This is a genomic window from Citrobacter sp. Cc139 (assembly GCF_030334645.1).
Lineage (GTDB): Bacteria > Pseudomonadota > Gammaproteobacteria > Enterobacterales > Enterobacteriaceae > Citrobacter > Citrobacter werkmanii.
This window is the reverse complement of the sequence record NZ_JAOWDM010000062.1, coordinates 1-114,964: the sequence shown is the minus strand read 5'-3', so window position 1 is coordinate 114,964 and position 114,964 is coordinate 1. Positions and strand designations below refer to the sequence as shown.

Genomic DNA, 114,964 nt, shown 5'->3' with positions numbered 1-114,964 from the left:
CATCGTAATGACGATCAACCGACAACGAAGTTACTCCCCTTTGCGGGTTACAAAATATTACAGGCCATGGATGCAGTCAATGGCCTGCAACATTTGTTTTACATACCTTTACGCAGTCAGCGACGTCACCGTTTCGTCTGCGGGGAAAATCACGCCGGTCTGACGGCGAATTTCCGTTTGCAGTTTGGCGGTGATCCGGCTGACGCTTAGTGCCGGATGATCCACTTCGCCAGATTCAACCAGATGAGCAAAAGTCTCTGCCTCATACAGCATTGTATTGATATGCTGAGGCACCGTCAGATCCTGCGTTTTGCCACCACGCGCCACGAAGCACACTTTCTGACACTCAGAGATATGCTCAATGACCAGCGAACCCGACTCGCCCTGAATTTCACTGGCTAATACCGAGTCGCTGACTTTGGAGTGCTGGAGTGTGACGCTGAAATCACCGTAATTCAGTACGACCACGCCGTGGGCATCCACACCGCTTTCCAGCAGGCTGGCGCTGGCCTGCACGCTCTGTGGTTCGCCCCAAAGCGCAACCGCTGAGGCCAGGCAGTAAAAGCCGATATCCATAATCGAACCGTTAGAGAACGCCGGATTAAATGTATTCGGATTTTCACCGTCCAGATAACGCTGGTAACGCGAGGAGTATTGGCAGTAATTGATAAACGCTTTCCTGATTCTGCCCACTTTGGGTAAAGCTTGCTGCAACAGCAGGAAGTTAGGCAGGCTGGCGGTCTTAAATGCTTCAAACAGCACCACCTGATTTTCGCGCGCGCAAGCGATAGCGGCTTCAGCTTGCGCCAGATTTGAGGCCAGCGGCTTTTCGCAAATGACATGCTTTTTGTGCTGCAAAAATAGCTCTGTCTGCGGGAAGTGCAGGGAGTTTGGGCTGGCGATGTAGACGGCGTCAATCGCATCACTGCTGGCCATCGCCTCCAGCGAGGTAAACAGGTGCTCGACGGGGTAATCGTTAGCGAAGGTCTGTGCCTGCTCAAGACTGCGGGAATAAACCGCGGTTAACTTATATTTGCCGGTTTCATGGGCGGCATCGACAAACTGGCGAGTGATCCAGTTTGTGCCAATTACTGCGAAACGTATCATAAAGGCCTTCAGGCTGCTAAAAGGGATCCTTTCGTCAATTTAGCATGCCCTGAAGACAAAGCCAGTGCGCGACTACGCACTTTGCTTTAACGATTGTTGCGTTAACCACAGGCGGGTATCGAACTCCAGTTGATGGTACTGAGGTTCCATATGACAGCACAGTTGGTAAAACGCTTTGTTATGCTCTTTTTCTTTCAGATGCGCCAGTTCATGGACCACGATCATTCGCAGGAAGGGTTCCGGGGCATTGCGAAAAACGGTCGCCACGCGGATCTCCGCTTTGGCTTTTAGCTTGCCTCCCTGCACGCGAGAAACGGCGGTATGCAGTCCCAGCGCATTCTTCAGAACATGGATCTTGCTGTCGTACATCACCTTATTCAGCGGCGGGGCGTTACGCAGGAACTGATTTTTCAGATCTTGCGTATATTGCCAGAGCGCTTTGTCGGTCGCGAAGTCATGCGTGCCGGGATAGCGCTTATCTAATACCGCTCCCAGACGTTGCTCGGCAATTAATGTGCGTACCTGATCAAGTAGGTTCTCCGGGTAGCCCTGCAGATAGGTCAACTGACTCATTATTGCCCCATATAAAGTATAAAAAGTGTATACTCACGCACCCTTTTCAGGGATACGCCGAAATTTTACCATTCAGGAGGGCCGATGAGCCACATAGACAACGGTTTCCGTTCGCTGTCACTTAAACGTTTCCCGGAAACGGATGACGTTAACCCGCTGCTGGCGTGGGAAGCGGCGGATGAATATCTGCTGCAACAGCTGGACGATACCGAGATTAGCGGCCCGGTGCTGATCCTGAATGATACCTTCGGCGCGCTGGGCTGTGCGCTGGCGGAACATACGCCGTACAGCATTGGCGACTCCTATTTAAGCGAGTTGGCCACGCGCGAGAATCTGCGTCATAACGATATTGCCGAGTCGAGCGTCAAGTTTCTCGACAGCACCGCTGACTATCCGCAGGCGCCGGGCGTGGTGCTGATTAAAATTCCTAAAACCATGGCCCTGCTGGAGCAACAGCTGCGTGCGCTGCGTGAAGTGGTGACGCCGCAAACGCGGATTATTGCCGGAGCGAAAGCACGCGACATTCATACCTCAACGCTGGAGCTGTTTGAAAAGGTGTTGGGTCCAACCACCACGACGCTGGCGTGGAAAAAAGCCCGTCTGATCAACTGTACGTTCAGCAAACCTGAACTTGCCGCTGCTTCGCAAACGCTAAGCTGGAAGCTGGAAGGTACCGACTGGACTATCCATAACCACGCCAACGTTTTCTCTCGTACCGGACTGGATATCGGCGCGCGCTTCTTTATTGAGCACCTGCCTGCAAATCTTGAAGGGGAGATTGTCGATCTCGGCTGTGGGAATGGCGTGATTGGCCTGACATTGCTGGAGAAAAACCCACAAGCCAGCGTGGTTTTTGTGGATGAATCGCCGATGGCGGTGGCGTCAAGTCGTCTGAACGTCGAAAGCAATATGCCTGAGGCGCTGGATCGCTGTGAGTTTATGATTAACAACGCGCTGTCCGGGGTTGAGCCGTTCCGCTTTAACGCCGTGCTGTGCAACCCGCCGTTCCACCAGAAGCATGCGTTGACCGATAATATCGCGTGGGAAATGTTCCACCACGCCCGCCGCTGCCTGAAAATCAACGGCGAGCTGTATATCGTGGCTAACCGTCACCTCGACTACTTCCACAAGCTGAAGAAGATTTTCGGCAACTGCGAGACCATCGCCACCAATAATAAGTTTGTGATTCTCAAATCGGTGAAATTAGGTCGTCGTCGGTAATCGCGGATGCCGGATGGAGGCGTGAGCGCCTTATCCGGCCTACGAAAGACATGATGTTAAATTTCCAGTGCCAGCCTCGTGCCTTGCGCGATAGCGCGGCGGGCATCCAGTTCCAACGCCACATCGCAGCCGCCGATCAGATGCACCGTTTTACCTGCCGCGTGGAGAGGATCGACCAGCTCACGGCGTGGCTCTTGTCCGGCGCAAATCACCACGTTATCCACGTTAAAGATTACCGGTTCGCCGTTCAATACGACGTGTAATCCATCATCATCAATTTTCTGGTAACTGACCGCCGGGATCATTTTCACGCCGCGTGAGAGCAGGGTGGCACGATGGATCCAGCCCGTGGTTTTACCTAAACCTTGCCCCGGTTTGCTGGCCTTGCGCTGCAACATCACTATCTGACGCGGACTGCGGGATAAGTGCGGACCTTCCGGGCGTAATCCGCCAGGCTGTTGCAGGCTGGTGTCGATCCCCCATTCCACACAGAACTCCGCGATGTTCTGGCTGGTGGGATTGCCAGGCTGGCTCAGATACATGGCGGTATCAAAACCGATCCCGCCGCAACCAATGATGGCGACGCGTTTACCCACCGGCGCTTTATCACGCAGGACGTCAAGATAGCTCAACACTTTCGGATGATCGATCCCCTCGATCGGCGGCATCCGTGGTTCGATCCCGCTGGCGAGGATCGCCTCGTCAAAAGTTTCCAGATCGCGCGCGGTGACAACGTGGTTCAGCCTTAGCGTCACGCCCGTCACGTCGATCATCCGACGGTAGTAGCGCAGGGTTTCATAGAATTCTTCTTTGCCGGGGATCTGTTTGGCGATATTAAACTGTCCGCCAATCTCGCTATGGGCGTCAAACAGCGTTACGTGATGCCCGCGCGCGGCGGCATTAATGGCAAACGCGAGACCTGCAGGACCCGCGCCGACAACCGCCAGATTTTTCGGCACAGTGGCTGTAACGATCGGCATTTTGGTTTCATGGCAGGCGCGTGGATTCACCAGACAAGAGGTGACTTTGCCGACGAAGATCTGATCCAGGCAGGCCTGGTTGCAACCGATACAGGTATTGATCTCATCCGACCGTCCGCTTTGCGCTTTTGACAGCAGTTCGGCATCGGCGAGGAACGGACGGGCCATCGACACCATATCGGCATCGCCGCGGGCCAGAATGTCATCGGCGACTTTAGGATCGTTAATGCGGTTGGTGGTGACCAGGGGGATCGTCACATGACCTTTCAGCTTGCGCGTCACCCAGCTAAATGCGCCACGCGGCACCGGGGTGGCGATGGTGGGAATACGCGCCTCGTGCCAGCCAATACCGGTGTTGATAATAGTTGCGCCTGCGGCTTCTACAGCCTGCGCCAACTGGACGGTTTCTTCGAAGGTGCCGCCGTTTTCTACCAGATCGAGCATCGACAGGCGGAAGATAATAATAAAGTCATTGCCGGCACGCTGACGTACTGCCCGCACCACCTCGACGGCAAAACGCATGCGGTTGGCATACCCACCGCCCCATTCGTCGTCGCGCTGATTGGTGCGCAGGGTCAGGAATTCGTTGATGAGATACCCTTCCGAGCCCATCACTTCCACGCCATCGTAGCCCGCTTCTCGCGCCAGCTGCGCGCAGTGGGCAAAATCCTCAATCAGTTGCAGAACTTCATCGTGCGTCAGTTCATGCGGCATAAAGCGGTTTATGGGCGCCTGAATGGCGGAAGGCGCCACCAGATGCGGCTGATAGCTGTAACGCCCGGTATGCAGGATTTGCAGTGCGATTTTGCCGCCTTCGTTATGCACGGCATCGGTAATCACACGATGGTGCGCGAGCTGGCTGGTATCGTTGAGCACCGCGCCGCCTTCCATACCCACGCCGGATAACGCTGGCGCAATGCCTCCGGTCACAATCAGAGCTACGCCGTGACGCGCGCGTTCGGCATAGAACGCGGCCAGCCGTTGGGCGCCATCGGGATACTCTTCCAGCCCGGTGTGCATTGAACCCATCAACACGCGGTTTTTAAGCGTGGTGAAGCCTAAATCGAGCGGGGCGAACAGCGACGAATAGCTCATAAAGGTGTCCAGTATGTAAAATTATTGTTATGTGGTCGGATGAGTTAATAATTTAGCCGTCGCAGCGTAAAAGGGAAAAGGGGAATGCCGTGATTGTGATGGGATTCAAAAAAGGAATGGGGCCAGAGAACGATTCTGCCGGATGGCGGCTACGCCTGAGCCTACAAAGGACATGCTTTCGTAGGCCGGATACGCGCAGCGCCATCCGACAGGTATTACATCTGCTCCACGCTCACCCGTAATGCTGCCAGGGCTTTGCGTGTTGATCGCAACACCAGATCGCATTGCTCGATCGTTAACGTTAGCGGCGGTTCGATGCGGATCGTCTTGGCATTGTTCAGGGTCCCGGCGACCAACACCCGCTGGCGGAACATCTCACTGGCAAAGTTATAGCCGATTTCATTATCGACAAACTCAATCGCCATCAACATGCCTTTGCCGCGTACATCGTGCACCAGATCCGGGTATTCCCGCGCCAGTTGACGGAAACCATCCAGCAACATATCGCCTTTCTGCTCTGCCTGAGCCGGTAAATTTTGCTCCAGCAGAACGTTAATGGTGGCCAGCGCCGCCGCACACGCGAGCGGGTTGCCGCCAAACGTAGTGGTATGCAGGAAAGGATTATCGAACAGGACGGAGAACACCTCTTCGGTGGCAATGGTTGCGCCAATCGGCATCACGCCGCCGCCCAACGCTTTGGCCAGACACATAATGTCGGGCTGCACGTTTTCGTGCTCGCAGGCGAACATTTTGCCGGTACGCCCCATGCCGGTCTGCACTTCGTCAAGGATCATCAGCGCGCCAAACTCATCGCAAAGTTTACGCACGGCGGTCAAATACCCTTGCGGCGGCAGGATCACGCCCCCTTCACCCTGGATAGGTTCGAGGATCACGGCGGCGACGTCGTCACCGGTCTTTTTACATTCGCTGAGCATGGTACGCATCGCGTTAATATCGCCAAACGGCACATGGCGGAAGCCCGGCAGCAACGGCATAAAGGGTTTACGGAAGGTGGATTTCGCCGTGGCGGACAGCGCGCCCAGGGATTTACCATGGAATGCGCCGCTGGTGGCGATAAATGTAAATTTACCGCGCGGCGATTGATACGCTTTCGCCAGCTTCAGGGCGGCTTCAACCGACTCGGTCCCGCTGTTACAGAAAAAACTGTATTTCAGCTTACCTGGCGCCAGTGCGGCGAGGGTTTTTGCCAGCATGGCCCGCAACGGGTCAAGTAACTCCTGGCTGTGCAGAGGTTGTTTCGCGAGTTGATTCTGTACGGCGGAAACCACGACTGGATTACGGTGCCCCACGTTGAAAATGCCAAAACCACCCAGGCAATCAACAAACTCCTGTCCCTGGGTGTCGACAAGCGTATTCAGGCTTCCCGCTTGCCACTCTACGGCTCCGTAATCCCCGCCTGCAGTTACAGATTTTCGATACTCTAAGAACCCCGGATTGACATGCTCCTTAAAGTACTCAATCACCTCTCGGTTTAATGATTTCATTTCCTCATGATCAAGCGTGCGCTTTTCGATGAGATTCAGTGCGTGTGCGCTGCAGGCCAGGGCCGATGCGCTGGAAGGTAACCTGTTCAAAATATGCTCCCGGAGCTGGCGTATCACATGATACTGATTTAAGTATTGCAGGGATTGCGCCATTCCGGCGCGCTTAGCAAAAATCGGGATAAACACCAGGAAACATCTCATTTGCGCAACATTTAATGCCAGCATTTAACATTTGCTGGCATTTTGCCCAGATTTGGCACCTGAAAACAGATCGAATTAACGCGTATTTGCGCTAAAAATGGGCAATGTTTGCACTGTCACGGTGCGGGGGAAGACGTGTAATTGAATAGTTACTTAATGAAAGTATTTTAAATCAACGAATTAGAATGCGTACAGATTTTGAGGTTTAATCGCAAATTGCGATCTAAATCAAATTTAACAACTAAAGATAAAAAGATTATCGCCGAAATAACATAAGCCGAAAGAGTTAACAACCAGATAACCTGCACAGGACGCAACCATGTCTTCTCATCCCTACGTTAGTCAGCAAAATACACCGCTGGATGATGATATCACCCTCATGTCCACCACCGACTTACAAAGCTATATCACTCATGCGAACGATACCTTTGTCCAGGTCAGCGGCTATCAACTGAATGAATTGCTCGATAAGCCGCACAACCTGGTTCGTCATCCGGACATGCCAAAAGCGGCGTTTGCGGATATGTGGTACACCCTTAAACAGGGTGAACCATGGAGCGGCATTGTGAAAAATCGGCGTAAGAATGGCGATCACTACTGGGTGAGGGCCAACGCGGTGCCGATGGTGCGGGAAGGGCGAGTGACCGGGTACATGTCGATTCGTACCCGGGCAACTGACGAAGAGATTGCGACGGTAGAGCCTTTATATAAAGCGCTGAATGAAGGACGTTGCAACCGACGTATTCATAAAGGGTTGGTGGTACGCAAAGGCTGGCTGGGTAAACTCCCGGCACTGCCTATTCGCTGGCGGGTACGCAGCGTGATGGCATTGATGTTTGCCGTACTGGCGACCGCATTGCAGCAAATGGGCGCCGAATGGCCGTTACTGTTGATGAGTGCGTTGGTAATGCTGCTGGGGACGGCTATTTTCGAATGGCAAATTGTGCGTCCCATCGAGAATGTTGCTCGTCAGGCGTTGAAAGTGGCGACCGGTGAGCGCAACAGCGTATCGCATCTTAACCGCAGTGATGAACTGGGTTTGATGCTGCGAGCGGTGGGGCAACTGGGGTTAATGTGCCGTTGGCTCATCCATGATGTCTCCAGCCAGGTGAGTTGTGTGCGCAGCGACAGCGAAACGCTGGCAAAAGGCAGTGATGATTTGAACAAGCATACGCAGCAGACCGTGGAGAATGTGCAGGAAACGGTGACCACCATGAATCAGATGGCGGCGTCGGTGAAACAAAACTCTGAGACCGCCGCCGCGGCCGATAAACTCTCGATTGCTGCCAGCAGCGCGGCAACACACGGCGGCGAGGCGATGGATATCGTCATCAAAACCATGGATGATATTGCCAACAGCACTCAGCGGATCGGCACCATTACCACGCTGATTAACGATATTGCTTTCCAGACCAATATTCTGGCCTTGAACGCCGCCGTTGAAGCCGCGAGGGCGGGCGAGCAGGGCAAAGGTTTCGCGGTGGTGGCGGGAGAAGTGCGTCATCTTGCCAGTCGTAGCGCCAGCGCGGCCAATGATATCCGCAAGCTGATTGATGCCAGCGCCGATAAGGTACAGTCCGGCTCCGATCAGGTGCACGCCGCGGGGCGTACGATGGACGATATTGTGGCGCAGGTGCAAAACGTCACTCAACTGATCGCGCAAATCAGCCACTCAACGCTGGAACAGTCCGATGGTCTTTCCAGCCTGACTCGTGCGGTGAATGAACTGAGCAGCATTACGCAGAAAAACGCTGAACTGGTTGAAGAGAGTGCCCAGATTTCCGCGATGGTGAAACATCGCGCGGGTCGTCTGGAAGATGCGGTCACGGTGCTGCATTAATCTTAACCACAGCAGGCGCAACGCCGGACACGGGTTCCGCCTGCTGCGCAGATTAATCTAACTGAGTAATGTCCAGCGCGGCGCGATCGATAATACCAATGATTTTTTTGATCTGCGCCTCGCTGGTATCACCATGATTGACGCGTAGGTCCAGCACAGCTTTGAAGTTCTCCAGCGCGCGTTTCATCTGTGGGTTTTTACGTAATTCAAAACCCACACAGCGGGCTTTAATACGTTCGTGGATATGTTCCAGATGTTCGCGGTTCTCATCCAGCCACTGCAGACCTTGAGTCGTGATGGCAATCTGCTTACGCCCACCTTCCTCGTCGCTGATGGCGATCAGGGCTTGATCCTGCAACAGATCCAGCGTCGGATAGATAACGCCCGGGCTCGGGGTGTAGTTACCCTGGGTCAAGGTTTCAATCGCTTTAATCAGTTCATAGCCGTGGCTGGCGTCGCGGGTCAGGATATCCAGAATCACCAGGCGTAATTCGCCGTGACCGAAGAAGCGCTGGCGACGACCACCACCTCCGCCGCGACCGTGGCGGCGTCCGCAACCCTGTTCGTGGTGATGTTCCTGGTGACAGCCTGCGTGGCGATGCTCTTCACCTTTGCAGCAGCCTGCATGGTGCTCACTGTGGCGGCTTTCGTGGTGATGTCCTTCACCCTTGCAGCAGCCTTCGTGTTGGTGCTCTGTCTGTTTACAGCAACCTTCATGATGGTTTTGCATCATCGTCTCCTGATGTGTTTTAGATATATCTAATTTATATCTAAATGTTGTTTTTACGCAAGTCGACAAATTAAATGTTTTTTAATATATTGATTATTATCTATTTTTATAAGTTCTGTGATGGCTGGTAATCACAAGGTGACTATATCAAAAAAGTGCTTGCAATCTTTCTGATTAGCAATCATTATCATTTAAAAATAAATTTAGATATATCGTATTATCTTCACGAAGGCGAAAAAATGACAAAAAACACCTCACGCTACCCACAGCGCGTTCGCAATGAACTGCGCTTCCGTGAACTTACCGTCCTGCGCGTTGAACGTATTAGCGCGGGTTTTCAGCGCATCGTACTGGGCGGTGATGCGCTGGACGGTTTTAGCTCGCACGGCTTTGATGACCATACCAAGGTCTTTTTCCCGGAGCCGGGCAGCCATTTTGTGCCGCCTGTTGTCACCGATGAAGGCATTGTCTGGGCCGAGGGTGTGCGTCCGCTCTCCCGTGACTACACGCCGTTGTATGACGAAGCGCGCCATGAGCTGGCGCTGGATTTTTATATTCATGACGGTGGCGTGGCGAGCACATGGGCAATGAATGCTCGCGAGGGTGACAAGCTGACGATCGGTGGTCCGCGCGGTTCTTTGGTGGTGCCAGAGGATTATGCGTATCAGGTTTACGTGTGTGATGAATCAGGAATGCCCGCGCTGCGCCGACGCCTGGAGTCGCTCAGCCGTTTAGCGGTACGCCCGAACGTAACGGCGCTGGTAAGCGTGCAGGATGCGGCGTATCAGGACTATTTTGCCCATCTCGACGAGTTTACTATTCAGTGGTTTATCGGCCATGACGAACAGGCGGTGAACGAACATTTATCGCGGCTGAACGTGCCCGCAGACGATTATTTCATCTGGATTACCGGCGAAGGCAGGGTGGTAAAAAACCTCTGCGCCCGCTTTGAAACCGTGGCGTTCGATCAGCAACTGGTGCGCGCAACGGCTTACTGGCATCAACGCCGTTAATCAGTAATTCGATGGCGGCACGCCAAACGCCTGGCGAAAGGCGTAGCTAAATGCCGCGGTGCTGGAATACCCCACATCCAGCGCCACGGCAGTTACGCTTTTATTTTTCTTCAGCATTAATACGGACTCCAGAATACGCATTTTTTGCTTCCAGACGCTGAAGGGCAATCCGGTTTCTTTTTTGAAATGCCGTGAAAAGGTACGGGCTGACATGCCCAGATGCTGCGCCCAGTATTCAACCGAATGCTCCAGCGCCGGGGATTCCTGAATTGTCCGGCACACTTTGGTTAATTCGCGATCGTGCGGCCAGGGTAATACAAAAGCGACTTCCGGGAGCTGCAGAATAATATCGACCAGAACACTAACCAGCTTGCCCTCTTTTGACTGGCTATCATAATGGCCCGAAATTAAATTGGTGGCGTAATGAATAAACTCTCTGGCGAAATCACTGATCGCCACCACTTTACATTCATTAATGCTCTCTTCAAGAAAACCCGGCTTAATATCCAGATTCTCTAAATGCACATCATCCAGTGCCCAGACCGCATGTTCGGTATTATTGGGGATCCAGATGCCATAATGCGCCGGGATTATCCAGCATTTGCCGGCAACATCAATTCGCATGCTGCCTTTACGGGCGAAATGAAACTGCATAAAAGAGTGCGAATGCTGCGGAACATGATGGTTGGCTTCCAGGACATAAGAACGAAAGTACACGTCCTGCGGCAACTCCGTAATGGAGTTATCGGGGAATGAATTCCACTGTTTTTGCGCGAGAGTCTCCATAAATAAATCGTCAATGCTCCCGGTGATATGTCCGCTATTCGATAGATCTTGTCCGCAGATCATAATACATACATTCAGTTTTCCATAATAATCTTGCGTAACGATTTTTAGCCCACTTTGGTAAATACCATGAACACGCTTTGTTCAGATGCTGTCATCGTCAATGAAACAAATGATAACTGGATCCGAATGGGGAAAGAGCTGCTTTCGCAAGCGGATATCCAGATTAATGGCTCTCGTGCCTGGGACATTCAACTTCATCATGCCGGTTTCTTTAAGCGGGTACTGCAACAAGGCTCGTTAGGGCTGGGCGAAAGCTATATGGAAGGCTGGTGGGACTGCGAGCGGCTCGATATTCTGTTCTGTAAAATTCTCAAAGCAAAACTCGACCAGCAAATGCCGGGCAACCTGAAAGATATTTTACGCATTGCCAGCGCTCGCCTGTTTAATTTGCAGTCGCGGAGCCGCGCGTGGATTGTCGGCAAAGAACATTATGATATTGGGAACGATCTTTTTGCGCTGATGCTGGATCCGCATATGCAATATTCCTGTGGTTACTGGAAAGACGCGACCACATTAGACGATGCGCAAAATGCCAAATTAAAAATGATTTGTGAGAAGCTACAACTCAAACCGGGTATGCGTTTACTCGATATCGGTTGTGGCTGGGGCGGACTGGCGGAATATGCAGCGCGTCATTACGGCGTGGCGGTAGAAGGCGTCACTATCTCTAAAGAGCAGCAGAAAATGGCGCAACAGCGCTGTGAAGGGCTGGACGTTAATATTCTGCTGCAGGATTATCGTGACCTCGATAAACACTACGATCGCATTGTCTCCGTGGGGATGTTCGAACACGTCGGGCCGAAAAACTACGACACCTATTTCAGCATCGCCGACCGTTGTTTAAAACCGGACGGGCTGTTCCTGCTGCATACCATTGGCAGCAACAAAAAGGGGATGAGCGTCGATCCGTGGATCAATAAATACATTTTCCCGAACGGTTGCTTACCGTCGATATCGCATATTGCCGAGGCCAGCGAATCACGCTTTGTAATGGAAGACTGGCATAACTTTGGCAGCGATTACGATAAAACGCTGATGGCCTGGCATGAGCGTTTTAATCAGGCATGGCCGGAGCTGTCTTCACGTTACTCCGCCACCTTCAGAAGAATGTTTAATTACTATTTATGCGCCTGCGCTGGGGCTTTCCGCGCCAGAGATATTGAGCTTTGGCAGGTACTGTTTAGCCGCGGCGTCGAGGGTGGCCTCCGCGTTTATCGTTAACGTTCTGCCTGATGCGCGAAGCGCATCAGGCATTTATCACTTAACCCAACTCACTCTCCGCCAGCGCTTTAAATACCATTGCGACGGCATGCGCCCCGGGATCCATATTACCCAGCAAACTTTCGCTGCTCAGATACGATGCGCGACCCGCATTGGCTTTGCTCGACAAACAGGTTCGTTCGGCCCCGGCTTGCGCGGCGTCAAAAGCGGCATGCAGGTTGTCCGGCTGCGCCAGCAGTGAGGTCAGCGCGGGTTGCAGTGCATCTATCATGGTGCGATCGCCTTCGTCTGCGCCGCCGTAGAACTTCATCTGCTCCAGACCCGCATTCAGCGCTTCGGCAACGTTAGCTCCCTGTTCCAGTTTCTGCCCGGCGGCGGTAAAGAAAATAGACATCAGCACGCCGCTGGAACCCCCCATCACCACGGTCAGGCGTTCGCCAATCAGCGCGAACAGCGTGGCAAGGTCATCCAGTGGAAGCTGCTGACGCTGCAGCAGACTGGCAATTTCACGCGCGCCGGCGGCAAAGGTTGAACCCGTATCGCCATCGCCGACTTTGGCATCCAGCGCGTTGAGATGTGCTTCCAGATTGGAAAGCGTTCCGGTGACCTGCTCCACAATTTCAGCGACCCGCGCGTTGGCAGAGGGCTGGAATTCCACGTGCGCGCTGCGCTGGGATGATGGCGCGTAGCTGATTTCACGCGGTGGGACGGGAGTCGGCCAGTTGCTGGTTTCCACTTCGGTCAGCAGCGCTTTTTCGATGCTCTCTTCCAGCACGATGGCCGTTAGTGAGAATCCTTTCATATCCAGCGCGGTGACCAGCGAGGCCGGACCAATTAGCCAGTCGATGCGTGGGTATAGCGGACTGCTGGCCAGTTCGCGGGTGATAATAGCCATTTCCGCAACGGATACGCCGCCAAGATTGTTAATCATCACCGCCACTCTGCCGGTTTCAGGTAGGACCGTCAGCAGTTTATCCACCATCAGGTTCACCACCTGCGCGCTGTTTTGGGTATCAATAACCGAGGCCCCCGGCTCGCCGTGAATGCCCATGCCCAGCTCAGCATGACCCGGATGATGGCGCGGCGCGGCGTCGGTTTCTTGCGGCAGATGACAGCTGGAGAGGGCGACGCCCAGGCTGAAGGTGTTGTTGGCTGCGTATTGCGCTTCACGCAGGACGGTGGCGAGGTTGTAGCCGCGTTCAGCGAAATAGCCGGCGATTTTATGCACCAGGATGGTTCCCGCAATGCCGCGTGGGTGTTTGTTATCCGGCAGGGAGATGTCGTCACCGACTATCAGCATTTCAACGTTGTAGCCCAGGCGTCGCGCTTTCTCGGCGGCGAGACCGAAGTTAAGACGGTCACCGGTGTAGTTCTTCACGATCAACAGACAGCCAGCCTCACCGGTCACTGCCTGAATAGCGGTCAGTACCGCATCCACGCTCGGGGAGGCGAACACGTCGCCGCAGACCGCCGCAGTCAGCATACCTTTGCCGATAAACCCAACGTGCGCGGGTTCGTGCCCTGAACCGCCGCCGGAGATCACCGCCACGTTATTTTTGTTAAGGTCGCGGCGAACCACGACGCGAATGGCCGGATCGCTCTCCAGACGCGCCAGGTTATTCCACGGGCTGGTGATAATTGCACCGTCGATCACGTCGCTCACAAGCTGGGTGCGTTGGTTAAAAAAGAATTGAGACATAACGGCTCCTCGAGGTTGAGTGTAAGACAAACCCCCGAATGCATGTTCATGGTGCGGAGGCGATAGAGAGATTCTGGCGAAGTCAGCATGGAAAAAAACAACGCGAAAATGAGTTTCATTACGAAACGTGATTGCTGTTTTTTGTTCCGAAATGAAACTTAATTAGGCGAGAAATCAGCACAATGCGAACTCGCTCGACTTTTTTCTTCTGCGATCAGAGCAGGCTGCACGGCGCTGTCAGCCTTTTTTGCGGGTTTTTACGCAGGATGGCGCGTTATTGGGGAAATTGATCTTCGTGTTGGACGGTGATTTCGCGGTAAAGGAACGGATCGGGATCGCAAACCTTATTATTTTTGTGGTTAAGTGTTCCAATATGAAACGTGTTCCTTTTTTATCTGTTTCATATCAGAACAAAATGACGAAAGATTTTTTTGTGCACGCCTCGCCATACAGTTATTACATCGCTCCGGTACGTCCGCTTTCGCCGTCAACATCAGGCTAAACGGGTTAACGCCAGGGCTCATCATGTAAAAACATGTACTTATTTGAGGATGAAAGGAATGCTAAAAGTTATTCAATCTCCAGCCAAATATCTCCAGGGTCCTGACGCTTCTACCTTATTTGGTCAATACGCTAAAAATCTGGCGGACAGCTTTTTCGTGATTGCGGACGACTTCGTCATGAAGCTGGCGGGAGAGAAGGTACTCAATGGTCTGCATAGCCATGACATTAGCTGCCACGCGGAACGCTTCAACGGTGAATGCAGCCATGTTGAAATTAACCGCCTGATTGCCATTCTGAAAAAACACGGTTGCCGTGGTGTGGTTGGGATTGGCGGTGGGAAAACGTTAGATACCGCCAAAGCGATTGGTTATTACCAGAAGCTGCCGGTGGTGGTGATCCCAACTATCGCATCTACCGATGCGCCAACCAGCGCGCTGTCCGTTATCTATACCGAAGCGGGTGAGTTTGAAGAGTATCTGATCTACCCGAAAAACCCGGATATGGTGGTGATGGATACCGCAATTATTGCCAAAGCGCCGGTACGTCTGCTGGTGGCCGGGATGGGCGATGCGCTCTCTACCTGGTTTGAAGCGAAAGCCTGTTATGACGCCCGAGCGACCAGCATGGCGGGCGGGCAGTCCACCGTGGCGGCGCTGAGCCTGGCGCGCCTGTGCTATGATACCCTGCTGGCGGAAGGCGAAAAGGCACGCTTAGCCGCCCAGGCTGGCGTGGTGACCGATGCGCTGGAACGTATTGTCGAAGCCAACACCTACCTCAGCGGTATCGGCTTTGAAAGCAGCGGCCTTGCGGGGGCACATGCCATCCATAACGGCTTTACGATTCTGGAAGAGTGTCACCATCTGTACCACGGTGAAAAAGTCGCCTTTGGTACGCTGGCGCAGCTGGTGCTGCAGAACAGCCCGATGGAAGAGATCGAAACCGTGCTGAATTTCTGTCAGAAAGTGGGCCTGCCGGTAACGTTAGCGGAAATGGGCGTGAAAGACGACATTGACGGCAAGATTATGGCCGTGGCTAAAGCCACCTGCGCAGAAGGTGAAACCATTCACAATATGCCGTTCCCGGTGACGCCTGAAAGCGTACATGCCGCTATTTTGACGGCAGACCTGCTGGGACAGCAGTGGCTGGCGCGTTAATCGGGCACAGGTAAATTTACCCAGCATCTTCCCCCCCTCTGACAGTCTCTGCCGGAGGGGTTGTCTATGGCAAAACAGCGGAAATGGATATGACGGCGCACACGCATAGCATCGGGCAGGAAGTCTCTTCGGTTCTCGCCCAGTCCTGGCATCGTTGCAGCAAGTTTATGCAGCGGGAAACCTGGCAGGCGCCGCATCAGGCGCAAGGGCTGACCTTTGAGTCGATTTGTCGTCGCAAGACGGCGCTGCTGACGATTGCGCAGGCCGCGCTGGAAGATGCCTGGGAGTTTATGGACGGTCGTCCGTGCGCACTGCTGATTCTGGATGAATCGGCCTGTATTCTCAGCCGTTGCGGCGATCCGCAGACGATAGAACAGCTGGCGGACCTTGGGTTTCGCGACGGCAGCTATTGCGCGGAAAGCATTATCGGCAGTTGTGCGCTGTCGCTGGCGACGATGCCGGGGCAGCCGACAAAAACCTCTGGCGCTCAGCACTTTAAACAGGCGTTGCATCCGTGGTCGTTCTGCTCGACGCCGGTGTTCGATAACCATGGACGTCTGTTTGGCTCCATCTCATTGTGCTGTCTGGTAGAACATGAGTCCGTTTCTGATTTATCCCTGACGCTGGCGATTGCCAGAGAAGTCGGCAATTCATTGCTGACCGACAGCCTGCTGGCAGAATCCAACCGCCATCTGAACCAGATGTACGGGCTGCTGGAGAGCATGGATGATGGCGTGATGGCCTGGAATGAGCAGGGGGTGTTGCAGTTCCTCAATGCGCGCGCGGCGCTGCTTTTGCATCTCGACGCGCAGGCCAGCCAGGGCAAAAACATTCACGACCTGCTCAATTTGCCCATGCTGCTGCGTCGGGCAATTAAACATGCCCGCGGTCTGAATCACGTCGAAGTCACTTTTGAAAGTCAGCACCAGTTTGTTGATGCCGTCATCACCCTGAAGCCGATTGTTGAGGAGCAGGGCAACAGCTTTATCCTGCTGCTGCACCCGGTGGAGCAAATGCGTCAGCTGATGACCAGCCAGCTCGGTAAGGTGAGCCACACCTTTGAGCAGATGTCGACGGACGATCCAGAAACCCGACGCTTGATCCATTTTGGTCGCCAGGCGGCAAGGGGGAGTTTCCCGATCCTGCTGTGCGGGGAAGAGGGCGTCGGGAAAGAGCTGCTGAGCCAGGCCATTCACAATGAAAGTGAACGCGCCAGTGGGCCGTATATCGCCGTCAACTGTCAGCTGTATGCCAACAGCGTGCTGGGGCAGGATTTTATGGGCAGTGCACCCACCGATGATGAAAATGGTCGGTTGAGCCGCCTTGAGCTGGCGAACGGCGGCACGCTGTTTCTGGAGAAAATTGAATATCTGGCGCCGGAACTGCAATCCGCGCTGTTACAGGTGATCAAGCAGGGAGTATTAACCCGCCTGGATGCCCGTCGCCTGATCCCGGTGGATGTAAAAGTGATCGCCACCACCACGGTTGATCTCGCTAATCTGGTGGAGCAAAACCGCTTTAGCCGCCAGCTGTATTACGCGCTGCACTCTTTTGAGATTGTTATCCCGCCGCTACGCGCGCGGCGTAACAGTATTCCCTCGCTGATTTATACGCGACTGAATAGCCTGAAAAAACGCTTTTCAACCAGCCTGAAGATCGACGACGACGCGCTGGCGCAACTGGTGGCTTATTCGTGGCCGGGCAATGACTTCGAGCTGAACAGCATTATCGAAAACATCGCCATCAGTAGCGATAACGGCCATATCCGGCTGAGTAATTTACCTGATTATCTGTTTGCCGAGCGCCCCGGTCTGGAGACCGCGTCTTCCCTGCTGCCAGCCAGCCTGACATTTACCGCTATCGAAAAAGAGGCGATTATCCACGCTGCCCGCGTCACCAGTGGGCGCGTGCAGGAGATGTCGCAACTGCTGAATATTGGTCGCACGACCTTGTGGCGTAAGATGAAGCAGTACGACATCGACGCCAGCCAGTTTAAGCGCAAACATCTGGAGTAGTTTCTTCGATTCTGGCCATGGAGAACAGCGCATCCGACAGTCGGTTGATATAACGCTTGGGTTCATCGCGTAACGTCAGCGTTCTGTCCATCGCGATGAGGATCCGCTCCAGCCGGCGTGCCAGGGTGCGCGCAACGTGTAGCTGTGCCGATGCCAGATTTTTTCCCGGAATGACAAATTCTTTCAGGGGGCCGCTCTGCGCCATATTGCGGTCAATAAGCTGCTCCAGCGCCTGAATATCCTCGGCGTTAATCGTCTGCGTTAAGCGGGCGAGACCTTTCTCATCGCTGGCGAGTTCCGACCCCAGCACAAACAGCATCTTCTGGATGGCATGCAGATCTTCGCGTAATTCTGCCTGGCGCGAGCTGGCATAGCAGACGCCAAGCTGGGAAATCAGTTCATCCACCGTACCGTAGGCGTTAACGCGGATGTCGTCTTTGTCGATACGGCTGCCGCCAAACAGCGCAGTCGTGCCTTTATCACCGGTTCGGGCATAGATGCGGTACATTTATTTTATCTCGCTAAAGGGAAGCACTTTGACCAGTTGGCCAGCATTGGCGCCGAGCATGCGGATCATTGCTGCCCCGGCGGCGATATGCCCACGGACCAGCGCCCGATCCTCGGGTAGCTGGGCGTGGGTTAGGGCAATATCACCGCTGGCGCTGAGGCCGAGACCCACGCGTAGCGTTGAGCTTTTAGCCGCCAGCTTGCTGAGGGCCAGCGCGCAGTCATGTGCGTCGCAACAGATTGTCCGGCAAGGGACGCCTTGCTCTTCCAGCCCCCAGCATAGTTCATCAAGCACGCGCGTATCCTGCCAGCGTGAGTGATAAAACAGATGTACGCCCGGTGATGAAAGTGACATTGCGCCCCCTTATTGATCAGAATGCCTGACGGAAGATCCCGGCAATTTCTTTCTCATTCCCTTTACGCGGGTTGGAGAAGGCATTGCCGTCTTTCAGCGCCATTTCCGCCATATACGGGAAATCGGCTTCTTTGACGCCCAGCTCGCGCAGATGCTGCGGAATACCGATATCGGCTGACAGGCGAGCGATGGCATGAATCGCCAGTTCGGCGGCATCCATGGTGGACAGACCGTCGGTGTTCTCACCCATAAACTCTGCGATGTCGGCAAATTTCTCCGGATTAGCGATCAGGTTATAGCGCGCCACGTGCGGCAGCAGGACGGCATTTGCTACGCCGTGCGGCATGTCGTACAGACCGCCAAGCTGATGCGCCATCGCGTGAACGTAACCAAGGTTGGCGTTATTGAAGGCCATACCCGCCAGCAAAGAGGCATAGGCCATGTTTTCACGAGCTTTCAGGTTGCTGCCCAGCGCTACGGCCTGGCGCAAATTACGGGCGATCAGACGAATTGCCTGGATAGCGGCGGCGTCGGTAACCGGGTTGGCATCTTTTGAAATATAGGCCTCAACAGCGTGTGTCAGGGCGTCCATCCCGGTCGCTGCGGTCAGTGGCGCAGGTTTGCCGAGCATCAGCAGCGGGTCATTAATAGAGACTGAAGGCAGGTTGCGCCAGCTGACAATCACAAACTTCACTTTGGTTTTGGTATTGGTCAGTACGCAGTGGCGGGTGACTTCGCTGGCGGTACCGGCGGTGGTATTCACCGCGACGATCGGCGGCAGCGGATTGGTCAGGGTTTCAATCCCGGCATAGCTATAGAGATCGCCTTCGTGCGTCGCCGCGATACCGATGCCTTTACCGCAGTCATGCGGACTACCACCGCCGACGGTAACGATAATATCGCATTGCTCCTTACGAAAAACTTCCAGACCGTCGCGCACGTTGGTGTCTTTGGGGTTTGGCTCGACGCCGTCAAACACCACCACGTCAATACCGGCTTCACGCAGATGTTCGAGGGTTTTATCAACCGCGCCGTCCTTAATGGCTCGCAGACCTTTATCAGTCACCAGCAGCGCTTTTTTACCGCCCAACAGTTTGCAGCGTTCGCCCACGACGGAAATAGCATTCGGGCCAAAGAAATTCACATTTGGCACCAGGTAATCAAACATACGATAGCTCATAATTTACCTTCTTAGATTTAAATTATAATTCAGAAAAACAATCCAGTGCGGTTTGCGCTAATAACATGTCTTGTTCGACAGTACCGCCACTTACGCCGACAGCACCGATTAATTTATCGTTTAACATGACAGGTAAGCCGCCGCCAAAAATAACGATCCGCTGTTGATTCGTTAGCTGTAAACCATATAGTGACGCACCCGGTTGTACCGCGTCGGTAATTTCATGGGTCCCCTGGCGCAGACAGCAGGCGGTATACGCTTTATTAAGAGAAATATCACAGCTGGTGACAAACGCGTCGTCCATGCGTTGCATCAGCAGCGTGTTTCCGCCGCGATCCACCACGGAAAAGACCACCGGCACGTTGATCTCAGACGCTTTAGCCTCGACGGCCTGCGCCATTTTTTTCGCAGCCGCCAGCGTAATGGTGGCGATTGGTTGGCTCTTATTCACAGTTTCTCCTGAAAATAGTGTAGGGCTGAGGTCACGAAAATATCGCGAGACAGCTATTTTTTATCATTGGGTTTGGCTTTATTTTGTCGCCACGCGTTATTGAGTCAATAGGGTGAGAATTTCAAAAATATTAATTTGATTTTGCGTATCGGCATTTATTGATAATGATCATTTAACTTCGTCACAATTCTCTCCGGCTATTCCTGAGAACCGTTTCAATATGGAACGATGAATTTTTATTACGTGCCAAATTGGAACGAAATTAATTTTATTTTTTTATTGCTGTGCTCATTTAGAGTTCGGCCATTGCTGATGAAAGGCGAATGCCGGGTGGTGTGTCCCCGGCAATACGGCCCGGCGTCCCTATTTTTTATCTTTTGAGTCCATAAACTATGAGAAGATCAAAACGATTCGAAGTGCTTGCGAAGCGCCCTGTAAATCAGGATGGGCTGATTGGCGAATGGCCTGAAGAGGGGCTGATCGCCATGGAAAGCCCCTACGATCCGGCTTCGTCGGTGAAGGTAGAGAATGGTCGTATTGTTGAGCTGGACGGCAAGAGCCGCGCCGAGTTCGACATGATTGACCGTTTTATTGCCGACTACGCGATTAACGTGGCTGAAACTGAACGGGCAATGCGGCTCGATGCGCTGGAGATCGCCAGAATGCTGGTGGATATCCACGTCAGCCGGGAAGAGATTGTTGCTATTACCACCGCCATCACGCCGGCGAAAGCGGTGGAGGTGATGGCGAAAATGAACGTGGTGGAAATGATGATGGCGCTGCAAAAAATGCGCGCCAGGCGCACGCCATCCAACCAGTGCCATGTCACTAACCTGAAAGACAACCCGGTACAGATTGCCGCCGATGCGGCTGAAGCGGGGATCCGTGGTTTTTCAGAACAGGAAACCACGGTCGGCATCGCCCGCTATGCGCCGTTTAACGCCCTGGCGCTTTTGGTCGGTTCCCAGTGCGGTCGTCCTGGCGTGCTCACGCAATGTTCCGTTGAGGAGGCGACGGAGCTGGAGCTGGGGATGCGCGGGTTAACCAGCTACGCCGAAACGGTATCGGTATACGGTACAGAGTCGGTGTTTACCGACGGCGATGATACGCCGTGGTCCAAAGCGTTTCTCGCCTCGGCCTATGCGTCTCGCGGGCTGAAAATGCGTTATACCTCCGGTACCGGTTCGGAAGCGCTGATGGGCTATTCCGAGAGTAAATCGATGCTCTATCTGGAGTCGCGCTGCATCTTTATCACCAAAGGCGCGGGTGTACAGGGGCTGCAAAACGGCGCGGTCAGCTGTATCGGCATGACCGGCGCAGTGCCGTCGGGGATCCGCGCGGTGCTGGCGGAAAACCTGATTGCCTCGATGCTCGACCTTGAAGTGGCCTCCGCCAATGACCAGACCTTTTCCCACTCAGATATTCGCCGTACCGCCCGTACCCTGATGCAAATGCTGCCGGGTACCGACTTTATCTTCTCCGGCTATAGTGCCGTGCCGAACTACGACAACATGTTTGCCGGGTCGAACTTCGATGCGGAAGACTTCGATGATTACAACATTCTGCAACGCGATCTGATGGTGGACGGTGGTCTGCGTCCTGTAACCGAAGAAGAAACCATCGCCATCCGTAACAAGGCGGCGCGCGCCATTCAGGCGGTGTTCCGCGAACTGGGCCTGCCGTTGATTAGCGATGAGGAAGTTGAGGCCGCCACTTACGCTCACGGCAGCAAAGATATGCCCGCGCGCAATGTGGTGGAAGATCTGGCCGCCGTGGAAGAGATGATGAAGCGCAATATTACCGGGCTGGATATCGTCGGCGCGCTAAGCCGTAGCGGCTTCGAAGATATCGCCAGTAACATCCTCAATATGCTGAGACAGCGCGTCACCGGTGATTACCTGCAAACGTCGGCCATTCTGGATCGCCAGTTTGAGGTGGTCAGCGCTGTTAACGACATTAATGATTATCAGGGACCAGGCACCGGCTATCGCATCTCTGCCGAGCGCTGGGCGGAAATTAAAAATATCGCGGGCGTGGTTCAGCCTGGCTCAATTGAATAAGGCGGTACACCGTGGAATGCACAACTGAACGTAAGCCGGTTTTCACCTTGCAGGTAAGCGAAGGCGAGGCGGCTACAGCGGACGAACGCGTAGATGAAGTGGTGATTGGCGTCGGTCCGGCCTTTGATAAGTATCAGCACAAAACCCTGATTGATATGCCGCATAAGGCGATTCTTAAAGAGCTGGTGGCAGGGATTGAAGAAGAGGGGCTGCATGCGCGGGTGGTGAGAATTCTGCGCACCTCGGATGTTTCTTTTATGGCGTGGGATGCGGCTAATCTCAGTGGTTCCGGCATCGGGATTGGTATCCAGTCGAAGGGAACCACGGTGATTCATCAGCGCGATCTGCTACCGCTGAGTAACCTGGAGCTGTTCTCTCAGGCTCCGCTGCTGACGCTGGAAACCTATCGCCAGATCGGTAAAAACGCCGCGCGCTATGCACGCAAAGAGTCGCCTTCGCCGGTGCCGGTGGTCAATGACCAGATGGTGCGCCCTAAATTTATGGCCAAGGCCGCGCTGTTTCACATCAAAGAAACCAAACACGTGGTGCAGGATGCTGCACCCGTCACGCTGCATATTGCACTGGTAAGGGAATGACCATGAACGACAACATCATGACCGCGCAGGATTACCCATTAGCCACCCGCTGCCCGGAGAAAATCCAGACGCCTGGCGGGAAACCGTTAACCGACATAACCCTTGAGAATGTGCTGGCAGGCAAGGTCGGGCCGCAGGATGTGCGTATTTCTCAGCAAACGCTGGAGTACCAGGCGCAGATTGCCGAACAGATGCAGCGTCACGCCGTGGCGCGCAATTTCCGTCGCGCGGCGGAGCTGATTGCCATCCCGGATGCTCGTATTCTGGAGATCTACAATGCGCTACGTCCGTTTCGTTCTTCATTCGCGGAGCTACAGGCGATTGCCGATGAGCTGGAGCACACCTGGCATGCCACGGTGAACGCCGCTTTTGTCCGCGAGTCGGCAGAGGTGTATCAGCAGAGAAACAAGCTGCGTAAAGGCAGCCAGTGACGGAGGGCGCATGCCGTTAATCGCCGGGATTGATATCGGCAACGCCACCACCGAAGTGGCGTTGGCGCAACATGGACGGTTTATTGCCAGCGGAATTGTCGCCACCACGGGCATGAAAGGGACGCGGGACAATATTGCCGGGGTGGTGACCTCCCTGCAGCAGGCACTGGATAAAACGCCGTGGTCGCTTCAGGACGTGGCGAAAATCTGCATCAATGAGGCCGCGCCGGTGATTGGCGATGTGGCGATGGAAACCATCACTGAAACCATCATTACGGAATCGACAATGATTGGTCATAACCCGCAGACGCCGGGGGGCGTCGGCGTGGGGATGGGAACCACCATCAGCGTGGATAAGCTGGCATCACTGAGCGAGGAGCGCTTTGCGCAGGGCTGGATCCCGTTGGTAGGCGAAGAGATCGATTTCCTCGAAGCGGTCTGGCTCATCAATGAGGCGTTGGATCGTGGGATCAACGTGGTGGCGGCGATCCTGAAAAAAGATGATGGCGTGCTGGTGAACAATCGCCTGCGTCGGGCAATGCCGGTGGTCGATGAAGTCACGCTACTGGAGAAGGTTCCGGAAGGTGTGCTGGCGGCGGTGGAAGTGGCGGCTGCAGGGCAGGTGGTGCGGGTATTGTCGAATCCTTACGGCATCGCGACCTTTTTTGCCCTGACGCCGGAGGAAACGCAAACCATCGTCCCTATCGCCAGAGCGCTGATTGGCAACCGCTCCGCTGTGGTGCTGAAAACACCGCAGGGGGATGTGCAGTCGCGAACGATCCCGGCGGGTAAGATCTTTATTCGTGGCGAAAAGCGCGGCGGTGAAGCTGACGTAGCGCAAGGCGCGCAGGCCATTATGCAGGCGATGAGCGCCTGCACGCCCGTGTGCGATATTCGCGGTGAAGCAGGTACGCACGCGGGCGGGATGCTTGAGCGGGTGCGTAAGGTGATGGCCTCGCTGACCGGTCATGACATGAACGCCGTGCATATTCAGGATCTTCTGGCGGTGGATACGTTTATTCCCCGCGAGGTGCAGGGTGGCATTGCCGGTGAATGCTCAATGGAGAACGCCGTTGGCATTGCGGCGATGGTGAAATCTGACCGCTTACAGATGCAGGCTATCGCCAGCGAACTGAGCGCGCGGCTAAACACGCCCGTGGAGGTGGGAGGGGTGGAAGCCAACATGGCCGTGGCTGGCGCGTTAACGACGCCCGGATGCGCCGCGCCGCTGGCGATCCTCGATTTAGGCGCAGGATCCACCGATGCAGCCATTATTAATAGCGACGGCGTAGTGAAGGCGGTACATCTTGCCGGGGCGGGGAATATGGTCAGCCTGCTAATTCAAACGGAACTGGGCTTAAGCGATCCGTTTTTAGCAGAGGAAATTAAAAAATACCCGCTGGCCAAAGTGGAGAGCCTGTTCAGCATTCGCCACGAGAACGGCGCGGTGGAGTTTTTTCGTGAACCGCTCAGCCCGTCAGTATTTGCCAAAGTGGTGTATCTGAAAGACGGCGAGCTGATCCCGGTTGATAACCAGACCTCGCTGGAGAAGATTCGTCTGGTGCGTCGTCAGGCCAAAGAGAAAGTTTTTGTCACCAACTGTCTGCGCGCGTTACGCCAGGTATCACCTGGCGGCTCCATTCGCGATATCACGTTTGTGGTGCTGGTAGGCGGCTCATCGCTGGATTTTGAAATTCCGCAGATGATCACCGATGCGCTGGCGCATTACGGCGTTGTCGCCGGGCAGGGCAACATCCGTGGCACTGAAGGCCCGCGCAATGCGGTGGCGACTGGGCTGGTTTTAGCCGGAGAAGCAAAAAAATAGCGCAGAAAACAGCCGCGCAAGCGTTTAGCTGCGGGGTAAGTCAAAGAAAGGCGATGTTCTCTTTGATATCCCGGCGGAGTTGGGTACATAGTATCAAGGTGTCTCTAACGTGGTTAATTTTAAGGATAAGAGCATGCCAACAGCAATTGAGAAAGCCTTGGATTTTATTGGTGGTATGAACACTTCGGCGTCAGTACCCCATTCAATGGATGAAAGCACCGCTAAGGGAATTCTAAAGTATTTGCATGACTTAGGTGTGCCAGCGAGTCCGGAAGTTGTGATGGCACGGGGTGAGCAGGAGGGATGGAATCCTGAGTTCACGAAAAAAGTGGCCGGATGGGCAGAAAAAGTTGCCTCCGGTAACCGCATCCTTATCAAAAACCCAGAGTATTTTTCAACCTACATGCAGGAGCAGCTCAAAGAACTCGTGTGAGCTGACTATCGAATAAAACGCTAACGGACGTTTCCATCTCCGGATGGCGGCGTCCAGAAGGGTTGCCACATGCTGTTTATTGGGCAGACATATCTAAACGAAAGATTAATAAAAAAGGACCTGCGATTTCTCGCAAGCCCTTGAAATTTGGTGGCCCCTGCTGGACTTGAACCAGCGACCAAGCGATTATGAGTCGCCTGCTCTAACCACTGAGCTAAGGGGCCGTGGCGGTGGATTATAAAGTAACTCCGCGTCGCAATCCAGACATAAGCGTACGGATGCTGATTTTATAAACAATGTATTATCAGTCCGTTATACTGTTACTCTGATGTATTGTTCGGAGTAATTATGGTTAAGGACATACTGGCACCAGGGCTGCGGGTGGTGTTTTGCGGCATCAATCCGGGGCTATCTTCCGCAGGTACAGGATTCCCCTTTGCGCATCCCGCCAATCGCTTCTGGAAGGTCATCCATCAGGCGGGATTTACCGATCGCCAACTGAAGCCAGAAGAGGCGCAACACCTGCTGGATTTCCGCTGTGGCGTGACTAAATTTGTCGACAGGCCAACGGTGCAGGCTAATGAAGTGAAGCTACAGGAGATGCGTAGCGGTGGCCGTAAGCTTATTGAAAAGATTGATGACTATCAGCCCGCCGCGCTGGCGATTCTTGGCAAGCAGGCGTTCGAGCAAGGCTTTAGTCAGCGCGGAGCGCAGTGGGGAAAGCAGACGCTGACCATTGGCGCGACGCAGATTTGGGTATTGCCAAATCCCAGCGGATTGAGCCGGATAACACTGGATAAGCTGGTGGAGGCGTATCGTGAGCTGGATGACGCGCTGGTCATGCGCGGGATGTAAATAAAAACGCCACCTTGCGGTGGCGTTTGAACTTATACGGCGAGATTAATCGTCGAGGAAGCTACGCAGCACTTCAGAACGGCTCGGGTGGCGCAGTTTACGCAGCGCCTTCGCTTCGATCTGACGGATACGTTCGCGGGTAACGTCGAACTGTTTACCCACTTCTTCCAGCGTGTGGTCGGTGTTCATATCGATACCGAAACGCATACGCAGAACTTTCGCTTCACGAGCGGTCAGGCCAGCCAGAACGTCGTGCGTTGCGGCACGCAGGCTCTCGGTAGTGGCAGAGTCCAGCGGCAGCTCGAGGGTGGTATCCTCGATGAAATCACCCAGATGCGAATCTTCATCGTCGCCGATCGGCGTTTCCATGGAGATAGGCTCTTTGGCGATCTTCAGCACTTTACGGATCTTGTCTTCCGGCATCAGCATGCGTTCAGCCAGCTCTTCCGGCGTCGGCTCACGGCCCATCTCTTGCAGCATCTGACGGGAAATACGGTTGAGCTTGTTAATGGTCTCAATCATATGCACCGGAATACGGATGGTACGCGCCTGATCCGCGATAGAGCGGGTAATTGCCTGACGGATCCACCAGGTTGCGTAGGTGGAGAACTTGTAACCACGACGGTATTCAAACTTATCAACCGCTTTCATCAGACCGATGTTGCCTTCCTGAATCAGATCGAGGAACTGCAGACCACGGTTGGTGTATTTCTTGGCGATAGAGATAACCAGACGTAAGTTCGCTTCAACCATCTCTTTTTTCGCACGACGGGCTTTCGCCTCACCGATGGACATGCGACGGTTGATATCTTTGACCTGCTCGATGGTCAGGCCGGTTTCTTCTTCAATCTGCTGCAGTTTCTGCAGGCCGCGGTGAACGTCATCTGCCACGTCGTGCAGTTTTTCAGACCACGGTTTGTTCATCGCGATTGCCGCGTTGAACCAGGTTTCGCTGGTTTCATTGCCAGTGAACAGAGTGATGAAGTTTTTCTTCGGCATTTTGCACTGCTCAACGCAGAGCTTCATGATCAGACGTTCCTGAGTACGCACGCGGTCCATCATGACGCGCATGCTGTTTACCAGGTAGTCGAACTGCTTCGGCACCAGGCGGAACTGTTTGAACACTTCAGACAGCTTCTGAATTTCTTCCTGCGCGGCAGCATGGCTGCGGCCTTTGGCCTTGATCGTGTCGCGGGTGATTTCGTACTGGGTACGCAGCTCAGCGAATTTTTCACGCGCTAATTCAGGGTCGATGCTGTTGTCGTCATCGCTGCTGTCGTCGTCATCTTCTTCATCTTCGTCTTCATCTTCATCCATCTCTTCTTGAGAGAGTTCAGAACCGACGTGGGTCGCCGTTGGCGCCATGTCTTCTTCCGCGTTAGGATCGACAAAGCCGGTGATGAGATCGGACAGACGCGCTTCTTCAGCTTCTACGCGATCGTATTGCTCAAGCAGATAGGTGATGGCTTCCGGGTATTCAGCAACGGAGCATTGAACCTGGTTAATCCCGTCTTCGATGCGCTTAGCGATGTCGATTTCGCCTTCACGGGTTAACAGTTCAACGGTACCCATTTCACGCATGTACATGCGGACCGGGTCAGTTGTACGGCCGATTTCGGACTCAACGCTGGACAGAACCTGGGCAGCCGCTTCTTCCGCGTCTTCATCGGTGCTGTTGGAGGTTTCAGCAAGCAGCAGATCATCGGCATCAGGTGCTTCTTCCATCACCTGAATACCCATGTCATTGATCATTTGGATGATGTCTTCGATTTGATCTGAATCGACGATATCTTCCGGCAGATGGTCATTGACCTCGGCATAGGTCAGATAGCCTTGCTCCTTACCACGTTGGACAAGAAGCTTCAGCTGTGACTGCGGGTTTTGCTCCATAAGACGGTATCCACACTTAATTCGTTTGATTGGTGTTGGGCGGTAAAACCGCCAACGGCAAAACGAGGGCATACTTATATTTTGCCGCTGCCTCTCCGTGCGGCTGTCGGGGGCTTCCCGATCGATATTCGGCAGTTAAGCCGTTAAATACTTCATCTTTCACGTTGTCTCTGCGTTAGCTGCGTTCTCTCTTCCTGGTCATGTACTTATGTACACTCCCAGGCGTTCGTTCACTTGCTGCCTTGATACAACGCGAATGATTTTGTCTTTGTTTTGTCTTTCTCTTATTTCTTGGCCAGTTCCTGGTTCAGCGTCCAGAGTTCCCGGCGTTCTTCGCTGCTTAAACCGTGTGTGCGCTCACGAGCTATCAACTCTTCCTGGCGCAGTTCAAGCATCGAATCAAACATATGGTTGAGTGAGTCGGTGAAGGTTTTTTCTGCGATATCTTTATCTGCTATATCGTCCCACATCGACAGTTTTTCAAGGGTTGCAGCATCATTTGTGCCACGATAGTGCTCTAAAAGTTGGCCGGTGGTCAGGCCTGGCTGAGCCAGACAAGTGTTGACCAGTTCTCTGAATAAGCCAAGTCCAGGCAGCTTATTGCTGTCCAGCGCGCCTAACGGCGGAACCAGCGGAGCAAGGTCCGGGTTTTGCACCAGCAACCCTATAAGTATACGCATGGTCGTACGTTTTAGCTGTGGAACAGGGCGGGAAGCGCCATTTTCTGCCAGTTTTGGCATTAAACGTTCAAGCTGGCTGTCATCCAGAATGCCGAGCTTGTTTCCCAACTCCTGTCGCAGATAAATGCGCAACGTTTCGCCCGGCACCTGAGTGATCAGTGGCAGCGCCAGCGTGCTGAGCTGCGCGCGTCCGTCCGGGGTACTCAAATCTACCTGTGGCAACAGGCTATTAAATAAAAACGCAGAGAGCGGCAACGCCTGCTCCATCCGGGCTTCGAAAGCCTCTTTCCCTTCTTTACGCACTAACGTATCGGGATCTTCGCCATCAGGTAAAAACATAAAGCGTAGCTGGCGGCCGTCTGTCATATAAGGCAGTGCGGTTTCCAGCGCGCGCCATGCTGCGTCGCGTCCGGCACGGTCGCCGTCGTAGCAGCAAATCACGTTGTTCGTCGCGCGAAACAACAGCTGGATGTGATCGGCGGTGGTTGACGTCCCAAGGGATGCCACGGCGTAGTTAATGCCGTATTGCGCCAGCGCCACCACATCCATATAACCTTCCACCACTAACAGGCGCTGTGGATCGGCGTTATCCTGCTGGGCTTCATAAAGGCCATACAGCTGGCGACCTTTATGGAAAATATCGGTTTCCGGGGAGTTCAGATACTTCGGCAGGGCATCGCCCAGCACGCGTCCACCAAAACCAATGACCCGACCACGTTTGTCGCGGATGGGGAACATCACCCGTTCGCGAAAACGATCGTAACTGCGTCCCTGATCGTTGGTGACCAACATCCCCGCATCGACCAACGATTTGCGATTCTCAGCATTGCCGCCAAACCGTTTCAGGACGTTATCCCAGCCGGGGGGGGCAAAACCAATAGCAAAACGGGTGATAACGTCGCTACTTAATCCTCGCTTTTCCAGGTACTGGCGCGCAGGGGTAGCGGCGGGCTGCATCAAAGACTGTTGATAAAAAGTGTTCAGGCCGTCCATCAATTGATAAAGGCTTTGCCGTTGATGGCGCTCTATCTGACTGGGGCCACTGCCTGCTTCATAGGGCACTTCAAGGTTGTGCATTGCGGCCAGTTCTTCGACGGTTTCCACAAACTCGAGCTTGTCGTAGTTCATGAGAAAGTCGACGGCGTTGCCATGCGCGCCACACCCAAAGCAGTGATAAAACTGTTTTTCACCGTTTACGGTGAAAGAGGGGGTTTTTTCATTATGGAACGGACAGCACGCGTGATAATTTTTGCCCTGCTTTTTCAGCTTTACCCGCGCGTCGATGAGATCGACGATGTCGGTTCTTGCCAGCAGGTCATTAATAAATACACGTGGGATTCGTCCAGCCATATGCCCCGTTATTACACTTCATCCTTCAAACTGTCTCTGCGTTGGCTGCACTCGCTCACCCCTGTCACTTACTTAAGTAAGCTCCGGGGATTCACTCACTTGCCGCTTTGATACAGTGTGAATGATTTTGTGTAATTGCTGATGTATAAACGAAAACAAGCCGCGCATTCCTTCCGGAAGCACGGCCTTACAACTACAACTCAGTCTGAATTGAGAGCTTTAGCTCTCAATGAATTAGTACAGACGAGTACGGCGTGCGTTTTCGCGAGCCAGTTTCTTCGCGTGACGTTTCACAGCAGAAGCTTTAGCGCGCTTACGTTCGGTAGTCGGTTTTTCATAGAACTCACGACGACGAACTTCCGCCAGAACACCTGCTTTTTCGCATGAACGCTTGAAGCGACGCAGTGCTACGTCGAACGGCTCGTTTTCACGTACTTTAATTACCGGCATGTAACTCTCACCTTTAATAAATTCGGTTTGCCGCTGGCATCAACGCCAGCTTATTTCAAAATGGTGCGGAATTTTACTGCAATTGCTGCTGCTTTGTAAAGCACCCACGCGATTTTGAAAGGGACTTTTATAAGGACAAGGAGTATACACGAGGCATGCGCCTGGGGCGAACAAAGTTTTACATCAACCCGCATTGGTCCTACACTGCGCGGTAATAGAGCGAGGTAAAACAAGTCATGCGTGTACTGGGTATTGAAACATCCTGCGATGAAACCGGCATCGCCATTTACGACGATGAAAAAGGTCTTTTAGCCAACCAATTGTATAGTCAGGTGAAATTACACGCTGACTACGGCGGCGTAGTGCCAGAACTGGCCTCGCGCGATCACGTACGTAAAACCGTACCGCTGATTCAGGCCGCGCTGAAAGAAGCGGGACTCACGGCAAAAGAGATCGATGCGGTGGCGTACACCGCAGGTCCTGGTCTGGTTGGCGCGCTGCTGGTCGGCGCAACCGTAGGACGTTCGCTGGCGTTCGCCTGGGGCGTGCCGGCAATTCCTGTGCACCACATGGAAGGGCATTTGCTGGCGCCGATGCTGGAAGAGAATCCTCCTGCTTTTCCGTTCGTCGCGCTGCTGGTTTCCGGTGGGCACACGCAACTGATTAGCGTCACTGGTATCGGTCAGTATGAATTACTGGGTGAATCGATTGATGACGCGGCAGGTGAAGCGTTTGACAAAACCGCCAAGCTGCTGGGGCTGGATTATCCTGGCGGCCCAATGCTGTCTAAGCTGGCGTCACAGGGTGTGGAAAAACGCTTTGTCTTCCCGCGTCCGATGACCGACCGTCCGGGGCTGGATTTCAGCTTCTCCGGCCTGAAAACCTTCGCCGCGAATACGATTCGTAATAACGAAAATGACGATCAAACGCGTGCAGATATCGCCCGTGCCTTTGAAGATGCGGTGGTTGATACGCTGATGATCAAGTGCAAACGCGCGCTGGATCAAACCGGTTTTAAACGTCTGGTGATGGCGGGGGGCGTGAGCGCTAACCGCACGCTGCGCGCAAAACTGGCCGAAATGATGCAAAAACGCCGCGGCGAAGTGTTCTATGCGCGCCCGGAATTTTGTACCGACAACGGGGCGATGATCGCCTACGCGGGGATGGTGCGTTTTAAAGCGGGCGCAACGGCGGATCTTGGCGTGACCGTGCGTCCACGCTGGCCGCTGGCGGAATTACCGGCGGCGTGAGTTTTTTGCCCGGTGGTGGCTTTGCTTACCGGGCCAACAAAACCGTAGGCCGGGTCAGGCGAAGCCGCCACCCGGCGATAAACCGCGCTACACCCGCAACATTCCTTTCTCTTCCAGAAACGCAATAATCGTCGCCAGACCGTCGCCCGCCTTCAGGTTAGTAAACGTCCACGGACGCTCGCCGCGCATGCGCAGGGTATCGCGTTCCATCACCTCCAGCGAAGCGCCTACGTAAGGGGCCAGATCGGTTTTGTTGATCACCAGAAAATCGGATTTGGTGATCCCCGGCCCGCCTTTACGCGGGATCTTCTCGCCTTCGGCAACGTCGATCACGTAGATCGTCAGATCCGCTAATTCCGGGCTGAAGGTGGCGCTCAGGTTATCGCCGCCGCTTTCCACAAAAATCAGATCCAGGTTGCCGAATTTCTCGCTCAGCGCTTCGACCGCGGCCAGATTCATCGACGCATCTTCGCGGATGGCGGTATGTGGACAGCCGCCAGTTTCCACACCAACTATTCTGTCCGGTTCCAGGGCATCTGCTTCGGTGAGAATGCGCTGATCTTCTTTGGTATAGATATCGTTAGTCACGACCGCCAGTTGATAGCTGCTGCGCATGGCTTTGCATAACGCTTCCAGCAGCGCTGTTTTGCCGGAGCCAACCGGGCCGCCAACGCCCACGCGCAGGGGATGCTTGTAATCACTCATTTTTTCTCCTCAGGAACGGAATAAGCGGGAATATTGGGTTTCATGCCGGGCAGACGCGATGGCGGCTAACGGCGTTGCGGATCCGAGGCTGGCGTCAGGACACGCCAGCGCTTGTGCCAGACCTTGCGCGTAACGATCGCCAAGCGAAATAATCAACCGCTGCGCCGCCTGCTGGCCAAAGGGAACCAGTTTGACGCCTGCCATCACTGCGCTCTCAATCCAGCTGTAGCCGAGGCTTAATGCCAGATTCGTCAGGGGGATTTTCCAGCGTACGCCCAGCCAGGCCATGCCGCACAGCTGGCTGTCGGTAAAGAGCGTGCGCCATTCCCGGGAACAGTCTGGTTCCCAGTCGGTGACCAGCCGCGTAAAGGCGATGCCCCGGCTGCGTTCTTCATCCCGCAGTTCGCGGGTTTCCCGACAGGCCAGCAGGTAAGCGGTCCAGCGGCGCGCGGCGGCGAGATCGTCCTGCTCACAGGCGCGATACAATCTCGCCAGCAGCGGTAAGTCGACGGTAAAAAAGTTGTGCTCCATCTGCTGAATTTGCCAGTCAGAGAAGTCATCGACGCTTTTCACCCAGCCGATTTCCACCGCCCACTCCAGACCCTGAGACCAGGTAAACGATCCCACCGGGAGACTGCTGCTGGCGAGCTGCATCAGGCGCAGCTGTTGGGTGCTATGCATCAGTGCGCATGGCCGTGATGATGCCCGTGTGACTCGCTGGCATAGGCACCCGCTTCCGGCTCAAACGGCAATTGGGCAAACGCCACCTCGAGGTTGAACTGGCGCAACATATCGTCCAGCACATGATCGTGGTGGTAGCGCAGCTCATCGGGCAGGATCTGCAACGGTACGTGGCGATTACCAAGGTGGTAACAGGCTTTGGCGAGCAAAAAAGGGTCGGCGCAGCGCACGACGGAAACCGACTCCGGCGCGGCGATCACTTCGATCACTTCGCGGCCATCGTCGGTAGTCAGCAGATCGCCGCCGCGTAACAGTAAACCGCGCGGTAGCATTAATCCGGCTTCGCGGCCATCGCTCAGCGCCACTCTGGCGCGGCTTTTTACCCGAACATCAATGGGTAGCGTGACGCTTGCGGTGACGCGGTGGGCATGGTCAAGGCGTTGGGTCAGGTAGATCATCCTCACTCCTTAAAACAGGAAATAGCGTTGCGCCATCGGCAAAACGTCTGCCGGGTCGCTGGTAATCAGTTCACCATCAATGCGTACCTCGTAGGTCTGGGCATCGACGGTGATATTAGGCTGCAGAGCGTTGTGGATCATGTCAGCCTTTTTTACCGTCCGGCAGCCTTTGACGACGGCGATAGCGCTTTGCAAATTAAGTTGCTGCGGGACGTTTTGCGCGTCGGCAGCCTGTGAAATAAAGGTCAGACGGGTGTGATGCCGAGCTGCGCCAAGCGCGCCGAACATCATGCGGTAATGCACCGGCTGCGGGGTAGGGATTGAGGCGTTGATATCACCCATCGGCGCGCAGGCGATCATCCCGCCCTTCACGATGGTCGCCGGTTTTACGCCAAAAAAGGCCGGCGACCACAGCACCAGGTCGGCCAGTTTACCGGGCTCAACCGAGCCGACTTCGTGGGCGATACCGTGGGTCAACGCCGGATTGATGGTGTACTTGGCGATGTAGCGTTTAACACGCTGATTGTCGTTGTCGCCGATTTCTTCTGCCAGCGGACCACGCTGAACCTTCATGCGGTGCGCCACCTGCCAGGTGCGCAGGATCACTTCGCCCACGCGCCCCATCGCCTGTGAATCGGACGAGGTCAGGGAAAATGCGCCAATATCATGCAGAACATCTTCGGCAGCGATCGTTTCCCGGCGAATGCGCGATTCGGCGAAGGCGACGTCTTCAGCGATATCCGGATCGAGATGGTGGCAGACCATCAGCATGTCGAGATGCTCGTCGATGGTGTTGACGGTATAAGGCAGCGTCGGGTTGGTGGAGGAGGGCAAAATATTCGGATGTGAGCAGGCGGTGATGATATCCGGCGCATGGCCGCCACCCGCGCCTTCGGTATGGAAAGTATGAATGGTGCGATCGCCGATCGCTGCCAGCGTATCCTCAACAAAACCGGACTCATTGAGCGTGTCGCTGTGCAGCGCTACCTGGATGTCCATTTCGTCGGCCACGGTCAGCGCGCAGTCGATAGCGGCAGGCGTGGCGCCCCAGTCTTCGTGGATCTTCAGGCCAATGGCGCCGGCAGTGATTTGCTCGCGCAGGGCGTCAGGGTTTGAACCATTGCCTTTGCCCAGCAAACCAATGTTAACCGGCAACGTGTCTGCCGCCTGCAGCATGCGGGCGATGTACCACGGGCCCGGCGTGCAGGTGGTGGCATTGGTGCCTGCGGCCGGACCGGTACCGCCGCCGATCATCGTCGTCACGCCGGAAACCAGCGCTTCTTGCGCCTGCTGCGGGCAGAGCCAGTGAATATGCGTATCCACGCCGCCCGCGGTGACGATCTTGCCTTCTCCGGCGATGACTTCTGTTCCTACGCCTATCGGGATTGTGACATTGGGCTGAATATCGGGATTACCCGCTTTGCCGATGGCGAAGATCCTGCCGTCTTTGATGCCGATATCCGCTTTGACGATCCCCCAGTGATCAACGATCAGCGCGTTGGTTATCACCAGATCCACACACGCCTGGGCGCGCATTTGTCCCTGGCCCATACCGTCGCGGATCACTTTTCCGCCGCCGAATTTGACCTCTTCGCCGTAGGTGGTGAAGTCTTTTTCCACCTCGATCCACAAGTCAGTATCCGCCAGACGTACTTTATCGCCGGTGGTTGGGCCAAACATGTCGGCGTACGCCTGGCGGGAAATGTTACTCATTATCTGCCTCCAGCGCGCCCATCACTTCACTGCGAAAACCCACCATCCTTTGTGCGCCAGCGACGCGCACCAGTTCGACTTCGCGCTTTTGCCCCGGTTCAAAACGCACCGCTGTACCTGCGGCAATGTTAAGACGAAAGCCCCGCGTAGCTGCCCTGTCAAAGCGCAGCACCGGGTTCACCTCGTAAAAGTGATAGTGCGATCCCACCTGGATGGGTCTGTCGCCGTGATTTTCCACTACGATCGTGCAGGTTTCGCGCCCCTGATTGATCGCAATGTTGCCTGCTGAGATCTGATACTCACCTGGGATCATTGCCGCTCCTTAGACGATCGGGTTGTGGACGGTGACCAGTTTCGAACCGTCCGGGAATGTGGCTTCAACCTGAATATCCGGGATCATCTCTGGTACGCCTTCCATCACCTGATCGCGGCGCAGCACGTGACGCCCGTCTTCCATCAGCGCGGCCACGGTTTGCCCGTCGCGCGCCCCTTCCATAATGAAAGCGCTAATCAGCGCCACTGATTCCGGGTAATTCAGCTTCAGCCCGCGGGCCAGGCGACGTTCTGCCACCAGCGCGGCGGTAAACAGCAACAGCTTGTCTTTTTCTCTGGGGGTCAGTTCCATAATGGGCCTCTTAGGTTTGCCAGATTCGCGGTAGCATGGGCGCTTTGTGTGTCAGCAGCGGGCGCAGAAATTGCCAGATGTCACGCATAACGCGCTGAGCAATCAGGTTGTCGTTCGCCAGAAAGCGGATTGTCAGCAGCGAGTCGTTAAGCGTTGCCCCGGCATAATCCCCCAATGGCGTAAGCCGCTCGCGCGTTCCCTCCAGCATGTGTTCATTGGCCGGGTAACACAGCAACGTACCAATCCAGGGATGATGTGCGACGCCGCTCAGATTCCCTGCCTGCACCTGCAAACGCTCTATCAGTAGCGGTTGCCCATCCCGCCACACTTCCAGACGGTTTTGTAGCGTGCCGTGGCTGAACGTTTCCTGCATGACAGGGCGTCCGAGACACAGCAGATCCCAGGCCAGCAAATGGCTTGCGGACGTCAGATGAAATACGGACTGGACGGTGGCATTAGCGCCGGGAAAGAAGATCGTATCCTGCGGCAGCCACTCCAGCGTGGTGTGCGGGGCGAGCGTGAAATGCTGGCGTAGCAACGCCTGCGGCCCACGGCTGCGATAAAATTTTCCCGCGCCGGGCTGAGTGATTAACGCATGGCTGTTTTCATCGAGTGATACGGAAATATGTAGCTCATCCCCGCCGACGATCCCGCCAGGTGGATGAAGCAAATAGAGGTGACATACCTCTTCTTCGGGATAAAACGGACGTTGAACCGTCAAAGGTCCATAGTGACGCGCCGAGGCGAGCACCGTTTTGTGCCCGGTGCGGGTAAAGTGCAGATCCAGTTCGGCCTGCCAGCCTCGTGTGAGTGTCTCGTGCGCCAGCGTGTCCAGAGCGTTTCCCTTATCAGCATGAGGGTGTTTGCGTACAAAAAAGTATGCCTCAGCGCATCGGGAAATCGATCATATGAGAAGCTTATGGATAAAGGGGCGACAAGACGTCGCCCCAATGGGATTTTACTGTAAAACGAGAGGCATCCAGACCAGACCGGTGATCACCAGCAGCACGAGGAAAATCAGGCCAAAAATAGCGCCCAGCCGCCAGTAGTCAACCGTTGGCAAATAGCCGCTGCCGTAGTAGATAGGGCTTGGGCCGGTGGCGTAGGGGGTCAGAATACTGCCCAGGCCAATAGCGGCGCCGACCATCAGGCAGAAGACCGGCAACGGGATTTCCGGCATCGCCAGCGCGGCGGCGATCATCATCGGCGCAAGGGCGGAGGTATACGCCGTGGCGCTGGCAAAGAAGTAGCGCAGTAAATAAAAGACCACGATAAGCGCCACCATCACCATGATCGGTGAATAGCCGCTCAGCCCGTTTGCCAGTAGCTTGCCGAACCAGGTAATAAAACCGGTGTTATTCAGCCCGGTCGCCAGGGTTATTAACGAGGCCAGCCAGAAAAAGACGTTCCATGCGGCTTTATTGCTGACGATGTCATCCCAACTGATGATGCGCAGTACCAGCATCAATGCCACCACGCTGTAACCGACCATTGCGGCGTCAATATAATCGCCACCGAAGATCCACAACACCAGCGCGCCGACCATCAGCCCGAGCATCTTTTTCTCACGTGCGCAGAGCGGTCCCATCGCTTTTAATTCTGTATCCGCCCAGCGCGGCACCTGATCGCCGGATTTCAGCACCGGCGGGTACAACACATACGCCAGCCAGGGCACGATCAGCACCAGTAAAATGCTCAGCGGCAGCATACCCAAGAACCAGTCGCCCCAACTGAGCGCCGTATGAGATGCGCCTTTCATCAGGCCGATCAGCAGCAGGTTCGGCGCCATCGCCGTTAAGAAAATCGCGCTGGTGACGCAGTCGGCGACAATGCCCATCCACATGATGTAGGAGCCAATAGAACGTGAACTGGCGTCATTGGGCTGTGAGTTATACAGCGGCGGCAGGTTGCGGATAATCGGGTAGATTATCCCGGCCCCGCGCGCGGAGTTGGAAGGCGTGACGGGGGCGAGGATAAGCTCGGAGAACATCACCGCGTAACCGAGGAATAACGTCCGGTGCCCCATCTTTTTCACTAACATCAGCGCGATACGCCGACCGAGACCGGTTTTCTCATAGCCGGTACCAAACATAAAGGCCGCGAAAATCAGCCAGATCACCGAGTTAGAAAAGCCAGAAACGGCCCACGACAGCGATTTGGCGGTAAATTTAAAACCGTCCTGCGCGAGTTGTTCCGGGCTGAACAGGATCCACGGTGAAAGTACGGCGATGATCGAAATACCAATCATCGCCACGACCGCGCCGGGTACAGGTTCCAGAATGAGCCCCACAATCACACCGGTAAAGACGGCAAAATAGAGCCAGGTGTGGCTCTCAAGACCGGTGGGGACGGGTAAAACAGCAATAATGGCGATGACCACCAGCGGAGCCAGGTATCGCCACCAACCAGCTAAAGGTGCCATTGTGATATCCCTGCGAAAGGGGAGAGGCTCTGTGCCTCTCCGGAAGGGTTATTTGATGTAGTGCACGTGCTCGCAAATCTCTTCCACGATGGGATCGCGGCGTTCAGCGAACAGCTTTTTGTTTTCGGCGATCAGGTTGTTGCCGTGGGTGTCGATGGACACAATCAGCGGGCCGAACTCTTTGACCCGGCATACCCACAAGGATTCCGGCATGCCCAGCTCCGTCCAGTGCACTTCTTCAATCTCTTCAACCTGAGTGGCCGCCAGTACGGCGCAACCTGCCGGGAAGATCACATGCAGCGCTTTGAACTGCTTGCAGCCTTCTTCTGTCAACGGTCCCATACCGCCTTTACCGACCACCAGCTTGACGCCGGTCTGCTCGATAAACTGTTTCTCAAAAGCTTCCATACGCATACTGGTGGTTGGACCGACGGAGACCATCTCCCATTTATCACCGTTCTTACGCACGATTGGGCCTGCGTGGAAAATAGCCTTGCCGTTCAGGTCATAAGGAATTGGGCGCTTCAGTTCGATCAGGCGACGGTGACACACGTCGCGGCAGGTCACCAGCGTACCGCTCAGGTAAATGACATCGCCAACGCGAATATCTTCCAGATCTTCGGCTTTAATCGGGGTGGTGAGGATCTTTTTCATAACGCGCTCCGGGTGTGAGACAGATTTTCGAAGGAGAGATCAGCATGAACCAACAGCGTGCCGCGACGGTGCGCCCAGCAGCCGGTGGAAACAGCAACGCCGATAGTCGACGGGTGGCGCGCGGCGGATTCGATATGCACGCCCATCACGGAGCTATTGCCGGTCAACCCCTGCGGACCAATGCCCAGTCGGTTAAGTCCTTCTTCCAGACGCAGTTCCAGTTCGGCCGCTTTTGGGTTGGGATGACGTGAGCCGATAGGACGCAGCACCGCTTTACGGGAAAGCACTGCGGCAGTTTCTACTGAGGTGGCAATGCCTACGCCCACCAGCACCGGCGGGCAGGCGTTAACGGCCAACGTGGAGATATTTTCGAAGACAAATTTCACTACGCCTTCGTAGCCTTCTGAAGGCATTAACACTTTCGAGCGTCCTGGCAGGGTACAGCCGCCGCCTGCCATGTAGACTTCGATTTCCGCGTCATCATTATCAGGAATGATGTCCCAGGTAATCCACGGTACACCGGTGCCGGTATTTTTGCCGGTATTCACTTCGTCAAAAATCTCTACCGCGTTATGGCGCAGCGGCGCTTTGACCGTGGCGTCTTCAACGGCTTGTTTCAGGATGCTTTGCAGCTCACCCAACAGCGGAAAACGGGAACCGACCTTTACAAAGAACATAATCTCGCCGGTGTCCTGGCAGGCCGGACGGTTCAGATCAATCGCTTTCTGCATGTTGTCAAACATAGTGTGGTAGATGATTTTACCCATCGGCGAGTCTTCGCCTTCCCGCAGCTGTTTTAATTTATCCACCACGTCGTCGGGCATACGGGTAGAAATCATGGCGGTAAAGTTCGCGACAATGTTTGTCAGCGTATTTATCGCATTTTGGTTATTTTGATTGCTCATCTTGTAAACTCCAGTTCTTTTATTTTCTGGAAATAAATTCTCCGCCACAAACTATCACTAAAAGTGTGGTTTTATATTATTTGCCACTGTGAATATCCAATTAACAGTTCGTGAATGATGTCCAGGTAAGGCAATAAAAATTGCGCAAAGGCAGGGTTTAATACGCGTGAGGGAATTACACTGCGGTTAACAACATTACGGATATACCGACCATGCTGAACACGTATCCCCTGGCGAAAGACCTGCAGGTGCTGGTTGAAATTGTTCATAGCGGCAGCTTTAGCGCCGCTGCCGCCACGCTGGGGCAGACGCCTGCGTTTGTGACAAAACGTATTCAAATTCTCGAATCCACGCTGGGGACGACGTTGCTTAACCGCTCTGCGCGCGGCGTGGCGTTAACGGAAAGTGGTCAACGTTGCTATGAACATGCGCAGGCGATCCTCGCGGGCTACCAGCATCTGGTTGATGACGTCACGCAAATCAAAACGCGCCCGGCGGGGATGATTCGTATCGGCTGTAGCTTTGGCTTTGGGCGCAGCTATATTGCGCCGGCCATTACCGAACTGATGCATAGTTATCCTGAGTTACAGGTGCATTTTGAGCTTTACGATCGACAAATTGATTTGGCGCAGGATAATATCGATTTAGATATTCGTATTAATGATGAAATCCCTGATTATTATATTGCGCATTTGTTAACGAAAAACAAAAGAATATTGTGTGCGGCCCCGACCTATTTACAAAAATATGGCGAGCCGATGACGCTACAGGAATTAAGTCGGCACGATTGTCTGGTCACCAAAGAACGCGATATGACCCACGGAGTGTGGGAACTGGATAACGGTCAGGAGAAAAAATCGGTCAAGGTAGCCGGGCATCTGTCATCGAACAGCGGTGAGATTGTGTTGCAGTGGGCGCTGCAGGGAAAAGGGATCATGTTGCGTTCCGAATGGGACGTACAACCGTTTCTGGCAAGCGGTGAACTGGTGCGTGTACTTCCGGACTATGCACAGAGCGCCAATATCTGGGCGGTTTATCAGGAGCCGCTGTATCGCAGCGTGAAGCTTCGCGTGTGCGTGGAGTTTCTGGCGACGTGGTGCCAGCACAGATTAGGCAAGCCAGTGGAAGGGTATCAAATCCCGTAGGTTGCAGGCCGGATAAGACGCTTTAGCGCCACCATCCGGCAGTACCGTCACTCAGGATCTCTTTCGCGTTTTTTCTTCAGTTTAGTCCAGATCTTCGGCTCCTGACGGCGCCACAGACGCTGAATGTTGTCATGGTGACGTAGCAGAATTAAGCACGACAACATGGAAACCGGGAAAGTGAACTGGGGATTAAACCACCAGACATAAAAGGGAGCGATCAGCGCGCTGACGATAGCGCCCAACGACGAATAGCCGCTGAGCAAGACGGTCAGCAGCCAGGTTCCCGCCATTACGCCCGTTAAGTCCCAACCAATTGGCGCAATTGCGCCAAAGGCGGTGGCAACGCCTTTCCCACCCTTAAAGCCGAAGAATACCGGCCAGATGTGTCCCAGACAGGCAGCGATCGCTATCAATCCCAGCCAGAAGGGGCTGACGCCTAGCGCATAGGCGCCCCAGACGGGTAACATGCCTTTCAGTACATCGAAAATCAGTACGGCGACGGCGGCTCCCTTACCACCGATGCGCAGCACGTTTGTCGCGCCCGGATTGCCGGAGCCGCTGTCACGCGGGTCCGGCAATCCAGCGAGGCGGCATACCAGAATGGCACTGGAAATAGAGCCGCAGAGGTACGCGAAGATAATCATTCCAGGCGCGATTGCACTCATAAGCTGTTCCGTTTTGAAAATGTCGTGTAAAACGCTACTTCTATGGATAATACGCATATTTCGCCGGAAGTGGTATCCGGGTTAGTCAAAAAGCAGGCGGGTCGTGATGGATATTGTATTTATAGAGCAACTTTCAGTAATCACCACTATCGGTGTTTACGACTGGGAACAAACGATCGAGCAAAAATTGGTGTTCGATATCGAAATGGCATGGGATAACCGTAAATCGGCTAAAAGCGATGATGTCGCAGATTGCCTGAGCTATGCTGATATTGCTCAAACGGTTGTTAATCATGTGGAAGGCGGACGTTTTGCTCTGGTAGAGCGCGTAGCGGAAGAGGTGGCAGACCTCCTGCTGAGTCGCTTTAATTCCCCATGGGTGCGTATCAAACTCAGTAAGCCTGGCGCGGTGGCGCGTGCGGCAAACGTCGGGGTTATCATTGAGCGTGGCAATAATCTGAAAGAAAATAATTAATTTAATAATTTCTAAAACTAACAGGTATAAAAGGGTCCTTTCGTCGGCTCTTTTTTGCCGTGGTTTCTTTATGTAGGGGTTTATTGATGAGTGATATGCACTCGCTGCTGGTGGCGGCAATTTTGGGTGTGGTCGAAGGTTTGACGGAGTTTTTACCCGTTTCCAGTACCGGCCATATGATTATTGTTGGCCACCTGTTGGGTTTTGAGGGTGATACCGCAAAAACATTTGAAGTGGTGATCCAACTGGGCTCTATTCTGGCCGTCGTGGTGATGTTCTGGCGACGCCTGTTTGGCCTGATTGGCATTCACTTTGGCAAAGCCCCACACGAAGGTACTGGCAAAGGTCGGTTGACGCTGGGTCATATCCTGCTCGGGATGATTCCGGCCGTTGTCCTGGGGCTGGTTTTTCACGATACCATCAAATCGCTGTTTAACCCGATCAACGTGATGTATGCGCTGGTGGTAGGGGGCCTGCTGCTGATAGCCGCAGAATGCCTGAAGCCGAAAGAGCCGCGCGCGCCGGGGCTGGATGATATGACCTATCGCCAGGCGTTTATGATCGGTTGTTTCCAGTGTCTGGCATTGTGGCCGGGTTTTTCCCGCTCCGGGGCGACGATTTCTGGCGGTATGCTGATGGGGGTGAGTCGTTACGCGGCATCTGAGTTTTCTTTCCTGCTGGCGGTGCCGATGATGATGGGCGCGACCGCCCTGGATCTCTACAAGAGCTGGTCTTTCCTCAGCGCGTCAGATATTCCGATGTTTGCAGTCGGTTTCGTGACAGCGTTTATCGTGGCGCTGGTGGCGATCAAAACCTTCCTGCAACTGATTAAACGCATCTCGTTTATTCCGTTTGCGATTTACCGCTTTATTGTGGCGGCCGCCGTCTATGTGGTCTTTTTCTGAATAATTTGATGAAAACATCCTGTTTGTTTACAGGATGTTTTCATTTTTAAAATGAATAATCCGCTTTAATTAATATACTGTATATAATTGTTGTGCCAGCATTCTATGGTACAGATGATTTATATAGGGAATTAATTCATCACTTTAATCTTATTTTTAATTAAACACTGCATAAAAAGTTGTATGCTTTATTTGCTTTGTTAAATAATGTGACTGCAGCAAAGTTAAATTTACATATATTTGTTTCTTAAATGGATGGCGTTTGAATGGAGTAAGTTATGAAATTAAACAAGATTGCACAGTCAGTTATTTTTGCCGCCATAGGGGTTCCTTTCCTGGCATCTGCGGCTTCTGTTACGCATAACGATGATACCAATAGTTTTTCTGGCCTTGATGCCTGGATGATGATTTCGAAAGATTTGGGAAATACCTGGGAAGCCTATACTGACGAAAGTCAGAATAACTTTCCGGGTTCAACCTATGGGATTATTGCTGCCAAGGATGAGCTTGCTATTATATCTCAGCCTTATGATCCAAACTCTACCTATAGAGGTGGAGAGAAAGTTCGCTTCCTGGGCTATTACTGGACGGCGCAATGGTGGGTTGATCAAGGGGTTAGTCCTTCCACGGATTCTGTATGGAAAAAGGGCGATAAAGTCAATTTTAACATTTACTCAGAATTTCAGTTTACCCCTTATACAGGGCAGAAAGTGGAAGAACTGCAAAATAGTGAGAAGAAAAGGGTTAAATCACAGCGCAAAGTGATTGGTTATTTTCCTGAATGGGGGGTTTACGAGGGGCATAATTACTTTACCCCGATAAGGTGAACTATAAGGGCCTGAGCCATCTTAACTATGGTTTTGCCGTAGTTAAAAACGGTGTAGTGACGATGCATGATACTACGCAGGCGCCTAATTTAATGCGTGAGCTTGACAAGCTTACAGAAAAAAATAATGTCACGTTTATGCTTTCTGTTGGTGGTTGGGATAACTCACAGGAAGGCGTGTTTGAAGCGGCAACTCGCACAGATGAAGGCGTTGAGAAGTTGGCGAACAGCATGGTCGATTATGTCCATGCATGGAATTTTGATGGTCTGGATATTGACTGGGAGTATCCGGACAACGACAGTGAAAAAGCGCAGTTTACTAAACTTATCAAATCATTACGCACCAAGCTTGATGAGCAGGGGCGCAAAGACGATAAGTACTATCAACTTTCTGCCGCTGTCACAACCAACCATAACAATGTGGCTTATATTAACCCGGCTGTCACCGCAGATTACCTCGACAGTATCAACGTGATGGCATACGACATTCACGGCGCTTTTGATGCAAAAACGGGCCACAATGCTCCGCTTTTCGCCAATCAAAAAGATGACGATCAGAAGTTGAATGTCTCCTCTGCGATGAGTGAATATGCGGATGTTTGGCAGATTCCTAAAGAAAAATTAATGATGGGCGTTCCATATTACGGAAGAGGATGGGGGTCTGTTCCTGCTACACAAATTGAAGCGGGACTGCCGGGGCTATTCGCGCCGGGTGAGGCGTCTGTAAAAGGCGCATGGGATGATGAGGGGCAATATACTGGCACCAACCCGTGGTATGTTCTGAAAGAAAAACTAGCCAGTGGCGAATACAAACGGTATTGGGATCCGCAGTCACATGTTCCTTATTTATATAGCGTAGGCAGTCAGGAATTTTTAACCTATGATGATCCGCAATCTATTCGTGAAAAAGTAGATTACATCAACCAGCAAGGATTTGGTGGTGCGATTATCTGGGATATCAGTGGCGATACGGCAGATTATGAGTTAGGGAATATTGTTGATGATATTCTGACTACCTCAGTTGCAAAAGAGAAAGGTGCAACGCTCTACACTGATATAAATTATCTTGGTGATGATATTCAGACTAATGATGATATTTCATGTTTAGCCGATGTTAAATCCGCAACAGGCAAAAAAATGAATGACACTATCTCTTCAGTAAAAATTGCTGAGGGTAGTTTGGGGGTGAATGCTTTTACAAACTGTAATTATTCGGGGACAAAAATAGCGCTTCTGGAAAGTAAATCCGCGCTGAGTAGTGGTAATAATGCGATATCATCCGTAAAAATTATCAAGTCAATTGCTTACGAGGACTACGGACTGGAAGGGCGTTCTCTTGTTATGGATGGTGACATTAAGGATCTGTCAACTTACAGCCTCAATGATGCGCTATCTTCAATTCAGGTCGCTCAGGGTTACAAAGCCCGGCTATATGCAAACGGGAATTATAAAGGCAATTATATCGATATCACGGCCGGCAGTGCCGCAATACGTGATGGCTTTAATGATAAAGTTTCTTCTATTCAATTTATCAAAGAATAATTCCGCCTGATAAGAGCTCAACTTGCCCCTTTACAGGGGCAAGTTTTTTAACCGATCGCCTTTTCTTGCTTCCAGGTGGCCACCGCCGCAATACGACGACGGGTCAATTCCTCGCGAATCGCCTGACCTTTGAATCCTGCCTCAACGACGTCTTTCGTTGGCACCGCCTGCGCAACCTGCCAGGCTTCACGCAACAGCCTGCCTTGCGGATAATCCGCCGCTTCAAAGCCGGTACGCCCACGCACGTCTGCCTCGCTGGTCAGAGCGATTTGCTCCACGCGCTGTGGTTTACGCCAGGCATCAATGGAATCAAACAGCTTAACGATGGTTTTTGGCTGCAGGATTGGGAAGGTATGAATGAGATCGTGGAACTCCGCCACCAGTTTGGCTAAATCACGGATGTCATTTGGTACGCGCAGGCGTTGACACAGTTGCTCGACCAACTTGACGCCCGCCGGGCCATGACCGTGATGGCGTGGCCACAGCGCTTTAGGCGTTAATGCTTTGCCAAGATCGTGGCATAACGTGGCAAAGCGCACGTCGACCTCGGGGCTTAACATGGCGGCCATCGACAGCGTCATCAGGGTGTGAATACCGGTATCGATTTCCGGGTGCCACTTCGCGGGCGCTGGAACGCCGAACAGGGCATCAACTTCAGGAAACAGAACGCGCAGCGCACCGCAGTCGCGCAGAACCTGAAAGAACACCTGGGGATTACGGGTAGTTAAGGCGTTTTCCGTTTCTTTCCACACCCGCTCTGACGTCAGATGTTCCAGTTCACCGGCAGCGGTCATGTCGCGCATCAATGTCATGGTTTCGTCAGCGATACGAAAACCGAGGTGCGCATAGCGGGCAGCAAAGCGCGCCACGCGCAGTACGCGCAGCGGATCTTCGCTAAAGGCGGGAGAAACATGGCGCAGCAGACGGTTTTGCAGATCGCTGCGTCCGTTATACGGGTCGATAATCTTCCCGTCGTCATCGCGGGCTATTGCGTTGATGGTCAGGTCGCGACGTTGAAGATCGTCCTCCAGCGTTACATCCGGCGCGGCGTAACAGGTGAATCCGGTATACCCCGAGCCTGATTTACGCTCGGTTCGCGCCAGCGCATACTCTTCCCGGGTTTGCGGATGCAGAAATACGGGAAAATCGCGGCCTACCTGCTGGTAGCCCGCATCGAGCATTTCTTGTGGCGTGGCGCCGACAACGACCCAATCTTTATCTTTAACCGGTAGCCCTATTAACGCATCCCGAACAGCACCACCGACCAGATAAATCTTCACGCCACTTTCCTTTTGAAAAAAATCATCCCTTAATCATATGTCAGTGTGGCGGAGAAGGCGATTCAGTTCATCCAGCGATCTTTGCGTTTACGGCTTGGGATCATGTGCGGCAGAACCAGGCCGAGCAGCAGACCAAGACCCAGCACGCCGCCGCCGTACATAAACCACTGCATGATGATGGTACGCTGTTTGTCATCAAGCTGCAGGTTGGCTGCGCTCACCTTCTTTTGCGCCACGATAAGTTCGTTTTTCAGCTTCTGATTTTCTTGTTTCAGCCCGTCGATCACGCTGTCGCTTTGCGACACTTTTTGCTGCATATCGGCGGTGCGCTGATTCCACGTAGTATCGATATTATTGAGCTTATCTGTCAGCGTCTTAACCTGGTTTTCCAGATCGGGAACGCGGGTACGCAGGCTTGGCGTACTGTTCAGCTCTTTCAGTGGGATCCAGGCGGTACGTCCGGTGCTGTCTTTCACCTGGGCATAGTTGGTGTTGGCATCGGTCTGTAATAGCGTGACTTCCTCGCCGGCGTTAACCGTACCCACGAGGCGATAATTATCTCCCGGACCGCTGCGGACCCAGGTGTTCAGTTCGTCAGAGACATAGCGCTTTTCTTCGGCATGTGAGACTGCAGTGGCGCTAAGTGCGAGTAAAGTTAATCCAATCAGGCGTAATTTTGGCATCAGGCTGTCGTTATTGTCATAGAAAGTGGAACGATAGTAGTGGCATCAGTGTCTCTACGCAAAGCATTCGACATCAATCGGAATCATCTGTGTCCTTTTTGCCACCACCCGAAACTTTTACGCCCGTCAAATTGCTCGTTGCATGGCAATTTGGCGCAAAATACTATCTACTTGACCATTAAGAACGAACTTAGTTCGCAGTCAGTTTTCTCAACTGTGACATAACCCATAAGTACAAGACCATGGCCCAGGAAATCGAATTAAAATTTATCGTCAATAGTGATGCTGTAGATGCGCTACGTGAGCGTCTGAATACGCTGGGAGGAGAGCATCACGCGCCCAGTCAGTTGCTGAATATCTACTACGAAACGCCGGATGCCTGGTTGCGTGGTCACGATATGGGCCTGCGTATTCGCGGTGAAAACGGTCATTATGAAATGACCATGAAAATTGCCGGACGGGTAACGGGCGGTCTGCATCAGCGACCAGAATATAACGTTGCGCTGAGCACGCCTGAGCTGGATCTCGCCCTGTTTCCCGCTGAAGTCTGGCCTGATGGCAAGCTACCCACGGAACTCGCTTCTCAGGTGCAGCCGCTGTTTAGCACCGATTTTTACCGTGAAAAATGGTGCCTTGATGTTGACGGTAGCCGGATTGAGATAGCCCTCGACCTTGGGGAAGTGAAAGCGGGCGAGTTTGCTGAACCTATCTGTGAGCTTGAACTGGAACTGCTAAGCGGCGATACCCGTGCGGTATTGAAGCTGGCAAATCAGCTGGTTTCGCAAACCGGTTTACGTCAGGGCAGCCTGAGCAAAGCGGCGCGTGGCTATCATTTGGCTCAGGGGAATGCGCCGCGTGAACTCAAACCGACGCGCATTTTGCGGGTTCCGGCGAAGGCGAGCATCGAGCAAGGTCTGGAAGCGGCGCTGGAGCTGGCATTATCCCAGTGGCAGTACCATGAAGAGCTGTGGGTACGCGGCGTCAAGGGGGCGAAATCCGAGGTACTGGCGGCAATGGACCTGGTGCGCCACATTCTGATGCTGTTTGGCGGTAATGTGCCACGAAAAGCGAGCGCTCACTTACGTGATTTGCTGACCCAGTCGGAAGCAATCATGGCGTCGGACGTTTCTGCCGTTTCGGCGGTTTACAGCACACAAACGGCGATGGCAAAACTGGCGCTGACCGAATGGCTGGTAACCAAAGGATGGCAGCCGTTCCTTGATGCGAAGGCGCAGGGTAAAATTGCCGACTCCTTTAAGCGTTTCTCAGATATTCATCTCTCGCGCCATGCCGCCGAACTGAAAACCGCTTTTGCTCAGCCGCTGGGCGATCGCTATGCCGATCAGCTTCCACGCCTGACGCGCAACATTGATAGCATGCTGATGCTGGCGGGATATTATGAGGAAAATGTCGCCTCGGAATGGATCGCCAACTGGCAGGGCCTGCGACACGCCATTGCGGCCAACCAATATATAGAAATCGAACACTTCCGTAATGAGGCAATCGCGCTGGAACCGTTCTGGCTGCACAGCGGAAAACGATAATCAGGGTTGAGATCGGGATGCCTGATGGCGCTGCGCTTATCAGGCCTACAAGGCCATATCTTGGGCCTCAATACTCAAAGGATGTCCCATAAATGAAGCAGCTCTCTTCACCGTTACAGCAGTACTGGCCGACCGTTGTTGAGCGGCTGCCAACAGCAATATCTGAGTCCTCGCTTAGCGTGCAGGCGAAGTCAGTGCTTACATTCAGTGATTTTGTTCGCGACAGCCTTATTGCCCATCCTGAATGGCTGGTCGAGCTGGAAAGCGCAGCGCCTCAGGCCGACGAATGGCGACACTATGCCGCCTGGTTACAGCAGGCGTTGACCGACGTCAGCGATGAAAACACGCTGATGCGTGAGCTACGCCTGTTTCGCCGTCGCATTATGGTGCGTATCGCGTGGGCGCAGACGCTGTCGCTGGTGACGGAAGAGAGTATCTTGCAGCAGCTAAGCCATCTGGCTGAAACGCTGATCGTTGCCGCGCGTGACTGGTTATACGCCGCCTGCTGTCGCGAATGGGGAACGCCTTGTAATCCAGAAGGTGTTGCGCAACCGCTGCTGATTTTAGGCATGGGGAAACTGGGCGGCGGCGAGCTGAATTTTTCCTCCGATATCGACCTGATTTTTGCCTGGCCGGAGCACGGCAGTACGCAGGGCGGGCGACGCGAGCTGGATAACGCGCAGTTCTTTACCCGTATGGGCCAGCGGCTCATCAAGGTCCTGGATCAGCCCACAATGGATGGCTTTGTTTATCGGGTGGACATGCGCCTGCGCCCATTTGGCGACAGTGGTCCACTGGTGCTGAGCTTCTCCGCGCTGGAGGATTATTACCAGGAACAAGGCCGCGACTGGGAACGTTATGCAATGGTCAAAGCCCGCATAATGGGCGATGCCGATGGCACTTACGTCAATGAACTCCGCGCCATGCTGCGACCGTTTGTCTTCCGTCGTTATATCGATTTCAGCGTGATCCAGTCTCTGCGTAACATGAAAGGGATGATTGCCCGTGAAGTGCGCCGTCGCGGACTGAAGGACAACATTAAGCTGGGGGCGGGCGGTATTCGTGAAATCGAATTTATCGTGCAGGTATTCCAGCTTATTCGCGGCGGACGCGAGCCGTCGCTGCAATCCCGCTCACTGTTACCGACGCTGAGCGCCATCAATGCGTTAAACCTGTTGCCAGACACCGATGCGGAGCAACTGCGCGCCGCCTATCTCTATTTACGCCGTCTGGAAAACCTGCTGCAAAGCATCAATGATGAACAGACCCAGACGCTGCCGGGTGATGAACTGAATCGTGCGCGGCTGGCGTGGGGAATGAACGTTGATGACTGGCAGCAGTTGACCGATGTGCTGGCGAGCCATATGCACAGTGTGCGACGGGTATTTAACGAACTAATTGGCGATGACGAAGCCGAAACACAGGAGGAGTCGCTGTCAGAACAGTGGCGCGAACTGTGGCAGGACGCCTTACAGGAAGATGACACCACGCCGGTGCTGACGCATCTGGCGGATGACGATCGGCGACGCGTCCTGTCGCTGATCGCGGATTTCCGCAAAGAGCTGGATAAACGCACCATTGGCCCACGCGGACGCCAGGTGCTGGATCATCTAATGCCGCATCTCCTGAGCGATGTCTGTTCGCGTGACGACGCCTCAGTTCCGCTATCGCGCATTACGCCGCTGCTGGTGGGCATTGTCACCCGTACAACCTATCTGGAGCTGCTGAGCGAATTTCCCGGCGCGCTCAAACACCTGATTTCACTCTGTGCCGCCTCGCCGATGGTCGCCAGCCAGCTGGCGCGCTATCCGCTGTTGCTCGACGAGCTATTGGATCCGAACACGCTGTATCAACCCACGGCGACAGATGCCTACCGTGATGAGCTGCGCCAGTATTTACTGCGCGTGCCGGAAGATGACGAAGAGCAACAACTGGAAGCGCTGCGCCAGTTTAAGCAAACGCAGCTGTTGCGTATTGCCGCGGCTGATATCGCCGGAACGCTGCCGGTGATGAAGGTGAGCGACCACTTAACCTGGCTGGCGGAAGCTATGATTGATGCGGTAGTCCAGCAGGCGTGGACGCAGATGGTCGCTCGCTACGGGCAACCCACCCATCTTGGCGATCGCGAGGGACGCGGTTTTGCCGTGGTCGGCTATGGCAAGCTGGGCGGCTGGGAGCTGGGTTACAGCTCGGATCTCGATCTGATCTTCCTGCACGATTGTCCGATGGATGTAATGACGGATGGCGAACGTGAGATTGACGGGCGACAGTTCTATCTGCGTCTTGCGCAGCGCATTATGCACCTTTTCAGTACCCGTACCTCCTCCGGTATTTTGTATGAAGTGGATGCGCGGCTGCGTCCGTCCGGTGCGGCGGGGATGCTGGTAACATCAGCGGATGCTTTCGCCGATTACCAGCGTAACGAAGCCTGGACATGGGAACATCAGGCGCTGGTGCGCGCGCGCGTAGTATACGGTGACCCCCAGTTGACCTCTCAGTTTGACGCGGTGCGTCGCGATATCATGACCCTCGTCCGCGACGGAAAAACCTTGCAAACCGAGGTGCGCGAAATGCGTGAGAAAATGCGTGCTCATTTGGGCAATAAGCATCGCGATCGTTTTGATATCAAAGCGGACGAAGGCGGCATTACCGATATTGAGTTCATTACGCAATACCTGGTGCTGCGCTATGCCCATGAAAAACCGAAGCTGACGCGTTGGTCGGATAACGTGCGCATTCTGGAATTACTGGCGCAAAATGACATTATGGAAGAGCAGGAGGCGCTGGCGCTTACCCATGCTTATACGACGCTGCGTGATGAACTTCACCATCTTGCCTTGCAGGAGCTTCCGGGCCATGTGGCGCCAGAGTGCTTTGAGGCTGAACGTACGCTGGTGCGCGACAGCTGGCAGAAGTGGCTGGTTGCCGAGTGAAGTGTGCTATTATCGCGCGCAAATTTTAAGACCCTCAGAGAATCTCTCAGGAGACAGGAATGAAAGTAACGCTGCCAGAGTTTGAACGTGCAGGAGTCATGGTTGTCGGTGATGTGATGCTGGATCGCTACTGGTACGGTCCTACCAGCCGTATTTCGCCTGAAGCGCCGGTTCCGGTGGTGAAAGTGGATACCATCGAAGAACGTCCCGGTGGCGCAGCAAACGTGGCGATGAACATTGCCTCCCTGGGAGCGAATTCGCGTCTGGTGGGCCTGACTGGTATTGACGACGCGGCGCGTGCGCTGAGCAAAACGCTGGCGGATGTGAACGTAAAATGTGATTTCGTCTCCGTACCAACCCATCCGACGATTACCAAACTGCGCGTACTTTCCCGTAACCAGCAACTGATTCGCCTGGATTTCGAAGAAGGTTTTGAAGGTGTGGATCCGCAGCCGTTGCACGAGCGTATTAATCAGGCGCTGGGTTCTATCGGCGCGCTGGTGCTCTCTGATTACGCCAAAGGCGCGCTGGCAAGCGTGCAGCAGATGATTGCGCTGGCGCGTAAGGCCGGAGTTCCGGTGCTTATCGATCCGAAAGGAACCGATTTTGAACGCTACCGTGGCGCTACGCTGCTGACGCCGAATCTGTCTGAGTTTGAAGCGGTTGTTGGTAAGTGCAAAAGCGAAGATGAGCTGGTGGAACGCGGCATGAAATTGATTGCTGATTTCGACCTTTCCTCTTTGCTGATCACGCGTTCCGAGCAGGGGATGACGCTGCTGCAACCGGGCAAAGCACCGCTGCATATGCCGACTCAGGCGCAGGAAGTGTATGACGTGACCGGCGCGGGCGATACGGTTATTGGCGTGCTGGCGGCGACGCTGGCGGCGGGTAACTCTCTGGAAGAAGCGTGCTACTTTGCTAACGCCGCAGCCGGTGTTGTCGTAGGTAAACTGGGGACTTCAACCGTTTCTCCCATTGAACTGGAAAACGCCGTGCGCGGTCGTGCAGATACTGGCTTTGGCGTGATGAGCGAATCTGAGCTGAAACAGGCCGTTGCCAGCGCCCGCAAGCGCGGTGAGAAAGTGGTAATGACCAACGGGGTGTTCGACATTTTGCATGCGGGGCACGTCTCCTATCTGGCAAACGCGCGCAAGCTGGGCGATCGCTTGATCGTAGCGGTAAACAGCGATGCTTCGACCAAACGTCTGAAAGGCGAAACGCGTCCGGTCAACCCGCTGGAACAGCGGATGATCGTACTGGGCGCGCTGGAGGCCGTCGACTGGGTGGTCTCTTTTGAAGAAGATACACCGCAGCGTCTGATTGCGGGCATCTTGCCGGATCTGCTGGTAAAAGGCGGCGATTATAAGCCGGAAGATATTGCGGGCAGCAAAGAGGTGTGGGCGAACGGCGGTGAAGTGCTGGTGCTGAACTTCGAAGACGGCTGCTCAACGACTAATATCATCAAAAAGATCCAAAAAGACAGCGATAAATAATCGCCGGGAAGTTTGCCGGATGGCGGTGGAAACACCTTATTCGACCTACGAGGTTGTGGGCCGGATAAAACGCGTGAGCGTTGCCATCCGGCATTTCTGTTTCTTATTCTTCAGTGGTTTTTTCAACAGGCTGTGGACTGTTTTTCAGCGGTTCAGCTTTACGATGACGCTCTGTCTCAAAGGCGGCGATTGTCGCGTTTTGCTACAGCATCTTTTCACTCTCAGCATGAGGCGTAGGTTTCATAGGAAAGTGTGAGCCTGGGCTATAAATTTGCGCACATTATGTACAAAACCATTTCGCGTATAGGGAAATACTGAAATCAGAAAAAGCATATGGCCTTAGCAGATATTCAATAACTGGAGGGTATGCTCATGCACAGCAACATGTATTCAATGAACAATTTCGATTTCCTGGCCCGCAGTTTTGCCAGGATGCAGGCTGAGGGCCACCCTGTTGATATCCAGGCCGTCACGGGCAATATGGATGAGGAACATCGTAGCTGGTTCTGTAAACGCTATGCGCTGTACTGCCAGCAGGCGACAGAGGCGAAGAAACTCGAACTGGAACACTAACAGAAAAACGGGCCTTGCGGCCCGTTGTCGTTTTTACTCTTGCGGATCGACTGAGGGGATCGCAGGGGCAGGCTTAACTTCTGCCGTTTTTTCACGCGCTTCCAGCTCAGTCAGGCGTTGTTCAAGCAGCGCCAACTTTTCACGGGTACGCAGCAAAACCTGAGTCTGCACATCAAACTCTTCACGGCTTACCAGGTCCAGACGGGTCAGTTGTGACTGCAGCGTTTGACGAATTTTCTTCTCGACGTCTTCCCCAAACTCCCGGATCCCTTTCGGCATCGACTCGTGAACCTGACGAGCAATCTGCTCAATTTTTTTCGGGTCAATCATTGTGGTTTCCCTGAACTGGTACGTGTTGCTGCTTATTGTAGTGCGAATGGGCGCAGGCATAAACCAGAATTGTGTGAAGCTAAGTCGAGTAAAGGCGTTGATGAAGGTAATCAATAGCGTTATAGTTAACCCGCTTATTCTCAGGGCGGGGCGAAATTCCCCACCGGCGGTAAATCAGCTTAATGCTGAAAGCCCGCGAGCGCTTTGGGTGCAAACTCAAAGGTCAGCAGATCCGGTGTAATTCCGGGGCCGACGGTTAGAGTCCGGATGGGAGAGAGTAACGATCCAGTCGGGCATGGACCCGCTCACGTTATTTTTTTGCCGCTTAGACGGTACTCCTAAGACTGCCCTGATTCTGGTAACCATAATTTTAGTGAGGTTTTTTTACCATGAATCAGACGCTACTTTCCTCTTTTGGTACGCCTTTCGAACGTGTTGAACATGCGCTGTCTGCGCTGCGTGAAGGACGCGGTGTAATGGTGCTTGACGACGAAGATCGTGAAAACGAAGGCGATATGGTTTTCCCGGCAGAGACCATGACCGTTGAACAGATGGCGCTGACCATCCGTCACGGCAGCGGTATTGTTTGCCTGTGCATCACTGAAGACCGACGCAAACAGCTCGATCTGCCAATGATGGTGGAAAATAACACCAGTGCTTACGGTACCGGTTTTACCGTGACCATTGAAGCCGCAGAAGGCGTGACCACCGGCGTTTCCGCGGCAGACCGTGTCACTACGGTACGTGCGGCAATTAAGGATGGCGCAAAACCTTCCGATCTGAACCGCCCGGGACACGTTTTCCCGCTGCGCGCTCAGGCAGGCGGTGTGTTGACTCGCGGCGGTCACACTGAAGCCACCATCGATCTGATGACGCTGGCAGGCTTTAAACCCGCCGGTGTGCTGTGCGAACTGACCAATGACGATGGCACCATGGCGCGCGCGCCGGAGTGCATCGAATTTGCCGGCAAGCACAATATGGCTGTGGTCACTATCGAAGACCTGGTGGCTTACCGTCAGGCGCATGAGCGTAAAGCCAGCTAATTGCTCATAACCACGCTTGTCGTGCCAGGGATAAAAAAACCGAAGTCAGTTTTCTGGCTTCGGTTTTTTGTTATCGAGGCCTGCTTATATTTAAAATGTTCCGCAATTAAATGGTATTGCCGAAAGTGGAGTTTAAATAATCCTGTTTATTGGCCGGGAAAGAGATGAATTATCAGGGGTTAGCGATTTTATCACTTTGTCTTAAGTGAGCTGAGGATATTTATAGAATAATAAATATTATTTAGAAACAGGCTTGTTTCTACATTGTTTTATTTTTAATACACGTTTTGTCATTCTCTGCACAGTTGGGTTATATGATCGAAATCATATATTTGTTTCTGTGTTATGCCACTATAGGGGTAGGTCAGAATAAGGTAGTGTAAATTTTTAACGTTAAATGTTTAATGATGTTAAATATTAAGGGTAAAAGAATGTTTATTGCCTGGTATTGGATTGTATTAATTGCACTCGTTGCGGTGGGTTATTATTGTCATATGAAGCGTTATTGTCGTGCGTTCCGCCAGGACAGAGATGCGCTGCTTGAGGCGCGTAACAAACTCTTTCGTCGATCTGGCGAAGATAACGGCACGGTTAAGGGACAGGAATAGTCCTTCGCGTTCTGCTATGGATGAGCGGATGCTGTTAAACTTGCAGGGTGGCATCCGCCCTCTGGATTATCCGATTCCCATGGACTGGAGAATGACGAGACTTAACCCCATCACCGACATTCCGCACAATACCCCATAGCTGGGATTATTATTGGGATCGATCTCTTTTGCCAATGGCATCAATTCATCGACGGACAGCGCGACCATAATACCTGCGACGGCCGCCATTATCGCCGCCATCACTACCGGCGAAATCAGACTACCGAGAATTAACCACGCCAGTACGCCGCCCAATATTTCTGCCATGCCCGAAATCCCGGCCCAGAATATCGCGGTGCGTTTAGATCCCGTAGCCGCATAAACCGGACCCGCCACGGCTAATCCTTCAGGAATATTGTGTAATGCGACGGCAAGGGCAATACCAAAGCCCAGTTCGAGGTTGCTGCTGGCGGTAACAAATGTCGCAATTCCTTCCGGGAAGTTGTGCAGGCTAATGCCGAGTGTCAATAAAATCGCGGTACGCCGGATGGAACCGGGTAAAGGCTGCGTGGTTTTTTGCACCAGATCCTGGGGGTGAGCATGCGGCAGTATACGATCGAGGCCAAAGTAGCCCAGCAAGCCCACAATAAACATCCCGTAGCCCAACACCGGCGACATGCCGTCAGCGGCCAGCGCAGCGGGCAGCATCTCCATAAGGGATATCAGTAACATAATTCCGGCAGCGAAACCTAAAGAAAAGGCAAGAACGCGGTTAGAGGGTTTTTGCCCCAGCACGCCGAGAAATGCGCCAATAAACGTGGCGGCGCCTGCCAGTAAAGTCAGAAGTAAAGGTACTGACATCGACAAATCTAACTCCTTATCAATCTGCTGTTCGGGCCAGATCGTCAAAATAACTGATGATCTTCATCATGGTTATCTGAGTTCTTCATCAACCGAAAAAGCGTATTGTGATGGTATCAAAATGACTCCCTCAGTAAGGATATCATCATGTCTTCAGCTCGTATGCCAGCATTGTTTTTGGGCCACGGTAGCCCGATGAATGTTCTGGAAGATAACGTTTATACCCGTGCCTGGCAGCAACTGGGGGAAACGTTGCCGCGTCCGAAAGCCATTGTGGTGGTGTCGGCGCATTGGTTCACTCGTGGAACAGGTGTGACGGCGATGGAAGCGCCAAAAACAATCCACGATTTTGGCGGTTTTCCACAGGCGCTGTATGACACGCATTACCCGGCCCCGGGTTCACCGGAACTGGCTCAGCAACTGGTTGACGTGCTTGCTCCGGTGCCAGTGACCTTAGACCAGGAAGCGTGGGGCTTTGACCACGGCTCATGGGGCGTGCTGATCAAGATGTATCCGAATGCGGACATTCCGATGGTGCAGCTGAGTGTCGACAGTACCAAACCCGCGGCCTGGCATTTTGAGATGGGGCGCAAACTGGCGGCGTTGCGTGATGAAGGCATTATGCTGGTGGCCAGCGGTAATGTGGTACACAACCTGCGTACTGCGCGTTGGCACGGTGAGAACACGCCATACCCGTGGGCGACCTCATTCAACGATTATGTGAAGGCCAACCTGACATGGCAGGGACCGGTTGAACAGCACCCGCTGGTCAACTACCTCGATCATGAAGGTGGATCGTTATCGAACCCGACGCCGGATCACTATCTGCCGCTGCTGTACGTTTTGGGCGCATGGGACGGTAAGGAACCGGTGACGATCCCGGTTGACGGTATTGAGATGGGCAGTTTGAGTATGCTGTCGGTGCAGGTAGGGTAATTAATGCCCGATGGCGCTGCGCTTATCGGGCCTACGGTTCATGCCGTAGGCCGGGCAAAGCGGAGTCGCCATCCGGCACAACGATTATTCGACAAAAATATGCGGATAGAAGCGCGAGAGATCCTGAGTGATCAACGCTCTGTCTTCACGAATGCCGATGCCTGCGGGTTGATCGTTGATCAGCCAGCTGCCAATCAGCATATAGCTGTCGCCAAATTTCGGTAGCTGATGGAACTGCTGGACGATCATGCCTTCTTCGCCATACGGCCCTTCCACGGCTTCGATCGTTTTCCCGTTCTCGATGATGGAGACGTTAGCGCCTTCACGCGAGAAGATTGGCTTAACGACGAATTTATCCATCTGCGGATAGTCGTCTTCGGCGAAATAAGCAGGCAACAGGTTCGGATGATTCGGGAACATTTCCCACAACAGCGGTAATAGCGCCTTGTTGGAGATGATGCTCTTCCAGGCAGGTTCCAGCCAGCGAACGCCCGCGTCTTCAAGCTTAGTGGAGAACATTTCACGCAGCATGAATTCCCACGGATAGAGCTTGAACAGGTTTGCAATAACCTGATCCTGCATATCCGTGAACTGACCTTTTTCACCCAGGCCAATATCTTCGACATAGAGGAATTCAGTGGCGATCTCCGCCTCGGCAGCGCAATCCTGCAGGTACTGGATCGTACCGCGATCTTCGACCGTATCACGACAGCAGGTCAGATGCAGCAGTTGAAAACCATACTGTTCACGCAGTTCGGTGAAACGCTCGATCAGCTTTTCCTGCAGACTGTTGAACTGATCGCTGCCTTCCGGCAGGTTGCCGGCATTGAGCTGATCTTCCAGCCAGATCCACTGGAAAAACGCGGCTTCGTACAATGACGTTGGCGTATCAGCGTTGTTTTCCAGCAGCTTGGGTTCACCTGTGCCGTCCCACGCCAGATCCAGACGAGAATAAAGCGACGGTTGCTGTGTCTGCCAGGACTGGCGGACAAAGCCCCAGGTATGCTTCGGAATGCGGAATTTTGTCATCAGCTCATCGCTGGCGATGACCTTTTCCACCACTTTGAGGCACATTTGATGCAGCTCTGCGGTGACCTCTTCCAGCTTTTCAACCTGGGCAAGCGTGAGCTTATAGTACGCGTCTTCACACCAGTACGGCTCGCCGTACATGGTGTGAAAGTTGAAACCGTATTCGGTGGCCTTATCGCGCCAGTCCGGGCGCTCAACAATACTGACTCTTTCCATGACCATCAGCCGCCCATTGAACGTGTAGTGGTACCGCTGGCGCTACGTTGCATGGTGCTCTGTTTAGCCACAGATTCGCCAAATCCGCCGCGGGTGACGGTAGTGGTGGTGGCCGGTTTCGGCGCCATGGCGGTTTTCGGCACGGTCATGGTGCGGCCCGGCGTCGCTGCACCGTAGTTTTTACCGCTGGCGTCAGTGTATTTGCCGTATGCCGGGCTGGCCGGGTTTTTCGAGCTGAACAGCGGCTGCTGAGCGCCCATTCCGCCGCCCATCAGTCGGCCCATCATGTAGCCTGCCATCAGCGGCATCCAGAAGCTGCCGCTGCTTTGATTCTGCGCCTGAGCCTGGCCTTCGCCGGTCGGCGCCATACCCGCTTGCGCAGGTGCTTGTTGGCACTGGCCTTCGCCGAATTCGGCGATACAGTCTTCGCGAGTGGCATATTTGGGCGCAGTACGTTCCGCTTCTTTCAGCGCATTGTTGAACGCGGTGGTACATTCGGCGCTTTTACCCGGATTCGCTGCTGAGCAGTCGTCCGCGTTTTGATAAAGCGAAACCGTTTCGTCGCTCTTTTCACAGCCCGCGAGCATAAACACAGCGGTAACTGCCAGGGCGACAGGAGTCAGATGGCGCGCGCTCCAGCTTTTGCGGAACGAAGCGTGATGTATTGATTTTGTCCGTTTCATATATGTCTTCCAGGACCCAGTGGTAACTCTGCTCAGAATAGAGGATGACTGGTCGAAATTGAAGCGGGAAGAGGCGAGAATGCGCAGGAAGGGGCGGATCTTTACGTTGTCTTACGTTCAGACGGGGCCGAAGCCCCGTCATCAGCATTAATTACGGAACGGGTTGGTGCCGTTGCTGCTGGTTGTACGTGCGGCTGTCGGCTGCGCCGCTGGCGTCGTGCTGTTGGACGTATAACCATCCGCGGCGGCGTCTTGCTGCGCGTTTTGCGGGGCGATCGTATCCGGGGTAGTGGATACCGGTTTACCCAGCGTATTGTTCAGGGCCACCAGATCCTGCTCGTTCAGCGTACCGAGCGCGGATTTGACGTTTAACTGATTGATTAGATAGGTGTAACGCGCATTAGCCAGCTGTTGCTTGGCGTTGTACAGCGTGGTGGTGGCATCCAATACATCCACGATGGTACGTGTACCAACGGAATAACCGGCTTCCATCGCATCCAAAGAACTTTGCGCAGAAACAACCGCTTGTTTGTACGCGTTGATGCTACTGATGGACGCATTAATGTTGTTAAACGAAGAACGAACGGTCTGCACCACGCTGCGGTGTGCGCTTTCCAGTTGTTCGCTTGCGCCAACAAAGTTGTACTGCGCCTGTTTCACCTGCGAGTTAACCATTCCGCCCTGGTAGATAGGCAGCGAGAAGCTCAGGCCGATTTTGTTCTGGCCCATGTTGCTGTCGTCATACTGGGAGGTGTTGGTTTTGGAACCGCTGTATGACGTATCAGATACGCCAGTAGATGCGGTCAGGTCCAGAGTCGGTAAATGACCGTCCTGTGCCAGGCGAATCTGTTCACGCGCCAGATCCTGGCTCAAACGCGCCTGCAATAAGGTCAGGTTGCGGTTTTCCGCTTCTTTCAGCAGTGCGTTCACCGCCTGCGGTTTGTTGGTTTTGAAGCCGTCAACGTTCAGCGAAGCCAGTTCCGGGTAGTAGTTACCGGTCACCTGGCGCAGTTGTTCCACCGCGTTATCCAGATTGTTGCGCGCGGTAACTTCGTTTGCCAGCACGGTATCGTATTGTGAACGGGCGTTCTGCACGTCAGTGATAGCGACCAGGCCAACGTTAAAACGCTGAGTGGTCTGATCTAACTGACGGTAAACCGCATCTTTCTGTGCCTGGGTGTAAGACAGCACGTCAATTGCGTTCAGTACGTTAAAATAGGCGGTGGCGGTATTCAGGATCAGCGTTTGCTGATCGGTCTGATAGGTCACGTCCTGGATGCCCGCTGATTTTTCTTGCAGCGTCAGGGCACGCCATTTTGACATATCAAAAATGGACTGAGTTAACTGCAGAGATGCGCTGGTGGCGTTGGAGTTGACGCCATTTGCATCACGGTAGCCATTGCTGTAGGTGTAATCGGCACCTAATCCCAGTTGCGGCAGTAATGGGCTACGCGCTTCGTTAATTTTTTCGAATGCAGCATCGCGATCGGCGGCGGATTTACGCAATTCCGGGTTGCTCAGGCGTGCTTGCTGATAAACCTGCATCAGGTTCTCTGCCTGGCTCAGAGTACTGAACCCCGACAGGCTCAGGCCGATAAGGATGGGGAGCAATTTCTTCATTTGCATTCCTTGTTGTGAAGCAGTATTTAGCGCTGATCAAATTGTAAAAATATTTGCTGATTCTAGCAGAATCCGCCACTGCAAAAAGTTGGCGTTACGTGCCATACGGCGTTAATTTGCATCAATTTAACACAAGGGCGTTGAAACATCAGTCAAACGACCTTGAAATTCACATTTTAAACACTATTGGTTTCAGGACAGCACAATGCGTAAACCAGACAACTTGCCAATGACTTTCACTAAAAATGATGTAGAAATTATTGCACGAGAAACGCTATACCGCGGATTTTTTTCACTGGATCTTTATCGGTTCCGCCATCGCTTGTTTAACGGCGGTATGAGCGGTGAGGTAAAGCGCGAAATTTTTGAGCGCGGACACGCGGCAGTCTTGCTACCCTTTGACCCTGAGCGGGACGAAGTTGTGCTGGTCGAGCAGATCCGCATCGCGGCGTTTGATACCAGCGCAAGCCCATGGCTACTGGAAATGGTGGCCGGGATGATCGAAGAAGGCGAGAGCGTGGAAGATGTCGCGCGCCGTGAAGCGATGGAAGAAGCCGGGCTTAACGTTAAACGCGTAAAACCGGTGCTGAGTTATCTGGCAAGCCCAGGAGGCACCAGCGAACGCTCATCGATTATGGTGGGTGAAGTGGACGCCACGACCGCGAGCGGAATTCATGGTCTGGCTGATGAAAACGAAGATATTCGTGTTCATGTGGTGAGCCGGGAACAGGCTTACCAATGGGTAGAAGAGGGGATAATCGACAACGCGGCTTCTGTCATCGCTTTGCAATGGTTACAGCTGCACTATCAAGAGTTAAAAACTGAGTGGAAAAAATGAAGCGTTACACACCTGACTTCCCTGAAATGATGCGCCTGTGCGAAACCAATTATTCGCAATTGCGCCGCCTGTTGCCGCGTAATGACGCAGCCGGCGAAACAGTGAGCTATCAGGTGGCAAACGCACAATATCGGTTAACGATCGTTGAATCGACCCGATACACTACGCTTGTCGCGATCGAACAAACGGCACCGGCTGTGACTTACTGGAGCCTGCCGTCCTTAACCGTGCGTCTGTATCATGATGCGAGGGTCGCTGAAGTGTGTTCAAGTCAGCAGATCTTTCGCTTCAAAGCACGGTATGATTATCCAAATAAAAAGTTGCATCAACGCGACGAAAAGCATCAAATTAACCAGTTTCTGGCCGACTGGTTACGGTACTGTTTAGCACATGGAGCGATGGCGATTCCGGTTTATTAGCGTCGTGAAACCTAAGGACACCATTTGGAAAGCCTGTTAACCCTTCCTTTGGCTGGTGAGGCCAGAGTCAGGATCTTACAAATTACAGACACTCACCTGTTTGCCGAAAAGCATGAAACGCTGCTGGGTGTGAATACCTGGGACAGCTATCAATCCGTACTGGATGCAATACATGCTGAGTCGCCAGAGTTCGATCTGATCGTCGCGACTGGCGATTTGGCGCAGGATCAATCCGCTGCGGCTTATCAGCATTTTGCTGAGGGCATCGCAAGTTTTCGTGCGCCCTGCGTTTGGCTCCCGGGTAATCATGATTTTCAGCCTGCAATGTACAGCTCGCTGCAGGACGCGGGCATTTCCCCGGCTAAGCGCGTCTTCATTGGCGAACAGTGGCAAATCTTGTTGCTGGACAGCCAGGTGTTTGGCGTTCCCCACGGCGAGTTAAGCGAATTTCAGCTCGAATGGCTGGAGCGTAAACTTGCCGATGCGCCTGAACGCAATACCTTGCTGCTTCTGCATCATCATCCTCTGCCTGCGGGCTGCAGTTGGCTCGATCAGCACAGTCTGCGCAATGCCGCCGAACTGGACAACGTGCTGGTGAACTATCCGCGCGTGAAGTATCTGCTGTGTGGGCATATTCATCAGGAACTGGATCTGGACTGGAACGGTCGCCGCCTGTTGGCGACGCCATCGACCTGCGTGCAGTTTAAGCCGCATTGTTCTAATTTCACGTTAGATACCATCAGCCCCGGCTGGCGTACGCTGGAGCTATTTGCTGACGGTACGTTGCAGACTCAGGTGTGTCGTCTGCAGGGTAATCGGTTTCACCCTGATACCGCTTCAGAAGGTTACTGATGTCTACGCTTCTTTATCTTCATGGATTTAACAGTTCTCCTCGTTCGGCGAAGGCATGTTTGCTGAAAAGCTGGCTGGCGGAGCACCATCCGCATGTTGAGATGATTGTACCGCAGCTGCCGCCGTATCCTGCTCAGGCCGCAGAGATGCTGGAATCGATCGTTCTTGAGCATGGCGGCGAGTCGCTGGGGATTGTCGGTTCCTCGTTGGGCGGCTATTACGCCACCTGGCTGTCACAATGTTTTATGCTGCCAGCGGTGGTGGTGAACCCGGCGGTCCGGCCTTATGAACTGCTGGTCGACTATCTCGGTCAAAACGAGAACCCCTACACCGGGCAGCAATATGTGCTAGAGTCACGCCATATTTACGATCTTAAAGTCATGCAGATTGACCCGCTGGAAGCGCCGGATTTGATCTGGTTGCTCCAACAAACGGGCGATGAAGTGTTGGACTACCGCCAGGCGGTGGCGTATTACGCCTCCTGCCGCCAGACAGTTACTGAGGGCGGAAACCACGCATTCACGGGCTTCGAAGATTATTTCAACCAGATTGTCGATTTTCTTGGACTGCACAGTTTCTGACGATCAATTCGAACTGCTTATTTAAACCATGACGCAAACTTATAACGCTGATGCCATTGAGGTACTCACTGGGCTTGAGCCGGTACGCCGTCGCCCGGGGATGTACACCGATACGACCCGTCCGAACCACCTTGGGCAGGAAGTGATTGATAACAGTGTGGATGAAGCACTGGCGGGCCACGCAAAACGTGTGGACGTGATCTTACATGCCGACCAATCTCTGGAGGTCATTGATGATGGCCGCGGCATGCCAGTAGACATTCACCCTGAAGAAGGTGTTCCGGCGGTTGAGTTGATCCTCTGCCGTTTACATGCGGGTGGTAAGTTCTCCAATAAAAACTATCAGTTCTCTGGTGGCTTGCATGGGGTGGGTATCTCCGTGGTCAACGCTCTGTCGAAGCGTGTGGAAGTAAACGTGCGTCGCGACGGGCAGGTGTACAACATCGCGTTTGAGAACGGCGATAAGGTGCAGGATTTACAGGTTGTCGGGACCTGCGGTAAACGCAATACCGGAACCAGCGTGCACTTCTGGCCGGATGAAACCTTCTTCGACAGCCCGCGTTTTTCCGTTTCGCGCTTAACGCACGTCCTGAAAGCTAAAGCGGTATTGTGTCCGGGTGTCGAGATCACCTTTAAAGATGAGGTCAACAATAGCGAACAGCGCTGGTGCTACCAGGATGGCCTGAATGATTATCTGAGCGAAGCGGTGAATGGCCTGCCGACGCTGCCGGAAAAACCGTTTATCGGTAATTTTAGCGGTGAGACGGAAACTGTGGACTGGGCGCTGCTCTGGCTGCCGGAAGGCGGCGAGCTGCTGACCGAAAGCTATGTAAACCTGATCCCAACCATGCAGGGCGGTACGCATGTTAACGGTCTGCGTCAGGGCCTGCTGGATGCGATGCGCGAGTTCTGCGAATACCGCAATATCCTGCCGCGCGGCGTGAAGCTGTCGGCGGAAGATATCTGGGATCGCTGTGCCTATGTGCTGTCGGTGAAAATGCAGGATCCGCAGTTTGCCGGGCAAACCAAAGAGCGCCTCTCCTCGCGCCAGTGCGCGGCATTTGTCTCTGGGGTGGTGAAAGATGCCTTCAGCTTGTGGCTGAACCAGAACGTGCAGTCAGCCGAACTGCTGGCTGAGATGGCGATTTCCAGCGCCCAGCGTCGTCTGCGCGCAGCGAAAAAAGTGGTGCGTAAAAAGCTGACCAGCGGTCCGGCGCTGCCGGGGAAACTGGCGGACTGTACCGCACAGGATCTCAATCGCACCGAACTGTTCCTCGTCGAAGGTGACTCCGCGGGCGGATCGGCCAAACAGGCGCGCGATCGTGAGTATCAGGCGATCATGCCGCTCAAAGGTAAGATCCTCAATACCTGGGAAGTCTCTTCCGATGAAGTGCTGGCCTCGCAGGAAGTTCACGATATTTCGGTGGCGATCGGTATCGATCCGGACAGCGACGACCTGAGCCAGTTACGTTACGGTAAGATCTGTATCCTGGCGGATGCGGACTCCGATGGTCTGCACATCGCCACGCTGCTGTGCGCACTGTTTGTGAAACACTTCCGCACGCTGGTGAAACACGGTCACGTGTATGTGGCGCTGCCGCCGTTATACCGTATCGACCTCGGCAAAGAGGTGTATTACGCGCTGACGGAAGAAGAAAAAGCGGGCGTACTGGAACAGTTAAAGCGCAAGAAAGGCAAGCCGAACGTGCAGCGCTTTAAAGGTCTGGGTGAAATGAACCCGATGCAGCTGCGCGAAACCACGCTGGATCCGAACACCCGTCGCCTGGTGCAGCTCATCATCGATGATGAAGACGATCAGCGCACCAACGCGGTAATGGATATGCTGCTGGCCAAGAAGCGTTCTGAAGATCGTCGTAACTGGTTGCAGGAGAAAGGCGACCTGGCGGATCTCGAAGGGTAAGGGGTATGTAGGCCGGATAAGGCGGTTTGTGCCGCCATCCGGCAAGGTCATCATGCCCGATGGCGTACGCTTATCTGGCCCGGCGGCCAGAACAATAACTTAAATGCCCGGCTCCAGAATACGAATATTCATCTCCAGCACATCGCCTTTGACGGCTTCGCTGTAGGCTTTCATATGCGGAGTCTGCAAATGCGCTTCAAGGTGGGCGATGCTTTCCCACTGTTCAATCATGACGATTGAATCCGGGGCTGTAGTCTGAAAACTGACGCCAGCAGCATGATCGACCATCGGCGCGTAGCCGTGGCAACCTTCTTCCTGTAAAACGATCGGAACGATTTTAGCGAACTGATCCAGTACCGCCTGGCGGTGATGTTGACCTGGACGTGTACGGATTTCTGCAATAACGGTAAGCATGGTTAACTCCTTCTAATTCCAGGTTACCAGTTAACCAAAAATTTCGTTCAGATGCTTGCGATATTCTGCGATATAACGCGGGACATCCGGCATTTTAATCACGTCATTGGTGATAAAGGTCGGCAGCGCTTCCATTCCCAGGAACTGGTTTGCTTTATGGAATGGGAGATAAACGCCATCAACCCCAACGCCATGGAAGAACTGATCTTTTTCCGTGAAGGCTTCCATCGGCGCGTTCCAGGTCAGAGAGAGCATGTATTTTTTGCCCTGAATCAGTCCGCCGGAACCGTATTTTTTTGACGCATCTGAACGCGTGCGGCCATCGCTGGCGTACAGCGTACCGTGCCCGGCAGTGAACACGTCATCAATGTATTTCTTCACCGTCCACGGCGCGCCCATCCACCAACCCGGCATTTGCCAGATAACGGCGTCTGCCCAGACGAAGTTCTGCACTTCTGCTTGCACATCATAGTCGCTGTCAGCGCGTACGACTCTAACATCATGCCCGAGGTCGCGCAGGATACCGTCCGCGACCTCGGTCAGGGTGTCATTCAATTGCCCATTAGAATGGCCAAATTTTTTCGCACCGTTGATAATCAGGATATTGCTCATTTTGTGTCCTCAAAGAATAACGTTTGAGGCCGATTCTACGCTGATGATCGGTACGGTGAAATTAGCAAAATGTGCAAAGTCTTTTGCTGACTGAGCAATAATAACGCAGTTACCAACTGATTTTAGCTTCAAAGCCGCCTTGCGGCGCATTACCAAACGAGGCTGACATTCTGTGTAAGGTCGCGATGCGACGGACAATTGACAGCCCCAGACCGCTGCCGGTCACGCTTTGCCCCGGTGGGCGATAAAAGCGTTCTCCAATGTGCATCAGAACTTCCGGCGCAATACCTGGACCATTATCTTTGACGCTAAAATTGCGGGCGTTGAGCGTCACTTCCACAATACTTCCCCGTGGACTATAGCGAATCGCATTATCCAGCAGATTTCGCACCATCAGGCTGAGTAACAGCGGTTGCCCGGTACATGTGATGCCGTGCGCGTTAATCTGCAAACGTACGTCAATATGCGCCTGCTGGGCCGAATGGTAGATATCCATCACCGAAGATTGCAGCAACTCCTCCAGCGAGATTTCCGCCACATCCTGAAGATTGTCGAGGGAGTCAAGGCGCGAAAGCGTCAGTAACTGATCGACCAGACGCGTGGCGCGATCGATCCCGGCCTGCATCTGCATTAAGGCTTTTTGCCTGGCCTGCGGGTCATCATCAGACAGTTGCGCCACTTCGGTTTGCACTTTCAGCGCCGTCAATGGACTACGCAACTCGTGAGCGGCATCTGAAGTAAAGCGCCGTTCACGCACCATGGTGGTATGAATACGGGTGAAAAGTTGGTTGAGTGATTCAACCAACGGGCGGACCTCGCCAGGAATGCCTTTCAAACTGAGCGGTTCTTCTGATTCCGGGTCGCGTAAACGTAGCGCCTGCGCCAGTTTCTTCAGCGGCTTAAGTTCAAGACTTAACAACACAATCAGGATTAACAGCATCAGCGGCAGAGCGACCAACCACGGCACCAATTGTGCTGTCACAATCGCTAAAGCCATATCTTCACGATATTCCCATTCCTGGCCGACAACGATTCGATACTTTTTATCTGCGGAAGTCAGCCAGACAAAACGCCATTTATCGTTGTCGCCATTCAGATAGCCATCGTCAAAACCTTCCCGGCGATAGCTGTAGGGAATGTATTGGCCATTGTCGCCATCGTGAAGAACCATTTTCCCTTCTGGCGTGTAGGCCGCAAAGGTCAGTACATCGTCGTCAATATGACCATGTTTGAATTTTTTCGGGGTATGCGCGATGCGTTCAGAGGCTTTGAGTTCATCAAGATCCAGCGTGACCAGACGCTTGGCGAACAGCATTTGCTGCGTGTCGAACATCTCATTCACATTATCGGTGGTTTGCTTCCACGCGACAAAGCTGGAAATCAGCCAGGTCACTAAAACCAAAATCATGAAGATAAGCGTTAGCCTGATGCGCAGGCTGAGGCGTTGTGCGAGTTTCATGCGTCACCCAGGGTGTAGCCAATGCCATGCACGGTACGGATAAAGTCGCTGCCGAGCTTACGGCGTAAGTGATGGACGTGTACTTCAACCGCATTGCTGGAGACGTTTTCGTCCCAGGTATACAGTTTTTCTTCAATCAGTTTGCGGGGCAAGACGCGGCCCTTGTTACGCATAAGCAGCTCCAGCAGCGCGAACTCTTTGGGCTTAAGAGACAACGGTTCGCCAGCCGCCGTGGCGACCAGTGCGCCGGGATCAAGCGTCACCTCGCCATGGCGTAATGTGTTGCTGGCCTGGCCGCTGGCACGACGCACCAGCGCCTCCAGCCTGGCGGCAACTTCAATCAACGCGAAGGGTTTACACAGATAGTCGTCCGCGCCCAGGCGTAAGCCTTCAACGCGTTCCGCCAGCGCGTCGCGGGCGGTCAGGATCAGCACCGGTTCCTGCTTCCCGTTGGCTCGCCACTCGCGCAGGATATCCCGTCCATCTATGCCTGGCAGCGTCAGGTCGAGGATTACCGCATCATACGGGGCACTGTAGAGTGCTTCTTTCCCCTGACGTCCTTCGGTAAACCAGTCGATGCTAAAACCCATTTTACTCAGACCGGTTTTAAGGCCATCGCCAATCAACGTATCATCTTCAACCAGTAAAATGCGCATATATTCTTCCCTGCGAAAACTCTCTTTGCCGTCAGTAAACCTTGTCGCCGCCGCATCTGTACAGCAAAAAAGAATCTTTTTTTTCCTTAAGAACTTGTTAAGGATTAACTTATTTAATAGTCGTAAACCAACATGAAAGGGAGACATGACGATGAAAAAATTAGCTGCAATGGTTGCCGTAATGGCACTGTGTTCCGCACCTGTTCTGGCAGCGCAGCAGGGCGGCTTCTCTGGGCCAACGACGACCACGCAAAGCCAAAGCGGCGGGTTTGTCGGCCCGAACGGCAGCATCACGACGGTAGCAAGTGCTAAATCGCTGCGCGATGACGCGTGGGTTACTTTGCGTGGGAACATCGTTGAGCGTATTTCCGACGATTTGTATGTGTTTAAAGATGCGACCGGCACGGTGAATGTGGATATTGACCATAAGCGCTGGAACGGCGTAACCGTAACCCCGCAGGATGTGGTTGAGATCCAGGGCGAAGTGGATAAAGACTGGAACTCCGTTGAAATCGACGTGAAACAGATTAGCAAAGTTGCTAAATAATCCCCATCAGGGCCGCATTCGCGGCCCTTTTCTTTGTGACTCAACACGTCAGATAGGGTAGTATCTGCGGCAATATTGCCCTTCAATAGAGGGGTACAAAGTTGAGGAACCACGATTAATGAGCGATATGGCAGAGCGCCTGGCGCTGCATGAATTCACGGAAAACGCCTATCTGAACTACTCCATGTACGTCATCATGGACAGGGCGTTGCCATTTATTGGCGATGGTTTGAAACCCGTTCAGCGTCGCATTGTGTATGCAATGTCCGAACTGGGGCTGAATGCCAGCGCCAAATTTAAAAAATCCGCCCGTACCGTCGGTGACGTGCTGGGTAAATACCACCCGCACGGCGACATCGCCTGCTATGAAGCGATGGTGCTGATGGCGCAGCCGTTCTCTTACCGTTATCCGCTGGTTGATGGTCAGGGAAACTGGGGGGCGCCGGACGATCCCAAGTCCTTCGCGGCGATGCGTTATACCGAATCCCGCTTGTCTAAATATGCGGAAGTCCTGCTGGGTGAACTCGGTCAGGGAACGTCGGACTGGGTGCCAAACTTCGACGGCACCATGCAGGAGCCAAAGATGCTGCCTGCGCGTCTGCCAAATATTCTGCTGAACGGTACGACCGGTATTGCCGTTGGTATGGCGACGGACATTCCGCCGCATAACCTGCGAGAAGTCGCCAAAGCGGCGATTACGCTGATTGAGCAGCCGAAAACAACGCTCGATCAACTGCTGGACATCGTGCAGGGGCCGGATTACCCGACCGAAGCCGAGATTATTACCTCGCGTGCGGAAATTCGTAAGATTTACGAAAACGGACGCGGCTCCGTGCGTATGCGCGCGGTATGGACGAAAGAAGATGGCGCGGTGGTGATTTCCGCGCTGCCGCATCAGGTTTCCGGGGCAAAAGTGCTGGAGCAGATCGCTGCTCAAATGCGCAACAAAAAGCTGCCGATGGTTGACGACCTGCGTGACGAATCGGATCACGAAAACCCGACCCGTCTGGTGATTGTCCCACGCTCCAATCGCGTGGATATGGAACAGGTAATGAACCACCTGTTTGCCACCACCGATCTGGAAAAAAGCTACCGTATCAACCTGAACATGATTGGCCTCGACGGTCGCCCGGCGGTGAAAAACCTGCTGGAGATCCTCACCGAATGGCTGGCGTTCCGCCGTGATACCGTGCGTCGTCGCCTGAACTATCGTCTGGAAAAAGTGCTTAAGCGCCTGCATATCCTTGAAGGTTTGCTGGTGGCGTTCCTCAACATTGACGAAGTGATCGAGATTATTCGTCATGAAGATGAACCTAAGCCTGAGCTGATGTCGCGGTTTGGCATTTCTGAAACGCAGGCTGAAGCTATCCTTGAGCTGAAATTGCGCCATCTTGCCAAACTCGAAGAGATGAAAATCCGCGGTGAGCAGGATGAACTGGCGAAAGAGCGCGATCAACTGCAGGCCATTCTCGCTTCCGAGCGTAAAATGAATAACCTGCTGAAGAAAGAGCTGCAGGCCGATGCCGAGGCCTATGGCGACGATCGCCGCTCCCCGCTGCAGGAACGCGAAGAAGCGAAGGCGATGAGCGAGCACGACATGCTGCCGTCTGAGCCGGTGACCATTGTATTGTCTCAGAGTGGTTGGGTGCGTAGCGCCAAAGGCCACGACATTGATGCGCCAGGATTAAGCTATAAAGCGGGCGACAGCTTTAAGTCGGCAGTGAAGGGCAAGAGCAACCAGCCGGTGGTGTTCGTTGACTCGACCGGACGCAGCTACGCCATCGACCCGATTACGCTGCCGTCGGCACGTGGTCAGGGCGAACCATTGACCGGTAAGCTCACGCTGCCGCCGGGCGCGACGGTGGAGCATATGCTGATGGAAGGCGACGAGCAGAAACTGCTGATGGCATCCGATGCGGGCTACGGTTTTGTCTGTACCTTCAACGATCTGGTAGCACGTAACCGTGCGGGTAAGGCATTGATTACGCTGCCTGAAAATGCGCGCGTTATGCCGCCGGTGGTGATTGAAGATGAAACCGATATGCTGCTGGCGATAACGATGGCCGGTAGGATGTTGATGTTCCCGGTGAGCGATTTGCCGCAACTGTCGAAAGGCAAAGGGAATAAGATTATCAATATCCCTTCAGCAGAAGCGGCGAAAGGCGAAGATGGCCTGGCGCTGCTCTATGTGCTGCCGCCGCAAAGCACGCTGACTATTCACGTCGGTAAACGCAAAATTAAACTGCGTCCTGAAGAGTTGCAGAAAGTGACCGGCGAACGCGGTCGTCGCGGCACGCTGATGCGTGGTCTACAGCGTATCGATCGCATTGAAATTGACTCGCCTCGACGCGCCAGTCAGGGCGACAGCGAAGAATAACGCGACTGCCCGGCTCTCCCTGCTTTCGCTCAGGGAGAGCCAACGTTAAAATTTCCCGTAAAACCGTTGTTTATTCGTGCGTTGCGATTAACAATACGCTTTTCCAGAGAGCCGCCTTAACAAAGCCCTAACCTGATGCAGAGTTATGTATCCGGTGACGTAAAATGCCAGGCTCTTAGGCCTTAGAGGTTGTTATGTTATATATTTTTCGTTTAATCATTACTGTTATTTATTGCATTCTGGTCTGTATTTTCGGTTGTATATACTGTCTGTTCAGCCCACGGAATCCAAAACACGTCGCAACGTTCGGTCATATGTTTGGCCGCCTGGCTCCCCTTTATGGCCTGAAGGTCGAGTGCCGCATGCCGGCAGACGCGCAGAATTATGGTAATGCTATCTATATTTGTAACCATCAGAACAACTATGACATGGTTACCGCTTCGAATATCGTTCAGCCGCCGACGGTAACGGTGGGTAAAAAAAGCCTGCTGTGGATCCCGTTCTTCGGGCAGCTGTACTGGTTAACCGGTAACCTGTTGATCGACAGAAACAACCGTGCTAAAGCGCACAGCACCATTGCAGCCGTGGTGAACCATTTCAAAAAACGTCGTATTTCTATCTGGATGTTCCCGGAAGGGACGCGCAGCCGCGGCCGTGGTCTGCTGCCGTTTAAAACCGGCGCGTTTCATGCGGCGATTGCTGCAGGCGTTCCGGTCATTCCAGTCTGCGTTTCTACAACCTCGAACAAGATCAAATTAAACCGACTCAATAATGGTCTGGCGATTGTAGAGATGCTGCCGCCGGTGGATATTAGCCACTTTGGTAAAGATCAGGTTCGTGAACTGGCAGCGCATTGCCGCTCGCTGATGGAACAAAAAATCGCAGAACTCGATAAAGAAGTTGCTGAGCGGGAAGCCGCCGGTAAGGTTTAATCCGCACAATTCGGGTTTTTTACAGGAAAAGATTTCCTGCGTGTTAATCGCCAGTTTTTCATGGAGTTTATATGTCATTCAGTCGGCGTCAGTTCATTCAGGCATCGGGGATCGCACTGTGTGCAGGTGCTGTTCCGCTGAAGGCTAATGCTGCCGGTCAGCAACAACCGTTACCTGTGCCTCCACTGCTGGAGTCTCGTCGGGGGCAGCCGTTATTTATGACGCTGCAACGCGCGCATTGGTCCTTTACACAAGGCACGCGCGCGCCTGTCTGGGGGATTAACGGCCGCTACCTGGGACCGACAATTCGCGTCTGGAAAGGGGATGACGTCAAGCTTATTTACAGCAATCGTCTGACAGAAAATGTCTCGATGACCGTCGCCGGATTACAGGTACCTGGTCCGCTGATGGGTGGCCCGGCGCGCATGATGTCCCCTAATGCGGATTGGGCGCCAGTGCTGCCGATCCGCCAGAATGCCGCCACGCTGTGGTATCACGCCAATACGCCAAATCGCACTGCCCAGCAGGTCTATAACGGTCTTGCCGGGATGTGGCTGGTTGAAGATGAGGTCAGTAAATCCCTGTCTATTCCCAACCATTACGGTGTGGATGATTTTCCGATCATTATCCAGGACAAGCGTCTGGACAACTTTGGGACGCCGGAATACAGCGAACCCGGCAGCGGCGGTTTTGTTGGGGATACGCTTCTGGTTAATGGGGCGCAAAGTCCTTATGTCGAAGTCTCCCGCGGCTGGGTACGCTTGCGTTTGCTGAACGCGTCAAACTCGCGTCGTTACCAACTGCAAATGAGTGATGGCCGTGCGCTGCATGTGATTTCCAGCGATCAGGGCTTTTTACCCGCGCCTGTTTCATTGAAACAGCTCTCGCTGGCGCCAGGCGAACGTCGTGAGATCCTGGTGGATATGACTAACGGTAATGAGGTCTCTATTACCTGTGGCGAGGCGGCCAGCATTGTCGACAGGATCCGGGGATTCTTTGAACCATCAAGTATTCTTATCTCCACGCTGGTGCTGACTCTGCGACCAACCGGCCTCTTGCCGCTGGTGACTGACAGCCTGCCAATGCGCCTTCTGCCAACCGAGATCCTCAGCGGTTCGCCGATTCGCAGCCGTGATATCAGCCTGGATGACGATCCGGGGATCAACGGTCAGTTGTGGGACGTCAACCGCATGGATATTACCGCGCAGCAGGGTACCTGGGAGCGCTGGACGGTGCGGGCGGATATGCCGCAGTCTTTCCATATTGAGGGCGTCTCGTTCCTGATCCGTAATGTGAACGGCGCGATGCCGTTCCCGGAAGACAGAGGCTGGAAAGATACCGTTTGGGTAGATGGTCAGGTCGAGCTACTGGTTTATTACGGTCAGCCTTCCTGGGCGCATTTCCCGTTCTACTTTAACAGCCAGACGCTGGAAATGGCGGATCGTGGCTCGATCGGTCAGATCCTGGTGAACCCGGCGCCGTAACGCGTCGGGGTTTGCGTTACGCCCGCCAGAACATGCGCGAAAACAGGATCAGTATGGGGTAAATCTCCAGACGCCCCATGATCATGGCTGCGCACATCAGCAGCTTTGCCTCCTCATTTAACGTGCCAAACGTCGTGGCGGTAACGCCAAATCCCAGCCCCATATTGTTGATGCAGGCGGCGACGGTGGCGAAAGAGGAGAAGAGATCGTAGCCCATCAGATTGAGCGCCCAGATAAAAAAGCTGGTGAACAAAACGTAGAGAAAGAAAAAGCTCCATACCGAACGCACCACCCTGTCGCTTACCACGCTGTTACCCACTTTGATGTTCAGCAGGGCGCGAGGATGCGCGAGCTGGTGTAATTCCTGGCGGCACTGCTTGAACATAATCAAAAAGCGCAGCACTTTAATTCCCCCGCACGTCGATCCCACACAACCGCCGAAGAAGCTGGCGCTAAGCAGCATGAAGATCGTGTGCGAGGGCCACTGCGCGTAATCCGCCGTTGACAGGCCATTATCCGTCAGCATGGAGCTGGCCAGAAAAAAGGCATGCACCAGGCTGTCCGTTAGCCCGTACATACCTGCCCGCCAGACCTGCCAGGTGGCGATCAGCGTGACCACCAGCGCAATTAGCAGAAAGAAACGCAGCTCGGCATTACGACGAAAGGGCTTGAAGGTACGTTTTACAATAGCAACGTACCAGAGGGTGAAGTTAAACGCGGATAACAGTGAGAACAGTCCGGCGACGAGTTCTATAGCGTGGCTGTTATAAAAGCCGATGCTCTCGCTGCGAGTGGAAAATCCGCCAAGAGAGACCGTCGACAGCCCGTGGCATAAGGCGTCGAAAAACGACATCCCGGCAGCCCAGTAGGCCAGAGTACAAATAAGACCCAGAATGACGTAGGTCAACCACAGCGTACGTGCTGTATCGGCAAGCCTTGGCGTGAGGCGTTCTTCTTTGAAGGGGCCTGGCATTTCAGACTGATACAGTTTCATGCCGCCAATACCCAGCAGCGGTAATACCGCCACGGCGAGGACAATAATGCCCAGGCCGCCAATAAAATTGAGCTGAGCACGATAGTAAAGATACGATTTCGGTAAGGCGCTGACGTCGTCAATCACCGTTGCGCCAGTGGTGGTAATCCCGGAAACCCCTTCGAACAGGGCATCGGCAAAGGAGAGATTTAAGCCATCGTCCATCCACATCGGCATTGCGCTAATAAACGAAAACAGTAGCCAGAACAAAACGATAATGACGAATCCATCCCGGGTTCTCAGTTGAATTCCCGCATGTTTGGTTGCCAGCCACGCCCCGCCGCCAAGGGTAAAGAAAGTCATAAATGTGCTGAAAAATGCGAAAAAGCTCCGCTCTTTATTTAACAGAGCGATGGTCATCGGCGGCAGCATGGAGAAGCTGTAGAGAAGAACCAGAAATCCGCACAGGTGAACAACAACCCGTAACTGGGAAATATGCAGTGAATCGTTGAGTCGCAATGAAAAATCCCCCGCCGAAAAGAGTGATCTCAGCTGGCCGGCATGGTGTTAATTATGATTGATAAAAATGGCTGTCGTAAAATTTAACAATTTATACAACTTTCTACTGGTCTGGTTCAGACTCCACTTCATTTCTTGCCGACATACAGCGTATAATCCCCGGCCTTTGATTATTTTTTTACCATTTTTGGAAGCACTATGAGCGCAATATCCCTGATCCAACCGGACAGAGACCTTTTCTCTTGGCCGCAGTACTGGGCTGCCTGTTTTGGCCCGGCACCGTTTTTGCCGATGTCACGTGACGAAATGGACCAACTTGGCTGGGATAGCTGCGACATCATTCTGGTGACCGGCGATGCCTACGTCGACCACCCAAGTTTTGGTATGGCGATTTGTGGCCGTATGCTGGAAGCTCAGGGCTTTCGCGTCGGAATTATCGCCCAGCCGGAGTGGAACAACAAAGACGATTTTATGCGTTTGGGTAAACCGAACCTGTTCTTTGGTGTGACCGCTGGCAACATGGACTCGATGATCAACCGTTATACCGCCGATCGCCGACTGCGCCATGATGATGCCTACACGCCGGACAACGTGGCGGGTAAACGTCCGGACCGCGCCACGCTGGTCTATACCCAGCGCTGTAAAGAAGCATGGAAAGATGTGCCGGTTATTCTTGGCGGCATTGAGGCCAGCCTGCGCCGCACCGCGCACTACGATTACTGGTCTGATACCGTTCGCCGCTCCGTTTTGGTGGATTCGAAAGCCGATATGCTGATGTTCGGCAACGGCGAACGTCCGCTGGTGGAAGTGGCGCATCGTCTGGCGATGGGGGAAACTATCGATCAGATCCGCGATGTGCGTAACACCGCTATTATGGTTAAAGAAGCGTTGCCGGGCTGGAGTGGGGTGGATTCTACGCGTCTCGACACGCCAGGCAAGATTGACCCGATCCCGCATCCTTACGGTGAAGATCTGCCGTGTGCTGATAACAAACCTGCCGCACCGAAAAAGCAGGAAGCGAAAGCGGTCACCGTGCAGCCACCGCGTCCGAAACCGTGGGAAAAAACCTACGTGCTGCTACCGTCCTTCGAAAAAGTGAAGGGCGATAAAGTGCTGTATGCGCATGCGTCGCGTATCCTGCACCACGAAACTAACCCAGGCTGCGCGCGTGCGCTGATGCAAAAGCATGGCGATCGCTACATCTGGATCAACCCGCCAGCTATTCCGCTGTCTACCGAAGAGATGGACAGCGTCTTTGCGTTACCGTACAAACGTGTACCGCATCCGGCGTATGGCGACAGCCGTATTCCGGCCTATGAGATGATCCGTTTCTCGATCAACATTATGCGTGGCTGCTTTGGCGGCTGCTCGTTCTGTTCGATAACAGAGCACGAAGGCCGTATCATCCAGAGTCGCTCTGAAGATTCGATCATCAATGAAATCGAAGCCATTCGCGACACCGTCCCGGGCTTTACCGGCGTGATTTCCGATCTTGGCGGTCCAACGGCGAACATGTATATGCTGCGCTGTAAGTCACCGCGTGCGGAGCAAACCTGCCGTCGTCTGTCATGCGTCTATCCGGATATTTGTCCGCACATGGATACCAATCATGAGCCAACAATTAACCTCTATCGCCGGGCGCGTGATCTCAAAGGCATTAAAAAGATCCTTATCGCATCCGGTGTGCGCTATGACATTGCGGTGGAAGACCCACGCTACATCAAAGAACTGGCTACCCATCACGTGGGGGGCTATCTGAAGATTGCGCCAGAGCATACTGAAGAAGGCCCGCTGTCGAAGATGATGAAGCCGGGGATGGGCAGCTACGATCGCTTCAAGGAATTGTTCGATACCTACTCTAAACAGGCCGGTAAAGAGCAGTACCTGATCCCGTATTTTATCTCCGCACACCCGGGTACGCGTGATGAGGATATGGTGAATCTGGCGCTGTGGCTGAAACAACGTCGTTTCCGTCTGGATCAGGTGCAGAACTTCTATCCATCGCCGTTGGCGAACTCCACAACCATGTATTACACCGGGAAAAACCCGTTGGGTAAAATTGGTTATAAGAGTGAAGACGTGGTGGTGCCGAAAGGTGATAAGCAGCGTCGTCTGCATAAAGCCCTGTTGCGCTACCACGATCCAGCCAACTGGCCATTGATCCGCCAGGCGCTGGAAGATATGGGTAAAAAGCATCTGATCGGCGGGCGTCGCGAATGTCTGGTTCCGGCGCCTACGCTGGAAGAGATGCGCGAAGCGCGTCGCCAGAACCGTCATACTCGTCCGGCGCTGACCAAACACACGCCAGTGGCGCACCAGCGTCAGACGCCTGCCGCGAACAAAAAACGCGGGAAAGTGGCGGGACGTTAATCTTTCTTGCCCGGATAAGGTGCTTGCACCGCTATCGGGCAGAAGAGATCAGTATTTATGCCTCACGAATTCTGGCCGCTAATGCGGCCAGTTTTTCGTCATCAGCCCGTTCATGATCGTGTGACGACAGATATCCTTCATACTGCTCGAAAAATTTGTTCTGCCGCGATTCAATCGGTTTCCAGTGGGTTAAATCGCCAGTACCGTGCATGGGACTTAATTTACTGTGCACATGGTCTACGCCGAAACCTTCGAAGAACATTCCCGTACGACTAACATCCGGGAAAGCCTTATCCAGTTTCTTAGCCACTTTTTGGGTCGCCAGCATCAGGTCCGCTAACGCCTGCGGCGGCATATCGAAGGCATAGCTCGGGTAATGCTTTTTCGGGATCACCACGGTAAAACCGTCGGTGTTCGGGAAAATCGACAGAAAAGCCAGGTGGTGCTCGTCTTCCCATACCTTATGGCAGGGCGCTTTGCCTTCAACAATTTGACAGAAAATACAGGTCATTCCTTTTCTCCGCAGGTAAGGTATTCCTCAGAACGCAGTCAGTTTAGTACAGACCCAACACCTTCCACCACATCAGACCCACGGTAATAAAGACCGCCTGGTTAAACAGGCTGATGATAAATCCTGTGCGCCACCAGACGCCCGTTGGAACGTACCCTGCGCCAAACAGAATTGGACCGCGAGCATGAGTGTACTGGGTGAGCGAGCAGTACAAACTGCTGGTGAAGGCCAGCATTAGCGCCGTGGGGGCCGCGGGAATATTCAGATGCAACCCGACGCCGAGGAAAACGGCATACAGCGCGGCAATCTGCGCATTTCCGCTGGCAAAAAAGTAGTGGGTATAGAAATAGGCGGCGTTCAGCAGTAGCAGGACGATCACCCAACTGGTCCCGTGCATAGTACTGCTCAGGCTATCGCCAATCAGATTGCCAAACCAGGTGGTGAAGCCCAGTTTTTTCAACTGATTCGCCATCATCAGTAGCGCGGCAAACCAAATCAGCGTATCCCATGCCCCTTTCTCACTTTTGACGTCCTCCCAGCTCAATACGCCGCTCAGCAATAAAATCGACAGCCCTACAAACGAGGCGGTGGTGGCGTCAACGCCCAGCGTATCGCCAAAAATCCACAGCACCAGCAGTACGCCGACGGTTGCCAGCATCAGCCATTCACCGCGTGACATGCGGCCCATTTCCGCCAGCTCTTTGCGCGCCAGGTTAGGGGCATCCGGCGTGTGTTTGATTTCCGGGCGCACCAGCCAGTAGACCAGTAGCGGAACGAGCAGCAAAGAGACCAGACAGGGTAGCAGCGCCGCCATAAACCAGCCGCCCCAGGTCAGCGTAACCCCGGCGTTGGCCGCCAGTTTTACTGCCAGCAGGTTGCCGGTATAGCCGGTCATAAACAGTGCTGCCGTCACGTCGTTGACGTTGCCAATACAGGTGATAAGAAAGGTGCCGATTTTACTGCGGGACTCATCTTCCGGGTTCGAATGGAAACTACGCGCCAGAGAGTCGGCAATCGGATAGATGACGCCGCCGCAGCGCGCCGTATTACTCGGCATAGCGGGAGAGAGGATCAGATCGGCAAAAGCCAGACCGTAGGCGAGTCCCAGCGTGCGCTTGCCGAGCAGGCGGATCATCTGCAACGCAATGCGTCGTCCGAGGCCGGTTTTGATAAACCCACGGGCAATCATAAAGGCCACGACGATAAGCCAGATAAGTGAGCTGTTCAGTTCGCTGAGTGCCGTGGTGATGGCGCCGCTGGCGGTTTTATCCCCGGCAGCATAGGCGAGTGCGAACACCGTAATACCAATTATGCCGACCGCGCCGATGGGTAAGACTTTCGCCACAATAGAGGCGATGGTGGCGACGAAGATAATTGCCGAATGCCAGGCTGGCGCACTTAACCCAGTGGGGGGAGTAAGCTGCCAGAGACCGGCAGAAATGAGTACTATAAGAATTAATGGGAGCCATTTGACGCCATTACTTTTTTTATCAGCCACGATTACGCACCTATAGGTGTGGTAAATATATTCATCGAATGAATATATTTATTGAATAATTAACAGGTTATGTTGCGTAATGCTGCTCCAGCGACTGCAAGAAATACATCAATATATGTATGTTAATTGTTTCCTGATATTTCATTGCCAGCAAGGCCCGACGGGAGTGTCGGGCCGGAGAGAAGAGATTAACCGCCGAACTGGTCCGGGTCTGGTCCCAGCCGTCTGCCCTGATCGAGTTTCGCGATTTCGCCTAATTCTTCTTTATCCAGACGGAAGTCCCAGACGTTAAAGTTTTCAGCGATACGGGCAGGCGTCACCGATTTCGGAATAACCACCAGACCGTTATCCAGATGCCAGCGGATGACAATCTGCGCTGGTGATTTACCATATTTCTCTGCGAGGTCACGGATGATCTTTTGGTCGAAGACGTCTTTCCCCCCCTGCGCCAATGGACTCCAGGATTCGGTCTGGATCTTATGCGTGGCGTTCCAGGCATGAAGCTGGCGCTGCTGCATAAGTGGGTGCAGTTCTATCTGGTTGATCACGGGATGAACGCCAGTTTCATCGATCAGGCGCTGGAGATGATTGATCTGAAAGTTGCACACGCCGATGCTCTTAATCAGCCCTTCTTTTTGCAGATCGATCATGTTTTCCCACGCTTCAACGTAGTGATCGATCGCCGGAACAGGCCAGTGCATCAGGTAAAGATCGAGGTAATCGAGCTGGAGTTTCTCCATGCTTTCGAGTAAGGCTTCCCGGGCGCGTTTCTGATCATCATTCCACAGCTTGGTGGTGATGAATAACTCTTCCCGCGGCACGCCGGCATTACGTATCGCTTTGCCGACACCTTCTTCGTTTTTATATGCGGCGGCGGTATCAATCGAACGATAACCCACTTCCAGTGCTTTATGGATAGCGGTAATGACTTCTTCGTTGCTTGCCTTCCAGACCCCCAGGCCCAGTTGCGGCATGACGTTACCATCCTGTAGCTTGATAATGGTTGGACCGGTCATAATTCCCCCCTGGATTACAGTCACCGGAGCAAGCTCCGGTGAGTTAGGTGTGACTTAAGTCTGGTATAAATACCCAAAAACGAAAGGCGGAGGTTAAAAAACCTTAGCGGGCAGCTTCGTAAATCCGACGGCTGACGTCGAGCGTAATGTCCTGATGTTCACCCAGTTTCGTACCGCCGTGCGCTTGCAGTTTTTCCAGCAGCGCCGGGATGGAGCTACCGTCCAGACCGTAGTCAGACAAGCGAGTTGGTACGCCCATTTGTTCGAAGAAAGCACGGGTAGCGGCAATGGCGGCATCGATACGCTGGTCTTCGGAACCTTCGGTGATATTCCAGATACGCTCTGCGTATTGCAGTAGTTTGGCACGCTTGGTATCGCGTTTTTCATTCCACAGCGCAGGCAGAACGATGGCCAGCGTTTGCGCATGATCCAGACCATGCATCGCGGTCAGTTCGTGGCCCAGCATATGGGTTGCCCAGTCCTGCGGTACGCCTGCGCCAATCAGGCCGTTCAGCGCCTGGGTTGCCGCCCACATGACGTTCGCACGCACGTTGTAGTTTTCCGGCTCCTGCAAGGCTTTCGGACCTTCTTCTATCAGCGTAAGCAGAATGCCTTCGGCAAAGCGATCCTGAATTTTTCCGTCGACCGGATAAGTTACATACTGCTCAACGGTATGCACGAAGGCATCCACGACGCCGTTCGCAACCTGACGTGGCGGCAGGGTATAGGTGTAAACCGGATCCAGAACGGCAAATACCGGTTGTACAAACGGGGTCATAAAGGCCAGTTTGTCGCCGGTGGTTTTCCGCGAGATGACCGCGCCGGAGTTAGATTCAGAACCGGTGGCGGGCAGGGTTAATACGGAGCCCATCGGGATGGCGCTTTTTACGTCGTTGCCGTGAGTTTCCAGAATACGCCATGGGTCGATGCCGTCAGCGTACTGTGCCGCTGCTGCGATGAATTTGGTGCCGTCCAGTACCGAACCGCCGCCCACTGCCAGCAGGAACGTTACTTTTTCATCACGCACGAGCTTTACCGCATTCATTAGCGTTTCATAAGACGGGTTTGGCTCAATACCGCCAAACTCCAGCACGTCCAGGCCTTTCAGTGCATCCTGAACCTGTGCCAGGACACCGGTTTTTTTCACACTGCCGCCGCCGTAGGTAATCAGTACGCGGGCATCCTGAGGGATTTGGTCGCGCAGCTCTGCAATAGCGCCTTTACCGAACAGAATTCGGGTTGGGGTATGGAGATTAAAATTGTTCATTACTCGTTCCCTTGTGTGGGTAAAAAAGAGGGCAGGAGAGTGTCTGCCGGATGATGAACATTGTGGTCGCCAGCCGCGCTGCTCTCAATGCTCATTTCTGCCGATGTCTTGCCCATTTCTACAGATTACTGGAGAAAACGGATAAATCTGCGCATTATGTCAGGGTCGCAAACCGATGATGAAATGGTGCTTTATGAACCGTGAAGAGATCTGCCTTCTGCTGACAGATAAAATTAAGCAGCTGAAAAATAATGAAAATAAACTCAGTGCATTGCTGCCAGATGTCCGCCTGCTGCACGGAACGGAGCCAGCGGCGCGCACACCGGTCATGTATCAGCCAGGCATCATATTTCTCTTCTCTGGACATAAAATTGGTTATATCAATGAACGTGTATTTCGTTATGACGCCAATGAATACTTGCTGCTAACCGTACCTTTACCCTTTGAATGTGAAACGTATGCGACACCGGAGGTTCCGTTGGCCGGAATTTATCTGAATGTCGATATCCTGCAATTGCAGGAGCTGTTGATGGACATTGGAGAAGATGAGCTGTTTCAGCCTGCCATGGCGGCCAGTGGAATTAACTCCGCGACGCTTTCAGACGAAATTCTCTGCGCCGCTGAGCGCCTGTTGGATGTGATGGAACGCCCGCTGGATGCGCGTATTCTCGGCAAACAGATCATTCGCGAGATCCTCTACCATGTGCTGACCGGGCCGCGCGGCGGCGCGTTACTTGCGCTGGTCAGTCGTCAGACGCATTTCAGCTTGATAAGCCGGGTGCTGAAGCGGATTGAAACCAAATACACCGAAAATCTCAATGTAGAACAGCTGGCGGCAGAGGCGAACATGAGCGTGTCGGCGTTTCATCATAATTTTAAAGCGGTGACCAGCACGTCGCCGCTGCAATATCTTAAAAGCTATCGTCTGCATAAAGCGCGGATGATGATGATTCATGACGGGATGAAGGCCAGTGCGGCAGCCATGCGCGTCGGCTATGAGAGCGCATCGCAGTTTAGCCGGGAGTTCAAACGTTTCTTTGGCGTGACGCCGGGGGAAGATGCGGCCAGAATTCGGATGATGCAGGGGAGTTGATTTCTTGTCCGTCTGAAAGGTACACCGTAGGCCTTAAAGCTGCGCGCCATAAGGCAAAATGCCGGAGATTATCCGGCCTACGGATGCGACTCAGGCGCTACAGTATTTTTTTTTAATCACCACGAACAGGGTTCCCAACAGACCTGCGGTTAACAGGGCAATCGGTAGGATCATTAAAAAGGTCATCACCTGATCTTCATGGCGTTTAACGAACGGGATCATGCTCAGCGCGTAGCCAAAGCTGGTGACGACGGTGACCCACAGCAGGCCGCTCAACCAGTTAAAAAACTGGAATCGACGGTTGGGCAACCCTGAAATTCCCGCCATGGTCGGCAGCAAGGTGCGTACGAACGCCAGGAAGCGCCCGGCCAGCAGCGCCATCAGGCCGTGTTGGTCAAACATGCAGGTGGCGCGCTGATGATATTTTTCAGGTAATTGCGCCAGCCAGCCTTTTACCGTTCGTGTGTTGCCCAGCCAGCGTCCCTGAATGTAACTGAGCCAGCAGCCCAGGCTGGCGGCGGCGGTCAGAATAGCTATGGTAGGTAAAAAACTCATCACGTCCTGGGCGATCAGCGCCCCAGCCAGCAATAACAGGCTGTCTCCGGGTAAAAAGGAGGCGGGCAGCAGGCCATTTTCTAAAAACAGTGTGGCGAACATGACGAAGTACACCACGCTCACAACGTGTGGATCCGCCAGCGCGGCAAAGTCGTGTTGCCAGAGCGCGGAGACAATATCTTGAATAACTACCATGGACTTTCCTGTGGAACAGCGTTTATGTGTGGATTGTACTCCTGAATTGTCCGGGATGCCTTGATCCCGGACGCAACAATTGCAGACTTTTCCACCAGAAGTGTCTGCATATATGTCCATCTATGGCAATGTTACTCGATTCGGGCAAATCCTGCGGCTAAATCGGCAATCAGATCGTCAACATTCTCTAAACCGATATGCAAACGGATAAGCGTTCCGCTGAAGTCCACCTCGCCTTGCGGACGGATTGCCGCAATGTGCTCCGGCTGGTTGGCGAGAATCAGCGACTCAAAACCGCCCCAGGAGTAGGCCATGCTGAACAGGCTGAAGTGATCCAGATACGCGGCTAACTCTTCATTATTTAGCTTCTTATTCAATACAAAGGAGAATAGCCCGCTGCTGCCGGTAAAATCACGTTTCCAGAATTCATGGCCTTTACTGCCGGGCAGCGCCGGGTGATTAACGCGGGCGACCTGTGGGTGGTTGGACAGCCACTCGGCGACCTTTAAGCTGCTTTCATGATGCTGGCGTAAGCGTACGCTCAGCGTGCGTAATCCACGGCTGGTCATATAGGCGGTATCGGCGTCGAGCATTTGTCCCATCAGATAGGCATTTTCGCGCAGTTGATCCCAGCAACGGGCATTGGATACCGCTGTGCCGACCATGCCGTCGGAATGACCAATCAGGTATTTCGTACCCGCCTGAATCGAGATATCGATACCGAAATCCAGCGCCTTGAACAGCACGCCGGCAGCCCAGGTGTTATCAATTATGATGACTGCATCAGGCGCAACGCTTCTGACGGCGGCTACAATTGCCGGCACATCATGTACCTCCATGGTGACGGAGCCGGGTGATTCCAGAAAGACAACTTTGGTGTTCGGCTGAATGTGCTTCACAATATCGGCACCAACCAGCGGATCAAACCAGCCCGTTGAGACGCCTAGTTTGCCGAGAATTTTGGTGCAGAAGTCCTGGCTGGGTTCATAGGCGGTATTGGTCATCAACACATGATCGCCTTGTTCCACAAAGGCAAGGATGGTGTTGGCAACGGCTGCCGCGCCGCAAGGGAACAACGCGCAGCCCGCGCCGCCTTCCAGTGCGCACATGGCTTCCTGCAGCGAAAAATGCGTCAGGGTTCCACGACGTCCGTAGAAAAGCGCACCGTTAGCACGGTTGCGCGTGGCCTGCTTTTTTGCCTCAACGCTGTCAAACACCAGCGAAGAAGCGCGCTGGATCACGCTATTTACCGAGCCCAGCGTGTACTTTTTACTCCGTCCTGCGTGCACGAGTTTGGTTTCAAGTTGTTTATCTGCCATGGTGTATTACCTGTTTTTATACGTCTGGATGTCTAAACTACCATGAATCAAAGATGACGCATCCTGCAGAAAGGTCATACAGTAGAAAATAATCTCAAAATGCTTCTGGTGACTTTTTTACTGCGTAAGCGCAAGGAAAAGAAACCAAAGGTGCGGCAATATGTAAATAGTAATGAGAACGACTATCAATTCGACGTTGTTTTGATATGATTACGCTTAGATTTTGTGATTTGCGTCCTGGAGATACAGAGTGGGTAATAATTTGATGCAGACGGACCTTTCCGTCTGGGGTATGTATCAGCACGCCGATATCGTGGTTAAGTGCGTGATGATTGGGCTGATTTTAGCGTCAGTGGTCACCTGGGCTATCTTCTTTAGTAAGAGCCTTGAGTTCTTTACTCAGAAACGCCGTCTTAAGCGTGAACAGCAACTGCTGGCGGATGCCCGCTCTTTAGACCAGGCAAACGAGATTGCCGCAGGATTCGATGCTAAAAGCCTTGGCGCACAGTTGATTTATGAAGCGCAGAACGAGCTGGAACTGTCGGAAGGCAGTGACGACAACGAAGGTATTAAAGAGCGCACCGGTTTCCGTCTGGAGCGTCGTGTGGCGGCAGTAGGTCGTCATATGGGACGCGGTAACGGATACCTGGCCACCATCGGGGCAATCTCGCCATTCGTGGGTCTGTTCGGTACGGTATGGGGCATCATGAACAGCTTCATCGGGATCGCACAAACCCAAACCACCAACCTGGCCGTTGTTGCGCCGGGTATTGCAGAAGCGCTGTTAGCGACCGCTATTGGTCTGGTTGCGGCGATTCCTGCGGTCGTCATCTACAATATTTTCGCACGTCAGATTGGCAGCTATAAAGCGATGCTGGGCGATGTCGCGGCGCAGGTGCTGTTGCTGCAAAGCCGCGATCTGGACCTGAACGCCAGCGCCTCCGCGCATCCGGTACGCGCTGCGCAGAAATTACGTGTAGGGTAATGTTCCATGGCAATGAGCTTTAATGAAAACCTGGACGATAACGGTGAAATGCATGAAATCAACGTGACGCCGTTTATCGACGTTATGTTGGTTTTATTGATCATCTTTATGGTGGCCGCGCCGCTGGCAACAGTAGATGTGAAGGTGAATCTCCCTGCCTCCACCAGTACGCCGCAGCCGCGTCCCGAAAAACCGGTTTATCTGTCAGTCAAAGCCGATAAGAGTATGTTTATCGGCAATAATCAGGTGACGGATGAAACCATGATTAGCGAGCTCAATACGCTGACAGAAGGGAAGAAAGACACCACAATTTTCTTCCGCGCGGATAAGACCGTCGATTATGAAACCATGATGAAGGTAATGGACTCGCTGCATCAGGCGGGTTTTCTGAAGATTGGTCTGGTCGGTGAAGAGACCGTGAAAGCGAAGTAACTTTCTCGCCGGGTAGTGGTTTTCACCTACCCGGCCTGCTTATCCTGATTCCACGCCCCACAAACCTGTTCTTATCTGTTTTCATCTAACGCGACCGTGGTTATCCTGGTCGGTTCGTAGCTGCCTTCGGACAGCTTGCGCGTCAGGCGTAAGGTGGCCGTTTCTCGCGCGAGTATATGCTGGTAGGTGCTCTCCAGCCGGGCCATGATTTTATCCCGCAGTTCGGGTTGTTGGGCTATGATGGCCTCAATCGCGGCGCCATAGATCTCTTCTTTCGCCTGTAGCGCATAAATTTCACGGCGATTTTGCCATTTCATCCGCACCAGCGCGGCGGGTATAGAAACCATTTCCTGGGCAACGCTTTCCAGTGTTGCGTTTTTATTGGCAATCAGGATGGCTAAATTCTGCTTTAAGACAAACTCATCACTTTTATGGTCATCTAAAGCCAAATAAACATTATTATCCTCAACATCTTTCATTTTATTTCTCTTCCAGAGAATAAAAAATAGGATCGCTGGATTCGCGGGTAATTAAATTAAGCCAAATTTTATTGCCTTGCTCATTAATGATGGCTGTTTTTTCGGTCAAAATTTTACTTAATTCTTGTGCATTAATGTCGCCTTCTGCTTGCAATGAATTGAGCAAGCGCGTGAATGACTCAATCTTTGCCGCGCAAAACAAACGCTCTTTTAAATGACGGTCGCACTCTTCAAACAACATATTGCGCGCCTGGCCGGTCGCTGTAGCGCTGATCAAAATATCTGCTTCATAATCGCTTAATGTTCTCTTTCCCTGAGTCAAATTTTCACTGTTTTCTGTGGGGAAGGTATTAGTCGATGTTTGAGATAAATGATAATGCGCGGGAACAAGATGCTCGGGAAGCATGTTGAAATATCCTTTGATGCCAATACTGTATTGTTTTTAATATGTCAGGCTGCGTTGACAATAGCATGGCGTAATTTTAAAATCAAAAAAAATGGAGCCAGTATATGAACAGTATATTTTATTCTGTTATTACCCTGCTATTGCTTACCTGCGGGGTGCTTTTGTTGATGCGCAGCGCAAATAAAAACCGCTATGCAGAAAATGGTAACGCTGGACACCAGCCGGAAATCTTGAGTAAAGAAGAGGGTGAAGATCATTTTTCTGTATTGATGAATTCGATTACCCCGGTATGGTATTGGCGGGTTAATCACGAATATATCGATTTTATCCACTCGACGATCAAACGGATGACGATGGCGGAGCTGAATGAGACGCCTGGCTTATTTGATGCGCAGCGGCGCTGTAGCGACCTTAACTCTGCAGTGTATAAATATTACGACAATATAAAAAAACGCTGTCTCAGCGGGGAGAAGGTCCCGCATGCCGATCTGGATGTGCTCAACTTACGTCAGTGCTTCAGGGAGTTCAGCCTGGAGGCTTACCCTGCGCTCGTCGCGCTGGTGTGGCCGGAATACCAGCGTCCACAGCTCAAAGCAGAAGAAGTATAAGGTCATGGCGCGTTACCATGGCCGGGTAGATCTACATGGCTACCCGGCACGGAGTGACGAACGGCTATTTGTCAGATGAGGCTTGCCACAGGTTCAGCTCGCCATCAGCGACGTGTTTATCGATCTGCGCCAGTTCTTCGGCGCTGAACGTCAGATTAGCCAATGCCTGAACGTTTTCTTCCAGTTGCTCCGGTCGGCTGGCGCCAATTAATACCGAAGTGACCCGGTTGTCTTTTAGCAGCCAGCTTAAAGCCATTTGCGCCATCGACTGTCCGCGCTGTTGCGCCATCTCATTGAGCAAACGCAGGCTGCTAAGGTTTTCTTCCGTCAGCATATTTTCTGTTAGCCCACGGACTTTTTTCCCTTCACGCTGCATACGTGAACCTTCCGGGATGCCGTTGAGGTATTTCCCTGTCAGCAGTCCCTGGGCCAGCGGCGTAAAGGCAATGCAGCCCATGCCGTTAGCTTCCAGCGTATCCAGCAAGCCACTGCTGTCTACCCAGCGATTAAGCAGGTTGTAAGAGGGTTGGTGGATAAGAAGTGGAATTTTCCATTCCCGCAGCAGTTCGGCCATCTTTTGCGTTCGTTCCGGGGAATAGGATGAAATGCCGACATACAGCGCTTTACCGCTTTGCACCGCATGGGCCAGCGCTGAGGCGGTCTCTTCCATTGGCGTATTTTCGTCCACGCGGTGCGAGTAGAAGATATCGACATAGTCGAGACCCATGCGTTGCAGACTCTGGTCGAGGCTGGCAAGCAGGTATTTACGCGAACCACCAGAACCGTATGGCCCTGGCCACATGTCATAGCCCGCCTTGGTGGAGATGATCAGCTCATCTCGGTATTGTGCAAAATCCTCGCGCAGTAAACGGCCAAAATTCTCTTCTGCGCTGCCTGGAGGCGGCCCATAGTTATTGGCCAAATCAAAATGGGTGATGCCTAAATCAAAGGCTTTACGCAGCAGGGCGCGCTGTGACTCCAGCGCCTGAACGTGCCCAAAACTGTGCCACAAACCCAGCGACAGCGCGGGTAAGCGTAAACCGCTGCGTCCACAGTAGCGATAGAGCATCTGCTCGTAACGTTCAGGATTGGCAAACCAGGCCATGAGATCTCCTTAGTGCAGGTGAATTTCGAAACAGCGTTTCTATTCTAGCGGGTTCTCGGTGAATATTCCGTTCACAGGTCACACTGGGATGAAAAACTGGGCAGAATTCGTTACGCGAGTTATTGAAGGAGACCCGCGTGAGAAGGCTATATATCTCCCTGCGTTAATCACGGCTTTCATAATGATCCGACCTCTCATTATGATAATACTGACTCTGATTTATCCTGGGAGCGCACTCTTGCAGGGTTTAATAAATATTTACGATAAAAAACAAAGCATTATTAAATAATTTAGGTGAGTTATCTGAATAATAATGCTAGCTAATTTCATTAGCATTCATGTTGATATCATCTGGAGAGATATGGCCTGGACTTAAGAAAGTAAAAAAATAAAGAACGCATTATATCTTCTCTACCGCCTGCCGATAACAAGGATAAGTATCGCCTGATGGCGAATTCCTCATCAACGGCAAGGAAATTATTATGGGTTTGCTGAAAAACTTCACTATTCGTATTGTCATGTTGGCAATACTGGGACTTTTTTGCCTGCTGTGGTCGGGCGTGGGTTTATTCAGTCTTCATTCTTTATCAAAAATATCAGAAGGGAATGATATTGACCGTCATCTCGTCCATCAGATGACTGTTCTCAGCCAGGGTAACGATCAGTATTTTCGTTTTGTGACGCGGTTAAGTCGCGCAATGGATGTCAAAATGAGCGGCGGAACGCCGGATTTTGCGCCAGCGCAACAGTCCCTGGACAATATGAGTAAAAAACTCCAGGAGATGAAAACATTGTCTCCCGGCCCCATGGATCCGGAAGTCGCCGCGGCGGTGCTGACCAAGTGGCAGGCGCTGCTGGATAACGGCGTTATCCCACAAATGCAACTGGCTCAGCAGGGCACGCTCACGGCCTTTGCGGAGCATGCCAGCACCGTTACGCCAGCCTTGAGCCGTGAATTTGGCGCCAGTGCTGAGCGTTTTAACACCACTGCGGGTGAAAGGCTCGATACCACCCGCGTTATGGTCGATGGCAAAACGTCTATCATCCGGACGCTAATTATCACCGCCGTAATCCTCGGTATTGCGCTCCTGTTCTTTACCGACCGCTACCTCGTCGCCATGATGGTGAAACCTCTGGGACGTATTCGCCAACAATTTCAACAAATTGCGCAGGGCGATCTCAGCCATTCTATTGAAGATTTTGGTCGTAACTGCGTGGGCCAACTGGTGCCATTACTGTGCGCGATGCAGGACAGCCTGCGCGAAGCCGTGAGTACCATTCGTTCTGGTAGTGACAATATCTGGCGAGGAGCGACGGAAATTTCCACCGGTAATAACGACCTCTCCTCACGTACTGAAGAGCAGGCTGCGGCGCTGGAAGAGACCGCAGCCAGCATGGAGCAGCTGACCGCAACGGTAAAACTGAACGCCGAAAATGCGCGTGAGGCCAGCCAACTGGCCGATACGGCGACAGAAACGGCAGGTAAAGGCAGCTCGTTGGTTTCAGAAGTAGTTGAGACCATGGACGGCATTGCCGCCAGTTCTAAACAGATCGCGGAAATTACCTCTGTGATTAACAGCATTGCTTTCCAGACCAATATTCTGGCGCTTAACGCGGCGGTTGAAGCGGCCAGAGCGGGCGAGCAGGGGCGCGGTTTTGCCGTGGTTGCCGGTGAGGTGCGTAACCTTGCCAGCCGTAGCGCCGGAGCGGCAAAAGAGATTGAGACGCTGATCGGCGAATCGTCGCGTCGTGTCGATCAGGGTGCTCGTCTGGTTAAAGAGACCGGATTAACGATGGAGGCGATTCTGCGCGGCGCGACAGAAGTCACCACCATCATGAAACAAATCGCCTCTGCTTCGGAAGAACAGAACAAAGGCATCTCACAGGTAAGCGTGGCGATCACGCAGATGGACAGCGTTACGCAACAGAACGCCGCGCTTGTCGAACAGGTTTCCGCCGCGGCAGTCGCGCTGGAACGGCAAACGGAAGATCTGCAACGTTCGGTGCAACAGTTCCGTCTATCAGCTAACGACGTGCAATACACTGCCACTGCGACCGCTTCCCCTTCAGCAGAACGCAAAACCTCTGCAACAGCTAAAACGGATGACTGGGTGTCGTTTTAAGCTGGCACAAAAAAGTCCCTGATACCTCTGGTCTTTGCTTAAAAAATCGCTATATAATTTATTATATAGCGATTGGGGGTTATGCATGGACAACCATTTTGGTAAAGGCCTGATGGCCGGATTAAACGCGGAAAATGCGGATAGCGCACGCTCGGTGGCGCATTTTTGCGCGGATTATAAACGCGGTTTTGTACTGGGGTTTTCACATCGAATGTTTGAAAAAACAGGCGATCGACAGCTCAGCGCGTGGGAAGCGGGCATCCTGACGCGTCGCTATGGACTGGATAAGGAGATGGTGATGGATTTCTTTAAAGAGAACCAGTCCAGTACAACAATTCGCTTTTTCATGGCCGGCTATCGGCTCGAAGCTTGATCCGAAAGGGGTATTATCTTGCTTTAATTAATTACACTATTGACCTACGCCTTCGTTTTGTTGCTCCGTCGAAGTATTATATCGCACATAACCATATAAAAAGTGTGGTAAATGGCGCGCCGATCGCAATATGCAACATGCGAATGGTGCAAAATAAAAAGCCAGGTCTTCGCAACGGAATAACTATAAAATGACTGGAGATAACTCTCTCATCAATTCGAGCGGCATCAATCGCCGCGATTTCATGAAGCTTTGTGCAGCACTGGCCGCCACCATGGGGCTCAGTAGCAAAGCCGCCGCAGAAATGGCCGAATCAGTTTCCCGCCCTCAGCGCCCACCGGTTATCTGGATTGGTGCTCAGGAGTGTACGGGTTGTACTGAATCGCTGCTTCGCGCGACACACCCTACAGTGGAAAACCTCGTCCTGGAGACAATCTCTCTGGAATACCACGAGGTACTCTCTGCCGCCTTCGGCCATCAGGTTGAAGAGAATAAACATAACGCTCTGGAGAAGTACAAAGGGCAATATGTTTTGGTTGTGGATGGTTCTATCCCACTGAAAGATAATGGTATTTACTGCATGGTTGCCGGTGAGCCGATCGTGGATCATATCCGCCGGGCCGCTGAAGGCGCAGCCGCTATCATTGCCATTGGCTCTTGCGCCGCGTGGGGTGGTGTTGCTGCCGCTGGCGTTAACCCAACGGGTGCAGTCGGCTTGCAGGAAGTTCTGCCAGGCAAAACCATCATCAACATTCCCGGCTGTCCGCCGAACCCGCATAACTTCCTGGCAACGGTCGCGCATATCATCACTTACGGTAAGCCGCCGAAGCTGGATACCAAAAACCGTCCAACATTCGCCTATGGCCGTTTGATTCACGAACATTGCGAGCGTCGCCCGCACTTCGATGCTGGCCGCTTTGCGAAAGAGTTTGGCGATGAAGGCCACCGTGAAGGCTGGTGTCTCTACCATCTGGGCTGTAAAGGACCCGAAACCTACGGCAACTGCTCAACGCTGCAATTCTGCGATGTTGGCGGCGTGTGGCCGGTGGCTATCGGTCACCCTTGCTACGGCTGTAACGAAGAAGGCGTTGGTTTCCATAAAGGTATTCACCAGCTTGCTCATGTGGAAAACCAAACCCCGCGCTCCGAGAAACCTGATGTCAACATGAAAGAAGGTGGCAATGTCTCTGCCGGCGCGATTGGGCTGCTTGGTGGCGTGGTAGGGCTGGTCGCCGGCGTCAGCGTGATGGCGGTTCGTGAACTGGGTCGTCAGCAGAAGAAAGATAACGCTGACTCACGGGGAGAATAACCGTGAACAGACGTAACTTTATTAAAGCAGCCTCCAGCGGGGCATTGCTGTTGGGCGCTGCGCCGTCCATCAGCCATGCGGCTGCAGAAAACCGTCCGCCGATCCCGGGTTCTCTTGGGATGCTCTATGACTCGACGCTATGCGTGGGCTGCCAGGCCTGTGTCACCAAGTGTCAGGACATCAACTTTCCGGCGCGTAACCCGGAAGGCGAGCAGACCTGGTCAAACAACGACAAGCTGTCGCCGTATACCAATAACATCATCCAGGTGTGGCGTAGCGGAACAGGCGTTAACAAAGACCACGAAGAAAATGGCTACGCATACATTAAGAAACAGTGCATGCACTGTGTCGATCCGAACTGCGTCTCCGTTTGCCCGGTCTCCGCACTGAAGAAAGATCCGAAAACCGGCATCGTCCACTATGACAAAGATGTCTGCACAGGTTGCCGCTATTGCATGGTCGCCTGTCCGTACAACGTGCCTAAGTACGACTACAACAACCCGTTTGGCGCGCTTCACAAATGTGAACTGTGTAACCAGAAAGGCGTTGAGCGTCTGGATAAAGGCGGTTTACCGGGTTGTGTTGAAGTGTGTCCTGCCGGGGCGGTGATTTTTGGTACGCGTGAAGAGCTGATGGCTGAGGCGAAAAAACGTCTCGCGCTGAAGCCTGGCAGCGAATACCACTATCCGCGTCAGACGGTGAAAGCGGGCGATACCTATCTGCATACGGTACCGAAGTACTACCCACACCTGTACGGTGAGAAGGAAGGTGGTGGTACGCAGGTGATGGTGCTGACGGGTGTTCCTTACGAGGATTTGGATCTGCCAAAACTGGATGATCTTTCAACCGGTGCGCGTTCTGAACATGTTCAACATTCCCTGTATAAGGGCATGATATTACCCCTGGCTGCGCTGGCGGGCTTAACCGTGCTGGTTCGTCGTAACACGAAAAACGACCATCACGACGGAGGAGACGATCATGAGTCATGATCCTAAACCGCTGGGCGGAAAAATAATCAGCAAACCGGTCATTATTTTTGGGCCGTTAATCGTCCTGTGTATGCTCCTGATCGTGAAACGTCTGGTCTTCGGATTGGGTTCAGTCTCCGATCTGAACGGCGGTTTCCCATGGGGTGTATGGATCGCGTTTGACCTGTTGATTGGTACTGGCTTCGCGTGCGGCGGTTGGGCGCTGGCATGGGCGGTGTATGTTTTCAACAGAGGGCAATACCATCCGTTGGTGCGTCCGGCGCTGCTGGCGAGCCTGTTTGGCTACTCGCTGGGTGGTCTGTCGATCACCATTGACGTCGGTCGTTACTGGAACCTGCCGTATTTCTACATTCCAGGTCACTTCAACGTGAACTCGGTATTGTTCGAAACGGCGGTCTGTATGACCATCTATATCGGCGTCATGGCGCTGGAATTTGCTCCGGCTCTGTTTGAACGTCTGGGTTGGAAAGTCTCTCTCAAGCGTTTGAATAAAGTGATGTTCTTTATTATCGCTCTCGGCGCGCTGCTGCCAACCATGCACCAGTCTTCAATGGGTTCATTGATGATTTCTGCGGGTTATAAGGTGCATCCGCTATGGCAAGCGTATGAAATGTTGCCGCTTTTCTCCGTATTAACCGCCTTTATTATGGGTTTCTCGATCGTCATCTTTGAAGGCTCACTGGTACAAGCCGGTCTGAAAGGTAACGGTCCGGACGAGAAAAGCTTGTTCATCAAGCTGACGAATACCATCAGCATATTGCTGGCGATTTTCGTGGTTCTGCGCTTTGGCGAGTTGATCTATCGCGACAAACTGTCCTATGCGTTTGCAGGCGATCTTTACTCCGTAATGTTCTGGATTGAAGTCGTACTGATGGTCTTCCCGCTGGTGGTGCTGCGCGTCACTAAGCTGCGTAATGACTCACGCATGCTGTATCTGTCCGCGCTGAGCGCATTGCTGGGTTGTGCAACATGGCGTCTGTCCTATTCGCTGGTTGCGTTCAATCCTGGTGGTGGCTACCACTACTTCCCAACCTGGGAAGAACTGTTGATTTCTATTGGTTTTGTGGCTATTGAGATTTGTGCATACATCGTACTCATTCGTCTACTGCCGATACTTCCTCCTTTAAAACAAAACGATCAAAATCGTCATGAGGCGAGCAAAGCATGAGCCAGAGAATTACTATTGATCCGGTAACCCGTATTGAGGGTCATTTACGCATCGACTGCGAAATTGAAAATGGCGTGGTATCTAAAGCATGGGCTTCCGGTACCATGTGGCGCGGCATGGAAGAGATCGTGAAAAACCGCGATCCGCGCGATGCCTGGATGATTGTTCAGCGTATCTGTGGCGTTTGTACTACCACTCACGCTATCTCTTCCGTTCGTGCAGCAGAAAGCGCGCTGAATATTGATGTTCCGGTGAACGCACAGTATATCCGTAACATCATTCTGGCCGCGCACACCACGCATGACCACATTGTTCACTTTTATCAGCTCTCGGCGCTGGACTGGGTGGACATCACCTCGGCGCTGAAAGCCGATCCAGCGAAAGCGTCCGCGATGCTGAACGGTGTGTCCTCCTGGCACCTGAACAGTACGGAAGAGTTCACCAAGGTTCAGAATAAGATCAAAGATCTTGTCGCCAGCGGTCAGTTAGGCATTTTTGCCAACGGTTGCTGGGGTCATCCGGCAATGCAGCTGCCGCCGGAAGTGAACCTGATTGCAGTTGCTCACTATCTGCAGGCGCTGGAATGCCAGCGTGATGCCAACCGCGTTGTCGCGCTGTTGGGCGGTAAAACGCCGCATATCCAGAACCTGGCGGTAGGCGGGGTTGCCAACCCAATTAACCTCGATGGCCTCGGCGTGCTGAACCTTGAGCGCCTGATGTACATCAAGTCCTTCATCGATAAGCTGAGCGACTTTGTTGAGCAGGTTTACAAAGTTGATACCGCGGTTATTGCTGCGTTCTACCCTGAGTGGCTGGAACGTGGTCAGGGTGCGGTTAACTACCTGAGCGCGCCGGAATTCCCGACTGACGGTAAAAACGGCAGCTTCCTGTTCCCGGGTGGTTACATCACCAATGAAGATCTGTCGACCTATCGTCCGATCACCTCTCACTCCGATGAATACCTGATCAAAGGGATTCAGGAGAGTGCGAAACACGCGTGGTACAAAGACGAAGCGCCGCAGGCTCCGTGGGAAGGTACAACGGTTCCGGATTACACCGGCTGGTCTGATGACGGCAAATACTCCTGGGTTAAAGCGCCGACCTTCTACGGTAAAACGGTTGAAGTGGGTCCGCTGGCCAACATGCTGTGTAAACTGGCGGCCAAACGCGAGTCTACTCATGCCAAACTGAATGAAATCATCGCGATTTACACCAAGCTGACCGGTAAAACCATCGAAGTGTCGCAACTGCACTCAACGCTGGGCCGTATCATTGGCCGTACCGTTCACTGCTGTGAACTGCAGAACGTTCTGCAGGATCAGTACAACGCGCTGATTGTGAACATTGGTAAAGGCGACCACACCACCTTCGTGAAACCGGATATTCCGGCAACGGGCGAATTTAAAGGCGTTGGTTTCCTCGAAGCGCCGCGCGGTATGCTGTCTCACTGGATGGTGATTAAAGACGGTATTATCAGCAACTACCAGGCGGTTGTTCCGTCAACCTGGAACTCAGGTCCACGCAACTTCAACGATGAAGTCGGACCGTATGAGCGCTCGTTGGTAGGCACGCCAATCGCCGATCCAAACAAACCGCTGGAAGTGGTTCGTACCATTCACTCCTTCGATCCTTGTATGTCATGTGCGGTGCATGTGGTGGACGTTGACGGGAACGAAGTGGTCTCAGTTAAGGTTCTGTAATGCGGATATTAGTCTTAGGGGTCGGCAATATTTTGCTGACCGACGAAGCCATCGGGGTGCGTATCGTTGAGGCGTTAGAGCAACGATACATCCTGCCAGACTTTGTTGATGTTCTGGACGGTGGTACGGCTGGGATGGAGCTTCTCGGCGATATGGCGAACAGGGATCATCTGATCATTGCTGACGCCATAGTGTCGAAGAAAAACACGCCGGGAACGATGATGGTCCTGCGGGATGAAGAAATTCCGGCGCTGTTTACGAACAAAATCTCACCGCACCAGCTTGGCCTGGCCGACGTATTGTCGGCCCTGCGTTTCACCGGCGAGTTTCCGAAAAAGCTGACGTTAGTCGGTGTTATTCCGGAATCGCTGGAACCGCATATCGGGCTAACGCCGACGGTTGAAGCCATGATTGAACCTGCGCTTGAGCAGGTTCTTGCCGCGCTTCGCGAATCAGGTGTTGAAGCGATCCCTCGGGAGGCGGCTCATGTCTGAGGAGTTTGTCGGTTTTCAGACAGCCCCGAAGACGCAAATTCAGGCGGCGTTTGAAGAGATTGCCCGGCGTTCAATGCACGATCTTTCCTTCCTGCATCCGAATATGCCGGTGTATGTCTCTGATTTTACGCTGTTTGAAGGTCAGTGGACGGGGTGTGTTATCACACCCTGGATGCTCAGCGCACTGATTTTCCCCGGACCGGACCAGATCTGGCCGGTGCGTAAAGTCAGCGAAAAAATCGGGTTGCGTCTGCCGTATGGCGAAATGACCTTTACCGTGGGTGAACTGGAGGGCGTATCGCAATACCTCTCTTGTTCGCTGATGTCGCCGCTTTCGCACAGCATGTCGGCGCAAGAAGGTGTCCGTCTGGCTGATGATTGCGCGCGCATGCTGTTATCGCTGCCGGTGAGCGATCCGAATGCGCCGCAGCTAAATCGCCGCGCGCTGCTGCTGGGTCGTCGGAACTGCGAAAATGCATGAGCTGTCCCTTTGTCAGAGCGCGGTTGAGATTGTTCAACAGCAGGCAGAGCAGCACGGTGTCAAACGCGTAACCGGCGTTTGGCTGGAAATTGGCGCACTCTCCTGCGTTGAGGAGAGTGCCGTCCGTTTCAGTTTCGACATCGTCTGTCAGGGTACGCTGGCGCAGGGTTGTGAGCTGCATATTGATTACAAACCAGCCCAGGCGTGGTGCTGGGATTGCAGTCAGGTTGTGGAAATCACCCAGCATGATGCGCAGTGTCCACTATGTCAGGGCGATCGTCTGCGGGTTGATGCTGGCGATTCACTGAAAGTGAAAAGTATTGAAGTCGAATAACCCATAGGTTGCTATGGGGCGGAGTCAGATATGTGTATTGGAGTCCCTGGTCAGGTTCTGGCCGTTGGTGAAGATATTCACCAGCTTGCGCAGGTTGAAGTGTGCGGCATCAAACGTGATGTCAATATTGCCCTGATTTGTGAAGGTGATACAGCTGAGCTGGTCGGGCAATGGGTGCTGGTGCACGTAGGGTTCGCCATGAGCATCATTGATGAAGATGAAGCTAAAGCCACGTTAGACGCACTTCGCCGTATGGAGTACGACGTCACCAGCGCGTGATTTTATGCCGGATGGCGCAGCGCTTATCAGGCCCGCGCCTTATATGTAGGCCGGATAAGGCGTTAGCGCCGCCATCCGGCATCTTACGTTAACCCTGGCGCTTATCTTCGGTATTGGTATCGAAGTCGCTGGCGTCATGGCGTTCATGAAGCTGTTCGTTCAGCGGCCCGTTGGTACGGTTTACAATACGGCCACGCTTAACCGCCGGACGCGCTGCAATCTCTTTTGCCCAGCGCTGCACGTGCTTGTAGCTTCCTGCGTCAAGGAACTCTGCCGCGTCGTACACGTTGCCCAGAACCACATTGCCAAACCACGGCCAGACCGCCATATCGGCAATAGTGTATTCATCTCCGGCCACAAACTGATGCTGCGCTAATTGCTTATCCAGCACGTCGAGCAGGCGCTTGGCTTCCATTGTGAAGCGATTAATAGCGTACTCAATTTTTACCGGCGCATAGTTATAGAAGTGACCAAAACCACCGCCGAGGAAGGGGGCCGCACCCTGTAGCCAGAACAACCAGTTCAGCGTTTCAGTACGTTTAGCCAAATCCTGCGGCAGGAAGTAACCATATTTTTCCGCCAGATAGAGCAGGATTGCGCCAGACTCGAAAACGCGAACCGGCGGATTTTGCGAGTGGTCGCGCAGCGCAGGGATCTTCGAGTTCGGATTCACCTCAACAAAGCCGCTGGAAAACTGATCGCCATCGCCAATACGGATAATCCATGCATCGTATTCCGCGCCCTTGACGCCCTGCGCCAGCAGTTCCTCCAGCATAATCGTCACTTTTTGCCCGTTTGGCGTACCCAGCGAATAGAGCTGCAGCGGATGTTTGCCGACCGGCAGCGTTTTCTCATGGGTGGCGCCGGAAACCGGGCGGTTGATATTGGCGAATGCGCCGCCGTTCGATTTTTCCCACGTCCAGACTTTCGCGGGCTGATAGGTATTGTCTGACATGTTGACCTGCCTTCTGAGTGGTTGTGTTGATGCAGTGTAGCAGTTAGGGAAAACTCAATTTAACAGATTGGGACTTTATGTCGCTTTGTGCTGAAAGGGGAAGATAAATCTAACCCGTTCATTGTAGCCGGGCCGTACTCCATGAAGAGGAAATCAATGTTGGACGGAAATTGCTACCGTATTCACCATCAAAAATTGGCGGTGAATAAGCAGTAATAATGAAAAATGGTGTTCCAGGAGTAAGCGATTATCAGGGCCCGGCGGGTGGGTGGGGCGCGGTAAAAGCCGTCACTGCTTCGGTATTTTCGCAAAAGGCTATCGCCCGCGACATTATCGCAATGTTCAAAATGAACCAGGTGAAAGGGTTCGATTGTCCGGGTTGTGCGTGGCCGGACCCTGGACATCGTGCGCCAATGGAGCTGTGCGAAAATGGCGTGAAGGCGGTCTCCTGGGAGACAACCAGCAAGAAAGCGTCTCCGGAATTTTTCAGCCGTCATCCGGTTTCCACGCTCTGGCACTACAGCGATTATGAACTGGAAAACATTGGTCGTTTGACGCATCCAATGAAATACGATGCAGCGTCAGACACCTGGCAGGCGGTGGATTGGGACATCGCCTTCCACGAGATCGGTGAGCGTCTGCGCAGCTATGACTCAGCGGAACAGGTTGAGTTTTACACCTCCGGCAGAACCTCAAATGAGGCGGCATTTCTGTATCAGCTGTTTGCCCGCGAGTATGGCAGCAACAATTTCCCTGATTGCTCAAACATGTGCCACGGTCCTACCAGCACAGGATTAACGCAGGCCATTGGCCTTGGGAAAGGGACCGTTGAACTGGACGACTTTGACCACTGCGATCTGGTCATTTGTATCGGACATAACCCCGGCACTAACCATCCGCGCATGCTGACCACTTTACGCGAGGTTGCCAAACGCGGAGCCAAAATTATCTCCATCAATCCGTTGAACGAAAGGGGGCTTGAGCGCTTTAGCTTCCCGCAAAGCCCAAGAGAGATATTTGGCGGCCAGGCCACGGAGCTAAGCAGCGATTACTATCAGGTTAAAATAGGCGGTGACGCCTCGCTGCTCAAAGGCATAATGAAAGCGCTGATCGAAATGGACGAAGCGCGGATCTTACTGGATCGACAGCCCTGCCTCGATCATGCTTTTATTCATCAGCATACCGAGGGTTATTCGGCGCTGTATGACGATTTACGCCAGTGTAGCTGGGCAGAACTGGAACAGGACTCCGGACTGACGCGCAGTCAGATGGAGGATCTGGCACACAGCTATAACAAATCCCGCGCCACCATTATTTGTTACGGGTTGGGGATTACCCAGCATAAAAACGGCACCGGGAACGTTCAGCAACTGGTAAACCTGCTGCTGCTGAAAGGCAATATGGGGAAACCGGGCGCGGGGATCTGCCCGTTGCGCGGTCATTCTAACGTGCAGGGCGATCGTTCCGTGGGTATCAATGAAGCGGCGTCCGAAGAGTTCCTGCAACGCCTTGAGGCGCATTTTGCTATCAGCGTGCCGCGCAAGCATGGCCGCTCCAGCGTGGAGAGTATCCGGGCCATCGAACGGGGAGAGGCAAAAGCGCTCATTTGCATGGGGGGTAATCTGGCGGTGGCGATGCCGCAGCCGCAGCGTACTTTTGCGGCGATGAAAAATCTGGATCTGCAGGTCCATGTTGCGACCAAGCTGAACAGATCGCATTTGCTGTTGGCAAAACATAACTACCTGCTGCCCGCGTTAGGGCGAACGGAACGTGACATTCAGGCGACGGGGATCCAGTCGGTGACCGTCGAAGACTCGATGTCGATGGTTCACGCCTCCTGCGGCGCGCTGAAACCGGCTTCCCGCTGGCTAAAATCGGAACCTGCTATTGTCGCTGGTATCGCTCGCGCCACGCTGCCTCTTTCACCAATCAACTGGGAAGCGTTAATCGGAGACTATGCGTTGATCCGTGACGCCATTGCCGCCGTGATCCCGGCGTTCCGTGATTACAACGCACGTATTGCCGAGCCGGGCGGATTTCGCATGGATACGCCCGCCTCGCGACGTGAATGGCGAACGCCAAATGGCAAAGCCAACTTTATCGTCAGCCATCAGCAAGCGGTGGAGCGGGAAAATCAACCTGCCGATGCGTTAGTTCTGGCGACGCTGCGTAGTCACGATCAGTACAACACCACTATCTATGGCATGAACGATCGCTATCGTGGCATTACCGGTCGGCGTGATGTGGTGTTTTTAAGCGCCGAAGAAGCGGCGGCTCGCGGTCTGAGTCAGGGCGATGTGGTCAACGTTCAGGCGCTGGACGACAACGGCCAGCCCTGTGCGGAACGTGTTATGCACGGTTTAACGGTGGTGATTTACAACATGGCGGCAGGCTCTGTTGGCGCGTATCTGCCTGAAGCGAATGTCCTGCTTTCGCTGGATGCGGTAGACACACAGAGTTTGACTCCGGCGTACAAAAGCGTACCGGTCACTCTGAAAAAAGCGTAGTTCCTGCTGTGAATTTTTCGCCTCTGAGCGCCAGCCGCTGCGTTGAGGTGTATGATGATGTCGACCTCTGTCCGGTTAGTGTCGCAGAGCAGGCAATCAGAGCGATAAATTCACGCCAACCTGCTCAGGCTGTATAGTTTTGAGGTAAGGTGCATGAGCAAAGGAACGACCAGTCAGGATGCCCCATTCGGGACATTATTGGGCTACGCCCCAGGCGGCGTAGCAATCTACTCTTCAGATTACAGCTCCCTCGACCCACGGGACTACGACGATGACGCGGCATTTCGCAGCTATATCGACGACGAATATATGGGCCACAAATGGCAGTGCGTAGAGTTTGCCCGCCGTTTTCTCTTCCTGAACTATGGCATGGTTTTCACCGATGTGGGCATGGCATGGGAGATCTTCTCCTTACGCTTCCTGCGTGAAGTGGTGAATGACAATATCCTGCCGTTACAGGCATTTCCGAATGGTTCACCCCGTGCGCCAGTTGCAGGTGCTCTGCTTATCTGGCAGAAAGGCGGCGAATTTAAAGACACCGGCCATGTGGCGGTAGTCACCCAATTGCTGGAAAACAAAATCCGCATTGCTGAACAGAACGTGCTCCACACGCCGCTGCCTCCCGGACAGCAGTGGACCCGCGAACTGGAAATGGTGGTTGAAAACGGTTGTTACACCCTGCGTGATACCTTTGACGACACCACCATCCTTGGTTGGATGATCCAGACCGATGATACCCGTGACAGCCTGCCGCAGCCGGAGATCGCCAATGACTCACTGAAAATTAGCGGCGCGCGACTGGAAAATAGTGGCCAGTTTGACGGTAAATGGCTGGATGAGCAGGATCCGCTGCAAAAAGCCTACGTGCTGGCGAACGGCCACGTCATTAATCAGGATCCGCATCAGTACTTCACCATTACCGAGAGTGCGGAGCAGGAGCTGATTAAAGCCACCAACGAACTGCACCTGATGTATCTACACGCAACCGACAAAGTGCTAAAAGACGACAACCTGCTCGCGCTGTTCGACATCCCGAAAATCCTCTGGCCGCGTCTGCGTCTTTCCTGGCAGCGTCGTCGTCATCACATGATCACCGGGCGTATGGATTTCTGTATGGATGAACGCGGACTGAAGGTGTATGAGTACAACGCCGATTCCGCATCCTGTCATACCGAAGCCGGTTTGATCCTCGAAAGATGGGCCGAGCGGGGCTACACAGGACAGGGACATAACCCGGCTGAAGGATTGATCAACGAACTGGCTGGCGCCTGGAAACACAGCCGCGCGCGTCCTTTTGTCCACATCATGCAGGATAAGGATATTGAGGAAAACTATCACGCGCAGTTTATGCAGCAGGCGCTGCGTCAGGCCGGGTTTGACAGCAAAATTCTGCGTGGCCTCGATGAGCTACGTTGGGATGACGCCGGTCAGTTGATTGACGGTGATGGTCGCCTGGTGAACTGCGTCTGGAAAACCTGGGCGTGGGAAACCGCGATAGAGCAGGTGCGAGAGGTCAGCGAAACGGAGTATGCCGCAGTGCCCATCCGTACCGGGCATACCAATCAGGAAGTGCGTTTGATAGACGTGCTACTACGCCCGGAAGTGCTGGTCTTCGAGCCTCTGTGGACGGTGATCCCTGGCAACAAAGCGATTCTGCCGATCCTGTGGCAATTGTTCCCGCACCACCGTTATCTGCTTGATACTGATTTCACTGTTAATGAAGAGCTGGCGCAAACCGGTTATGCAGTGAAACCTATTGCAGGACGTTGTGGCAGCAACATCGATCTGGTGAGCCACCAGGAAGAGCTCCTGGATAAAACCAGCGGTAAGTTTGCTGAACAGAAGAACATTTATCAGCAGCTTTGGTGTCTGCCGAAGGTTGCCGGTAAATATATTCAGGTTTGTACCTTCACCGTAGGCGGTAACTACGGCGGAACCTGTCTGCGCGGCGACGAGTCGCTGGTAATTAAAAAAGAGAGCGATATAGAGCCGCTGATTGTGGTGAAGGAAGCGTAATCTTTCTTCATGTCCAGAAATAAGTGCGAAAAGCCGGAGTATATCTTCGGCTTTTTTTATTTATAGTTAAATTGATTCTGATTATATTTTAATAAACACCGTTGCATATGTTTATAATGGTAACTATTTATTTTGGTAATGTTTCTTAATAAGAATACATTTATTCAGTGAATGCATTTAACATTAATTAATTCCTGTGGCTTGTATTAGATAAAGAGCTTCTTGATCTCTTTTTTAAATAAATAATTATAATGTGTTATTTGGTCGATTGGTGATATTGATCATGTTTTCACTTGGATAATATATCGGATTACGTCGCTATACTAATTATAATCATTAATTGTCATTAACAGTCGTTGTTGGCTGCCCACAAAAATGACGTTGTATGAGACTCGTTGAGCGATTGGAAAATGCTCTGTTAGGAAACGCAAAACATCGGCAGGAATCGCCGGTCTGAGAGGGACGTATGGGTGACAGTTTTCAGAATGAAGTGCCAACGGCACGCGTTAATATCAAGTTAGATTTACATACCGGAGGCGTTCAGAAAAAAGTTGAATTGCCGTTAAAACTTTTAACCGTGGGTGATTTCAGTAATGGTAGAGAACAACGACCACTATCGGAACGCGAAAAGGTTGATATTAATAAAAATAATTTCAATGATGTGTTAGCTAAGTTCTCACCAGTAGTGAATCTGAGTGTTAAAAATACGTTAGCTGGCGATGATAGAAATGACGATATTAATCTTACCTTTAAAAATATCCGCGATTTTGAGCCTGAGCAGGTAGCCAGAAATATCCCACAATTACGCGTTCTGTTGGCTATGCGTAACTTACTTCGTGACCTGAAATCTAACTTACTCGATAACGCTGCTTTTCGCCGCGAGCTGGAAACCATCCTTAAGGATCCAGCCCTGAGTCAGGAACTGCGTGATGAACTGGCAACCATGATGCCAGAAGAGATTTAACGCTATACAGGGTTTCCTCCGCTTAATTGGCAGGAATAGTAAAGGACCATAAAAGGAATATGTTGATGTCTGTTCAGGAACATACCTCTTCAGTCGCGGCCACTACGACCAGTGAACGCAGCGTTTATCAATCCCTCTTTGACAAAATTAATCTTTCCCCGGTTTCGGCATTAAAAAATGTAGATGCGTGGCAGAGCGATGAAGCGCTTTCTGATGCCGCTCCGGCTGAACGCGTGACCGCCGCTATTCAGGTTCTGGTCTCATGTCTGGCGGACGCTGCACAGCCAGTAGAGCGCCTGGATAAAACGCTGCTTGATGAACAAATTGCTCGTCTTGATAAGCAGATTAGCGATCAGGTTAATGAAGTTATGCATCATGCTGAGTTTCAGAAGCAAGAATCGCTCTGGCGCGGTTTACATTCGATGATCACCGGCATCGACTTTCGTCGCAATGTCCGGGTAGAAATGATGGATATCAGCAAGGATGCGTTACGTGATGATTTTGACGATGCGCCGGAGCTTATCCAGAGCGGGTTATACCGCCATGTTTATATTGAAGAATATGATCAGCCTGGTGGCGAACCCATTGCGGCAATGATTTCAGCGTACGAATTTGATAACAGCCCGCAGGATATTGCACTGCTGCGCAATATTTCTGGCGTGTCGGCAGCCTGTCATATGCCGTTTATCGGTTCCGTTGGGCCGAAATTTTTCCTGAAAGAAAATATGGAAGAAGTCGCGGCCATAAAAGACATCAATGATTATTTCGAACGTGCTGAATACATCAAGTGGAAAGCATTTCGTGATAGCGACGATTCACGCTACATCGGGCTGACTATGCCGCGTGTATTGGGTCGTCTGCCGTATGGTCCTGATACCGTGCCGGTACGTAGCTTTAACTATGTTGAAGAGGTGAAGGGGCCGGATCACGAAAAATATCTGTGGACCAGCGCATCTTTCTCTTTCGCTGTGAACATGGTGAAAAGTTTTATCAAGAATGGCTGGTGCGTCCAGATCCGTGGGCCGCAAGCGGGCGGCGCAGTTAAAGACCTGCCTATCCATTTGTACGATCTGGGTACGGGTAATCAAGTGAAGATTCCATCTGAGGTGATGATTCCGGAAACCCGGGAGTTTGAATTCGCCAACCTTGGTTTTATTCCGCTTTCTTATTACAAGAATCGTGATTACGCCTGCTTCTTCTCCGCTAACTCGGCTCAGAAACCTGCGCAGTATGATACGCCGGAAGCGACGGCTAACAGTCGGATTAACTCTCGTTTGCCGTATATCTTCCTGCTTTCTCGTATTGCACATTACCTGAAAATACTGCAGCGAGAAAATATTGGTACGACCAAAGATCGCCGCTTGCTTGAGCTTGAGCTTAATAATTGGTTGCGCAGTCTGGTAACCGAAATGACCGATCCTGGCGATGATTTGCAGGCATCACACCCGCTGCGTGATGGGCGTGTCGTGGTGGAGGATATTGAGGATAACCCCGGTTTCTTCCGTGTGCGCCTGTATGCCATTCCGCATTTCCAGGTTGAAGGTATGGACGTCAGCTTGTCGTTAGTTTCACAAATGCCTAAGTCGAAATCTTAACGACGCAGCGCACAGGAGGTGCGATGAAGATCTATCGTCCGTTATGGAGCGAGGGGGCCTTTCTGGCTCCCCAGCAGTTTCAGCAACAGACACGTTGGGATGCCTATGTCGCTGACGTTGTTGCTCACATGTCACTTTCATCACCGTGGGGTGTCATCAGCGCGGAGTTTGATGAAAGTGCGCTAACGGTTTCCCGTTTGAATCCCGTTAATCTGGTTGTGCGCTTTCCTGACGGCACGTTAGTGGATACAGGTATTTCAGATAACCTGCCTCCGGCGTGTGATTTATCGCATCTTACTGGTTACAGCAGTGTTGATATTGTGCTGGCGTTGCCGCTGCTTTCGGCTAATGGCGGCAATCTTTCATCAGGCAACGGCGTTAGCCGTCCGTGTCGTTGGCAGCAGGAATGGCTGCCAGTACAGGATCTCTCAGGTCAGGAAAGAACTGATATGGCCGTGCTGCGGCATGCTATCACCCTCCGGTATAGCCATGACGATAACAGCGCTTACCTGACTTGTCCGGTAGCTTGCCTTATTCGTAATGCTCAGGGGCAATGGGAGCTGGGACGTGATTTTTTACCCCCAGCGCTTTCACTCTCAGCCAGCCCCTCATTAATCAATTCGCTTAGTGATTTGGTGCATCGTATCCAGGCTCGTTGTCGCCGCCTGATGGCCTTGCGCCGAGAAAGTAATGAACGAATGGCGGATTTTGCGGTAGCTGATGTTTCGTTGTTTTGGCTGCTGAATGCGCTTAATAGCTCAGAGCCTGTTCTGAAAGAAATGCTGCAAAACCCAGGCCGTCACCCCGAACTTTTGTGGCGTGAGCTGGCGCGGTTAGCAGGTAGCCTGCTGACTTTTTCATTAGACCATGATGTCAGCGTTGTACCTCCATACCAGCACGCAAATCCGCAGCAGGTATTCCCTCCGCTGTTTGCACTTTTGGTGGAACTGCTGGAAGCCAGCCTGCCATCTCGCGTTGTCGCTATTGAACTGACGCAAGAGCGACAGTTCTGGTATGGCGCTTTGTCGGATGCCCGACTGCGTGAAGGCGCTGATTTTTACCTTTCCATTCGCTCGGATCTTCCTGCGCATGTCCTCCTTACGCAATTCCCACAGCTCTGTAAAGCAGGGAGCCGGGCAGATGTCTCTGATGTCGTCAATGTGGCACTGAGCGGTATTCCTTTAAAACCGCTAACGCATGTACCCGCAGCCATCCCGTTACGACTGGAAAATCAATACTTTGCTCTTGAGATTAATCATCCAGCAGCCCAGGCCATGCTGGATGCCGGTAATTGCGCTTTCTATGTGCCGGGAACACTGGGAGAGATTCAACTTGAGCTTTTCGCAGTCTTAAGGGATTGAAATAAATGAATAAGGATATTGATCAGGTGTTTTGGCCAACCTGGCTTGCTGTCAGCCAGTTACGTGGCGGGGCGGAAGTCGATGATGGGGCAGCTTTCTATCGCCAGGCCTGTCAATGGGTTGATTCTGCGCGTGAGGCATTGCGTGAGATGGGGTACAGCGAACACAGCGTTGAGCACATGCTCTACACGCAATGTGCGTTACTGGATGAAAGCGTGTTGAACCGCAATCGGCAGAATAGCGGTTATACCACCTGGCTTGCGACCCCCTTACAGGCCCGCTATTTCAACACGACCAATGCAGGAGAAGAGCTCTGGGAGCGCATCCGTACCGTCCTGCGCGAGTCCGTTCCTGATACTGCCGTATTAACCTGCTTTTATCGTGCAATCACGCTCGGTTTTGTTGGGCGCTATCGTGAGCAAGGTGACGAGCGTCGTGAAGATGTTCTTGAAGCGCTGGCGACTCAGGCGATGCCTTTTAAGTTAAAGCACGATGCCCCAGTTATCATGCTGGCCTCTGGATTCTCAGGCGGTAAGCGTCGCTGGTGGTTGGCATGGATTGTCGGTGTGCTGGCGTTGGGTGCCCTGTGGCTGACATTTTCTCATGTCTTACAAGGGCAGGTAGCTCAGCTTATTGGGCAGGGATAAGACATGGCTCAGTTGCGAGGGATCGTTAACTATGTGCTGGCGGCCGTGCTGGCTTTGTTGCTGGTCTGGGGATTTAGTCCGTTAAGTGCGGGTGTAAGGAGTGGGCTTACCGTCTTTATTTTACTGCTTTTCATTCCAGGGATGGTTTATGCCTGGCGTCAGTATGGTCGGTTGAAGTCTGCTCATTCTGCTCATGAAGTTCTGCTCCCTCCGGAGAGTTTCAGTGGGCCGGTTGTGCTGGTGTGTGGCGATAATGACCTCTTGTTCACTGGACGCGGCGATTCTTGCGAGAGTTCACAGGGCTGGTATTTATCTGTCCAGTCTCCGGAGCATTATATTGCTCTGGTTCGTCAGTTAGCTACGCAGCGTCCGGGGCTTCTTATGCGCGTTTCCGTGATGCTGGCCTTGGCTCCAGAACGGCATAATGATGAAGGCGCGCTTAAGTACATGCTGCTCAGCTGGCGGCGTGTGGTGGCCCAAAGCCGGCGTTGGTTATCAGGTATACCGCCGTTTTGGCTGTGCTGTTGGCTGAATTCTCCTCAGTGCAATGAGAGTGTACGTTGGTTTATTCGTACGCCTCAGGATGCGGAAGTGCAGTCGGCTACGGGATTAGACGACTTTGCGCCTTTCTCTTCGCAAGAGCGCCCGGCTCGTCATTTTCATCTTACACATGCAGTGTGGTTAGATAATTTACTGGGATGGCTGCAGAAGGTACAAGGCGACACCGAGCGCCATGCTCCGCCTCTTTTCTCTGCTTTACGGGTAGTGTGTTTCACCTCATTGGCGGTCTGCGAAAATAATCTGTGGCAACGGCATATCACGGCTCAAACAACGCTTCCTCCAGCCGCGTCAGCAGCGCCCGTACAGTTGCCTTTTCCTGATTTAGCGTTGCCTTTTTTATCCCACCGCCGGGCGCTGACTGCTTTTCAACGAGCGGTGGGCGTAAGTGGTCTTCTGTGCGGCCTTTTTGTCGGGCTGGCAATGACATGCAGCTTTATCAATAACCAACATCTCATCAGGATCACCAACGATCATTTGACGGTATACCGCCATCTTAGCGGTAATCCTGTCGAGCCAAAGATTCAGGCTCAGGATCAACTTCGTCGGGATGCGCAGCGGCTGGATCGCTGGTATCAGCGAGGTGAACCCCTTTCTCTTTCAATGGGATTGTATCAGGGGATGAGATTGATCCCGCCTTTGCTGGCCGCCATCAGCGACTGGCTACCACCTGAAAAACCGAAAGTGACCTCCCCGCAAACCGTACGTCTGGACAGTATGTCGCTGTTTGATACGGGCAAATGGGCGTTAAAGGCCGGTTCAACAAAAGTACTCATTAGGGCTTTGGTCAATATCAAAGCTAAACCCGGTTGGCTGATCGTCATCGCCGGACATACCGATGATGTGGGTGACGATAAATCTAATCAGCAGCTTTCTCTCAAACGTGCGGAATCTGTTCGCGACTGGATGCGCGATACCGGCGATGTTGCGGAGAGCTGTTTTGCCGTTCAGGGCTATGGCGAATTACGTCCCTACAAAAGCAACGATACGCCTGAGGGACGGGCAGCTAACCGCCGTGTAGAGATCAGTCTGGTACCGCAGGCTGATGCCTGTCAGGTGCCGGGCATGAAGGAACCGTCACCGCAAGGCGGTGACGCATTAGCGAAGTAAAAATGGAGAAAGAGTTATGGCAATTCCAGTCTACCTTTGGCTGAAAGACGACGGCGGCGCGGATATTAAAGGCTCTGTTGATGTGAAAGACCGTGTGGGCAGTATCGAAGTGGTGGCGCAGGAACATAACCTGTACATCCCTACGGATAACAACACCGGTAAGTTGACCGGGACGCGCATCCATACCCCGTTCCTTTTCACTAAGGAAATCGATGCCTCCAGCCCGTATCTGTACAAGGCTGTAACCACAGGTCAGACCCTGCGTCAGGCAGAGTTCAAATGGTATCGCATCAATGATGCGGGTCAGGAAGTGGAATACTTCAACACCACACTGCACAACGTGAAAGTGGTGAAAGTAAACCCGGTGATGTACGACATTAAAGATCCCGCTAAAGAGAAGCATAACCACCTGGAACAGATTGAACTGCGCTACGAGAAGATCGTCTGGACCTATAAGGATGGCAACATCATCCATTCTGACGCCTGGAACGAGCGTACCACCGCGTAATGCACTAACGGATGAGGATTTCCTCATCCGTTTTTTTATGCCCTCTGCTGAGCGTCCCGGGCGGGGTTCAGCAGAGAGTATCAACATCACTATTACCTTATGGGCATTGGATTACGGCCACGGGCGGTAGCGTGCCTGAATACAGGGAGTCAGGAAGCAAATGGAACACCAGTCAGCAGTGTTATTACGACGTCTCAACCCCTATTGTGCTCAGGCGCTTGAAGCAGCGGCATCGTTATGCCAGACGCGCGCGCATGCAGAAATCACGCCCGAACACTGGTTACTAAAGCTGCTGGAGCAGGGAGAGGGCGATATTACGGTCATTGCTCGTCGTTATGAATGGGATATCGACAATCTCTGGCAGTCACTGCTGGCGCATCTGGATGTTCAGCCTCGTTCCGTGAAAAGTCGCCCGCAGTTGTCTGATGCGCTCCTTTCTTTAATGCAACAAGCGTGGCTGTGTGCCGCAACGGATGAAAATTCGCAGATACGTGGCGTACATCTGCTGATGGCGCTGGTAGGAAAGCCTTCACTATTGCAGTGTGACGGCCTGTGGCCTCTTTTGAGCGCCGGACATATTCAACTGGAACGGCTTCTGCCGCTATTAAATGTCCAGTCGGATGAACGTCCGGAAAGGCAGCAAGAAGCCGCTCTGACGCAGGTTTCCCCAGATGACGAAGTGCGTCCTGGACTGGCTCAGTCGACGTTGTCGCCAGCATTACAAGGCGTGCTCGAGAAATTTACGCTGGACGTGACCGCGAAAGCGCGTGCTGGCGATATCGACCCGATATTTGGTCGCGATAATGAAATCCGGCAAATGGTGGATGTGCTGTCCCGTCGGCGAAAAAATAATCCCATTCTGGTCGGGGAACCTGGCGTCGGCAAGACCGCTCTGGTGGAGGGGTTGGCGCTGCGTATTGCTGAAGGTAACGTGCCTGATAGCCTGAAATCAGTAACGCTACGCACGCTGGATCTTGGGCTGTTACAAGCCGGCGCTGGAGTGAAAGGTGAGTTTGAGCAGCGGTTAAAAAATATCATTGACGCCGTTCAGCAATCGCCAACGCCTGTTCTGCTCTTTATTGATGAAGCCCATACCATCATCGGGGCTGGTAATCAGGCGGGGGGCGCAGACGCAGCCAACCTGCTAAAACCCGCTCTGGCCAGAGGTGAACTACGAACCATCGCGGCGACCACATGGAGCGAATATAAACAGTATTTTGAGCGTGATGCTGCGCTGGAGCGGCGTTTTCAGATGGTTAAAGTTGATGAGCCGGATGATGACACTGCCTGTTTAATGCTGCGTGGTCTGAAATCACGCTATGCAGAACATCATGGCGTTCACATCACCGACGAAGCGGTTAAAGCCGCCGTTACGCTCTCTCGCCGCTATCTTACCGGGCGGCAATTACCCGACAAAGCCGTCGATCTGCTGGATACCGCAGGTGCAAGAGTGCGGATGAGCCTTGATACCGTTCCTGAACCTTTGACGCGTTTGAAGTCGGAGATCACCGCGCTTGAAATTGAAAAGCAGGCATTGCTTGCAGACCTCGCGGTAGGAAATGGCCAGCATGGTGAAAGGCTGGCCAGTATTGAACAGCGGGAAAATCGTCTGCTTGTCGAACTGGATGAACGCGAAACCCAGTACGGCCAGGAATTAACGCTCACTGAGCAACTGCTGGCCGCCCGCCGTGATATTTCTCGTCAGGCGGAAACGGTTGAATTGCAGCAGCAGCTTAGTGTGCTTCAGCAGGGCCATCCGTTACTGTTTCCGGATGTAGACGCGCGCACCGTTGCTACGGTGATCGCCGACTGGACCGGTGTACCTTTGTCTTCATTAATGAAGGATTCCCAGGCGGATTTACTGACGCTTGAAACCCAGATGGGAAACCGCGTTATAGGGCAGGATTACGCGCTGAATACAATCGCACAGCGGTTGCGGGCATCAAAAACAGGGCTTACGCCGGAAAACGGCCCACAGGGCGTGTTTCTGCTTACCGGGCCAAGCGGAACCGGCAAAACAGAGACTGCGCTGGCCCTGGCTGACATTCTCTTTGGCGGTGAAAAATCGCTAATCACGATTAATCTGTCTGAGTATCAGGAGCCGCATACTGTGAGCCAGCTAAAGGGCTCACCTCCGGGATACGTGGGTTATGGACAGGGAGGGATCCTGACCGAAGCGGTGCGAAAACGCCCCTATAGCGTAGTACTACTGGATGAAGTAGAAAAAGCGCATCGCGACGTCATGAACCTGTTTTACCAGGTATTTGACCGTGGTTTCATGCGTGACGGCGAAGGTCGTGAAATTGATTTTCGCAATACCGTTATTTTGATGACTTCCAATCTTGGCGGCGACGCAGTGATGCAACTGCTGGAAGAGCAACCGGGAACCACAGAGTCAGAGTTGCACGAACTGCTGCGCCCACTGTTGCGCGATCATTTCCAGCCGGCGCTGCTGGCCCGCTTCCAGACAATTATCTACCATCCGCTCAGTGAATCTGCGTTACGTACGATTGTACAGATGAAACTGGAGCAGGTTAGCCAGCGATTACTGCGTCACTACGGCATCACCACAATAATATCCGAGAACCTTTTTGATGCCCTGACCGCCGCTTGCCTGCTACCGGATACGGGAGCGAGGAATATTGATAGTCTGCTGAATCAACAAATCTTACCTGTGCTCAGTCAGCAGTTGTTAACGTATCTTTCCCGGCAGCAAAAACCTCAGCAACTCACTCTAAGTTGGAATGATGGGTAATGACTCCAACTTATTGATAGTGTTTTATGTTCAGATAATGCCCGATGACTTTGTCATGCAGCTCCACCGATTTTGAGAACGACAGCGACTTCCGTCCCAGCCGTGCCAGGTGCTGCCTCAGATTCAGGTTATGCCGCTCAATTCGCTGCGTATATCGCTTGCTGATTACGTGCAGCTTTCCCTTCAGGCGGGATTCATACAGCGGCCAGCCATCCGTCATCCATATCACCACGTCAAAGGGTGACAGCAGGCTCATAAGACGCCCCAGCGTCGCCATAGTGCGTTCACCGAATACGTGCGCAACAACCGTCTTCCGGAGCCTGTCATACGCGTAAAACAGCCAGCGCTGGCGCGATTTAGCCCCGACGTATCCCCACTGTTCGTCCATTTCCGCGCAGACGATGACGTCACTGCCCGGCTGTATGCGCGAGGTTACCGACTGCGGCCTGAGTTTTTTAAATGGCGGAAAATCGTGTTGAGGCCAACGCCCATAATGCGGGCGGTTGCCCGGCATCCAACGCCATTCATGGCCATATCAATGATTTTCTGGTGCGTACCGGGTTGAGAAGCGGTGTAAGTGAACTGCAGTTGCCATGTTTTACGGCAGTGAGAGCAGAGATAGCGCTGATGTCCGGCGGTGCTTTTGCCGTTACGCACCACCCCGTCAGTAGCTGAACAGGAGGGACAGCTGATAGAAACAGAAGCCACTGGAGCACCTCAAAAACACCATCATACACTAAATCAGTAAGTTGGCAGCATCACC

Annotated in this window: 106 protein-coding genes, 1 tRNA gene and 1 riboswitch; of the genes, 58 read left to right on the top strand and 49 right to left on the bottom strand. The window is 53.1% G+C overall.

What is annotated here, in order from left to right:
• Positions 1–108: 108 nt before the first annotated feature.
• Positions 109–1,107, bottom strand: a complete 999-nt coding sequence (locus OGV69_RS04085; RefSeq protein ID WP_069324371.1) for a Gfo/Idh/MocA family protein — start codon at positions 1,105–1,107, stop codon at positions 109–111.
• A 72-nt stretch (positions 1,108–1,179) separates the two neighbouring features.
• Positions 1,180–1,680, bottom strand: coding sequence for a M48 metallopeptidase family protein (locus tag OGV69_RS04080; protein WP_069324370.1), 501 nt, complete (start codon positions 1,678–1,680; stop codon positions 1,180–1,182).
• A gap of 84 nt (positions 1,681–1,764) precedes the next feature.
• Here OGV69_RS04080 and rlmG point away from each other — a divergent pair, with 84 nt between their 5' ends.
• Positions 1,765–2,901 carry a 23S rRNA (guanine(1835)-N(2))-methyltransferase RlmG gene (gene rlmG, locus OGV69_RS04075; RefSeq protein WP_069324369.1) on the top strand — a complete coding sequence of 379 codons (1,137 nt, stop codon included), beginning with the start codon at positions 1,765–1,767 and terminating at the stop codon, positions 2,899–2,901.
• 56 nt (positions 2,902–2,957) lie between these two features.
• On the opposite strand, the gene OGV69_RS04070 is transcribed toward rlmG, so the two are convergent.
• Together OGV69_RS04070 and ygjG are read right to left on the bottom strand one after the other, a co-directional pair.
• Positions 2,958–4,976: an NADPH-dependent 2,4-dienoyl-CoA reductase gene (locus OGV69_RS04070; RefSeq protein ID WP_069324368.1), complete on the bottom strand. Its 2,019-nt coding sequence runs from the start codon at positions 4,974–4,976 to the stop codon at positions 2,958–2,960.
• A 215-nt stretch (positions 4,977–5,191) separates the two neighbouring features.
• Entirely contained in the window at positions 5,192–6,571 is a 1,380-nt protein-coding gene (gene ygjG / locus OGV69_RS04065; protein WP_167371260.1) for a putrescine aminotransferase, read from the bottom strand.
• A 430-nt stretch (positions 6,572–7,001) separates the two neighbouring features.
• Between ygjG and OGV69_RS04060 the strand changes: the two genes are divergently transcribed.
• Entirely contained in the window at positions 7,002–8,522 is a 1,521-nt protein-coding gene (locus OGV69_RS04060; RefSeq protein WP_038634042.1) for a methyl-accepting chemotaxis protein, read from the top strand.
• A 52-nt stretch (positions 8,523–8,574) separates the two neighbouring features.
• Here OGV69_RS04060 and OGV69_RS04055 read toward each other — a convergent pair whose 3' ends face one another.
• On the bottom strand, positions 8,575–9,255 hold the full coding sequence (locus tag OGV69_RS04055) for a PadR family transcriptional regulator (protein WP_176722612.1): 681 nt from the start codon (positions 9,253–9,255) through the stop codon (positions 8,575–8,577).
• A 236-nt stretch (positions 9,256–9,491) separates the two neighbouring features.
• Here OGV69_RS04055 and OGV69_RS04050 point away from each other — a divergent pair, with 236 nt between their 5' ends.
• Positions 9,492–10,265, top strand: coding sequence for a siderophore-interacting protein (locus OGV69_RS04050; protein WP_069324365.1), 774 nt, complete (start codon positions 9,492–9,494; stop codon positions 10,263–10,265).
• Here OGV69_RS04050 and OGV69_RS04045 read toward each other — a convergent pair whose 3' ends face one another.
• Positions 10,266–11,114, bottom strand: a complete 849-nt coding sequence (locus OGV69_RS04045; RefSeq protein WP_038634037.1) for a helix-turn-helix domain-containing protein — start codon at positions 11,112–11,114, stop codon at positions 10,266–10,268.
• 66 nt (positions 11,115–11,180) lie between these two features.
• Here OGV69_RS04045 and cfa point away from each other — a divergent pair, with 66 nt between their 5' ends.
• Positions 11,181–12,335 carry a cyclopropane fatty acyl phospholipid synthase gene (gene cfa, locus OGV69_RS04040; RefSeq protein WP_069324364.1) on the top strand — a complete coding sequence of 385 codons (1,155 nt, stop codon included), beginning with the start codon at positions 11,181–11,183 and terminating at the stop codon, positions 12,333–12,335.
• A gap of 40 nt (positions 12,336–12,375) precedes the next feature.
• On the opposite strand, the gene OGV69_RS04035 is transcribed toward cfa, so the two are convergent.
• A complete protein-coding gene (locus OGV69_RS04035) occupies positions 12,376–14,034 on the bottom strand; it encodes a glycerone kinase (RefSeq protein ID WP_069324363.1) in 1,659 nt (552 codons plus the stop codon).
• A gap of 560 nt (positions 14,035–14,594) precedes the next feature.
• Between OGV69_RS04035 and OGV69_RS04030 the strand changes: the two genes are divergently transcribed.
• On the top strand, positions 14,595–15,692 hold the full coding sequence (locus OGV69_RS04030) for a glycerol dehydrogenase (protein WP_007372185.1): 1,098 nt from the start codon (positions 14,595–14,597) through the stop codon (positions 15,690–15,692).
• A gap of 89 nt (positions 15,693–15,781) precedes the next feature.
• A complete protein-coding gene (gene dhaR / locus OGV69_RS04025; RefSeq protein WP_069324425.1) occupies positions 15,782–17,707 on the top strand; it encodes a dihydroxyacetone kinase operon transcriptional regulator DhaR in 1,926 nt (641 codons plus the stop codon).
• On the opposite strand, the gene OGV69_RS04020 is transcribed toward dhaR, so the two are convergent.
• From OGV69_RS04020 to OGV69_RS04005, 4 genes are read right to left on the bottom strand one after another with little or no spacing between them, the layout of a single operon-like run.
• The gene (locus OGV69_RS04020) at positions 17,685–18,215 is read right to left on the bottom strand and encodes a cob(I)yrinic acid a,c-diamide adenosyltransferase (RefSeq protein WP_069324362.1); all 531 of its coding nucleotides are present in this window, start codon (positions 18,213–18,215) and stop codon (positions 17,685–17,687) included. The two genes, dhaR and OGV69_RS04020, sit on opposite strands and share 23 nt — an antisense overlap.
• Entirely contained in the window at positions 18,216–18,569 is a 354-nt protein-coding gene (locus OGV69_RS04015) for a glycerol dehydratase reactivase beta/small subunit family protein (protein WP_038634027.1), read from the bottom strand.
• A gap of 16 nt (positions 18,570–18,585) precedes the next feature.
• Positions 18,586–19,749, bottom strand: a complete 1,164-nt coding sequence (dhaT, locus tag OGV69_RS04010) for a 1,3-propanediol dehydrogenase (RefSeq protein ID WP_038634024.1) — start codon at positions 19,747–19,749, stop codon at positions 18,586–18,588.
• Positions 19,750–19,771: 22 nt separating this feature from the next.
• A complete protein-coding gene (locus OGV69_RS04005; protein ID WP_038634020.1) occupies positions 19,772–20,200 on the bottom strand; it encodes a GlcG/HbpS family heme-binding protein in 429 nt (142 codons plus the stop codon).
• 392 nt (positions 20,201–20,592) lie between these two features.
• On the opposite strand from OGV69_RS04005, the gene OGV69_RS04000 reads away from it, so the two are divergent.
• The 5 genes from OGV69_RS04000 (at position 20,593) to OGV69_RS03980 (ending at position 25,545) form a co-directional block, all read left to right on the top strand.
• Positions 20,593–22,260 carry a propanediol/glycerol family dehydratase large subunit gene (locus tag OGV69_RS04000; protein ID WP_069324361.1) on the top strand — a complete coding sequence of 556 codons (1,668 nt, stop codon included), beginning with the start codon at positions 20,593–20,595 and terminating at the stop codon, positions 22,258–22,260.
• Positions 22,261–22,271: 11 nt separating this feature from the next.
• On the top strand, positions 22,272–22,856 hold the full coding sequence (locus tag OGV69_RS03995) for a propanediol/glycerol family dehydratase medium subunit (protein ID WP_038634014.1): 585 nt from the start codon (positions 22,272–22,274) through the stop codon (positions 22,854–22,856).
• Between the two features lie 2 nt (positions 22,857–22,858).
• Positions 22,859–23,287, top strand: a complete 429-nt coding sequence (locus tag OGV69_RS03990) for a diol dehydratase small subunit (RefSeq protein WP_061382555.1) — start codon at positions 22,859–22,861, stop codon at positions 23,285–23,287.
• Between the two features lie 10 nt (positions 23,288–23,297).
• Complete coding sequence (locus tag OGV69_RS03985; protein WP_069324360.1) at positions 23,298–25,112, top strand: diol dehydratase reactivase subunit alpha; 1,815 nt, start codon at positions 23,298–23,300, stop codon at positions 25,110–25,112.
• Positions 25,113–25,221: 109 nt separating this feature from the next.
• Positions 25,222–25,545, top strand: coding sequence for a DUF1889 family protein (locus OGV69_RS03980; protein WP_001573898.1), 324 nt, complete (start codon positions 25,222–25,224; stop codon positions 25,543–25,545).
• 148 nt (positions 25,546–25,693) lie between these two features.
• Here OGV69_RS03980 and OGV69_RS03975 read toward each other — a convergent pair.
• Positions 25,694–25,769 (bottom strand) — tRNA-Ile (locus tag OGV69_RS03975).
• A 124-nt stretch (positions 25,770–25,893) separates the two neighbouring features.
• On the opposite strand from OGV69_RS03975, the gene mug reads away from it, so the two are divergent.
• Positions 25,894–26,400 carry a G/U mismatch-specific DNA glycosylase gene (gene mug, locus OGV69_RS03970; protein ID WP_069324359.1) on the top strand — a complete coding sequence of 169 codons (507 nt, stop codon included), beginning with the start codon at positions 25,894–25,896 and terminating at the stop codon, positions 26,398–26,400.
• Positions 26,401–26,445: 45 nt separating this feature from the next.
• Here the strand turns inward: mug and rpoD are convergent, their stop codons facing one another.
• The 3 genes from rpoD to rpsU all read right to left on the bottom strand — a co-directional run bounded on the left by rpoD (position 26,446) and on the right by rpsU (position 30,770).
• A complete protein-coding gene (rpoD, locus tag OGV69_RS03965) occupies positions 26,446–28,290 on the bottom strand; it encodes an RNA polymerase sigma factor RpoD (protein WP_038634001.1) in 1,845 nt (614 codons plus the stop codon).
• Between the two features lie 284 nt (positions 28,291–28,574).
• The gene (gene dnaG, locus OGV69_RS03960) at positions 28,575–30,320 is read right to left on the bottom strand and encodes a DNA primase (protein WP_038633998.1); all 1,746 of its coding nucleotides are present in this window, start codon (positions 30,318–30,320) and stop codon (positions 28,575–28,577) included.
• A 234-nt stretch (positions 30,321–30,554) separates the two neighbouring features.
• Positions 30,555–30,770, bottom strand: coding sequence for a 30S ribosomal protein S21 (rpsU, locus tag OGV69_RS03955; protein ID WP_001144069.1), 216 nt, complete (start codon positions 30,768–30,770; stop codon positions 30,555–30,557).
• A 236-nt stretch (positions 30,771–31,006) separates the two neighbouring features.
• Between rpsU and tsaD the strand changes: the two genes are divergently transcribed.
• The gene (gene tsaD, locus OGV69_RS03950; protein WP_038633989.1) at positions 31,007–32,020 is read left to right on the top strand and encodes a tRNA (adenosine(37)-N6)-threonylcarbamoyltransferase complex transferase subunit TsaD; all 1,014 of its coding nucleotides are present in this window, start codon (positions 31,007–31,009) and stop codon (positions 32,018–32,020) included.
• Between the two features lie 87 nt (positions 32,021–32,107).
• Here the strand turns inward: tsaD and ureG are convergent, their stop codons facing one another.
• The 10 genes from ureG to ttdA form a co-directional block, all read right to left on the bottom strand.
• Positions 32,108–32,725, bottom strand: coding sequence for an urease accessory protein UreG (gene ureG / locus OGV69_RS03945; RefSeq protein ID WP_286469111.1), 618 nt, complete (start codon positions 32,723–32,725; stop codon positions 32,108–32,110).
• A 9-nt stretch (positions 32,726–32,734) separates the two neighbouring features.
• A complete protein-coding gene (locus OGV69_RS03940) occupies positions 32,735–33,406 on the bottom strand; it encodes an urease accessory protein UreF (RefSeq protein ID WP_038633984.1) in 672 nt (223 codons plus the stop codon).
• Positions 33,406–33,864, bottom strand: coding sequence for an urease accessory protein UreE (gene ureE, locus OGV69_RS03935; protein ID WP_042311069.1), 459 nt, complete (start codon positions 33,862–33,864; stop codon positions 33,406–33,408). The genes OGV69_RS03940 and ureE overlap by 1 nt, the downstream gene beginning before the upstream one ends.
• 9 nt (positions 33,865–33,873) lie before the next feature.
• Complete coding sequence (gene ureC / locus OGV69_RS03930; RefSeq protein WP_069324358.1) at positions 33,874–35,577, bottom strand: urease subunit alpha; 1,704 nt, start codon at positions 35,575–35,577, stop codon at positions 33,874–33,876.
• On the bottom strand, positions 35,570–35,890 hold the full coding sequence (locus tag OGV69_RS03925) for an urease subunit beta (RefSeq protein ID WP_069324357.1): 321 nt from the start codon (positions 35,888–35,890) through the stop codon (positions 35,570–35,572). Before OGV69_RS03925 ends, ureC begins: the two co-directional genes overlap by 8 nt.
• Positions 35,891–35,899: 9 nt before the next feature.
• Positions 35,900–36,202: an urease subunit gamma gene (locus OGV69_RS03920; protein ID WP_003024678.1), complete on the bottom strand. Its 303-nt coding sequence runs from the start codon at positions 36,200–36,202 to the stop codon at positions 35,900–35,902.
• A 10-nt stretch (positions 36,203–36,212) separates the two neighbouring features.
• Entirely contained in the window at positions 36,213–37,037 is an 825-nt protein-coding gene (locus OGV69_RS03915) for an urease accessory protein UreD (protein WP_218069355.1), read from the bottom strand.
• A gap of 123 nt (positions 37,038–37,160) precedes the next feature.
• Positions 37,161–38,624: an anion permease gene (locus OGV69_RS03910; protein ID WP_069324355.1), complete on the bottom strand. Its 1,464-nt coding sequence runs from the start codon at positions 38,622–38,624 to the stop codon at positions 37,161–37,163.
• Between the two features lie 48 nt (positions 38,625–38,672).
• The gene (gene ttdB, locus OGV69_RS03905; RefSeq protein ID WP_038633968.1) at positions 38,673–39,278 is read right to left on the bottom strand and encodes a L(+)-tartrate dehydratase subunit beta; all 606 of its coding nucleotides are present in this window, start codon (positions 39,276–39,278) and stop codon (positions 38,673–38,675) included.
• The gene (ttdA, locus tag OGV69_RS03900; RefSeq protein WP_069324354.1) at positions 39,275–40,183 is read right to left on the bottom strand and encodes a L(+)-tartrate dehydratase subunit alpha; all 909 of its coding nucleotides are present in this window, start codon (positions 40,181–40,183) and stop codon (positions 39,275–39,277) included. The genes ttdB and ttdA overlap by 4 nt, the downstream gene beginning before the upstream one ends.
• Positions 40,184–40,395: 212 nt before the next feature.
• Here ttdA and ttdR point away from each other — a divergent pair, with 212 nt between their 5' ends.
• Positions 40,396–41,328: an L-tartrate utilization transcriptional activator TtdR gene (gene ttdR, locus OGV69_RS03895; protein ID WP_069324353.1), complete on the top strand. Its 933-nt coding sequence runs from the start codon at positions 40,396–40,398 to the stop codon at positions 41,326–41,328.
• A gap of 47 nt (positions 41,329–41,375) precedes the next feature.
• Here ttdR and plsY read toward each other — a convergent pair whose 3' ends face one another.
• On the bottom strand, positions 41,376–41,993 hold the full coding sequence (gene plsY, locus OGV69_RS03890; protein ID WP_003828443.1) for a glycerol-3-phosphate 1-O-acyltransferase PlsY: 618 nt from the start codon (positions 41,991–41,993) through the stop codon (positions 41,376–41,378).
• A 106-nt stretch (positions 41,994–42,099) separates the two neighbouring features.
• On the opposite strand from plsY, the gene folB reads away from it, so the two are divergent.
• The 4 genes from folB (at position 42,100) to OGV69_RS03870 (ending at position 45,741) form a co-directional block, all read left to right on the top strand.
• Positions 42,100–42,468, top strand: coding sequence for a bifunctional dihydroneopterin aldolase/7,8-dihydroneopterin epimerase (gene folB, locus OGV69_RS03885; protein ID WP_038633959.1), 369 nt, complete (start codon positions 42,100–42,102; stop codon positions 42,466–42,468).
• A gap of 86 nt (positions 42,469–42,554) precedes the next feature.
• Positions 42,555–43,373, top strand: coding sequence for an undecaprenyl-diphosphate phosphatase (gene bacA / locus OGV69_RS03880; protein ID WP_038633957.1), 819 nt, complete (start codon positions 42,555–42,557; stop codon positions 43,371–43,373).
• 278 nt (positions 43,374–43,651) lie between these two features.
• Positions 43,652–44,200, top strand: coding sequence for a hypothetical protein (locus OGV69_RS03875; protein ID WP_247672803.1), 549 nt, complete (start codon positions 43,652–43,654; stop codon positions 44,198–44,200).
• A gap of 62 nt (positions 44,201–44,262) precedes the next feature.
• Entirely contained in the window at positions 44,263–45,741 is a 1,479-nt protein-coding gene (locus OGV69_RS03870) for a glycosyl hydrolase family 18 protein (RefSeq protein WP_247672802.1), read from the top strand.
• A gap of 47 nt (positions 45,742–45,788) precedes the next feature.
• Here OGV69_RS03870 and OGV69_RS03865 read toward each other — a convergent pair whose 3' ends face one another.
• The gene (locus OGV69_RS03865; RefSeq protein WP_069324352.1) at positions 45,789–47,021 is read right to left on the bottom strand and encodes a multifunctional CCA addition/repair protein; all 1,233 of its coding nucleotides are present in this window, start codon (positions 47,019–47,021) and stop codon (positions 45,789–45,791) included.
• Between the two features lie 62 nt (positions 47,022–47,083).
• Positions 47,084–47,704, bottom strand: coding sequence for a TIGR04211 family SH3 domain-containing protein (locus tag OGV69_RS03860; RefSeq protein ID WP_038633948.1), 621 nt, complete (start codon positions 47,702–47,704; stop codon positions 47,084–47,086).
• 242 nt (positions 47,705–47,946) lie between these two features.
• Here OGV69_RS03860 and OGV69_RS03855 point away from each other — a divergent pair, with 242 nt between their 5' ends.
• The 4 genes from OGV69_RS03855 (at position 47,947) to glgS (ending at position 54,247) form a co-directional block, all read left to right on the top strand.
• Positions 47,947–49,248 carry a CYTH domain-containing protein gene (locus OGV69_RS03855; RefSeq protein ID WP_069324351.1) on the top strand — a complete coding sequence of 434 codons (1,302 nt, stop codon included), beginning with the start codon at positions 47,947–47,949 and terminating at the stop codon, positions 49,246–49,248.
• 92 nt (positions 49,249–49,340) lie between these two features.
• Positions 49,341–52,181 (top strand): bifunctional [glutamate--ammonia ligase]-adenylyl-L-tyrosine phosphorylase/[glutamate--ammonia-ligase] adenylyltransferase, encoded by a 2,841-nt coding sequence (gene glnE, locus OGV69_RS03850; RefSeq protein WP_069324350.1) that lies wholly within the window; start codon positions 49,341–49,343, stop codon positions 52,179–52,181.
• Between the two features lie 59 nt (positions 52,182–52,240).
• On the top strand, positions 52,241–53,674 hold the full coding sequence (hldE, locus tag OGV69_RS03845) for a bifunctional D-glycero-beta-D-manno-heptose-7-phosphate kinase/D-glycero-beta-D-manno-heptose 1-phosphate adenylyltransferase HldE (RefSeq protein WP_038633941.1): 1,434 nt from the start codon (positions 52,241–52,243) through the stop codon (positions 53,672–53,674).
• Between the two features lie 366 nt (positions 53,675–54,040).
• Positions 54,041–54,247 carry a cell surface composition regulator GlgS gene (glgS, locus tag OGV69_RS03840; RefSeq protein WP_087856824.1) on the top strand — a complete coding sequence of 69 codons (207 nt, stop codon included), beginning with the start codon at positions 54,041–54,043 and terminating at the stop codon, positions 54,245–54,247.
• Between the two features lie 33 nt (positions 54,248–54,280).
• Here the strand turns inward: glgS and ubiK are convergent, their stop codons facing one another.
• On the bottom strand, positions 54,281–54,577 hold the full coding sequence (gene ubiK, locus OGV69_RS03835; RefSeq protein ID WP_038633935.1) for a ubiquinone biosynthesis accessory factor UbiK: 297 nt from the start codon (positions 54,575–54,577) through the stop codon (positions 54,281–54,283).
• 132 nt (positions 54,578–54,709) lie between these two features.
• Positions 54,710–54,860: riboswitch (FMN riboswitch) on the top strand.
• Between the two features lie 106 nt (positions 54,861–54,966).
• Here ubiK and ribB point away from each other — a divergent pair.
• Entirely contained in the window at positions 54,967–55,620 is a 654-nt protein-coding gene (gene ribB, locus OGV69_RS03830) for a 3,4-dihydroxy-2-butanone-4-phosphate synthase (protein WP_038633931.1), read from the top strand.
• 431 nt (positions 55,621–56,051) lie between these two features.
• Positions 56,052–56,228: a hypothetical protein gene (locus OGV69_RS03825; RefSeq protein WP_069324349.1), complete on the top strand. Its 177-nt coding sequence runs from the start codon at positions 56,052–56,054 to the stop codon at positions 56,226–56,228.
• 66 nt (positions 56,229–56,294) lie between these two features.
• Here OGV69_RS03825 and zupT read toward each other — a convergent pair whose 3' ends face one another.
• Positions 56,295–57,068 (bottom strand): zinc transporter ZupT, encoded by a 774-nt coding sequence (gene zupT, locus OGV69_RS03820; RefSeq protein WP_038633928.1) that lies wholly within the window; start codon positions 57,066–57,068, stop codon positions 56,295–56,297.
• Between the two features lie 147 nt (positions 57,069–57,215).
• On the opposite strand from zupT, the gene ygiD reads away from it, so the two are divergent.
• Positions 57,216–58,004: a 4,5-DOPA-extradiol-dioxygenase gene (gene ygiD, locus OGV69_RS03815; protein ID WP_038633925.1), complete on the top strand. Its 789-nt coding sequence runs from the start codon at positions 57,216–57,218 to the stop codon at positions 58,002–58,004.
• Positions 58,005–58,088: 84 nt separating this feature from the next.
• Here the strand turns inward: ygiD and OGV69_RS03810 are convergent, their stop codons facing one another.
• The 3 genes from OGV69_RS03810 to tolC form a co-directional block, all read right to left on the bottom strand.
• Positions 58,089–59,249: a glutathionylspermidine synthase family protein gene (locus tag OGV69_RS03810; protein WP_038642878.1), complete on the bottom strand. Its 1,161-nt coding sequence runs from the start codon at positions 59,247–59,249 to the stop codon at positions 58,089–58,091.
• Between the two features lie 5 nt (positions 59,250–59,254).
• Positions 59,255–59,932 carry a DUF1190 family protein gene (locus OGV69_RS03805; RefSeq protein WP_006688037.1) on the bottom strand — a complete coding sequence of 226 codons (678 nt, stop codon included), beginning with the start codon at positions 59,930–59,932 and terminating at the stop codon, positions 59,255–59,257.
• 147 nt (positions 59,933–60,079) lie between these two features.
• The gene (tolC, locus tag OGV69_RS03800; protein ID WP_110496816.1) at positions 60,080–61,558 is read right to left on the bottom strand and encodes an outer membrane channel protein TolC; all 1,479 of its coding nucleotides are present in this window, start codon (positions 61,556–61,558) and stop codon (positions 60,080–60,082) included.
• Between the two features lie 199 nt (positions 61,559–61,757).
• Here tolC and nudF point away from each other — a divergent pair, with 199 nt between their 5' ends.
• From nudF to parE, 5 genes are read left to right on the top strand one after another with little or no spacing between them, the layout of a single operon-like run.
• On the top strand, positions 61,758–62,390 hold the full coding sequence (gene nudF / locus OGV69_RS03795) for an ADP-ribose diphosphatase (protein ID WP_038633920.1): 633 nt from the start codon (positions 61,758–61,760) through the stop codon (positions 62,388–62,390).
• Positions 62,387–62,809, top strand: a complete 423-nt coding sequence (locus tag OGV69_RS03790) for a DUF1249 family protein (RefSeq protein ID WP_003024582.1) — start codon at positions 62,387–62,389, stop codon at positions 62,807–62,809. Before nudF ends, OGV69_RS03790 begins: the two co-directional genes overlap by 4 nt.
• A 24-nt stretch (positions 62,810–62,833) precedes the next feature.
• Complete coding sequence (gene cpdA / locus OGV69_RS03785) at positions 62,834–63,661, top strand: 3',5'-cyclic-AMP phosphodiesterase (protein WP_069324348.1); 828 nt, start codon at positions 62,834–62,836, stop codon at positions 63,659–63,661.
• The gene (gene yqiA, locus OGV69_RS03780; RefSeq protein WP_038633915.1) at positions 63,661–64,242 is read left to right on the top strand and encodes an esterase YqiA; all 582 of its coding nucleotides are present in this window, start codon (positions 63,661–63,663) and stop codon (positions 64,240–64,242) included. The genes cpdA and yqiA overlap by 1 nt, the downstream gene beginning before the upstream one ends.
• A gap of 28 nt (positions 64,243–64,270) precedes the next feature.
• Positions 64,271–66,163, top strand: a complete 1,893-nt coding sequence (gene parE, locus OGV69_RS03775; protein ID WP_005123094.1) for a DNA topoisomerase IV subunit B — start codon at positions 64,271–64,273, stop codon at positions 66,161–66,163.
• 99 nt (positions 66,164–66,262) lie between these two features.
• Here the strand turns inward: parE and OGV69_RS03770 are convergent, their stop codons facing one another.
• From OGV69_RS03770 to qseB, 4 genes are all read right to left on the bottom strand, one after another.
• Entirely contained in the window at positions 66,263–66,577 is a 315-nt protein-coding gene (locus OGV69_RS03770; protein ID WP_069324347.1) for a putative quinol monooxygenase, read from the bottom strand.
• A 30-nt stretch (positions 66,578–66,607) separates the two neighbouring features.
• Positions 66,608–67,189, bottom strand: a complete 582-nt coding sequence (locus tag OGV69_RS03765; RefSeq protein ID WP_006688047.1) for an NAD(P)H-dependent oxidoreductase — start codon at positions 67,187–67,189, stop codon at positions 66,608–66,610.
• A gap of 109 nt (positions 67,190–67,298) precedes the next feature.
• Entirely contained in the window at positions 67,299–68,648 is a 1,350-nt protein-coding gene (gene qseC / locus OGV69_RS03760; RefSeq protein WP_069324346.1) for a quorum sensing histidine kinase QseC, read from the bottom strand.
• The gene (qseB, locus tag OGV69_RS03755) at positions 68,645–69,304 is read right to left on the bottom strand and encodes a quorum sensing response regulator transcription factor QseB (protein WP_032940770.1); all 660 of its coding nucleotides are present in this window, start codon (positions 69,302–69,304) and stop codon (positions 68,645–68,647) included. Before qseB ends, qseC begins: the two co-directional genes overlap by 4 nt.
• 151 nt (positions 69,305–69,455) lie before the next feature.
• Here qseB and OGV69_RS03750 point away from each other — a divergent pair, with 151 nt between their 5' ends.
• The 4 genes from OGV69_RS03750 (at position 69,456) to ftsP (ending at position 74,644) form a co-directional block, all read left to right on the top strand.
• A complete protein-coding gene (locus tag OGV69_RS03750; RefSeq protein WP_038633899.1) occupies positions 69,456–69,851 on the top strand; it encodes a YgiW/YdeI family stress tolerance OB fold protein in 396 nt (131 codons plus the stop codon).
• A gap of 118 nt (positions 69,852–69,969) precedes the next feature.
• Complete coding sequence (gene parC / locus OGV69_RS03745) at positions 69,970–72,228, top strand: DNA topoisomerase IV subunit A (RefSeq protein ID WP_069324344.1); 2,259 nt, start codon at positions 69,970–69,972, stop codon at positions 72,226–72,228.
• Between the two features lie 194 nt (positions 72,229–72,422).
• A complete protein-coding gene (plsC, locus tag OGV69_RS03740; RefSeq protein WP_038633894.1) occupies positions 72,423–73,160 on the top strand; it encodes a 1-acylglycerol-3-phosphate O-acyltransferase in 738 nt (245 codons plus the stop codon).
• A 71-nt stretch (positions 73,161–73,231) separates the two neighbouring features.
• Positions 73,232–74,644 (top strand): cell division protein FtsP, encoded by a 1,413-nt coding sequence (gene ftsP, locus OGV69_RS03735; RefSeq protein WP_038633892.1) that lies wholly within the window; start codon positions 73,232–73,234, stop codon positions 74,642–74,644.
• 16 nt (positions 74,645–74,660) lie between these two features.
• On the opposite strand, the gene OGV69_RS03730 is transcribed toward ftsP, so the two are convergent.
• On the bottom strand, positions 74,661–76,136 hold the full coding sequence (locus OGV69_RS03730; protein ID WP_069324343.1) for a TrkH family potassium uptake protein: 1,476 nt from the start codon (positions 76,134–76,136) through the stop codon (positions 74,661–74,663).
• Between the two features lie 198 nt (positions 76,137–76,334).
• On the opposite strand from OGV69_RS03730, the gene OGV69_RS03725 reads away from it, so the two are divergent.
• Complete coding sequence (locus tag OGV69_RS03725) at positions 76,335–78,506, top strand: YgiQ family radical SAM protein (RefSeq protein ID WP_069324342.1); 2,172 nt, start codon at positions 76,335–76,337, stop codon at positions 78,504–78,506.
• A 55-nt stretch (positions 78,507–78,561) separates the two neighbouring features.
• Here OGV69_RS03725 and OGV69_RS03720 read toward each other — a convergent pair whose 3' ends face one another.
• The 4 genes from OGV69_RS03720 to yqhD form a co-directional block, all read right to left on the bottom strand.
• Complete coding sequence (locus OGV69_RS03720; RefSeq protein WP_042310999.1) at positions 78,562–79,017, bottom strand: HIT family protein; 456 nt, start codon at positions 79,015–79,017, stop codon at positions 78,562–78,564.
• Between the two features lie 43 nt (positions 79,018–79,060).
• The gene (locus tag OGV69_RS03715) at positions 79,061–80,515 is read right to left on the bottom strand and encodes a DASS family sodium-coupled anion symporter (RefSeq protein ID WP_038633882.1); all 1,455 of its coding nucleotides are present in this window, start codon (positions 80,513–80,515) and stop codon (positions 79,061–79,063) included.
• Positions 80,516–80,703: 188 nt separating this feature from the next.
• The gene (gene dkgA, locus OGV69_RS03710; protein ID WP_038633879.1) at positions 80,704–81,531 is read right to left on the bottom strand and encodes a 2,5-didehydrogluconate reductase DkgA; all 828 of its coding nucleotides are present in this window, start codon (positions 81,529–81,531) and stop codon (positions 80,704–80,706) included.
• A gap of 103 nt (positions 81,532–81,634) precedes the next feature.
• Entirely contained in the window at positions 81,635–82,798 is a 1,164-nt protein-coding gene (gene yqhD, locus OGV69_RS03705; protein WP_038633876.1) for an alcohol dehydrogenase, read from the bottom strand.
• A 193-nt stretch (positions 82,799–82,991) separates the two neighbouring features.
• Here yqhD and OGV69_RS03700 point away from each other — a divergent pair, with 193 nt between their 5' ends.
• The gene (locus tag OGV69_RS03700) at positions 82,992–83,891 is read left to right on the top strand and encodes an AraC family transcriptional regulator (RefSeq protein ID WP_069324424.1); all 900 of its coding nucleotides are present in this window, start codon (positions 82,992–82,994) and stop codon (positions 83,889–83,891) included.
• A 90-nt stretch (positions 83,892–83,981) separates the two neighbouring features.
• On the opposite strand, the gene yghB is transcribed toward OGV69_RS03700, so the two are convergent.
• The gene (gene yghB / locus OGV69_RS03695) at positions 83,982–84,641 is read right to left on the bottom strand and encodes a DedA family general envelope maintenance protein YghB (RefSeq protein ID WP_003024510.1); all 660 of its coding nucleotides are present in this window, start codon (positions 84,639–84,641) and stop codon (positions 83,982–83,984) included.
• A gap of 131 nt (positions 84,642–84,772) precedes the next feature.
• Positions 84,773–85,960: a cystathionine beta-lyase gene (metC, locus tag OGV69_RS03690; RefSeq protein ID WP_069324341.1), complete on the bottom strand. Its 1,188-nt coding sequence runs from the start codon at positions 85,958–85,960 to the stop codon at positions 84,773–84,775.
• Between the two features lie 250 nt (positions 85,961–86,210).
• Between metC and exbB the strand changes: the two genes are divergently transcribed.
• Together exbB and exbD are read left to right on the top strand one after the other, a co-directional pair.
• A complete protein-coding gene (exbB, locus tag OGV69_RS03685; RefSeq protein WP_061382446.1) occupies positions 86,211–86,945 on the top strand; it encodes a tol-pal system-associated acyl-CoA thioesterase in 735 nt (244 codons plus the stop codon).
• A 6-nt stretch (positions 86,946–86,951) separates the two neighbouring features.
• Positions 86,952–87,377 (top strand): TonB system transport protein ExbD, encoded by a 426-nt coding sequence (gene exbD, locus OGV69_RS03680; RefSeq protein WP_038633864.1) that lies wholly within the window; start codon positions 86,952–86,954, stop codon positions 87,375–87,377.
• Between the two features lie 71 nt (positions 87,378–87,448).
• Here exbD and OGV69_RS03675 read toward each other — a convergent pair whose 3' ends face one another.
• Together OGV69_RS03675 and OGV69_RS03670 are read right to left on the bottom strand one after the other, a co-directional pair.
• Complete coding sequence (locus OGV69_RS03675; protein WP_038633861.1) at positions 87,449–87,856, bottom strand: hypothetical protein; 408 nt, start codon at positions 87,854–87,856, stop codon at positions 87,449–87,451.
• Between the two features lies 1 nt (position 87,857).
• Positions 87,858–88,262, bottom strand: a complete 405-nt coding sequence (locus OGV69_RS03670) for a hypothetical protein (protein ID WP_038633858.1) — start codon at positions 88,260–88,262, stop codon at positions 87,858–87,860.
• Between the two features lie 104 nt (positions 88,263–88,366).
• On the opposite strand from OGV69_RS03670, the gene OGV69_RS03665 reads away from it, so the two are divergent.
• Entirely contained in the window at positions 88,367–88,870 is a 504-nt protein-coding gene (locus tag OGV69_RS03665; RefSeq protein ID WP_038633854.1) for an ESA_00282 family adhesion-associated protein, read from the top strand.
• A 64-nt stretch (positions 88,871–88,934) separates the two neighbouring features.
• On the opposite strand, the gene OGV69_RS03660 is transcribed toward OGV69_RS03665, so the two are convergent.
• The gene (locus OGV69_RS03660) at positions 88,935–89,975 is read right to left on the bottom strand and encodes an aldo/keto reductase (RefSeq protein WP_042310975.1); all 1,041 of its coding nucleotides are present in this window, start codon (positions 89,973–89,975) and stop codon (positions 88,935–88,937) included.
• Between the two features lie 482 nt (positions 89,976–90,457).
• Between OGV69_RS03660 and OGV69_RS03650 the strand changes: the two genes are divergently transcribed.
• The 10 genes from OGV69_RS03650 to hybG all read left to right on the top strand — a co-directional run bounded on the left by OGV69_RS03650 (position 90,458) and on the right by hybG (position 99,225).
• The gene (locus tag OGV69_RS03650; RefSeq protein ID WP_038633848.1) at positions 90,458–92,098 is read left to right on the top strand and encodes a methyl-accepting chemotaxis protein; all 1,641 of its coding nucleotides are present in this window, start codon (positions 90,458–90,460) and stop codon (positions 92,096–92,098) included.
• An 85-nt stretch (positions 92,099–92,183) separates the two neighbouring features.
• Positions 92,184–92,471, top strand: coding sequence for a DUF2623 family protein (locus tag OGV69_RS03645; protein WP_038633845.1), 288 nt, complete (start codon positions 92,184–92,186; stop codon positions 92,469–92,471).
• A 190-nt stretch (positions 92,472–92,661) separates the two neighbouring features.
• Complete coding sequence (gene hybO, locus OGV69_RS03640; protein ID WP_003024486.1) at positions 92,662–93,780, top strand: hydrogenase 2 small subunit; 1,119 nt, start codon at positions 92,662–92,664, stop codon at positions 93,778–93,780.
• Between the two features lie 2 nt (positions 93,781–93,782).
• A complete protein-coding gene (gene hybA / locus OGV69_RS03635) occupies positions 93,783–94,769 on the top strand; it encodes a hydrogenase 2 operon protein HybA (RefSeq protein WP_069324338.1) in 987 nt (328 codons plus the stop codon).
• Entirely contained in the window at positions 94,759–95,937 is a 1,179-nt protein-coding gene (gene hybB / locus OGV69_RS03630) for a Ni/Fe-hydrogenase cytochrome b subunit (protein ID WP_038633842.1), read from the top strand. Before hybA ends, hybB begins: the two co-directional genes overlap by 11 nt.
• Positions 95,934–97,637: a hydrogenase 2 large subunit gene (gene hybC / locus OGV69_RS03625; protein WP_038633838.1), complete on the top strand. Its 1,704-nt coding sequence runs from the start codon at positions 95,934–95,936 to the stop codon at positions 97,635–97,637. Before hybB ends, hybC begins: the two co-directional genes overlap by 4 nt.
• Entirely contained in the window at positions 97,637–98,131 is a 495-nt protein-coding gene (locus OGV69_RS03620) for a HyaD/HybD family hydrogenase maturation endopeptidase (protein WP_032944999.1), read from the top strand. The genes hybC and OGV69_RS03620 overlap by 1 nt, the downstream gene beginning before the upstream one ends.
• A complete protein-coding gene (gene hybE, locus OGV69_RS03615; protein WP_038633834.1) occupies positions 98,124–98,612 on the top strand; it encodes a hydrogenase-2 assembly chaperone in 489 nt (162 codons plus the stop codon). The genes OGV69_RS03620 and hybE overlap by 8 nt, the downstream gene beginning before the upstream one ends.
• Positions 98,605–98,946 (top strand): hydrogenase maturation nickel metallochaperone HypA, encoded by a 342-nt coding sequence (hypA, locus tag OGV69_RS03610; RefSeq protein ID WP_003828349.1) that lies wholly within the window; start codon positions 98,605–98,607, stop codon positions 98,944–98,946. The genes hybE and hypA overlap by 8 nt, the downstream gene beginning before the upstream one ends.
• A 30-nt stretch (positions 98,947–98,976) precedes the next feature.
• Positions 98,977–99,225 carry a hydrogenase maturation factor HybG gene (hybG, locus tag OGV69_RS03605; RefSeq protein ID WP_003024459.1) on the top strand — a complete coding sequence of 83 codons (249 nt, stop codon included), beginning with the start codon at positions 98,977–98,979 and terminating at the stop codon, positions 99,223–99,225.
• Positions 99,226–99,313: 88 nt separating this feature from the next.
• On the opposite strand, the gene yghU is transcribed toward hybG, so the two are convergent.
• Positions 99,314–100,180, bottom strand: a complete 867-nt coding sequence (yghU, locus tag OGV69_RS03600; RefSeq protein WP_038633828.1) for a glutathione-dependent disulfide-bond oxidoreductase — start codon at positions 100,178–100,180, stop codon at positions 99,314–99,316.
• Positions 100,181–100,398: 218 nt separating this feature from the next.
• On the opposite strand from yghU, the gene OGV69_RS03595 reads away from it, so the two are divergent.
• The 9 genes from OGV69_RS03595 (at position 100,399) to tssH (ending at position 114,201) form a co-directional block, all read left to right on the top strand.
• Positions 100,399–102,687: an FdhF/YdeP family oxidoreductase gene (locus OGV69_RS03595; RefSeq protein WP_069324336.1), complete on the top strand. Its 2,289-nt coding sequence runs from the start codon at positions 100,399–100,401 to the stop codon at positions 102,685–102,687.
• A gap of 153 nt (positions 102,688–102,840) precedes the next feature.
• Positions 102,841–104,703, top strand: a complete 1,863-nt coding sequence (gene gss / locus OGV69_RS03590; protein ID WP_038633823.1) for a bifunctional glutathionylspermidine amidase/synthase — start codon at positions 102,841–102,843, stop codon at positions 104,701–104,703.
• Between the two features lie 466 nt (positions 104,704–105,169).
• Positions 105,170–105,667 (top strand): type VI secretion system contractile sheath small subunit, encoded by a 498-nt coding sequence (tssB, locus tag OGV69_RS03585; protein WP_038633820.1) that lies wholly within the window; start codon positions 105,170–105,172, stop codon positions 105,665–105,667.
• A 65-nt stretch (positions 105,668–105,732) separates the two neighbouring features.
• Positions 105,733–107,262 carry a type VI secretion system contractile sheath large subunit gene (gene tssC / locus OGV69_RS03580; RefSeq protein WP_069324335.1) on the top strand — a complete coding sequence of 510 codons (1,530 nt, stop codon included), beginning with the start codon at positions 105,733–105,735 and terminating at the stop codon, positions 107,260–107,262.
• A 23-nt stretch (positions 107,263–107,285) separates the two neighbouring features.
• Positions 107,286–108,623 carry a type VI secretion system baseplate subunit TssK gene (gene tssK / locus OGV69_RS03575; protein WP_069324334.1) on the top strand — a complete coding sequence of 446 codons (1,338 nt, stop codon included), beginning with the start codon at positions 107,286–107,288 and terminating at the stop codon, positions 108,621–108,623.
• 5 nt (positions 108,624–108,628) lie between these two features.
• Positions 108,629–109,270, top strand: a complete 642-nt coding sequence (tssL, locus tag OGV69_RS03570; RefSeq protein ID WP_069324333.1) for a type VI secretion system protein TssL, short form — start codon at positions 108,629–108,631, stop codon at positions 109,268–109,270.
• Between the two features lie 3 nt (positions 109,271–109,273).
• The gene (locus tag OGV69_RS03565) at positions 109,274–110,938 is read left to right on the top strand and encodes an OmpA family protein (protein WP_069324332.1); all 1,665 of its coding nucleotides are present in this window, start codon (positions 109,274–109,276) and stop codon (positions 110,936–110,938) included.
• A 16-nt stretch (positions 110,939–110,954) separates the two neighbouring features.
• Positions 110,955–111,446 carry a type VI secretion system tube protein TssD gene (tssD, locus tag OGV69_RS03560; protein ID WP_003024437.1) on the top strand — a complete coding sequence of 164 codons (492 nt, stop codon included), beginning with the start codon at positions 110,955–110,957 and terminating at the stop codon, positions 111,444–111,446.
• 160 nt (positions 111,447–111,606) lie between these two features.
• Entirely contained in the window at positions 111,607–114,201 is a 2,595-nt protein-coding gene (tssH, locus tag OGV69_RS03555; protein WP_286469097.1) for a type VI secretion system ATPase TssH, read from the top strand.
• Positions 114,202–114,211: 10 nt separating this feature from the next.
• Here tssH and OGV69_RS03550 read toward each other — a convergent pair.
• Positions 114,212–114,909, bottom strand: a protein-coding gene (locus OGV69_RS03550; RefSeq protein WP_095033700.1) for an IS1-like element IS1B family transposase whose coding sequence is annotated in 2 segments (ribosomal slippage) — positions 114,212–114,660 and positions 114,660–114,909 — 699 coding nt in all. Because the reading frame shifts where the segments join, the coding sequence is not laid out codon by codon here.
• Positions 114,910–114,964 lie beyond the last annotated feature (55 nt).

What these genes read in the sequence shown, in the direction of transcription:
- OGV69_RS04085 (WP_069324371.1), bottom strand. Translation starts at nt 1,107, where the DNA reads ATGATACGTTTCGCAGTAATTGGCACAAACTGGATCACTCGCCAGTTT.
- OGV69_RS04080 (WP_069324370.1), bottom strand. Translation starts at nt 1,680, where the DNA reads ATGAGTCAGTTGACCTATCTGCAGGGCTACCCGGAGAACCTACTTGAT.
- rlmG (WP_069324369.1), top strand. Translation starts at nt 1,765, where the DNA reads ATGAGCCACATAGACAACGGTTTCCGTTCGCTGTCACTTAAACGTTTC.
- OGV69_RS04070 (WP_069324368.1), bottom strand. Translation starts at nt 4,976, where the DNA reads ATGAGCTATTCGTCGCTGTTCGCCCCGCTCGATTTAGGCTTCACCACG.
- OGV69_RS04060 (WP_038634042.1), top strand. Translation starts at nt 7,002, where the DNA reads ATGTCTTCTCATCCCTACGTTAGTCAGCAAAATACACCGCTGGATGAT.
- OGV69_RS04055 (WP_176722612.1), bottom strand. Translation starts at nt 9,255, where the DNA reads ATGATGCAAAACCATCATGAAGGTTGCTGTAAACAGACAGAGCACCAA.
- OGV69_RS04050 (WP_069324365.1), top strand. Translation starts at nt 9,492, where the DNA reads ATGACAAAAAACACCTCACGCTACCCACAGCGCGTTCGCAATGAACTG.
- OGV69_RS04045 (WP_038634037.1), bottom strand. Translation starts at nt 11,114, where the DNA reads ATGATCTGCGGACAAGATCTATCGAATAGCGGACATATCACCGGGAGC.
- cfa (WP_069324364.1), top strand. Translation starts at nt 11,181, where the DNA reads ATGAACACGCTTTGTTCAGATGCTGTCATCGTCAATGAAACAAATGAT.
- OGV69_RS04035 (WP_069324363.1), bottom strand. Translation starts at nt 14,034, where the DNA reads ATGTCTCAATTCTTTTTTAACCAACGCACCCAGCTTGTGAGCGACGTG.
- OGV69_RS04030 (WP_007372185.1), top strand. Translation starts at nt 14,595, where the DNA reads ATGCTAAAAGTTATTCAATCTCCAGCCAAATATCTCCAGGGTCCTGAC.
- dhaR (WP_069324425.1), top strand. Translation starts at nt 15,782, where the DNA reads ATGACGGCGCACACGCATAGCATCGGGCAGGAAGTCTCTTCGGTTCTC.
- OGV69_RS04020 (WP_069324362.1), bottom strand. Translation starts at nt 18,215, where the DNA reads ATGTACCGCATCTATGCCCGAACCGGTGATAAAGGCACGACTGCGCTG.
- OGV69_RS04015 (WP_038634027.1), bottom strand. Translation starts at nt 18,569, where the DNA reads ATGTCACTTTCATCACCGGGCGTACATCTGTTTTATCACTCACGCTGG.
- dhaT (WP_038634024.1), bottom strand. Translation starts at nt 19,749, where the DNA reads ATGAGCTATCGTATGTTTGATTACCTGGTGCCAAATGTGAATTTCTTT.
- OGV69_RS04000 (WP_069324361.1), top strand. Translation starts at nt 20,593, where the DNA reads ATGAGAAGATCAAAACGATTCGAAGTGCTTGCGAAGCGCCCTGTAAAT.
- OGV69_RS03990 (WP_061382555.1), top strand. Translation starts at nt 22,859, where the DNA reads ATGAACGACAACATCATGACCGCGCAGGATTACCCATTAGCCACCCGC.
- OGV69_RS03985 (WP_069324360.1), top strand. Translation starts at nt 23,298, where the DNA reads ATGCCGTTAATCGCCGGGATTGATATCGGCAACGCCACCACCGAAGTG.
- mug (WP_069324359.1), top strand. Translation starts at nt 25,894, where the DNA reads ATGGTTAAGGACATACTGGCACCAGGGCTGCGGGTGGTGTTTTGCGGC.
- rpoD (WP_038634001.1), bottom strand. Translation starts at nt 28,290, where the DNA reads ATGGAGCAAAACCCGCAGTCACAGCTGAAGCTTCTTGTCCAACGTGGT.
- dnaG (WP_038633998.1), bottom strand. Translation starts at nt 30,320, where the DNA reads ATGGCTGGACGAATCCCACGTGTATTTATTAATGACCTGCTGGCAAGA.
- rpsU (WP_001144069.1), bottom strand. Translation starts at nt 30,770, where the DNA reads ATGCCGGTAATTAAAGTACGTGAAAACGAGCCGTTCGACGTAGCACTG.
- tsaD (WP_038633989.1), top strand. Translation starts at nt 31,007, where the DNA reads ATGCGTGTACTGGGTATTGAAACATCCTGCGATGAAACCGGCATCGCC.
- ureG (WP_286469111.1), bottom strand. Translation starts at nt 32,725, where the DNA reads ATGAGTGATTACAAGCATCCCCTGCGCGTGGGCGTTGGCGGCCCGGTT.
- OGV69_RS03940 (WP_038633984.1), bottom strand. Translation starts at nt 33,406, where the DNA reads ATGCATAGCACCCAACAGCTGCGCCTGATGCAGCTCGCCAGCAGCAGT.
- ureE (WP_042311069.1), bottom strand. Translation starts at nt 33,864, where the DNA reads ATGATCTACCTGACCCAACGCCTTGACCATGCCCACCGCGTCACCGCA.
- ureC (WP_069324358.1), bottom strand. Translation starts at nt 35,577, where the DNA reads ATGAGTAACATTTCCCGCCAGGCGTACGCCGACATGTTTGGCCCAACC.
- OGV69_RS03925 (WP_069324357.1), bottom strand. Translation starts at nt 35,890, where the DNA reads ATGATCCCAGGTGAGTATCAGATCTCAGCAGGCAACATTGCGATCAAT.
- OGV69_RS03920 (WP_003024678.1), bottom strand. Translation starts at nt 36,202, where the DNA reads ATGGAACTGACCCCCAGAGAAAAAGACAAGCTGTTGCTGTTTACCGCC.
- OGV69_RS03910 (WP_069324355.1), bottom strand. Translation starts at nt 38,624, where the DNA reads ATGGCACCTTTAGCTGGTTGGTGGCGATACCTGGCTCCGCTGGTGGTC.
- ttdB (WP_038633968.1), bottom strand. Translation starts at nt 39,278, where the DNA reads ATGAAAAAGATCCTCACCACCCCGATTAAAGCCGAAGATCTGGAAGAT.
- ttdA (WP_069324354.1), bottom strand. Translation starts at nt 40,183, where the DNA reads ATGAGCAATCAAAATAACCAAAATGCGATAAATACGCTGACAAACATT.
- ttdR (WP_069324353.1), top strand. Translation starts at nt 40,396, where the DNA reads ATGCTGAACACGTATCCCCTGGCGAAAGACCTGCAGGTGCTGGTTGAA.
- plsY (WP_003828443.1), bottom strand. Translation starts at nt 41,993, where the DNA reads ATGAGTGCAATCGCGCCTGGAATGATTATCTTCGCGTACCTCTGCGGC.
- folB (WP_038633959.1), top strand. Translation starts at nt 42,100, where the DNA reads ATGGATATTGTATTTATAGAGCAACTTTCAGTAATCACCACTATCGGT.
- bacA (WP_038633957.1), top strand. Translation starts at nt 42,555, where the DNA reads ATGAGTGATATGCACTCGCTGCTGGTGGCGGCAATTTTGGGTGTGGTC.
- OGV69_RS03875 (WP_247672803.1), top strand. Translation starts at nt 43,652, where the DNA reads ATGAAATTAAACAAGATTGCACAGTCAGTTATTTTTGCCGCCATAGGG.
- OGV69_RS03870 (WP_247672802.1), top strand. Translation starts at nt 44,263, where the DNA reads ATGCATGATACTACGCAGGCGCCTAATTTAATGCGTGAGCTTGACAAG.
- OGV69_RS03860 (WP_038633948.1), bottom strand. Translation starts at nt 47,704, where the DNA reads ATGCCAAAATTACGCCTGATTGGATTAACTTTACTCGCACTTAGCGCC.
- OGV69_RS03855 (WP_069324351.1), top strand. Translation starts at nt 47,947, where the DNA reads ATGGCCCAGGAAATCGAATTAAAATTTATCGTCAATAGTGATGCTGTA.
- glnE (WP_069324350.1), top strand. Translation starts at nt 49,341, where the DNA reads ATGAAGCAGCTCTCTTCACCGTTACAGCAGTACTGGCCGACCGTTGTT.
- hldE (WP_038633941.1), top strand. Translation starts at nt 52,241, where the DNA reads ATGAAAGTAACGCTGCCAGAGTTTGAACGTGCAGGAGTCATGGTTGTC.
- glgS (WP_087856824.1), top strand. Translation starts at nt 54,041, where the DNA reads ATGCTCATGCACAGCAACATGTATTCAATGAACAATTTCGATTTCCTG.
- ubiK (WP_038633935.1), bottom strand. Translation starts at nt 54,577, where the DNA reads ATGATTGACCCGAAAAAAATTGAGCAGATTGCTCGTCAGGTTCACGAG.
- ribB (WP_038633931.1), top strand. Translation starts at nt 54,967, where the DNA reads ATGAATCAGACGCTACTTTCCTCTTTTGGTACGCCTTTCGAACGTGTT.
- OGV69_RS03825 (WP_069324349.1), top strand. Translation starts at nt 56,052, where the DNA reads ATGTTTATTGCCTGGTATTGGATTGTATTAATTGCACTCGTTGCGGTG.
- zupT (WP_038633928.1), bottom strand. Translation starts at nt 57,068, where the DNA reads ATGTCAGTACCTTTACTTCTGACTTTACTGGCAGGCGCCGCCACGTTT.
- ygiD (WP_038633925.1), top strand. Translation starts at nt 57,216, where the DNA reads ATGTCTTCAGCTCGTATGCCAGCATTGTTTTTGGGCCACGGTAGCCCG.
- OGV69_RS03810 (WP_038642878.1), bottom strand. Translation starts at nt 59,249, where the DNA reads ATGGAAAGAGTCAGTATTGTTGAGCGCCCGGACTGGCGCGATAAGGCC.
- OGV69_RS03805 (WP_006688037.1), bottom strand. Translation starts at nt 59,932, where the DNA reads ATGAAACGGACAAAATCAATACATCACGCTTCGTTCCGCAAAAGCTGG.
- tolC (WP_110496816.1), bottom strand. Translation starts at nt 61,558, where the DNA reads ATGCAAATGAAGAAATTGCTCCCCATCCTTATCGGCCTGAGCCTGTCG.
- nudF (WP_038633920.1), top strand. Translation starts at nt 61,758, where the DNA reads ATGCGTAAACCAGACAACTTGCCAATGACTTTCACTAAAAATGATGTA.
- OGV69_RS03790 (WP_003024582.1), top strand. Translation starts at nt 62,387, where the DNA reads ATGAAGCGTTACACACCTGACTTCCCTGAAATGATGCGCCTGTGCGAA.
- yqiA (WP_038633915.1), top strand. Translation starts at nt 63,661, where the DNA reads ATGTCTACGCTTCTTTATCTTCATGGATTTAACAGTTCTCCTCGTTCG.
- parE (WP_005123094.1), top strand. Translation starts at nt 64,271, where the DNA reads ATGACGCAAACTTATAACGCTGATGCCATTGAGGTACTCACTGGGCTT.
- OGV69_RS03770 (WP_069324347.1), bottom strand. Translation starts at nt 66,577, where the DNA reads ATGCTTACCGTTATTGCAGAAATCCGTACACGTCCAGGTCAACATCAC.
- OGV69_RS03765 (WP_006688047.1), bottom strand. Translation starts at nt 67,189, where the DNA reads ATGAGCAATATCCTGATTATCAACGGTGCGAAAAAATTTGGCCATTCT.
- qseC (WP_069324346.1), bottom strand. Translation starts at nt 68,648, where the DNA reads ATGAAACTCGCACAACGCCTCAGCCTGCGCATCAGGCTAACGCTTATC.
- qseB (WP_032940770.1), bottom strand. Translation starts at nt 69,304, where the DNA reads ATGCGCATTTTACTGGTTGAAGATGATACGTTGATTGGCGATGGCCTT.
- OGV69_RS03750 (WP_038633899.1), top strand. Translation starts at nt 69,456, where the DNA reads ATGAAAAAATTAGCTGCAATGGTTGCCGTAATGGCACTGTGTTCCGCA.
- parC (WP_069324344.1), top strand. Translation starts at nt 69,970, where the DNA reads ATGAGCGATATGGCAGAGCGCCTGGCGCTGCATGAATTCACGGAAAAC.
- plsC (WP_038633894.1), top strand. Translation starts at nt 72,423, where the DNA reads ATGTTATATATTTTTCGTTTAATCATTACTGTTATTTATTGCATTCTG.
- ftsP (WP_038633892.1), top strand. Translation starts at nt 73,232, where the DNA reads ATGTCATTCAGTCGGCGTCAGTTCATTCAGGCATCGGGGATCGCACTG.
- OGV69_RS03725 (WP_069324342.1), top strand. Translation starts at nt 76,335, where the DNA reads ATGAGCGCAATATCCCTGATCCAACCGGACAGAGACCTTTTCTCTTGG.
- OGV69_RS03720 (WP_042310999.1), bottom strand. Translation starts at nt 79,017, where the DNA reads ATGACCTGTATTTTCTGTCAAATTGTTGAAGGCAAAGCGCCCTGCCAT.
- dkgA (WP_038633879.1), bottom strand. Translation starts at nt 81,531, where the DNA reads ATGACCGGTCCAACCATTATCAAGCTACAGGATGGTAACGTCATGCCG.
- yqhD (WP_038633876.1), bottom strand. Translation starts at nt 82,798, where the DNA reads ATGAACAATTTTAATCTCCATACCCCAACCCGAATTCTGTTCGGTAAA.
- OGV69_RS03700 (WP_069324424.1), top strand. Translation starts at nt 82,992, where the DNA reads ATGAACCGTGAAGAGATCTGCCTTCTGCTGACAGATAAAATTAAGCAG.
- yghB (WP_003024510.1), bottom strand. Translation starts at nt 84,641, where the DNA reads ATGGTAGTTATTCAAGATATTGTCTCCGCGCTCTGGCAACACGACTTT.
- metC (WP_069324341.1), bottom strand. Translation starts at nt 85,960, where the DNA reads ATGGCAGATAAACAACTTGAAACCAAACTCGTGCACGCAGGACGGAGT.
- exbD (WP_038633864.1), top strand. Translation starts at nt 86,952, where the DNA reads ATGGCAATGAGCTTTAATGAAAACCTGGACGATAACGGTGAAATGCAT.
- OGV69_RS03675 (WP_038633861.1), bottom strand. Translation starts at nt 87,856, where the DNA reads ATGAAAGATGTTGAGGATAATAATGTTTATTTGGCTTTAGATGACCAT.
- OGV69_RS03670 (WP_038633858.1), bottom strand. Translation starts at nt 88,262, where the DNA reads ATGCTTCCCGAGCATCTTGTTCCCGCGCATTATCATTTATCTCAAACA.
- OGV69_RS03665 (WP_038633854.1), top strand. Translation starts at nt 88,367, where the DNA reads ATGAACAGTATATTTTATTCTGTTATTACCCTGCTATTGCTTACCTGC.
- OGV69_RS03660 (WP_042310975.1), bottom strand. Translation starts at nt 89,975, where the DNA reads ATGGCCTGGTTTGCCAATCCTGAACGTTACGAGCAGATGCTCTATCGC.
- OGV69_RS03650 (WP_038633848.1), top strand. Translation starts at nt 90,458, where the DNA reads ATGGGTTTGCTGAAAAACTTCACTATTCGTATTGTCATGTTGGCAATA.
- OGV69_RS03645 (WP_038633845.1), top strand. Translation starts at nt 92,184, where the DNA reads ATGGACAACCATTTTGGTAAAGGCCTGATGGCCGGATTAAACGCGGAA.
- hybO (WP_003024486.1), top strand. Translation starts at nt 92,662, where the DNA reads ATGACTGGAGATAACTCTCTCATCAATTCGAGCGGCATCAATCGCCGC.
- hybB (WP_038633842.1), top strand. Translation starts at nt 94,759, where the DNA reads ATGAGTCATGATCCTAAACCGCTGGGCGGAAAAATAATCAGCAAACCG.
- hybC (WP_038633838.1), top strand. Translation starts at nt 95,934, where the DNA reads ATGAGCCAGAGAATTACTATTGATCCGGTAACCCGTATTGAGGGTCAT.
- OGV69_RS03620 (WP_032944999.1), top strand. Translation starts at nt 97,637, where the DNA reads ATGCGGATATTAGTCTTAGGGGTCGGCAATATTTTGCTGACCGACGAA.
- hybE (WP_038633834.1), top strand. Translation starts at nt 98,124, where the DNA reads ATGTCTGAGGAGTTTGTCGGTTTTCAGACAGCCCCGAAGACGCAAATT.
- hypA (WP_003828349.1), top strand. Translation starts at nt 98,605, where the DNA reads ATGCATGAGCTGTCCCTTTGTCAGAGCGCGGTTGAGATTGTTCAACAG.
- hybG (WP_003024459.1), top strand. Translation starts at nt 98,977, where the DNA reads ATGTGTATTGGAGTCCCTGGTCAGGTTCTGGCCGTTGGTGAAGATATT.
- yghU (WP_038633828.1), bottom strand. Translation starts at nt 100,180, where the DNA reads ATGTCAGACAATACCTATCAGCCCGCGAAAGTCTGGACGTGGGAAAAA.
- OGV69_RS03595 (WP_069324336.1), top strand. Translation starts at nt 100,399, where the DNA reads ATGAAAAATGGTGTTCCAGGAGTAAGCGATTATCAGGGCCCGGCGGGT.
- gss (WP_038633823.1), top strand. Translation starts at nt 102,841, where the DNA reads ATGAGCAAAGGAACGACCAGTCAGGATGCCCCATTCGGGACATTATTG.
- tssB (WP_038633820.1), top strand. Translation starts at nt 105,170, where the DNA reads ATGGGTGACAGTTTTCAGAATGAAGTGCCAACGGCACGCGTTAATATC.
- tssC (WP_069324335.1), top strand. Translation starts at nt 105,733, where the DNA reads ATGTCTGTTCAGGAACATACCTCTTCAGTCGCGGCCACTACGACCAGT.
- tssK (WP_069324334.1), top strand. Translation starts at nt 107,286, where the DNA reads ATGAAGATCTATCGTCCGTTATGGAGCGAGGGGGCCTTTCTGGCTCCC.
- tssL (WP_069324333.1), top strand. Translation starts at nt 108,629, where the DNA reads ATGAATAAGGATATTGATCAGGTGTTTTGGCCAACCTGGCTTGCTGTC.
- OGV69_RS03565 (WP_069324332.1), top strand. Translation starts at nt 109,274, where the DNA reads ATGGCTCAGTTGCGAGGGATCGTTAACTATGTGCTGGCGGCCGTGCTG.
- tssD (WP_003024437.1), top strand. Translation starts at nt 110,955, where the DNA reads ATGGCAATTCCAGTCTACCTTTGGCTGAAAGACGACGGCGGCGCGGAT.
- tssH (WP_286469097.1), top strand. Translation starts at nt 111,607, where the DNA reads ATGGAACACCAGTCAGCAGTGTTATTACGACGTCTCAACCCCTATTGT.